The following is a 115,343-nucleotide window of genomic DNA, read 5'->3' on the forward strand; positions in this document are numbered from 1 at the left end:
GTCGGGCGACGGTTTTACGTATGCGGAAATGAAGGATTATGCGGACCGGGTGCGGCAGGAGTTGCTGTCCGTAGGGCAAGTATCGAAGGTGGCGCTGTTCGGCGTGCAAGATGAAAAAATCAACATCGTCTTTTCGCACAAGAAGTTTGCCCAGCTGGGCATCCCGTTCGACGCCATCGTGCAGCAGCTGAGCGCGCAAAACACGATCAATTCCACCGGCGTGCTGGTCACGCCGACGGACAATCTGCAAGTGCGGGTGACGGGCGCCATGGTCAAGCTGCACGACCTGGAAAACATGGAGCTGCGCGCCAATGGCACCACCTTCCGCCTGGGCGACTTTGCCACCGTCAAGCGTGAATTCACCGATCCGCCCAAGGACAAGATGCGTTTCAATGGCAAGGAAGTGATCGGCCTGGGCGTGTCGATGGAAAAGGGCGGCAATATCATCGAGATGGGCAAGGCCTTGCAGGCAACGGTGACGCACATGAAGAGCCAGTTGCCGGTCGGCATAGAATTGCAGCGCGTGTCGAACCAGCCGGAAGCCGTGTCCGCTTCGGTGGGCGAATTCTTGCACACCCTGATCGAAGCGATCCTGATCGTGCTGGCCGTCAGTTTCGTGGCGCTGGGCTTGCACACCAAGCCCCTGCGCATCGATGTGCGCCCCGGCCTGGTGGTGGCCCTGACGATACCGCTGGTGCTGGCCGTCACTTTCCTGTTCATGCACATGCTCGACATCGATCTGCACAAGATTTCGCTGGGCGCCCTGATCATCGCGCTGGGCTTGCTGGTCGATGACGCCATCATCGCCGTCGAAATGATGGTGCGCAAGATGGAAGAAGGTTTTTCGCGTTTCGATGCGGCCACGTTTGCCTACACCTCGACCGCCATGCCCATGCTGACGGGCACCCTGATCACGGTGGCGGGTTTCCTGCCGATCGGCCTGGCCAAGTCGACGGCCGGCGAATACACGTTTTCGCTGTTTTCCGTCAATGCGCTGGCGCTGATCATTTCCTGGCTGGTGGCCGTGGTCTTCACGCCCTATATCGGTTACGTATTGCTGAAGGTCAAGCCACATGCGAATAATGACCATGAACTGTTCGATACGCCCAACTTCCGCCGTTTCCGCCGTGCCGTCACCTGGTGCGTGGAGTGGCGCAAGACCACCATCGCCGCCACCCTGGCGATCTTTGCGCTCGGTATTTATGGCTTCAATTTTATCGAGAAGCAATTTTTCCCCGACTCCAGCCGGCCCGAACTGATGGTGGAAATGTGGTCGCCCGAGGGCACGACCTTTGCCGCCAATGAAGCGCAGGTGAAAAAGTTCGAAGCATTTGTCAGCAAGCTCGATGGCGTGGAAAGCGTGACCAGCTATGTGGGCACGGGCAGTCCCCGTTTCTACTTGCCGCTCGATCAGATCTTCCCGCAGACCAACGTGTCGCAAATCGTGGTCTTGCCGAAAAGCCTGGCCCAGCGTGAAATCCTGCGTCAAAAAATCGTCGAGGTCTTCAAGCACGATTTCCCGGAAGTGCGGGGCAGGGTCAAGCTCTTGCCGAACGGCCCGCCAGTGCCGTATCCCGTGCAATTTCGCGTGACGGGCACCGATGTGGCGCAAGTGCGGACGATTGCCGACCAGGTCAAGGAAGTCATGCGCGGCAACCCGAATACCGTGGGCGTCAACGATAACTGGAATGAATCGGTGAAAGTCTTGCGCCTGGACCTGGACCAGGACAAGATGCGCGCACTGGGCATCACCTCGAAAACCGTGATGCAGGTCGCCAATACCATCCTGTCGGGCACGGTGATCGGGCAATTCCGTGAAGATAACAAGCTGATCGATATCCAGGTGCGCCAGCCGTTGGAAGAGCGGGCCACGATTTCCGTGCTGTATGACACGAATATTCCCACTTCCACCGGCAAGTCGGTGCCGATTTCGCAAATTGCCCGCGTGCATTTTGTATGGGAGCCGGGCGTGGTCTGGCGCGACCGCCGTGCCTGGGCGATTACGGTGCAGTCGGATGTGATCGATGGCATCCAGGGCGCGACGGTCTCGACGCAACTGAAGCCCCAGATGGATGCCTTGCGCAGCAAGCTGCCGGCCGGTTATCACATCATATTGAAGGGTGTGGAGGCCGACAGCGGCAAGGCGGAAGCATCGATTGCGGCGAACTTGCCGCTGGCAATCTTCATCATCTTCACCTTGCTGATGCTGCAATTGCATAGTTTCTCGCGCGCCATGCTGGTGTTCCTGACGGGGCCGTTGGGCGTGGCGGGTGCGGCATTTGCCTTGTTGCTGCTGCATCGTCCGCTGGGCTTCGTGGCCAACCTGGGCATCATCGCGCTGTTCGGCATGATCATCCGCAACTCGGTGATCCTGATCGACCAGATCGAGCAAGACATCAAGGATGGCTCAGCGCCGTGGGACGCGATCATCGATTCGGCCGTGCGCCGCTGCCGGCCCATCGTGCTGACAGCCGCCGCTGCGGCGCTGGCGATGATCCCCTTGTCGCGCTCTGTTTTCTGGGGGCCCATGGCGGTGGCGATCATGGGCGGCTTGATACTCGCAACGGCATTGACCTTGCTGTTCCTGCCGGCCCTGTATGCGGCCTGGTTCAGGGTGAAAAAACCGGTGGCGCTGGCGAAGGACGGTGCGGAGGTTTGAACTTGATGCTTATGTATTAAAAAAAGACGGCATTTCTCTGGGGAATCCAGTAGAATGCCGCCTTTGCTTGGGCAGGTTGGCGCACTTCGATGGCGCACCTAGCCAGAACGCTCTCAAGTTGTTAAAATTGGCGGCGGTGTTACAGTAGCAGGTGACGCAAGTTGTCAATATGCGGATGTGGTGGAATTGGTAGACACGCTGGTCTTAGAAGCCAGTGCTTCGGCTTGGGAGTTCGAGTCTCCCCATCCGCACCATTCAGGCGGTCATTGCCTGAATAACAGAAAACCCCTGGGTGATTCAGCCCAATGCACCTAGGGCCGCCAGTTGCCGGCTCGATTGCTGCACCATTTCCCGTATCATCTCTTTCCCGATCTCGCTGGCTGCATTGCCTGCGCTATCTTCCATGTTGTTCAATGCTTGCAGCACGATACGGCGCGTGTGCGGCCAGTCGGCAGCGTTGCCGGCCTGGAGTTGTGCCTGCAAGGTTTCCAGTGCCTGCGCGTGACCGCCTGCCTGCAGGGCGGCTAGCGCAGCTTGTGCTTCTGCTTTCGCTTGTTGTTCGATCAGCGGGCTTTCGCTTGGCGCGCCCTTGGACAGGAAAACCTCGAGCTTGCGGCTCTGGCGCTGGTACAGGTCCAGCAGCAAGTGCAGGCTGGCGCCGGCAGGGCGCGGCTGCACGTCCAGCACATCGAGTACATCCACCAGCCAGTCCGTCATTTGCCTGCCGGCCAGGCCCAGTTCCGGCCACGTCACGGCGTGCAGCTGTTCACCCAGGTAGCGCGCGCGGTCGATGGCGCGCCGGCTGCCGCTCATGCGCGAAGAGATGGGGCCGTAGCGGGGCGCCAGTGCGTCTTCGCGCTGTTCCGCCAGCAGGCAGAGCAGGGCCAATTGCACATATACATGGAAGGCAGCCAGGGTGCGGTGGGCATCCCAGTAATTGGAGCGCATGTCGTCAGGCGCATTCCACAGCGAACAGACGGCCGGCGCGTCTTCACGTTCGTAGCCGGGTCCGAGCAGGCTGTGGCCATGGCGGAAATCGTACAGTTTCTGGTGCAGCGCTTCATGCAGCAGGTGTTCGGCCAGCCACCAGGGGTTGCCGATCAGGCCGCGGTTCAGGAAGATGCAGCCATTGACGCGGAATTGCGAACTCGACGCCTTGCCGCGCCAGCTGCCTTCCGGGGCGTACAGGGCCACCAGTTGTACGTGCTCAAGGGCGCTGTGCGCGAGGCGGGGCAGCAGGCTGTCCAGTAAATTCCACCCTTGTCGCAGCATGGCCATGTCGTCCTGGGTGGGCGTGGCCAGCGGCGCGCCATAGTTGTGTTCGATGACGGCCAGGAAGGCAGCGGGGTAGGGCGGCAGTGCATGCCGTGTGAGTGGGCCTTCTTCCTGCTGCCATACCTGCGTATTGATGCTGTCGTGCAAACGTGTTGCCGCCGGCATGCCGGCCGTCAGCGGTCCGCCCGGCAAGCCGGCACGCCAGTGCGCACTGGCCGCGTCGAACAGCGCGGCGCACTCGGTCAGCGGCAAGCCGTAGGTATCGCCCTTGATCACTTGCCGCATGGCGTGCTGGATGGCGCAGCGCAGCACGATATCGCCGATAAACTGCTGCTGGCGCGTGGCACTGCCGCTTTTGCCGGCATCTTGCGCGTCCGCATCAAGCAAGGCGGCCAGCTGCTGCGCGGCCGGCATGGCTGCGCCGAGCTTGCGCAGGCGGCGCCGGTACGTCACGGCCAGTTGGCCGCGGATATACCGGCTATCGCCAAAGGCGCGATGCTGCACCAGCGCCGTTTCCGCAGCATGCAGCAATTCTCCTGCCTGTGGCGGTGCGCGTGGCGGTGCGGTATTGCCCATGGGTGCTTATTCGATCGTCGGATGGTCGTGGTCGTGATGGCCGCCGCCAGCCGCAAGTGCCTCCGTTTCATCGACCTCGGTCTGGATTTTCTCCAGGTCGTCGTCGGAAACGCCGTCCAGCAAGCGCCCCAGCACCATATGCAGCTTGGCTTTGGCATTGTTGGTATGGATGTCGGAATGAATGTTTGCCATGATGTACCCTCCTTTAAATACGGTTGGAGGGGTGTATCTGGCGTAGGTTTGGATGAAAAATGGCTGAATTGAGGTAAATCAAAGGTTTTTTCACTGAAAACTTCGCTATGGCAGCATTTCTTTGTTTGGGACGCGGCGGCAGATCGCATATACTAATAGACGAAGCAGGCTGGAAGGCCTGTTTCTGGCGCAACAAAGAATGCAGGAAAAAGTGATGAGCCAGCGTCAAGGCCGGGTCATCGCCCGCTGTGACGCCCGGTTCAAGCCAGTGCAAGCCAGTGCGCGAGCGCTGGCAGCGTCTGTGGCGGGGCCCAAAGCCAGCCACTTTTCCGAAGTCCTTTGTTATAATGCCACGCTTTACCGAATGATGCTCAGCCCTGCGATTTACCCTGAAAGCAAGGCTGAACGCTCGGAGCCCTGTTGCAGTATTGAAGTCAGCGGATTGTTTGGTGCCTGGCGGGCGCTTTGCCCAGGCCGGGTAGACCAGGTCCAGCATCCTGTCTTCAGTGCGTTACAGATGAATATGCGAGCGAGTGAAGCTGGACCCGTGTCTTGTGCCAGTGATGGCGCAAGGGGTCGGGTCTTCTTTTCTCGCACCAACATGATTATTTTTTTGGACGATTTTTTACATGGCAACTGCAGTCGAAACCCTGGGCAAACTCGAACGTCGTATCACGATCTCCTTCCCGCTGACGGACGTCCGCACGGAAGTTGAGAAGCGCCTGAAAGTGCAAGCCCGTACGGCTAAGGCACCTGGCTTCCGTCCGGGTAAAGTGCCGTTGAAAATGGTCGCAGCACAATACGGCTACCAAATCGAATCCGAAGTGCTGAATGACAAAGTCGGCCGCGCATTCAACGACGCCGCCAACGAAAACAACCTGCGCGTCGCCGGTTTCCCTAACATCGTGCCGAAAGAAGAAGCAGCCGAAGGCCAGCTGGCATTCGACGCTACCTTCGAAGTGTACCCAGAAGTTGCCATCGGCGACCTGACCACCGTTGAACTGGAAACCGTGCAAGCGGAAGTGTCGGAAGCTGAAATCGACAAAACCATCGACATCCTGCGCAAACAGCGCGTGCACTTCCACACCAAAGGCGAAGCTGGCGAACACGGCGACGGCGGCGAGGCAGTTGCCGCCAACGGCGACCGCGTGACCGTGGACTTCGTCGGTTCGATCGACGGCGTTGAATTCCCAGGCGGCAAAGCTGACGGCTATGCTTTCGTGTTGGGCGAAGGCCGCATGCTGCCAGAATTCGAAGCAGCAACCGTCGGCCTGAAAGTGGGCGAAGCTAAGACTTTCCCACTGGCATTCCCAGAAGACTACCATGGCAAGGACGTGGCCGGTAAAACCGCCTCGTTCACCATCACCCTGCAAAAACTGGAATGGGCGCACCTGCCGGAAGTCGATGCCGAATTCGCCAAATCCCTGGGCGTTGCCGATGGCGACCTGGCCAAAATGCGCGAAGACATCAAAGTCAACCTGCAACGCGAAGTTGCTGGCCGCGTGAAAGCACGCAACAAGGAAGCCGTCATGGACGCGCTGATCAAAGTTGCTGAGCTGGAAGTGCCAAAAACCCTGATCGCTCAGGATTCCGAGCGCCTGGCTGAAATGACCCGTCAAGACATGGCGCAGCGCGGCATGAACGTCAAGGACGTGCCTTTCCCAGCTGAACTGTTCGCAGAAAAAGCCGAGCGTCGCGTACGCCTGGGCCTGATCCTGTCGCAACTGGTGGGTGACAACAACCTGCAAGCAACGCCAGAACAGGTCAAGGCACAAATCGAAGATTTCGCCCAAAGCTACGAAGACCCACGCGAAGTGCTGAAGTACTACTACAGCGACCGTCGCCGCCTGGGTGAGATCGAAGCCCTTGTATTGGAAGAAAACGTCGTCACTTACGTGTTGGGCCTGTCGAAAGTAACGTCGAAAGCAGTTGCTTTTGACGAATTGATGGGAAGCAACGCACAAGCGTAAACCAGTTGGTCTCCGGATACTGTCCCGCCGCAAGGCAGGGGCCGTATCCGCTAACTGCTTCACAAGGAAATGAAATGACAGGTATGAACCGTAATCCGGCGCTGGACACAGAGATGCTCGGCCTGGTGCCGATGGTGGTGGAACAAAGCGGTCGCGGCGAGCGCTCGTATGATATTTACTCGCGCCTGCTCAAGGAACGCTTGATTTTCATGGTTGGCCCGGTCAATGACCAGATGGCCAACCTGGTGGTCGCCCAGCTGCTGTTCCTGGAAAGCGAAAATCCGGAAAAGGAAATCTCGCTCTACATCAACTCGCCAGGTGGTTCGGTTTCGGCCGGCATGGCCATCTACGACACGATGCAGTTCATCAAGCCGGACGTCTCGACCCTGTGCACGGGCATGGCCGCCTCGATGGGCGCTTTCCTGCTGGCCGCTGGCGCCAAGGGCAAGCGTTTCTCGCTGCCTAACTCGCGCATCATGATTCACCAGCCCTCCGGTGGTTCGCAAGGCATGGCCTCGGACATCGAAATCCAGGCCAGGGAAATCCTGTACTTGCGCACCCGCTTGAACGGCATCATGGCCGAGCGCACGGGCCAGTCGATCGAACAGATCGCCAAGGACACCGACCGCGACCGTTTCATGTCCGCCGACGAGGCTGTCGAGTATGGCCTGATCGACAAAGTGTTGACCAGCCGCGCTTGATGTGCCCCTACCGGTATTGCTAAGTACGTAAGTAAACGCCCGGGCGCTCAAACGTTCGGGCGTTTCGCTTTTATTTCGGGTAGCATGGAGCTTGTGCAAGTTGCATGCACCATGGCGACTGCCCTTGCGGGCGGTGCGACCCGGTCAGCGATTTTGCAATATTGTTAATGCAGTTCCAACCATAATGCCTTATGTCAGACAAAAAATCCTCTAGCGGCGAAAAATTACTGTATTGCTCGTTCTGCGGCAAAAGCCAGCACGAGGTGAAAAAACTCATCGCCGGCCCGTCCGTGTTCATTTGCGATGAGTGCATCGACCTGTGCAACGACATCATCCGCGATGAAACGTCGAGCATCGAGACGGTGACCGGCGGCACCAAGTCCGATCTGCCGACGCCGCAAGAAATTGCCGCCTTGCTGGATCAGTACGTGATCGGCCAACAGACTGCCAAGCGCATCCTGTCGGTGGCCGTGTACAACCATTACAAACGCCTCAAGCACCTGGGCAAGAAAGACGACATCGAACTGGCGAAGAGCAACATCTTGCTGGTCGGTCCTACCGGCTCGGGCAAGACCCTGCTGGCCCAGACCCTGGCGCGCATGCTCAACGTGCCGTTCGTGATCGCCGACGCGACTACCCTGACCGAAGCCGGTTACGTGGGTGAGGACGTGGAAAACATCATTCAGAAGTTGCTGCAAAGCTGCAACTACGATGTGGAAAAAGCCCAGCGCGGCATCGTCTACATCGATGAAATCGACAAGATTTCGCGCAAGTCCGACAATCCGTCGATCACGCGCGACGTGTCCGGCGAAGGCGTGCAGCAAGCCTTGCTGAAGCTAATCGAAGGCACCATGGCGTCGGTACCGCCACAAGGCGGCCGCAAGCATCCTAACCAGGATTTCGTGCAGATCGACACCACCAACATCATGTTCATCTGCGGCGGCGCCTTCGACGGCCTGTCCAAGGTGATCGCCAACCGTTCCGAAAAGAGCGGCATCGGTTTCTCGGCCAACGTGCGCAGCAAATCGCAGCGTTCCTCGAGCGAGCTGCTGCTGGATGCGGAACCGGAAGACCTGGTCAAGTTCGGCCTGATTCCGGAACTGGTCGGCCGCCTGCCGGTGATCGCCACCCTGGCGGAATTGACGGAAGAGGCGCTGATCCAGATCCTGGTCGAGCCGAAGAATGCGCTGATCAAGCAGTATTCGAAGCTGCTGGACATGGAAGGCGCGGAACTGGAGATTCGTCCGGCTGCGCTGCATGCGATCGCCAAGAAAGCCCTGGCGCGCAAGACGGGCGCACGTGGCCTGCGTTCCATCCTGGAACACGCTTTGCTGGACGTCATGTACGAATTGCCGAGCGAACAAAATGTGGTGAAAGTCGTGATTGACGAAAATACCATCACCAGCGGCGCCAAACCTTTGTTGATTTATCAAGAGACTGCCAAGGCCTCCGGAGAAAATTGAGTGTTGCCGCACTAAATGCGTAAAAAGGATTTTGATTCCTTAAAGCATGGCAGTACAATTTAAATCAATCAGTGCAGGCTTCAATCGAAAAGCCACTCGCCGCATTTCGCTGCGTGTGGCTTTTTTATTACAAAGTCTGACCCTGAGAGTCATGCGGGTGTGTTTCTTGTGAAAAGAGCTTGATAAGCGGGCTTGATGCCCGAGCTTGATAATCAAGCTTGATCTTTTTTCACGGAATTATTTATTCTCGCCGGTCTTGTGTTTTGGCAGCGAGCGCCAACATCGTAAACACGCTTTCTATAAGGTACGCCATGACAACTTCCAAATTAACTGAGCAAACTCAACTGCCGTTATTGCCGTTGCGGGATGTCGTCGTTTTCCCGCATATGGTGATACCGCTGTTCGTTGGCCGTCCAAAGTCGATCAAGGCGCTTGAAGCTGCGATGGAGCAGGGCAAGAGCATCATGCTTGCCGCTCAAAAAGCAGCCGCGAAGGACGAACCATCGCCTTCGGATATCTATGAAATTGGCTGCGTCGCCAATATTCTGCAAATGCTGAAGCTGCCCGATGGCACCGTCAAGGTGCTGGTCGAAGGCGCCCAGCGTGCCCGTATCAACCACATCAGCGATGCGCCTACGCATTTTATCGCCGACCTGACGCCGCTCGAATCCGAGCCGGGCGACGAGTCGGAAGTCGAAGCGATGCGCCGCGCGATCGTGCAGCAGTTCGACCAGTACGTCAAACTGAACAAAAAAATCCCGCCCGAGATCCTGGCGTCGTTGTCCGGTATCGATGATGCCGGCCGCCTGGCCGACACGGTGGCGGCCCATTTGCCGCTGAAGCTTGAGCAAAAACAAGTCATCCTGGAAATTTTCAGCGTGGCCAAGCGCCTCGAACACCTGCTGGGCCAGCTCGAAGGCGAGCTCGACATCCTGCAAGTGGAAAAACGCATCCGTGGCCGTGTCAAGCGCCAGATGGAAAAATCGCAGCGCGAGTACTACCTGAACGAGCAAGTCAAGGCGATCCAGAAAGAACTGGGCGAGGGCGAAGATGGCGCCGACCTCGACGAGCTGGAGAAAAAAGTCGCTTCGGCCAAGATGCCGAAGGAAGCGCTCGACAAAGCCACCAACGAGTTGAAAAAGCTCAAGCTGATGTCGCCGATGTCGGCCGAAGCGACGGTGGTGCGCAACTATATCGACACCCTGGTCAACTTGCCTTGGAAAAAGAAATCCAAGGTCAATAACGATCTGTCGAATGCCGAAAAAGTGCTCGAAGGCGACCACTACGGCCTCGACAAGGTCAAGGAACGCATCCTGGAATACCTCGCGGTGCAACAGCGCGTCGACAAGCTGAAAGCGCCTATCCTGTGCTTCGTCGGTCCGCCAGGCGTGGGCAAGACGTCGCTGGGGCAGTCGATCGCCCGCGCCACCAACCGCAAGTTCGTGCGCATGGCCTTGGGCGGCGTGCGCGACGAAGCCGAGATCCGCGGCCATCGTCGTACCTACATCGGCTCGATGCCGGGCAAGATCCTGCAATCGCTGTCGAAAGTCGGCGTGCGCAATCCTCTGTTCCTGCTCGATGAAGTCGACAAGATGGGCGCCGATTTCCGTGGCGACCCTTCGTCGGCGCTGCTGGAAGTGCTTGACCCGGAACAGAACCACACGTTCTCCGACCATTACATCGAAGTCGATTTCGACTTGTCGGACGTGATGTTCGTGGCGACCTCGAACTCGTACAATATTCCGCCAGCCTTGCTCGACCGCATGGAAGTGATCCGTCTGTCCGGTTACACGGAAGACGAGAAAACCAGCATCGCGCAACGTTATCTGTTGCCGAAACAGATCAAGAACAATGGTCTGAAGGAAGAGGAAATTTCGGTGGCCGAATCGGCGCTGCGCGACATCATCCGCTACTACACGCGGGAAGCCGGCGTGCGCTCGCTGGAACGTGAAGTGTCGAAAATCTGCCGCAAGGTGGTCAAGATGCTGCTGCTGAAAAAGTCCGACAAAAAAGTCATCGTCAACTCGAAGAACCTGGATAAATTCCTCGGTGTGCGCCGCTATGATTTCGGTGTCGCCGAGAAGGAAAACCAGGTGGGTCAAGTGGTCGGCCTGGCCTGGACCGAAGTGGGCGGCGACTTGCTGACCATCGAAGCCGTGTCGATGCCGGGCAAGGGCGGCGTGATCCGCACCGGCACCCTGGGCGACGTGATGAAGGAATCGATCGAAGCGGCCCGCACCGTGGTGCGCAGCCGGGCCCAGCGCCTGGGCATCAAGGCCGACGTGTTCGAGAAGAGCGATATCCACATCCACGTGCCGGAAGGCGCGACACCGAAGGACGGTCCTTCGGCAGGTGCGGCCATGACGGTGGCGATGGTGTCGGTCTTCACGGGCATCCCCGTGCGCGCCGATGTGGCGATGACGGGCGAGATCACCTTGCGCGGCGAAGTGTTGCCGATCGGTGGCTTGAAAGAGAAGCTGCTGGCGGCCCACCGCGGCGGTATCAAGACGGTGCTGATTCCAGAGCAAAACGTGAAAGACCTGGCCGATATTCCGGACAACGTCAAGAACAAGCTCGAGATCGTGCCGGTGCGCTGGATCGATAAAGTGCTGGAAATTGCCCTGGAACGCTTGCCTGAACCGCTGGCGGAAGTCGCTGCCGTGGAAGCGGTGACGGCGGCTGCCGCCAAGCCGGATGCTGCGGGTGAGGTGGTAAAACACTAACGTTTTACCGTTGTTTTCCCCAAACAAGCGCTTTTAGAGCGCTTGTTTTATATTGAAACGTGAATTGCGCCCCCAAAGCGCTTGACACATATACAGTGTGGCTTGTTTAATACGGCTGCACATTTTTTTCGCCGGATAGCTGTGGTGCCAAAAGTGCCGCAAGGATACGGTAACGTTTTATACCTTTGTAATTGGGGATGCTAGTGAACAAGACTGAATTGATCGACCACATTGCTGAAAAAGCTGACATTTCCAAAGCCGCCGCTGCGCGCGCACTCGACGCTGTTATCGGCGGCGTAACGGAAACTTTGAAAAACAACGACAGCGTCACGCTGGTTGGTTTCGGTACCTTCTCGGTAAGCGAACGTGCAGAACGCACCGGCCGCAATCCACGCACCAAGGAAGCGATCACCATCGAAGCTGCAAAAGTTCCGAAATTTAAAGCTGGTAAAGCTTTGAAGGATGCAGTAAACTAACGGACTTCGGCGAGGTGACAATCGCCGAAAACATTTGGCAGCATCTTCGGGTGCTGCAAATTCAGGGTTGTTAATTGCGTTGCAGTGAATCGCCTTGAATACAAATGCAGTAGCAAGTGTATTTTTACGGAGTGGTAGTTCAGTTGGTTAGAATGCCGGCCTGTCACGTCGGAGGTCGCGGGTTCGAGTCCCGTCCGCTCCGCCAAAAAATACGCTCTTTAGGAGTGGTAGTTCAGTTGGTTAGAATACCGGCCTGTCACGTCGGGGGTCGCGGGTTCGAGTCCCGTCCGCTCCGCCAGAATATGAAAACCCGCCTGACTGTAAAGTCAGGCGGGTTTTTTGTTTTATCCCGCCGATTATGTTTTATGTTTGCCTTTTAAATATTTTGCACAGTGTTTTGAATAAAGAACCGGCAAGTTTTTAAATCGCCTTTAAGTTTGTCCATATTCAATGGCAGTTGTCGCCAGGCCTGTTGCGGCAGCCTCGGCTGCGTTCCCGGGCAGGGCGCACGGCCTGATTTACCCTTGCTATAGCGCTATGGGCATTGTAGAATCAGGAGGTAATGGCTTGGGCGTCAGAATCCTGCTTTAGTTCCAGCGCCAAGTTGTTGAATTTAAAGGGGAAGTGGACATCTGTCCCGTCCATTCCGCCGAAGAAATCAAGGCGAACGCATGTTCGCCTTTTTTTATAGTGATCCACTCATCCCGAATTGGCTGACCATGTTTGAATTTATTCGTACCCATCGACGCTTGATGCAGTTTCTCCTGATGCTGATCATCGTCCCGTCTTTCGCACTGGTCGGTATCAGTGGCTACCAAAGCTTCGGCGACGGCGCGAACACCATCGCCAAGGTCGGCGACCAGGTCATCACGCAGCAGCAATATGAAGAAGCGCAACGCCAGCAGATCGACCGCTACCGCCAGATGATGGGCGAGCAGTTTGACCAGAAGATGTTCGACACGCCGGAAGCGCGCAAGAGCATCCTCGACAACCTGATCGCCGAGCGCGCCGTGGCCGCTGAAGTTGGCCGCAGCCACCTGGTCATCAGCGATGCCGTGCTGCAAAAGGAAGTGCTGGAAATCCCAGGCTTGACCTTGCCGGACGGTACATTCGACCTGGAGCGCTACAAGCAGATGCTGGCCGCCCAAGGCATGACGCCGCAACAGTACGATGCGCGCCGCCGCAGCGATCTGGCCCTGCAGCAACTGGCTGGCGCCGTGCAAGGCAGCGCCTTCGTGCCGAACGCCGTCAGCAAGCGCCTGTCGGACATCACCTCGCAAGAGCGTGAAGTGCAGGAGCTGCTGTTGCCAATCGCCCAGTACGTGTCGCAAGTCAAGGTGACGGACGAGATGGTCAAGGCTTTCTACGACAAGAACGGCAAGCAGTTTGAAATCCCGGCCCACGCGAAGATCGAATACGCCGTGCTCGACGCCGCTTCCGTCAGCGATCAGGTCGAGGTCAGCGATGCCGATGTGTCCAGCTATTACGCGAAAAACCAGAAGGCCTACACCACGCCGGAAGAGCGTCGCGCCAGCCACATCCTGATCACCGTGAAGAAAGACGCCAGCGCCGCCGACAAGGCAGCCGCCAAGGCCAAGGCTGAGGCCATCCTGGCCGAAGTGCGCAAGACGCCCGCCGAGTTTGCGGCTATTGCCAAAGCCAAATCGCAAGATCCAGCTTCGGCTGAACAGGGCGGTGACCTGGGCGTGGTCGGTAAAGATGGTTTGCCGAAACCGCTGCAGGACGCAGTCATCAAGCTCAAGCAAGGCGAGATCAGCGATGTGGTGGCGTCGGACTATGGCTACCATATCCTGACCGTGACCTCGGACAAGCCTGAGCACGTGCAAACGCTGGACGAAGTCAAGGGCCAGATCACCGCTGATCTGCGCAAGCAGTTTGCTGCGAAGAAATTCTCGGAACTGGCTGAACAGTTCACCGACCTGGTGTACAGCCAGTCGGACAGCCTGAAGCCAGTGGCCGACAAGCTGAAGCTGAAAGTGGAAACCGTTGCCAGCGTTGGCATGACGCCATCGCCGGCACTGGGCGCAGCGCCGTACAACAATGCGAAATTCCTGAAGGCCTTGTTCTCGAACGATTCGCTGAAAGACAAGCGCAATACGGAAGCCGTGGAAGTGGCGCCAAATACCCTGGTATCGGGCCGTATCGTCGAGTTCCAGGCTGCCGCCAAGCGTCCGCTGGCTGAAGTCGACGCGATGATCCGTCAGCGCGTCACCATGGAAGAAGCGGAAAAACTGGCGAAGAAAGACGGCGAGACCAAACTGGCCGCCCTGAAAACCTCGGGTGATGCGACCGGTTTCGGCGCCGCGCAATGGGTATCGCGCAGCAAGCTGGACGGCATCAACCGCGCAGCCATCGCGCAAGTGATGAAGGCCGACACCAGCAAGCTGCCAGCCTACGTGGGTGTGGATTTGCCAGCCATGGGCTACGGCATCTACCGCATCGGCAAGGTGCAGCAGCCAGCCGAAGCCGATGAAGCGCGCCGCCAGCAAGAGAAAGACCAGATCGGCAACATCCTGTCGCAACAGGAAATGTTTGATTACGTCGAATACCTGAAAACCAAGGCCAAGGTCAAGATCGTGAAACCGATCGCCATCCCAGCCCAGGCCCCGGAAGCACCGTAATCAATAGTTTCCCGCCATGAAAATAGCCGCTCTCGAGCGGCTATTTTTTTTGTTTGCATGGTTGTTACGCTGGCAAACTGTGTTTACCCAGGGATGTAGAGTTGCGGTCAGGCCCTGGATACTGGTTCGGGGTAAAAGTCTATTTCGCCTTCAACAACGGCGCCAGCTGCGGCCAGATATTGTTGAGGATGGTAGGGTGGGCGATGGCGGTCGGGTGCATGCGGTCTGCCTGGAAGAATTGGGGCTGGTCGGGCACGCCGGCGAACATGAAGGGCACCAGCGGCGCTTTCCATTCCTTGCCCAGCCTGGCATACAGGGCAGAGAATTTATCGGCATAGTCGCGGCCATAGTTGGGCGGCATGCGCATGCCGACCAGCACTACCTGCGCACCGGCTTGTTTTACTGCCTCGCCCATGGCGCGCAAATTCGCTTCGGCGGCGGCCACGGGCAAGCCGCGCAAGCCGTCGTTGGCGCCCAGTTCGATCAGCACCACGTCCGGGTGATGCCTGGCCAGCAGTGCAGGCAGGCGCGCGCGGCCGCCGCTGGTGGTTTCGCCGCTGATGCTGGCGTTGACGACTTGCGTGGTATTGTTTTGCGTTTTCAGGCGCTGTTCCAGCAGGGCTACCCAGCCCGTGCCACGCGCCAGGCCATACTCGGCCGACAGGCTATCGCCGAGCACCAGCAGCGTTTTTGGTGCAGAATAGGCGTTGGCCATGCCTGCTGCCATCAGCAGGGCTGCCGCAGGAAGCAAGGACAGGGTGCGTCGCCGCGTGCGGCTGACTGTTTCACCACTGATTTTTTCAGCCTCTGTTTTTTGAGCGCTTATTTGTTCACGAATTTTTTTAAGATAGATCAGCATGCCCGAATTCCCTAAAGCGACTTCCACCAATTTTCTTCCCGACGCCGCGTCAGCCCACAAGGCGACGCCCACGACGGGCCAAAGCGGCCAGTTAGCGATTGAAGTGCGCAACCTGGCCAAGCGCGTACCCGATGCCGATGGCGAGCTGACCATCCTGCATCACGTTGATTTTACCGTGCAAACGGCCGAGACGCTGGCCATCGTCGGCGCTTCCGGTTCCGGCAAATCAACCTTGCTCGGCTTGCTGGCCGGCCTGGACACGCCCACCGAAGGCAAGGTCATCCTCGATGGCACCGACATCTTCGCACTCGATGAAGATGGCCGCGCCGGCTTTCGCAAGGAAAAGCTGGGTTTCGTGTTCCAGTCCTTCCAGTTGCTGACCCATCTGACGGCGCTGGAAAACGTCATGCTGCCGCTGGAATTGCGCGGCGATCCCGATGCCAGGGAAAAGGCGCAAGCGATGCTGGGCCGGGTCAACCTGGGCAGCCGTTTAAAGCATTATCCGAAATACCTGTCCGGCGGCGAGCAGCAGCGCGTGGCCCTGGCGCGCGCCTTTGTTACCGAACCGCCGCTGCTGTTCGCCGATGAACCTACCGGCAGCCTGGACGCGGCCACCGGCGAGGCCGTGATCCAGCTGATGTTTGAGCTGAACCGCGAACGGGGTTCGACCCTGGTGCTGGTCACGCACGACACTTCGATCGCGGCCCGCTGCGGACGGACGATCACCATTGCAGCGGGCCGTTTGGTCTAGGCCGCCAAGCCATTAATCAGCTTGCGGATCGCCGGTATCAATTCACCGGCGGTCAAGCCGATAGGCCCGCTGCCGGCGGCCACCAGCGCGTCGGCAGCGGCGCCGTGCAGCCAGACGGCGCCGATGGCCGCTTCCCATTCGGGCCAGCCTTGCGCCAGCAGGCTGCCGCACAGGCCCGACAATACATCGCCCGTGCCAGCCGTGGCCAGGGCCGGGCCGCCCGTGGTGTTGATCACCACCTTGCCATCCTGGCTGGCCACTACCGTGCCTGCGCCTTTCAAGACGACGATCACGCCCAGCTGGGCGGCCAGCTGGCGCGCGGCTGCCAGGCGGTCGTTTTGTACCTGGGCCACCGTCATGTCGAGCAAACGGGCCGCTTCCAGCGGATGCGGCGTCAAGATGGTGGCGCCGGCCCGCGTGGCCAGCGCCGATTGCAGTTCCGGTTCGGCCGTCATCAGGTTCAATGCATCGGCGTCCAGCAGCAAGGGGCTGTCGCTGTCGATGGCCCGCTGCAGCAGTTCCACCGCATCGAGGCTGTCGCCCAGGCCGGGGCCGGCCACCAGCGCCGAGTAATTAAAACCCGAAAAATCGAGGTCTGCCGCCGGCCGGCACATCAGCTCGGGCTGGCCGCTGTCGTAGGTGGGCGGCGTGCCGGTGAACGCCACGTAGACCCTGCCTGCGCCGGCGTGCAGCGCCGTGCGGGCCGACAGGATGGGCGCGCCCGCCATGCCCGGCGCGCCGCCGATCACGGCCAGGTTGCCAAAGCTGCCCTTGTGCGTATTCTGGCGGCGCGGCTGCAGCTGCTTGTGGAACAGCTGCAAGTCATTCAACTGTGCTTTGGCTGGCGGCAGCAGCGCCGGATCGATCGCCAGCGCGGCTATCTCCACGCTGCCCGCATGATCGAGACCATCGGCCGTGTGCAAGCCCGGCTTGTCGCCGATGAAGGTGATGGTGTGGCTGGCGCGGATGGCCACGCCATCGATGGCGCCCGTGTCCGCATGCAGGCCGCTGGGCACGTCGAGCGCCAGTACCGGGCAATCGAGCTGGTTGACCAGTTGCGCCACGTCGCGGCAGGCGTCGTTCAGGGGCCGGGAAGCGCCGATGCCGAACAGGCCATCGATCACCAGGTTCCACGGCGCCGCACCGACCGCCACCGAGGCCATGCCGGTGTCGGCGCTGAGGAAGCGCGCCGCGCTGTTGCGGGCGCGGGCCAGCGCCTGTTCGCGTTCAGGCGAGGTGGCTTGCGCCTCGGGCGCCGTCCATACCAGCACTTCGATACCGCTGCCGGCCAGGTGGGCCGCCACCTCGAAAGCGTCGCCGCCATTGTTGCCCGGGCCGGCCAGCACCAGCACGCGCCGGTGACCGGCGCCATCGCCTGGTGCCTGATTGAGCAGTTTCAGGGCGGCGGTGGCCGCCGCCTGGCCGGCGCGCTGCATCAATGCGCCTTCGGGCAGGGTGGCAGCGGCCGCCAGTTCGATGGCGCGGATGTCGGCGATGGAGTACAGGGGGGCGGTGGTGTCGGTCGCAGGTAAAGTCATGGCGTCTCCCATTGGTCAGTATCCATTCAACATAAGGTCTATCCATATGAATGGCAAGGGCGCACCGCTGAAGTCCAGCTTAAACCCTGCGCGGAATCACCATTACAATAGCCATCTCACACAGTTGGAGGGCAGGGCGATGGAATGGCAATTCTGGATCGACCGGGGCGGCACGTTTACCGATATCGTGGCCTGCCGTCCTGATGGCAGCCTGGCGACCTGCAAGCTGCTGTCGGAAAATCCGGGCCAGTACCGCGATGCGGCGCTGGCCGGCATGCGCCATCTGATGCAGCTGGCGCCCGAGGCGCCGCTGCCCGTAGACAGCCTGGGCGCGATCAAGATGGGCACCACGGTCGCTACCAATGCGCTGCTGGAGCGCAAGGGCGAACCGACCGTGCTGGCCATCACGCGCGGTTTCCGCGACGCCCTGCGCATCGCCTACCAGAACCGCCCGCAGCTGTTTGCGCGCCATATCGTGCTGCCCGAACTGCTGTATGGCGAGGTGATCGAGATCGATGAACGCATGGGCGCCCATGGCGAAGTAGTGATGCTGCTCGACGAGGCGGCCGCGCAGGCGGCATTGGCGCAGGCCCATGCGCGCGGATTGCGCTCGATCGCCATCGTTTTCATGCATGGCTACCGCTATCCCGCGCATGAGGCCAGGGTGGCCGAACTGGCGCGCCAGGCCGGTTTTACGCAGGTGTCCGTGTCGCACGAGGTCAGCCCGATGATGAAGCTGGTGGCGCGTGGCGATACGACCGTGGTCGACGCCTATCTGTCGCCGATACTGCGCCGCTATGTGGACCAGCTGGCGCAGGAACTGCCCGGCGTGCACCTGCAATTCATGCAGTCGAATGGCGGCCTGACCGATGCGCGCAGCTTCCAGGGCAAGGACAGCATCTTGTCCGGTCCGGCCGGCGGCATCGTCGGCATGGTGCGCGCCAGCCAGCTGGCCGGTTTCGACAGGGTGATCGGCTTCGACATGGGCGGCACGTCGACCGACGTATCGCATTATGCGGGAGAGTTCGAGCGCGTATTCGAGACGCAGATTGCTGGCGTGCGCATGCGCGCGCCCATGATGAGCATCCACACGGTGGCTGCCGGCGGCGGCTCGATTTTGCATTTTGACGGCGCCCGCTACCGCGTGGGGCCCGATAGCGCAGGCGCCAATCCCGGCCCCGCCAGCTACCGGCGCGGCGGGCCGCTGGCCGTCACCGACTGCAATGTCATGCTGGGCAAGCTGCAGCCCTCGCACTTTCCCCGCGTGTTCGGCCCGGACGCCAATGAACCCCTCGATGCCGCTACCGTGCGGGTGCAGTTCGAAGCGCTGGCGCGCACCGTGGGCAGCACGCCGGAGCAGGTGGCCGAAGGCTATATTGCGATTGCGGTCGGGAATATGGCCAACGCCATCAAGCAGATTTCCGTGCAGCGCGGCCACGATGTCAGCGATTACGCGCTGACCAGCTTTGGCGGCGCGGGTGGCCAGCACGCCTGCCTGGTGGCCGATGCGCTGGGCATGCGCACGGTATTTATTCACACGCTGGCCGGCGTGATGTCCGCTTACGGCATGGGCCTGGCCGACCAGAGCGCCATGCGCGAGCGGGCCATCGAAGTCAGGCTGGGCGTGGACTTGCATGGCGAGTTCGACACACTGGGCGCACAGGCGCGCACGGATTTGCTGCAGCAGGGCGTGGCCGCCGAGCGCATTTCCCTGATACGGCGCGTGCACCTGCGCTACGAAGGCACCGATTCGCCGCTCATCGTGCTGTTCGATACGCAGTCCGGCATGCAGTCGCAGTTCGAGGCCGCCTATAAAAAGCGCTTTTCGTTCTTGATGCCCACGCGGGCGCTGATCGTCGAGGCGATTTCGGTGGAAGCCATCGGCGCCTCGGACGCGCCTGAAGTCGTGACGCCATCGTATGCGGCCCGCGCTGGCGGCTTGGCCCCGCTTGAAACGGTGGCCATGTATTGTGCCGGCCAGTGGTGCGACAGCGGCCTGTATGCATTCGATGCGCTGCGCCCTGGCGACCAGATAGCCGGTCCGGCCATCGTCACGGACGCCAACGCCACCACCGTGATCGAGCCTGGCTGGTCCGCCTCGGTCACTCCGCATGGCCACTTGATCTTGCGCAGGGTGGAGGCGCTGCCCGAACGGCGCGCGATAGGCACGAACGCCGATCCCGTGATGCTGGAAATTTTCAATAATCTGTTCATGTCGATCGCCGAGCAGATGGGCCTGCGCCTGCAAAACACGGCCCATTCCGTCAACATCAAGGAGCGGCTGGACTTCAGCTGCGCCATCTTCGACGCAGATGGAAACCTGATCGCCAACGCGCCGCACATGCCCGTGCACCTGGGGTCCATGGGCGAGAGCATCCGCACCGTCATGACGCGCAATAGCGGCAGCATGCGGCCCGGCGATGTATTCATGCTGAATGACCCCTACCACGGCGGCACGCACCTGCCCGACGTGACGGTGATTTCGCCCGTGTTCGATGCAGCAGGCGAGTCCATCCTGTTTTACGTGGGGTCACGCGGCCACCATGCCGATATCGGCGGCACCACGCCAGGCTCGATGCCGCCCGATTCCACGCATATCGAGCAAGAGGGCGTGTTGATCGACAATTTCAAGCTGGTCGATGGCGGCACGGGCCTGTTATTGGAAAGCGAAACGCTGGCCTTGCTGGCCGGCGCCCGCTACCCGGCCCGCAATCCCCGGCAAAACCTGGCCGACCTGCGCGCCCAGGTGGCGGCCAACCAGAAAGGCGCCGAGGAACTGCACAAGATGGTGGCGCACTTCGGCCTGGATGTCGTGCAAGCCTATATGGGCCACGTGCAGGACAACGCGGAAGAAGCCGTGCGCCGCGTGATCGGCACCCTGCGCGATGGAGATTATGTGCTGGACCTCGATAACGGCGCGCAGATCAGGGTGGCGATCAGGGTCGATGCCGCCACGCGCAGCGCCACCATCGACTTCACGGGCACGTCCAGCCAGCTGCCGAACAATTTCAACGCGCCGTCAGCCGTCTGCATGGCGGCCGTGCTGTATGTCTTCCGCACCCTGGTGGACGACGATATTCCGCTCAACGCCGGTTGCCTGAAGCCCTTGACGGTGATCATTCCGCCCGGCTCCATGCTCAATCCGCAGTATCCGGCCTCCGTCGTATCGGGCAATGTGGAAACCTCGACCTGCATCACCAACGCCCTGTATGGCGCGCTGGGGGCGATGGCCGCATCGCAGGGCACGATGAACAATTTCACGTTCGGCAATGCGCAGCACCAGTACTATGAAACCATCTCGGGCGGTTCCGGCGCCGGTCCCGGCTTCGATGGCACGGACGTGGTGCAGACGAACATGACCAATTCGCGGCTGACGGATCCGGAAATCCTCGAATGGCGCTTTCCCGTGCGCCTGGACAGCTACGCGATACGCGCCGGTTCGGGCGGCGCGGGACGCTGGCAGGGCGGCCAGGGCGGCGTGCGCCGGGTGCGCTTTTTGCAGGCGATGACGGCCGCCATCCTGTCGAATAACCGCATCATTCCACCGTTCGGCATGGAGGGCGGCGAGCCGGGCGCGCTGGGGCGCAACACGGTGGAACGTGCCGATGGCACCATCGAGCGCCTGCCGCATATCGGCAAGACGCAGATGCAGCCGGGCGACGTGTTCGTGATCGAGACGCCGGGCGGCGGCGGTTATGGCGCGGCCTGACGAACAGTATCACTACCCAGGCGCAGCTCGATCAGGGCCAGCATGCCCTGCGCGGCGATCGACAGGCTGCGCGGCACGGCCAGCAGGATAGGGCGCTCGGGCTGGCCAGGCGCCAGCGGCACGGCGACCAGGTTCGGCTTGCGGAACTGGAACAGGGTCAGCGCCGGCACCAGGGCCACGCCCAGCCCATGTTCGATCAGGCCGGCCACGGTGGCCAGGTGCTCCACTTCCAGCCCGCTGTCGCGCACGGCGATGCCTTGCGTGAGCAGCTCCACGTGCTGGCGCACGCTGGTCGACTTGGCCAGGTGGATCAACTCGCAGCCGGCCAGGTCCGCCAGTGCCAGATGGTCTTTCCTGGCCAGCGCATGGTCGGGCCGGCACACCAGGTAAAACGGATCGCTGCACAGGGGGCGCGTGTCAAATTCGGCCAGCCTGGCGTTGGGCGCCGTGATGGCCAGGTCCACCTTGCCCTGCCTGAGCAGGTTCAGGCACTGGTCCGACAGCGCGTCGTGCAGCCGTACCTCGATGCCCGGATAGCTGGCGCGGTACTCGGCGATGACGGCCGGCAGGCCATGCGCGGCCAGCGAGGGCAGGGCGGCGATGGACACGCGCCCCTTGCGCCGCGCCACATAGTCGCTCAGGTTGCCGAAAGCGGCCTGCATGTCCGCCACCAGGCTGCGCGCCACGTCGACAAACATCTCGCCTTCCACCGTCAGCATCACGTTGCGCGTGTCGCGTTCGACCAGTTTGGCGCCCAGCGCCGTTTCCAGCTTCTGGATCACGGCGCTGAAGGCCGATTGCGACAGGTGGCAGCGCTCGGCGGCGCGCGTAAAGTGGCGGCAGTCGGCCAGGGCGACAAACGCCTGCAGCAGCTTGCTGGAGATGTTGGGTAGCATGATATTCATCGAAATAACAGGATAATTATCCTGAAAAATCGATTTTACAATATAAAGTGCCGGCAGCAGAATGACTGCCAGCCTTGCATAGACAAGGGACACACAACTTACGGAGACATCCACCATGCTGGCCCTGCTCGGACTTTGCACGATCGTCATTTTATTGGCGGCCATCCTCACCAGGAAAATGTCGCCCCTGGTGGCGCTCATCACGATTCCCATCGCCGCCGCCCTGATAGGCGGCTTTGGCCTGGAAACCTCGAAATTCATCGTTGCCGGCATCACCAGCATCGCGCCGGTGGCGGGCATGTTCGTGTTTGCGATCCTGTTCTTCGGCATTGTCACGGACGCCGGCATGCTCGACCCCGTCATCAGCGGCATCCTGCGCGTGGTGGGCAGCCGGCCATCCCGCATCGTGCCGGGAACCGCCTTGCTGGCGCTGCTGATCCATCTCGATGGTTCCGGCGCCGTCACCTTCCTCGTCACGATTCCGGCCATGCTGCCGCTGTACACGCGCCTTGGCATCGACCGCCGCATCCTGGCGTGCGTCGCGTCGCTGGCGGCCGGCGTCAACTTCCTGCCGTGGACGGGGCCGATGATACGCGCCTCGGCGGCGCTGCATATCCCCGTCAGCGAGATCTTCATGCCGCTGATTCCGGTGCAGCTGATCGGGCTGGCCTTTGTGTTCGGCGTAGCGTATTACCTGGGCCGCCAGGAAGAAATCCGCCTGGGCCTGAGCGCGGGCGCGCCGGCCGGCTACGTGCAGATGCAAGAGCTGACGGAGGCTGAACAGGCCATCCGCCGGCCGCGCAATTTCTGGATCAATATCGTGCTGACGGCATGCGTGCTGGGCGTGATGATCAGCGGGAAGGTCGATCCCGTCGTCATGTTCATGATCGGCGTAGTGCTGGCCCTGATGATCAACTACCCGAACGCCGACATGCAGCGGGCCCGCATCGATGCGCATGCCAGGGCGGCGCTGCTGATGGCCGGCATCCTGTTTGCCGCAGGCGTTTTCATCGGCATCATGGGCAAGTCCGGCATGCTGTCCGCCATGGCCAGCACCGCCGTTGGCCTCGTGCCGCCCGCGATGGCGGCACACATCCCGGCCGCGCTGGGCGTGCTGTCGATGCCCCTGTCGATGCTGTTCGACCCCGATTCATTCTACTTCGGCGTGCTGCCGGTGGTGGCGGAAGTGAGCAAGATGCTGGGTGTGCCGCCGGTCCAGGTGGCGCAGGCGGCCTTGCTGGGCCAGATGACGACGGGCTTTCCCGTCAGCCCGCTGACGCCCGCCACCTTCCTGGTGGCGGGCCTGGCCGGCATCGACCTGGCCGAGCACCAGAAATACACCTTCAAATACCTGTTTGCCGCGTCGATCCTGATGACGATCAGCTGCATCGTGCTGGGCATCTTTCCGCTGTAGACAGGGATACACTTAACAGGAGAGCAACATGAAAACCATCCGTATCGGCGCCGGTGCCGGTTACTCGGGCGACCGCATCGAACCTGCCGTGGAACTGGCAGAGCGCGGCCAGCTCGATTTCCTGATCTTCGAATGCCTGGCCGAGCGCACCATCGCGCTGGCGCAGCAGGCGAAGATGCAGGACCCGCAGCAAGGCTACGACCCGCTGCTGGTGGACCGCATGCGCGCCGTGCTGCGCCCGTGCAGCGAAAATGGCGTGCGCATCCTGACCAATATGGGCGCCGCCAATCCCCTGGCCGCCGCGGCCGCCATCCGCGCCGTTGCGCGCGAAATGGGCCTGCCGCAGCTGAAGGTGGCGGCCATCACGGGCGACGACGTGCTGCAGCTGGTCACCAGCGGCGCTTATCGCGACGACACGGGCGCGCCCGTGGCGCAGCTGGGCGAGCGGCTGCTGTCGGCGAATGCCTACCTGGGCGCGCAGCCGCTGGTGGACGCCCTGGCGCAGGGCGCCGACGTGATCGTCACGGGGCGGGTGGCCGACCCGGCGCTGGTGCTGGCGCCGCTGATCCACGCGTTCGGCTGGGCCTGGGACGACTGGCACCGCCTGGGACAAGGCACCCTGGTCGGACATCTGCTGGAGTGCGCGGGCCAGGTCAGCGGCGGCTACTTTGCCGATCCTGGCTACAAGGACGTGGCGAACCTGGCGCGCCTGGGTTTTCCGATAGGCGAGGTGAGCGAGGACGGCAGCGCCGTCATCACCAAGGTGGCCGGGTCGGGCGGCTGCGTCACGGTGGCCACCTGCACCGAACAACTGCTGTATGAAATCCACGATCCGGCCGCCTACCTGACGCCGGACGTGGTGGCCGATTTTTCGCAGGTGCGCATGGCGCAGCTCGGGCCGGACCGGGTGGCCGTCACGGGCGCCACCGGCCATGCGAAAAGCGGCCAGCTGAAGGTGACCCTGGGCTACCTGGACAGCTATATCGGCGAAGGGCAGATTTCGTATGCGGGGCCGGGCGCCGAGGCGCGTGCGCGGCTGGCGCAGGCCATCGTGGCGGAGCGCCTGCAGCTGTGCGGCGTGCAGGCCGAGGAACTGCGTTTTGACCTGATCGGCGTGAACGCCATGCATGGCGCGCAGCGCTCGAGCGGTCACGCCGAACCATATGAAGTGCGTTTGCGCGTGGCCGGCCGCGCGGCCAGCCTGAAGGAGGCTGCGCGCATCGGCAATGAAGTCGAAACCTTGTACACCTGTGGCCCGTCCGGCGGTGGCGGCGCCACCAAAGCGGCGCGCGAGGTGGTGGCCGTGCGCGCCACCCTGGTCGACGCGGCGCTCGTGCGCAGCACCATCCACTTCGAGGAACTGGCATGAATACCATCAAAAGCATCAACACCATCGCGCTGCGCGAACTGGCCCATGCGCGTGCAGGCGACAAGGGCGATATCTCGAACCTGTCGCTGATTGCCTATGAGCGCAAGGATTATGAACTGCTGCGCCAGCAGGTGACGCCCGAGCGCGTGCGCCGGCATTTCGCCGGCATCGTGGCCGGCGCCGTAACACGCCATGAACTGCCGCAGCTGGGCGCGCTGAACTTTGTGATGCAGCAGGCCCTGGGCGGCGGCGTGACGCGTTCGCTGGCGCTGGACGCGCACGGCAAGTGCCTGGGCGCGGCCCTGCTGGCCATGGAGATCGCCTTGCCCTGAGTTCCCGTTTACATCAGGGCTGCGTGGCATAGGCGGTCGCTGCGCCGCCCATCTGCGCGCGCACCTGGCCCACGTCGCGCATGGGCGCCTGGCCGAACTGGCGGCTGTATTCGCGGCTGAATTGCGATTCGCTGGCGTAGCCGACCCGGTAGCCGGCCGTGCCCGCGTCGATCCGTTCGACCAGCATCAGACGCCGCGCTTCCTGCAGGCGCAGCAGCTTCTGGTACTGCATCGGCGTCATCGCGGTGATGGTCTTGAAGTGGTGGTGCAAGGACGACATGCTCATGTTGGCCATGCCCGCCAGGTGTTCGATGCGCAGCGGCTGCGCGTAATTGTGCTTGATCCAGTCGATCGCCTGCGCCACCTGGTGCGACTGGCTGCTGGCCAGCGCCATGTGGCGCAGCCGCCCGCCCACGGGGCCGTTCAAGAGGCGGAAGGTCAGCTCGCGGCGGATCAGCGGCGCCAGCGCGGCCACTTCATCGGGCTTGTCGAGCAGGCGCACCAGGCGCAGCATGGCGTCCAGCAGTTCCGGCGACACGTCGCTGACGGAAATGCCGCGCGCAGCCGGAATCGGCATGGGCTGGGCTGCATTTTCGCCCGTCACCAGGGCTGCCACGTCGGCGCTGTCGATGGCCAGCACGGCGCATAAATGGGGCGCTTCGGTGCTAGCTTCCACCACCCGCACCTGCACCGGCAAATCGACCGAGGTCAGCAGATACTGCATGCGGCTGTAATGAAAGGTGGCGCTGCCCAGGGTGACTTTTTTCGCTCCCTGCACGATCAGCGCCACGCTGGGGCGCACCGCATGGAACAGCGATTCGGTGGGCGCCGACTGGCGGTGCAGGCTCAGGTTGCCGACGGCCGTGCTGTAGTCGCCGTCGCCGGGCGCGTGGCGGCTGATCATGGCGGCCAGTTCGTCTTGTGGAAGGGTCAAGGTATGCATGGCCATTATTATGCATGAATGGATAGGAGCGCTGGGGCGGGCGCATGGCAAAGATGGGCAAGTCTGGAGGATCGTGCAAAGGTCTTGCAGGATCGCAGTAACGCGCGCCAGCCATTTGCGGCAAACTTGTATGATCGCTTGCACAGCTTGCGTGACTTATTCATCTACACGAGGAGTTTTCATGACCACCACCGTCAAAGGCTACGCCGCCCTGGGCCCGACTTCCGCATTGCAGCCATTCTCGTTCGAACGCCGCGCCCCGCGCGCAGACGACGTTGCCATCTCGATCAAATACTGTGGCGTTTGCCATTCCGACATCCACCAGGCGCGCGACGAATGGGGTGGTTCCGCCTTCCCGATGGTGCCTGGCCATGAAATCGCCGGCGTCGTCACCGCCGTGGGCGCCGATGTCACCAAGTTCAAGGTGGGCGACCATGTGGGCGTAGGCTGCTTCGTCGATTCCTGCACCACCTGCAAAACGCGCCATGTGGACCTGGAACAGTATATGCCAGGCCTGGTCCAGACCTATAACGGCCTGGAAGCCGATGGCAAGACGGCCACCCAGGGCGGCTACTCGGACAGCATCGTCGTCAAGGAAGGCTATGTATTGTCGATTCCCGACAACCTGCCGCTTGACGCCGCCGCGCCGCTGCTGTGCGCCGGCATCACCCTGTATTCGCCGCTGAACCATTGGAAAGCCGGCCCTGGCAAGCAAGTCGCCATCCTGGGCATGGGCGGCCTGGGCCACATGGGCGTGAAGATCGCCCACGCCATGGGCGCCGAAGTGACGGTATTGAGCCAGACGCTCTCCAAGCGCGAAGACGGCCTGCGCCTGGGCGCCGACCACTACTACGCCACCAATGATGCGGAAACCTTCAGCAAGCTGGCCGGCACCTTCGACCTGCTGATCTGCACCGTGGGCGCGTCGATCGACTGGAACCAGTACATCAACCTGCTGAAAGTCGACGGCAGCATGGTCATCGTCGGCATTCCCGACGGCGCCGTGCCGCCGATCAGCGCCTTCAACCTGGTCGGCGCGCGCCGCAGCCTGTCCGGCTCCATGATCGGCTCGATCAAGGAAACCCAGGAAATGCTGGACTTCTGCGGCAAGCACAATATCGTCTCCGACATTGAAATCATCCGCATCCAGGACATCAATGAAGCGTTTGAGCGCGTGGTGAAAAGCGATGTGCGCTATCGTTTCGTGATCGACATGGCGTCTTTGGCCGACTAAATTTTTGTTTCACATCAAAAGCCTGGCTGCAGCGATGCGGCCAGGCTTTTTTGCATTTGCGGCCCTGAAAATAACCGTGATTGTTGATGTTTCCTGCATGAAGAAGTCAATTTTACAATCTTTATTCCTGCATAATTAACTGTGATGATGCAGCCATGCCGCTGATCTCTTGCCATCCAGGCCGGGGAGGGCGCCGTGTCCACCACCTGTTCCACTTACTCCAGGAAATCATCATGTCCATGCATACGCCGCCTCCCGCAGCACCGTCCGTCTCCCAGGTCCGCGCCGCGCCATCTGCGCTTTCCCGTTTTACCCAGCTACAGGTGGTGATTGGCGAATCGGTGATCGCCGCCTCGGCCGCCACGCTCAGCGCGCTGGTGTTCGAGGTGCCCGTGTGGGCCATGTTCGTCGGCTGGATTGCGTTTTTTACGCGGGGCCTGAACCTGAAGCAGGGCGCCATCAACCTGGCATGCGTGCTGATCGGCGTACTCCTGGCGATCGCCGCCGTCCAGGCCATGCCGCTGCTGGGCGCGCACCTGGGACCGTACGCCATCAGCGCCCTGGTGTTCGGCGTGACCGTCATCGTGCTGTCGCTGGCCAGGGCGCCCGTGTTCAACAACCTGCTGGGTTTCTTCCTGGGCCTGGTGGCGTATTTCGCTTCGCACCAGCCGCCGTCGATGGCCACTTTCGGCATGCTGGCGCTGGCCGCCACCACGGGCGCCATCGCCGCCTTCCTCGCGCACGCCCTGCAAAAGCGCCTGCAGCGGGGCGCTGCCCACTAGATAAGGCTGCGTCTGTTTTGTTGGATTAGGTCGCGCTAATCCAACAATTCTCCTGTGCAAAAATCAAGCTCCCTTGTCAATTTTTCTTTCCTTGCTTTTCAAATCGGCTTAAAATGAAACCGTACAGTACAGTTTCATAAAAGTCTTCGCTACGTAGTTTGAAAAATCAGCCATCCCCAGCGTATTGGCCTGGGCAGGGGAGGCGTCATGGATAAAAAATGGACACTTCAATCAAAAACGGGGCAGCTGCGAGCCAGCCTGTCTCCAGGGGCAAGCGGCTTGCCCTGGTCTTCTTCGGTATTTTCCTGCTGCTCTCCGGCCTGGCGCTGGGTGTGGGCGGCGTCGAACTCATCTCGCTGGGTGGTTCCTGGTATTACCTGCTGGCCGGTCTCGGCCTGGTCTTGGCCGGTGTGCTGTATATTCGCCGCAAACCGCTGGCCAGCGCCATCGTGGCCGTGCTGGTGCTGGCGACCCTGGCCTGGGCGGTCTGGGAAATCGGCTTTGCCTTCTGGCCCATGGTGCCGCGCCTGGCGCCTTTCCTGGTGATCGGCTTTGCCGCCGCCATCGTCCACCCGTGGCTGGCGGCGCGCCGCGCTGGCGGCCAATCGCGCGCTTTCGCCGCCTTGTTCGCCGTGCTGCTGGTGGCTGGTTTTGCTTCCATGTTCCGCCCGCACGGGGTACAGGAAGCGACCGTACAGCCGCAGCAGGATGCGGTGGCCGCCGTCAACGATGGCAGCGCCAACTGGGCGCATTATTCGAATGGCCCGGAAGGCACGCGCTTTGCACCGTTTACGCAGATCGACAAGCAGAATGTCGGCCAGCTGCAAGTGGCCTGGACTTACCGCACGGGCGAACTGGCCGTGGGCGCGTCGGAATCGCAAAACACGCCGCTGCAAATCGGCGACACCGTCTATACGTGCACGCCCACCAGCAAGGTCATCGCGCTCGATGCCGATACGGGCCAGGAACGCTGGATCTTTGACTCGAAGCCGGGCAACACCAAGACCTGGAACCGCTGCCGCGGCGTCGGCTATTACGAGCCGGCCAAGGTGACGAAGCCATTCCAGTTCAGCGGTTTGCAGGCGGCCAGCGTACCTGAAGCGGGCGCGTGCGCCAGGCGCATCGTGCAAGTGACCATGGATGCGCGCCTGATCGAGATCGATGCGCAAACGGGCAAGCTGTGCGAGGGCTTTGGCGACAAGGGCGCCGTCGACCTGATGCTCGGCCTGGGCAAGGTGCGCATGAACGTGCCGTATTACGCCTACACTTCGGCGCCGACGGTGGTCCGCAACCTGATCATCCTGGGCGGCTGGGTATTCGATGGCCGCTCGATCGACGAGCCGTCCGGCGTCATCCGCGCCTACAGCGCCGACACGGGCGAGCTGGTCTGGGCCTGGGACTGGGCAATCCGGACATCACCAAGCTGCCGCCGGAAGGCCAAAGCTACACGCGCAGCACGCCGAACATGTGGTCCACGCCCGCCGTCGATGATGCGCTGGGCCTGGTGTATCTGCCGCTGGGGAACCAGCAGCCCGATTTCTGGGGTGGCAAGCGTCCGCCGCTGACGGAAAAATTCTCGTCGGCCATCGTCGCCCTCGACATGGCCACCGGCCGCGAGCGCTGGACCTATCAGACCGTGCATCACGATATCTGGGACTACGACGTGGCCGCGCAGCCAGCGCTGTACGATATCCCGGACGGCAAGGGCGGCAAGATCCCCGCGCTGGTGCAGCTGACCAAGCGGGGCCAGATCTTCATGCTGGACCGCCGCAGCGGCAAGCCGATTGCCGAAGTGCTGGAAAAACCCGTGCCGCAGGATCACGCGGCCGGCGACTGGGTCGCCAGGACGCAGCCATACTCAACCGGCATGCCGGCCCTGGGCGCAGCGCCGTTGACGGAACAGGATATGTGGGGCGCCACCTTCTTCGACCAGCTGGCTTGCCGCATCAGCTTCCGCAAGCTCAATTACAAGGGCGAATTCACGGCCCCGAGCACGCAGGACACCCTGATTTACCCTGGCTACTATGGCGGCTTCAACTGGGGCGGCGCGGCCGTCGATGAAAGCAATGGCTATATGTTCGTCAACGATATCCGCATGCCGCAGGTGGTCAAGCTGGTGCCGCGCGAGACGGTGGACGTGGCCAAGCTGACCTCGGGCCATGGCGTGGGCAGCACTTATCCGATGGATGGCACGCCGTTCGTCATCGACCATAAAGCCTTCAATTCGCCGCTGGGCATACCGTGCCAAAGCCCGCCATGGGGCGTGTTTGCCGCGATCGACCTGAAAACCCGGAAAAAAGTCTGGGAACGTCCGGCCGGCACGGTGGAAGACGCTGTCATCAATGGCGTGCGCGCCAAACTGCCTATCCCGCTGGGCATGCCGACCCTGGGCGGCGGCGTCAGCACGGCGTCCGGCCTGGTGTTTTATGCCGGCACGCAGGATTATTATCTGCGCGCGATGGATATCGCCACCGGCCGTGAAGTGTGGAAGGGACGCCTGCCTGTCGGTGGCCAGGCCACGCCGATGACGTACGTGTCGCCAGCGTCGGGCCGCCAGTATGTGGTGGTGGTTGCCGGCGGCGCGCGCCAGAGTCCGGACCGTGGGGATTACGTGATAGCATACGCGCTTCCCAAGAAACAGTAAGAGTTTGCTTCATGTCCCAGCCGTCCACCGCTCCCGCTTCCTCCAGCACCCGAAGCAGCGAGCGGCGGCGCAAATTGCTGGAAGCGGCTGGCCGGCTGTTCCTGGCATCGGGTTACGATGGCGTCAGCATGGACGCCATCGTGGCCGAGGCGGGCGGCTCCAAAGCCACCGCCTACCGCTATTTCGGCAGCAAGCAGGATTTGCTGGTGGCGGTGGTGGAGTACCTGTGCGCCGACTTCATCATCCGCTTGCGCCAGCTCGATACCTCCCAGGCGGGGCTGGAGCAAGGCTTGCAGCTGATCCTCGATGAACTGGTCGCCGTCATCACCAGCCCCCGCCACGTGGATTTTTACCGCCTGGTCGTCACCGGCACCGCCGCCGTCCCGGCCGTGGGCCAGACCTGGTATGAACACGGCCCGCAAGTGTGGCACGCCTTGATCCTGCGCCTGCTGGAGCAGCAGCGCGCGCAAGGCCGCATCGCCGCCGGCGCTTCATTCTCCAACCTGCCGCAGATTTTATTCGACGCCGTCTTCTCGCACCTGACCACCCGCACCGTGATGCTGGGCCAGGGCGGTGACGCGGCCACGTTCCGGCCATTGATTGCGGAATTGATCGAGCTGGTGGTGGCAAGGGTGGAGCGGCAATAGGAATCCGGGGCCAGACCCGGCGGGTCTGGCCCCAGCTTTACGTTGCAATACCATATTTGTGCTGCGTCGCCGCGTATTGCTGCTTGAGCGACTCCAGCTTCGGATGCTTCGGGTCGATCTTGCGGATCACTTGCATCTGATGCTGGGCCTGCTCGGCCAGCGGGGCTTCCCAGCCCAGCATATTGAGCTGGCGCAAGATGGCGTCCACCGAGGCGAACAGTACGGGCAGGTTGCCGGGGGTCTTGCGCAGGGCCTGGCGAAGCACGAACACGGCCCCTTTGAGCTCGCCGTTTTCCGACTTGCTGGCCGCATCCTGCATCAGCTCCTGCACCTGGTTGGTGATCTGCTGGCCCATGCCTTGCGCCAGGTCATGGCGGCCCGCCTGTTCGAACACGGCCACCGCCTGTTCCATCGTCACGTCGCTATCGGCTTCGTTGACCAGTTTGAGCATCACTTCCGAGGCTGCCTGTTCCAGGTTATTTTTCAGGCAGCTCTGCACCAGGCCCACTTTCAGCTGCTTGGACAGGCCGCGCGCATTGTCGATGGCGGCAGCGGCCAGTTGCAGCTCATTGGCCGTGGCTTCGTCGTTGCCCGACAATTCATGCAGCATGGCGGCCGAAATGGCGCGGCAGGCTTCCACGTTGGCGCTGCCGCGCATCGAGCGTTCCAGGTCGCGCAGCACGCCGCTGGCCTGCGGGCCATCGCCTTTCTTGACCAGCGTTTTGACCAGGTTGACGTGGTCTTCCGGGTCGCGGAATTCCGAGTATTTGGCTTTCGTGACGACCTGCTTGTAGGCCCGTTCGGCCGCGCCGATGTCGCCCGTGTCGTAGGCGATGCCGCCCAGGTGGCGCAGGCGCCGCACCATATGTGGTGAAATGGCGACGGCGTCTTCGAGGATTTTCTTGGCTTGCACCTGCTGGCCCATGGCTTCATGGGTTTGCGCCAGCAAGTCGTAGGCGGCCATGTAGCGGGGATTCTGTTCGACCAGGGTCAATAGCGTCTCTTGCGTTTCTTCATAGCGCTGCTGTTCGAACAGGCTGCGGGCCAGGCCCAGGTGCACCCAGTCCATCGGCCGCGTGGCCAGCATGTTTTGATAAATCTGTTCCGCTTCGCCCCATTCGCCCAAAGTGATATGCAGTTCGGCGCGCAGGCGGGCAAAGTCGGCCGCCAGGCGCGGGTGCTGCAATTCGGCGTCGCGGCAGCGTTTCACGGCCTCGCGCAAATCGCCTTTTTCGATCAGCTGGTACGTGGGCAGGAACAGGGCGCGCCGCTCGATGGCCCGCTCGATGCGTCCGCTCAGCACATCGACCGTGAATGGTTTCAGAATGTAGTCGGTCGGTGTCAGCTCGGCCGCGCTGATCACCTTGCTGTGGATGGCTTCGGAAGTCAGCATGATGAAGATGGTCCACAGGCCGATCAGCTTGTGGTGGCGCAAATCCTCCAGCAATTGCTGGCCGTCCTGGCCATCCGTGCCGCTACCAAGATCGTACTCGCACAGGATGATGTCGAACGGTTTTTTCGTCAGCAGGCGGATGGCCGTGCCGGAATTGACGGCATATTCCACCTTGGTGATGGCCGCCTGGTTCAGCATATTATGCAGATTGCCCCGCATGCTCGGGTTGGGATCGACGATCAGGACAGACAAGTCGCTATTTTCTGGCATCGCTCAGCTCTCAGTCATCTGTGTACCAATATGGAATAGTGCAAATCATATTATTTCTTGTGAGCATACTGCAAAGCGCTTCCACACTGCCAGCAAAATGCAGGCTATCGCGCGCGGCGGCGAGTGCGGCGGCGAGCGCGGCGGCAACTTTGCATCTCCGCTGGCAACAGTGCGGCTAGCATGTTAGTATTCCCGTAGCAACTGTCAGTAATGTTTTTGCATCATCTTTGCACTCACTCTTGTGCCCTGTGCCCCTTGTGCCTCATTTACCGCCAGCCCCATGTCTTCCTTGACCAACTTTCGGCTTAGCGCAGCGCGTATCGCCGTTCCTCTTGCCTTTGGCGGCAACAGTCAGCAGCAGCATACGTATTTTGCGGAATTGCACAAGATAGGCATGATCACGCAGGCGCTGGGCATCTGCGCCTACAGCCTGACCTGGCTGCTGATGCCGGCGCCATACCAGCCGAACCTCCTGCATGCCGTGCTGGCGCTGCTGGGCATGCTGGCCAGCCTGGTGTCGCGGGCGCGCTGCACCACCCTGACCGTGCTGACGATCACCGGCGCCTGCGCCGTGCTGTCGCTCACCTTTGGCTTGCGCACCATGGCCGATGCGGTCGGCAATGCCGCCTTCTGGGTCTTGCCCGTGGGCGTCTTCATGACCCTGGCGATTGCCTCGATCTTCAATGGCGGCTTGAGCTACCTGGCCGTGGTGGCCGGCGTGTGGTGGAACGTGGGCCACGGCCTGTATCCCGTGCGCGCCGGCTTGCCCGACCAGGCCTGGGTGCCCTTGATGATGGTGGTCAGCATCCTGTTCGGGCTGGCGCTCAATATCAGTTTCAGCCTGCTGCGGCTGCGTAATTTCCACGCCAAGCAGGAGCTGACGCGGCTGGCCTTCCAGGACAGCCTGACGGGCTTGAACAACCGCCGCATGTTCAACCAGGGCGCGCAGCAGCTGCATGCGGGGCAGGGCGGCACACCCTTGCACTTCATGATGATCGACATCGATAATTTCAAGAAAATCAATGACTTGCTGGGGCACGATATCGGCGACGAAGTACTGGTGCGCACGGCCGCCATCATCGCCGCCGAAGCCCGGGGCCACTTGTGCGGGCGGCTGGGCGGCGAGGAATTCGGTGTGGTGTTTGCCGGCGACCGCGACGCCGTCTGCCGTTTTGCCGGCACCTTGGTTGCGGCTGTTTATCACAGTTTCCACCCCGAGCACGCCGTCTCGATCAGCGTGGGCATCGCCGAAATGGACCGCAGCCAGGACCTGGGCCACAGCTACCGGCGGGCCGACGAATCGCTGTACCTGGCCAAGCACCAGGGAAAAAACCGCTACGTGATCGCGTGAAGCGACTGTTGCATGCGGGGCTGGAAGTGCGGTTTTGCAGTCCAAAATGGCAGTAAACACACAACTTCAGGTAATAAAGCAGGGGTAAAACGGGTATAATGCGCGCAAAGGAAATTTGCCGTACGAAAGATATTGTCATACCTACCTTTAACCCGCAGCCACGCTGCATCAACCACCTTCCAACCATGTTGATACTGCCGGGTTCCAATGCCCTGTCCGTTTTCCGTAGCCACCGCCTGTTAAGCCAACTGCAAACCGTATCGCCTGCGATCGTTGCGGTACAAGCACGCTATGTCCATTTCATCGATGCCAGTGCGCCCCTGAGCGCAGACGACAGCACGCGCCTGGGCGCCTTGCTGACGTACGGCGAGCCGGCTGAAGCTGACAATACGGAAGGCGTCGCCGAAGAATTCTTCGTCATTCCCCGTTTCGGCACGATTTCGCCGTGGGCTTCCAAGGCCACCGATATCGCGCATAACTGCGGCATGGCCCACATCAAGCGCGTCGAGCGCGGCGTGGCCTTCCGCATCAACCTGAAATCGGGCATCCTGGGCAGCGCCATCGGCGCCGCCAGGAAGCTGACGGACGAGCAAGTGGAGGCCGTGGCGGCCCTGCTGCACGACCGCATGACCGAATCTGTGCTGCGCAGCGCCGACCAGGCGCAAGACCTGTTCCGCACCCTGGAAGCGCGCCCGTTGGAATCGATCGACTTGCTGGGGCAGGGCAAGGCCGCGCTGGAAACGGCGAACACGGAACTGGGCCTGGCGATGTCGCAAGACGAAATCGACTACCTGGACGTGGCTTTCACCAAGGCCGGCCGCAACCCGACCGACGTGGAACTGATGATGTTCGCGCAGGCGAACAGCGAGCATTGCCGCCACAAGATCTTCAACGCCGACTGGACCATCGACGGCGTGGCGCAGCCCAAGTCGCTGTTCGGCATGATTAAAAATACCCATCAGTTGCAGCCGAAAGGCACCGTGGTCGCCTACAGCGACAATTCCTCGATCATGGAAGGCGCGACTGTGTCGCGCTTCTACCCGCGCGGTGCAAACCACGAATACGCGGCATCGACCGAATTGACGCACACCCTGATGAAGGTGGAAACGCATAACCACCCGACCGCCATCTCGCCATTCCCGGGCGCCTCCACCGGCGCGGGCGGCGAAATCCGCGACGAAGGCGCAACCGGCCGCGGCGCCAAGCCGAAGGCTGGCCTGACGGGCTTCACGGTTTCAAACCTGTCCTTGCCGGACGCCGTGCGCAGCTGGGAAACGGCTGCCTCCGTGACGGCGCCGCTGGCTGGCCGCACTGAGGCCGATCAATACGGCAAGCCGGAGCGCATCGCGTCGCCGCTGCAAATCATGATCGAAGGCCCCTTGGGCGGCGCCGCATTCTCGAACGAATTCGGCCGTCCGGTACTGGGCGGCTACTTCCGTACCTATGAACAAAATGTCGGTGCCAACGGCGATGCCGTTTTCGGCTACCACAAGCCGATCATGATCGCCGGCGGTATCGGCAATATCTCGGCGCAGCACACGCATAAAAACGACATTCCGGTCGGCAGCCTGCTGGTGCAGCTGGGCGGCCCTGGCATGCGCATCGGCATGGGCGGCAGCGCCGCCTCGTCGATGACCACCGGCAGCAACACGGCCGACCTGGATTTTGACTCGGTCCAGCGCGGCAACCCGGAAATGGAACGCCGCGCCCAGGAAGTCATCAACGCCTGCTGGCAAATGGGCGCAGACAACCCGATCATCTCGATCCACGACGTGGGTGCAGGCGGCTTGTCGAACGCTTTCCCGGAAATCACCAACGACGCCAAGCGCGGCGCGATTTTCGACCTGCGCAAGATCCCGCTGGAAGAATCGGGCATGGCGCCGAAAGAAATCTGGAGCAATGAGTCGCAGGAACGTTATGTGCTGGCCATTTCGCCAGACAACCTGCCGCTGTTCAAGGCCTTGTGCGAACGCGAGCGCTGCCTGTTCGCCGCCGTGGGCGTGGCGACCGAAGAGCGTCAACTGAAACTGATCGACACCGACCTGGGTAATGAGCCGGTCGACATGCCGATGGATGTCTTGCTGGGCAAACCGCCCAAGATGCAGCGCGACGTGGTGCACGTGGCGAACGACTTCCCGGCGATCGATCTGACGGGCATGGACCTGGTGGACGTGGCGCAAAAAGTGCTGCTGCTGCCGACCGTGGCCGACAAATCCTTCCTGATCACCATCGGCGACCGCAGCGTGGGTGGCATGACCGTGCGCGACCAGATGGTGGGACCATGGCAAGTGCCCGTGGCCGATTGCGCCGTCACCGCCATGAGTTTCGAAGGTTACCTGGGCGAAGCGATGGCGATGGGCGAACGCACGCCGCTGGCCGTGATCGACGCGGCTGCCTCGGGCCGCATGGCCGTGGGCGAAGCCGTCACCAACATCGCCGCTGCCGCGATTAGCGACATCTCCGACATCAAACTGTCGGCCAACTGGATGGCCGCCTGCGGCCAGCCTGGCCAGGACGCCGCCCTGTACGACACGGTGAAAGCCGTGGGCATGGAACTGTGCCCGGCGCTGGGCATCAGCATCCCGGTCGGCAAGGATTCGCTGTCGATGCGCACCACCTGGAAAGATGAAAACACGGGCGCGGCCAAGTCGGTCACCTCGCCAGTCTCCCTGATCGTCTCCTCCTTCGCGCCTGTCACCGACGTGCGCCGTTCGCTGACGCCGCAACTGAAAAAAGATGCGGGCGACACCTCATTGATCCTGATCGACCTGGGCCGCGGCAAAAACCGCCTGGGCGCATCAGCCTTGGCGCAAGTCATGGGCCAATTGGGCAACGCCACGCCAGACGTCGACAGTGCGGAAGACCTGAAAGGCTTCTTCGCCGCCATCCAGCAATTGAACAGCGACGGCAAACTGCTGGCCTACCATGACCGTTCGGACGGCGGCCTGTACGCCACCCTGACGGAAATGGCTTTTGCCGGCCACACCGGCATGTCCGTCAACCTGGACATGCTGACCATGGAAGGCGAGCACTCCAGCGACTGGGGCGACGCCAAGAACTGGGCCGGCCAGGTAGCAGAACGCCGCAACGAACTGACCTTGCGCGCCCTGTTCAGCGAAGAGCTGGGCGCCGTCATTCAAGTGCGCGCCGAAGAAAAATCCATCGTCATGGACGTGCTGCGCACCTTCAACCTGGGCGCCTGCAGCCATATCATCGGCAAACTGAACGACCGCGACGTGATCGAATTCACGCGCGACGCCAAGCTGATCTACACCCAGCCGCGTGCCGACCTGCACCGTCTGTGGAGCGAAACCAGCTGGCGCATCGCCCGCCTGCGCGACAACCCCGCTTGCGCCGACGCCGAATACGACCGCCTGCTGGACCTGCAAGACCCGGGCATGTCGCCTATCGTCACCTTCGACCAGAACGAGAACATCGCCGCGCCATTCATCGCCACCGGCGTGCGTCCGCGCGTGGCCATCCTGCGCGAGCAGGGCGTCAACTCGCATATCGAAACGGCTTACGTGATGCACCAGGCAGGCTTTACGGCCGTCGACGTGCACATGAGCGACCTGATTGCCGGCCGCGTGAAACTGGACGACTTCCAGGGCGTGATCGCCGTGGGCGGTTTCTCCTACGGCGACGTGCTGGGCGCAGGCGAAGGCTGGGCCAAGACCATCCTGTTCAACGCCAGTCTGGCCGAGCAGTTCGCGCGCTTCTTTGCCCGCACCGACAGTTTTGGTTTGGGTATCTGCAACGGCTGCCAGATGATGAGCAACCTGAAATCCATCATCCCCGGCGCCCACGCCTGGCCTAAATTCACCCGCAACAAGTCGGAAAAATTCGAAGGCCGCTTTGCCATGGTCGAAGTGATGGACTCCCCATCGATCTTCTTCAACGGCATGGCCGGCACTCAGGCCGGCATCGCCATCGCCCACGGCGAAGGCTACGCCGACTTCTCGCAAACGGGCGACATCACCCAAGTCACCAAAGCCATGCGCTTTGTCGACAACAAGGGCGCTGCTACCGAAGCCTACCCATACAACCCGAATGGCTCGCCGGAAGGCATTACCTCGGTGACCACGCCGGATGGCCGCTTTACAGTGTTAATGCCGCATGCGGAGCGCGTGTTCCGTTCAGTGCAACAGTCGTATCATCCTGAGGCTTGGGGGGAGGATTCGCCTTGGATGCGTATGTTTAGAAATGCGCGGAAGTTTGTGGGGTGATTTTTTACTTTTCAACAGTGCTTTGAGATGGGTTTGAGGCGCTGTTGCTGGGGTGGGAGTGAGAAAGCCGCTATCGGGAGATAGCGGCTTTTTTTTGGATCTTATCTTATATTATCTGGAGTGCTTTGAATAATCCTCGATGAACGACTAGACTTTCATTGAAATTTAAGCGTGCTTCTCGATTCTTGTATCGGAATACATGATGACCTAATTTTGTTGTATTGCCAATTACGCTAAACAAAAATAAGACTTGTAAAACAAATTTGACATTCTTCTCTTTTATTAGGCCGTGGCTAACCTCCTGTGAATATGCTCTTTCTAATTCAGGTATAGTGAAGTTCCATTTTCTTAATTGGGAAATCGCATCAAATACATTTGAAATATCCGGCAGTATGGCAAATAATTCATCAGTTAGTTCTTCTCGCAAATAATTGGAAAATGCCTTATCAACTTTTTTCACCGTGGTGGCAGTTATTTTATTGTCTTCCTCTTTTGCTGATTCAGCGCAGTTTTGTAAATATGCAACAAAATCCCGCGGCCTTAATAAGGTACTACGTGATATAAACTCAAACGTGCTAATTTTCGACCTACCTCTAGTTCCTACTCCTATTGGTCTGGAACCAAATATTTTTTCCCAAGCAATATTGAAAGGTAGAATGTTGGTGCAATTTTGATCTATCGCTCTCGATATTCTGAAGGCGATAACCTTTTTTAATTTTTCGCTATCCCAATTTAAGTCTACTCTAAAATCTCCCCATTTGTTTTTATCTGCATCTTGGACTATTTCATAAATATCATCGCGAAGAAATATAATTGGGTAAATCTTTGGAGCACCATTTTTGTTAAAAGTTGTACGTACATCTTGTACTGCTTTAAATAGACTTGTTATTAGTGCAGAATACTGTTGGTATTGATCTGAATGAACTATATCCCGATAGTCTTCGTCTAGTTCGTCAAATAATACAAAATATGTTGCATTTCCAGCATATTTTAATATTAAGTCTTCCAGTAAATCCACATGGTCCACCCAACTTTTTGGAGATGCTCCTGGTGTTTGATGTGCAATTTTCAGAGATAATCCAAATAGCGAGATACCAAATTCTTTGCCAACCCATTTTCCTATTCTTCGACTTAGCGACGCATCATCATTGTATATTTTTGATAATTCGTTGCGCACATTTATGTCTACAGCTTCATTTTTTAGCATTAGCCGACATATTGTGCTATATATTAAATATTTCCATATGGTTATGTATTCATTTGCCGCAGTATATTTTTGATTTTTTTGTGCATAAAGCTCATTAAACGGAAAATTTTTGAAGCTTAATTTCTCTGAAAATACATCATACTTTTTTATTCCACTAAAATATTCACATAATGCTGTCTTTCCTGATCCTTTTCTGCCAATTACAAAATACTTATCACCTTGACTGATTTGATCTACTTCGCGAACATGCCAGAAATATCTATCATTATCTTCAGCTTTGGCCTCTCTCTTCCATTTTGATATTTCTTCTATTAGTTTGTAATTGACTTTTGATGTATCTAATTCTTCAATTTCATCGGATATTATTGTTGTTCTTGAAGCATCTAAAGATTTTTTTGGTATATCTTTTATTCTTTTATTTCTTTCAGCTCTTTCCATTGTCAGTCCTTTTTAATGTCATAAATGATTAATAAATTTTTTATTTAATAAAACTTCACTATCTTTAAAATTCCCAGTGCTGACTATGCCAGCGAAAATGACATGATTTCCGACTCCGTTCAATCTATTTCTTATTAGGCATACTGGGAACCGTTTGAACTGTGTGTCCTCGATATAGATGAATCGATAAAGATGCTAATCATTATTTGGTTCAGCAATCATAGGGTGTTAAATGTAATAGCTACACTGTATACGTGAGGGGATATTAATGATGTGGACGGAACGGGCAAGCATACCGATAATGAAAATGATGAACGTCCGTGCGTAAATCCAAATCAGTTACTTGTCCATAGCAGCCTTGTGCTAAAGAAATATCAACACATGCTGCCATGAAATTACTTATTTTTCAACTATAAAAAAGATAATTTTTGTGATTACTTATTTTTAAGGTGTTTTTAAGAGAGTATTCTTGGAGTTGACGGCATTTAACCCCAAGGCAGAAACTGGGGTCAGACCCTCAGGGTCTGACCCCGGCTCTTTGCTTGTGGGCTTGGTGATGTCCGCGGCGCTCGAAGAATTTCGGGCGCGAGTGTTTGGATTAATGCGAGGGCACGAACACCAGCCCCGCATGTGCTTTACTTATCCGGTGGGTTTTTTGCCACGCAGACGTGTGAATTAATCAGACCGCCTTAGCCACTTCCACAATCACCACCGCCGACGGCACCAGCAAAAACTGCGCGATCACCGTACCGGCCAATCGGCTTCCCACCAGCCACACCACGGCACGCCGGAATTGCGATTCTTCGATCTTGCCTTCGATGACGTCATCCGTCATGCCCGACATATGCGGGTCGATAAAGATGGCCATCATGACGGTGGCGCCGCCGTTGATGATCGATGAAAGGGTGCTGGAGGTGACGCGCACGCTGGGGTCAAGTACGCCGGCATACAGGGCGGCGAAGACGCCGACTGTCCACAGGGCGGTAGCGACCACGTTCATGGCGGTCATGGAAAGCGAGACGCCCGACTTTGCACGCAGGCCGGTGACGTTGGCGGGTTTGGGCAGGCTGGCGGAGGTTTTGAGGTAGGACAGGCCACCCTTGAAAAAGCCGTGCAGGATGAGTTTAGGGACTGACCTGTGTACCTGGAAGTGGTCGACGGCGCGGCAAAAGACGCGCTGGAAGGTGGGGATCAGGATGGCGCCGAGGATGGTGGCCAGGCTGGCCGAGACCAGCAGCCAGCGGAAGTCGACTAATAAGGCGCTGGCGGCGATATGCTGGTCGATGCCGGTTTCCACGCGCTTGGCGAGAAAGGGGCCGAGAAAGGAATTCGAGGTGCGCGATACCAGTACCAAAATACTGAACAGGGCCAGCGAGACGGCGATGCGCCGCGTGCGGATGCCGGCGATGCGGACGGAATAGGCGAGGGTGCCGATCATATGTATGATAAACGTCAATGCGCATATCAAAAGCAGTTGCTTGTCCATCACAGCCTTGCGCTATAGAAATAGCGGCTTATGCTGCCATGAAATTACTTATCTTTCAACTAGCAATACAGCCGTCGCCGCCTTTCATGCCGTGGCGTCGCCTGAGCCTGCGGCCTGCTGCGTTTTATAAACGATGTTGCCTGGCTTGCGTTTCTTTCCTTGCGGTCTCTGCCTGATCGTAGCTTGTGCGGGCCGCAACTATATCGTCTTGCCGCGCATCGGCCCAGCGGGCCAGGTGGCCCAGGGGGCCTAGCAGCGAGATGCCCAGTTCCGTCAGCGTGTAGTCGACCTTGGCCGGCACGCCGTGCGATGCGGTGCGCAGCACGATGCCGTCGCGTTCCAGCGCGCGCACGGTCAAGGTCAGCATGCGGTGGGAGACGCCGGGCAGGCGGCGCATCAGTTCGTTGAAGCGCAGGCTGCCGTCAGACAGTTGCGCGATGGCCATGATCGCCCATTTGTCGGCCAGGCGGTCGATGACCCTGCCCAGCGAGCAGGAAGTCTGCGCTGCATGGTCATGTTCTCCCTGGCAATGCAGGATGGAATGGGGATTCGTGGGCATGGCTTTTCCTTGAAGCTCAGCCTGTCTTTATACACCGGTACGCACATTTCTGTTACCGCGCACAAGATTGTGCGTTCTTGCTGGCAGCCTGGGGCAGACCTATCATCGGCCGCAACGTGGCTGTACAAGGGTGTGCAGGCGTACTGGAGAATAGAAATGAAAACAGGCATTACAGGGGCCACCGGCCAATTGGGTCTCGCGGTCATCGAGGGTGTGCTGGGCAGCATGGCGCCGGCCGATATCGTGGCGATTTCACGCAATCCGCAGCCGTCGGTCTTGGGCGCGGTGCAGCGCTATGGCGATTACGATGCGCCGGAAACATTGATCGGTGCTTTCAGCGGCCTGGAGCGCTTGCTGATCATTCCCGGCCCGGACTTGCGCCCCGGCGTGATCGGCCGCCAACTGGCGGCGACGATCGCGGCGGCCAAGCAGGCTGGCGTAGGGCATGTGTTCCTGCTGTCGGCGGCCCATGTCCGCGCCACGAATGCATCGGACCTGGGCACATCGTACCGGCTGGCGGAACAGGCCCTGGCCGATAGCGGCATCGCCGGGCAAACCGTCTTGCGCATGAACTTTTTTGCAGAGACTTTCGTCGAGTTGACGGCCATGGCCCTGCCATCAGGCGCCATGCTGGGCCTGGCGGAAAACCGCGTCGCCTTCGTGTCGCGCAGCGATGTGGCGGCAGCCCTGGCCGGCGCGCTGCTGACGCAGGGACACGCCGGCCGGACGTATGAATTGACGGGGCCCGCCAGTGTGTCGGGCGCGGAGCGCGCCGCCGTGATTGCCGGCGTGACGGGGAAGAGCATGGCCTACCGGATCGTTACCGAAGACGTGCTGCTGGCCAGCCTGGCCCAGGCGGGCTTGCCGGAGTTCCTGCTGGCGTCCTTCGTGCACATGCAGCAGACCTTTATCGAAGGCGCGTTCGATATCGTCAGCGGCGATATCGCGGCGCTGAGCGGACGCCAGCCGCAGGCACTGCAAGCCGTGGTGGCGCGCTCGCTGCGCTGATATCCGGCAGCCGCGTTGTCAATGCATTGTCAATGCGATGACACGAACACGGACGCCGCATGCGCCGGCGGCACGGCAAAGTCGGCGCGCATGCGCTTGACTTCTTCGACCGGGCTGTTGCCGAACAATCGCTTGAATTCGCGGCTGAACTGGGACGGGCTGTCGTAGCCGACTTGGCTGCTGGCGGCCGCAGCCGTGATGCTGTTGCGCACCATCAGCAGCCGCGCCTGGTGCAAGCGCGTCGATTTCAGGTATTGCATGGGCGAGGTGTTGGTCACGTTCTTGAAGTGCACGTGGAAGGCGGGCACGCTCATGCCCGCCTCGCTGGCCAGTTGCTCGACGCTCAGATCTTCGCTGTAGCGCGCATGCAGCTGGCGCAAGGCCCTGGCCACCTTGCCGAATTGGCCCTGCATCGTCAGCGCGGCGCGCATGGACGGGCCTTGCTCGCTATTTAATATGTGGAAGTAGATTTCACGCACCAGCGCTGGGCCGAGGATGGCCGCTTCCGTCGGCTCGCTCATGGCGGCCAGGAAACGCAGTACGGAGCCGTTGAGTTTTTTGTCCATGGCGGTCGACAGCATGCCTTGCGGCTTGCCGGGCGCGACCGCTCCCAGCTGGTCCAGCTGCAGCATCAGGTCGGCGGCCAGCTTGAAGTCCAGGTGCATATAGATGGCCAGCAGCGGTTCTTCTGCGCTGGCGTCCGTTTCCATCGTGAACGGCACGGGCACCGAGACCACCAGGCAATGGTTTTCATCGTAGACATAGGTCTGGCCACCAAAAAATCCCCGTTTCCGGCCCTGGCAGACGATCACGATGCCGGGGTCGTACAGCACCGGCACCAGTTTCAAGGCGCGGTTCGAGCGCAAGAAGCGCACATCGGGCAAGGGCGACAGGTTGTAGCCCTCGGTCGGCGCCAGCCGTTCCAGCAACTGGATCATGCGCAGCCGCTGCTGTTCGCGTTCTTGCGGCGTATAGGCGGACGATGCATCGGTCATGGGAATCCCTCGCTGAATGGAGCCGCCATTATGCCAGCAGCGCAGACGGCAGCATACACGAATATATAGCTATCAATAGGATTAGGCAATAAGTACAGATTGCAGGCCATCGACCGTTGCAGTGCGACTGCCTATCATGCAATCCATGCCCTGCAACAAAGTGCGCTGCTGCAAGGCAGCTTGCAAGCAGTCCGCGATGCGGGGCGGCAGCACGGGGCAGCCGCCTTGTACTCCTTTCAATCCTTATGGGAAGAGCTATATCATGATCAACGTATTCAACCCTGCAGATGGTTCCGTGGTCGGTACCGCGCCTGACAACAGCGTGGCTGAAGTGCAGGCCGCCATTACCCGTACCTGCGACGCCTTTCCTGGCTGGTCGCGCAAGCTGGCCAAGGAGCGCGGCGACCTGCTGCGCCGCTGGTTCGAACTGGTCCGCGCCGACAGGCTAGTCTTCGCGGAACTGCTGGTGCGGGAAAACGGCAAATGCCTGTCCGAGGCGCTGGGCGAAATCGACTATGGACTGGGCTTTATCGAGTGGTATGCCGAAGAAGCCAAGCGCGTGTATGGCGACACCATCCCGTCGCACGCCGCCAACGCGCAAGTGATCGTCGTCAAGGAGCCTGCCGGCCCGACGGCGGCGATCACGCCCTGGAATTTCCCGTTCATGATGATCGCCCGCAAGATCGCCACGGCGCTGGCGGCCGGCTGCACCATGATCATCAAGCCGTCCGAGCTGACGCCGCTGACGGCGTACAAGCTGCTGGAATATGCGCGCCGCGCCGGGATTCCGGAAGGCGTGTTCGAGATGGTGACGGGCAATCCGAAAGACATCGGTCAACTGTTTGTCAGCGACACGCGCATCCGCAAGATCTCGTTTACGGGTTCCACGGCCATCGGCAAGCTGCTCGCTTCCGCCTGCGGCAATGACTTGAAGAAAATGACGCTGGAACTGGGCGGCAATGCGCCTTTCATCGTGTTTGACGACGCCAGTTTCGACGACGCCGTGGCCGGGCTGGTATCGGCCAAGCTGCGCAATTCGGGCCAGGTGTGCATTTCGCCGAACCGCGTTTATGTGCAGGACGCCATCCATGACCGTTTCGTCGCTGCCGTGGCGCAGAAAGTGGCCGCCATCCGCGTCGACCAGGGCTTGCAGGATGAGTTCGTCGTCGGTCCCCTGATCAACCAATTGGGCATCGACAAGGTAGCCGAGCTGGTGGACGATGCCAAGCACGCCGGCGCCAAGGTGGTTCTTGGCGGCAAGCCGCACGCCAAAGGCGGCCTGTTTTACGAACCGACCGTGCTGGCCAACCTCGAGGACGAGATGCGTGTGGCGCAGACCGAGATCTTCGGCCCCGTGTTTGCCATCTACCGCTTCAGGAACGAAGAAGAGGTGGTGCGGCGCGCCAACAATACGGAATATGGCCTGGTCGCCTACGTGTACACGCGTGACCTGGGCCGTGCCTTCCGCATGTCGCGCAACATCGAAGCGGGCATGGTGATCCTCAATTCCGGCTCGGTGGGCACGGCCTCGATTCCGTTTGGCGGCGTCAAGCACTCCGGTTATGGCCGCGAGGGCAGCTATTACGGGATCGAAGAGTATGTCGAGGTCAAGTATGTGCTGATGGCTGGACTCGACAAGTAAGCGTTCCGTTCGGCGCCCTCGGCTGAGGGCGCTTTTTCTTCCTGATCACCGGCGACGGGCCGGTGGCGCATGGGCATATCCTTCAATGAACCAGAAACCCCTTTCTACGGCGCAAATCCTGATCATGGCGGCGACCACCGGCATCACGATCGCCAATGTGTATTACGCGCAGCCGATACTGGCGCAGATCGCCGCTGCGTTCGGGGCGGACGCCACCGCCATCGGACGCTTGCCCGCGCTGACGCAGGCCGGGGTCGGCATCGGCCTGTTCTTCCTGGCGCCGCTAGGCGACATGCTGGACCGCAAGATGATCGTGATCGTGCTGGAACTCTTGCTGGCCGTCGCCCTGGCGGGCATGGCGTGCAGCGGCAGCCTGCTGGCGGCCTACGCATGCAGCTTTGCCATCGGCGTGCTGGCCGTTGCCGTGCAAATCCTGGTGCCGATGGCGGCGGCCCTGAGCCAGCCTGGCGCCAAGGGCAAGACCCTGGGCATTGTGTTTACGGGCACCTTGACGGGCATCCTGGCGGCGCGCATCTTCAGCGGCTATATCGCCCAATGGCTGGGCTGGCGCTGGGTCTATGGCTTGTCGGCTGGCCTGGCGCTGGCTGTTGCGCTACTGGTGCTGGTCACCTTGCCGCGCCAGCACGCCAGCCAGCGGGGGCGCCACACGGGCAGCTACGGCGCGCTGCTGGCCTCGACCGTGCGCCAGTTCGGCCGCTTTGCCAGGCTGCGGCGCATCAGCTGCATGGGCGCGCTGGTATTTGGCGCCTTCTGCTCGTTCTGGACCACGCTGACGTTACTGCTGAGTGCCGCGCCGTTCAATTACCGCAGCGACCAGATCGGCCTGTTCGGGCTGGTGGCGATCGGCGGCGCCATGGTTGCGCCCTGGTTTGGCCGCATGGCTGACAAGGCCAGCCCCGAGCGGGCGCAGATCCTGACGACCGGGCTGATCGTTTGCGGCGTGCTGTGCGTGACGCTGTGGCCCGCATCCCTGGCCGCCTTCGTGCTGGCAACCTTGCTGATCGATATAGGCGTGCAGGGCACGCAAGTCAATAACCTGGCGCAATTGTATGCACTCGATGAAACAGCCCACAGCCGCATCAATACGGTATTCATGACCATTTTTTTCCTGGGCGGGGCGCTGGGCACGTTGGTGGGCGTGCTGGCCTGGGGCGCCGGCGGCTGGCCGCTGGTATTGGTCCAGCTGCTGGTCTGGAGCGCGCTCGCAATGGTCGTGGCCGTACTGAACCATCGGGCAAGCCTGGCCACTGCATGAGACCAGGTTTTTTCACTCTCAAACATATAGATACAGGAGCAGCATCATGACCTCGATTGTAACCAAGGCATCAACAGGCACCGCACCAAAAACCATCGTCATTACCGGCGTCAGCAGCGGCTTTGGCCTGGCGCTGGCCAGGGAAGCCCTGGCGGCCGGCCACAAGGTTGTCGGCACGCTGCGCAATCAACAGGCGCGGCAGGAATTCGAGGCCTTGCAGCCGGGCCGTGCCTTTGGCCGCATCCTCGATGTCAGCGATTTTGCTGCGGCCGAAGGACTGGCGGCGGAAGTGGAAGCAACGGTCGGTCCCGTCGACGTGCTGGTCAATAACGCCGGTTACGGCCATGAAGGCGTGCTGGAAGAGTCGCCGCTGGACGAGCTGCGGCGCCAGTTCGACGTGAATGTGTTTGGCGCCGTGGCCGTGACCAGGGCTTTCTTGCCGGCCATGCGCCAGCGCCGTCGTGGCCATATCGTCAATATCACCTCGATGGGCGGCCATGTGGGCATGCCGGGCGTGGCGTACTACTGCGGCAGCAAGTTTGCGCTGGAAGGCATTTCGGACGCGCTGGGCAAGGAAGTGGCGCCGTTCGGCATCCATGTGACGGCCGTGGCGCCGGGGTCGTTCCGCACGGACTGGGCCGGCCGCTCGATGCAGCGCAGCCCGCGCAGCATCGCCGATTACGATAGCGTGTTCGACCCGATCCGCCAGGCGCGCGAAGAAAAGAGCGGCAGGCAGCTGGGCGATCCGGCCAAGGCGGCGCGCGCCATTCTGAGCATGCTGGACAGCGCCACACCACCCGCACACTTGCTGCTGGGCAGCGATGCGCTGGCCATCGTGCGGGCGAAACTGGCGCAATTGTCCAGCGAAATCGATGCCTGGGAAGCGCTCAGCGTGACGACCGATGATTGACAGGCGGAAGCACGTAGCGGCAGGCATGCCGCCTGGGGTGTGCGTTGATGCCAGGGACGTCATGTAAGATATGCATCGTGATTTATTTTATATCGATCCCTGCCATGAATCCATGCAAGATTGCGCTGTTGGCCGCGCTGCTGTGGCCCTGCCTGGCCCACGCCGATATCGTGCAGCGCCAGGTGATTACGGGCATTGCACCTGAACCCGACAGCCAGGGCGCCGACGTACTGACGGTGGCGGCCGATACGGCCTGCGGCGGCCGGCAGGTGCGCATGGATGCGCGTTCGGTGGGCCTGGACGAAGCGGCGTATGCCGCCTTGAAAACCACGCTGGCGGGCCAGGTGCAAGACGGCGTGCCCATGCTGCTGACCCTGGCCAGCTGTCCGGTGGGCGAAACGGCGGACATGGCGGTGCCCATCGTGAGGAAGCTGGCTGCCTGTCGCAGCGATGACGCTAGTGCCGTTACCGGGACCGTTACCGGGACCGTTACCGGGTCCTGTGCCGATGGGCAGGCGCGCCTGTATCTGCATGCGCGGTTTTTTCCCGTGGCGCAGGCGGATGCGGAAAACGTACTCTTGCTGCCGCTGCCACCAGGCCAGGCCGAGGGGACGTGGCGCGCCCAGGTACGCGATGTGTCCGAACAGCATGTGCGCATGACGGGCCTGGTCGACGCCAGCGATTATGCGCAAGGCAAGCTGGTGCGCGGCTACACCGTGTATTACCTGGACGGCAAGGTTGAAAAACAGGTGGCGCAGGATGCGCAGGGCCGGCAGGACGGCATCAGCAGCACGTATTATCCCGATGGCACGCTGGAAACCCAGGGTGGATGGCGCGCTGGCTTGCCGGAAGGCGTGCATCGTGAATTCCACAGCACGGGCAAGCTGCGCGTTGCCATGGAATATCGCAACGGCAAGAGTATTGATGGCCCGGTGCAAAGTTTCGACGAGTCGGGCAGCCTGAATACCAGTTACGAGTTGCGTGGTGGAAAAATGGAAGGTGAATTGCTCATTTATTATCCTGATGGAAAAATCGCCAGCCGCAGGCAGGTAAACAAGGGCAAGTTCAATGGCTTCAGTGTCGATTACTTTAGCGATGGCGCCGTGCGCAGCAGCATGTCGATGGCGGATGACTTGCCGGTAGGCGAGGCGCTGGAGTTTTATCCGGCCGGCACCGTGCAAACCCAGCAGCAATATGACAGCAAGGGCAAACTGCGCAACACCCGGCGCTACAACGCGCAAGGCGTGCTGGTACTGGAACGCCGCTGGGACGGACAGCAGCGCGAGCAGGGCATATCGCGCTCCTGGTATGACAATGGCCAGCTGGAACATGCCATCGCGTATCTGGACGACAGGCGCCATGGCTGGAGCCGCAGCTGGCGTGAAGATGGCAGCCTGGCGGGCGAATGCCGGTATGTGGAGGGGCAGGCGCAGGGCGAATGCGGCGGCGCGCCGGCGGCGGGAGTTCCCCAGGTATTGCAAGCGGAGCAGGCATGGCGTTCACTGCATTAGCGCTGCCGCTGCTCGCGGGCAGCTTGCTGCTGTGGCCTGCGGTGGCCAGGGCTGAGATTGAACAGAGGCAAGTGGTCAGTGCCATCACGGCGGTGCCGGGCGGCGATGTGCTGGCGCTGGCCAGCGATACCGGCTGCGGCGGCCGGCAGGCGCGCATGGATGCGGCGTCGCTGGGGCTGGAAGAAAACCAGTACCAGACCATGAAGACGCAGTTGGCAGAACTGATACGCAACAAGACTCCGCTGTTGATGCGGCTCACGTCCTGTCCTGCGCCAGGTGGCGGCGGCGCCCATGCCTTGCCGCAAGTGAGCAAGCTGGGTGTTTGCGAGGCGCAAGCCTGCGCGGATGGCAAGGCGCGCCTGTACCTGAGCCGGAATCTGACGCGCAGCGAGGCCAGGGAACATGCGTTGTATGCGCTGGTGCTGCCGTTGCCGCCAGGAAAGCAGGCCGGTACCTGGCAAGCCGAGGTGTTTTATGTGCGCCCGGGCGAGCCGCGGCGCCTGTCGGCGCTGATGGATGCGCCCGGCTTCCTGGGTGGCAGGCCGGTGGGTAGCCATCGCTTTTATTATCCCGATGGCCAGGTCGAAATGCAGGTGGAGGCCTTGCCAGACGGACAGGAAATCGTCCAGACGTTTTTTCCTGACGGCGCCCTGGCCTTGCGCGGCGTGCAGCGCCATGGCAAGGCCCATGGCGTGCAGCAGGCGTATCACGACAATGGCCAGTTGCTGGCGGAGGAGGATTACCGCGATGGCAAGCGTATCGATGGCGAACTGGAAACGTTTGACGAGCACGGCAAGCCGCGCACGCGCATGACGATACGCGATGGCAAGACGGACGGCGAGCTGCTGCTGTTTTATCCCGATGGCATGGTACAGAGCCGTGGCCAGTTCAGGCTGGGCAAAAAGCATGGCCCCAGCACGGAATATTATCCCGACGGCACAGTGCGCCGCAGCGCACAGTATGTGGACGATGTGCTGCAAGGCCAGTTGCTGGACTTCCACCCGAACGGCAAGCTGGCCAGGCAGCGCCATTACGGCCGCGGTGGCGTGCTGGTCAGCGATGCAAGATTTGATGCAGACGGCGCGGCGGTCTTGCCCCCTTAGCGGACTTGGCTGGCACGGCCGACTATGAATGGCGAAAAACTGGGGTCAGACCCGCCGGGGGAATACGCTCCAATGGAGCGTATTCCGATCCCGAAGGGACGGACCCCAGTGTTGCGCTTAGCGCCGTGGCGGCGTCAGCACGCTGGCGATCGCCTTCGGCAAGGTTTCCGGGTAGTCGCGGCTGAAGTGCAGGCCACGGCTTTCGCGGCGCGACAGGGCGCTGTTGACGATCATCGACGCCACGTCGACCAGGTTGCGCAATTCCAGCAAGTCGTGCGTGATGCGGAAGTTGCGGTAGTACTCGTCGATTTCCTCTTTCAGCAAGGCAATGCGGTGCTGGGCCCGTTCCAGGCGTTTCGTGGTGCGCACGATACCCACGTAATTCCACATAAAGCGGCGCAATTCGTCCCAGTTGTGGGCAATCACCACTTCTTCATCGGCATCCGTGACCCGGCTTTCATCCCAGTCGGGCAAATATGGCGTGCCCAGTTTTTCCTTGCTTTCGATATCCTGCGCGCAGGCGCGGCCGATGACGATGCATTCCAGCAGGGAATTGCTGGCCAGGCGGTTGGCGCCATGCAAGCCCGTGCAGGCCGTCTCGCCCACGGCATACAGGCCAGGCAAGTCGGCGCGGCCGGCCAGGTCCGTCACCACGCCGCCGCAGGTGTAGTGGGCGGCGGGCACGATGGGGATCGGTTCCCTGGTGATGTCGATGCCCAGTTCCAGGCAGCGGGCATAAATTGTGGGGAAGTGTTCGATCAGGAAGTCGGCCGGCTTGTGGCTGATGTCCAGGTGCACATAATCGAGGCCGCGTTTCTTGATCTCGAAGTCGATGGCGCGCGCCACCACGTCGCGCGGCGCCAGTTCGGCCCGCTCGTCGTGGGCCAGCATGAAGCGCGTGCCGGCTGCTGCGCCCGCTTCGGGCGGCAGCTTCAGCAAGCCGCCTTCGCCACGGATGGCTTCGGTAATCAGGAAGGACTTGGCATACGGGTGGTACAGGCAAGTCGGGTGGAACTGGATGAATTCCATGTTCGACACGCGGCAGCCGGCGCGCCAGGCCATGGCGATGCCGTCGCCGCTGGCCGTGTCCGGGTTGGTGGTGTACAAATACACTTTACCGGCGCCGCCCGTGGCCAGCACGGTATGTTCGGCGGCAAACGTCAGCACCTTGCCGGTTTGCTCATCTTGCACGTACAGGCCGTGGCAATGGGGCTGGGCGTTGCGCTGGACCGGTTTCATGCCCAGCTTGTCGGAGGTGATCAGGTCGATCGCGCAGTGATGTTCAAACAGGCTGATGTTCGGATGGGCGCGCACCTTTTCTTCCAGGGTCACTTGCACGGCGTGGCCGGTGGCGTCGGCCGCATGGATGATGCGGCGCTGGCTGTGTCCGCCTTCGCGCGTCAGATGGAAACCCAGTTCGGCGCTGGCGTCACGGGTAAACGGCACGCCTTGTTCGATCAGCCATTCGATCGCTTCGCGGCCATGTTCGACGATGTAGCGCGTGGCTGCCTCGTCGCACAGGCCGCCGCCGGCGATCAATGTGTCCTGGATATGTTCCTGGTGGCTATCGCCCGAGTCCAGCACGGCCGCGATGCCGCCTTGCGCCCAGTTGCTGGCGCCATCGAGCAGCGCGCGTTTGGAAATGATCGCGACGGTGCGCGTTTCAGCTAAATGCAGTGCAACCGATAAACCCGCCAGGCCACTGCCGACAATCGCGACATCAAATTTCATGACATTGATCTTATTTGAGGGAAGCATACTATATTCCATTTCACATCATTCGGTAATGTGTTGAGCTAAATTCTGCCTGCGCGTGATAGCTGAGGCCGTGGCTTGTGGCGTGTCAATGCTTGTGCGGAACAGTTCGCCATGATGGTGAGACCAGTTTCTGGCTGCTATTTTCCTAGCCGAACTGTTCTTGCTGCAGGGGGCACACATGATCCGCATATTCAGCCATTACGTTTCCAAGACGGCGTTTATCTTGCTGTTGCTGGAAATAATGATCCTGCTGCTGTCCGCCACCCTGACGTCATTGATCTGGCTGGTCGATACCAGCCGCATCGTGCATGCGGGCGACATTTACCTGTCTGCGCTGGCGTTTGCGCTGGTGATCGTGTTCAGCATGAGCACCCTGGGCATGTACCAGCACCGCTCGCGCGAAGATATCCGCAATACCTTGCTGCGCATCATGCCGTCGTTTGCGCTGGGGTTTGCCCTGCTCAGCTTGTTGATCCGCGTGATACCCTCGCTGCATTTCGGCCGCGCCAGCCTGGCCATCTTCGCGCTGGGCGCCATCGGCGTGCTGCTGGCGCGGCTGGCCGTGTTCAAATCATCGGAATCGAGCCTGATGGAAGGGCGGCTGATGCTGGTCGGCGATGGCGCGCTGGCCCGCGAATGCATGGACCTGGCGGCCAGCAAGATCGGTTTCCATCAATTTACGGTGGTGGGCTGCATCCACGTGCCGGGCGAGACGTGCTGCGTGCCGGCCTCGGCGCTGCTGCCGGCCGAGCCGTCCCTGCTGGCCATGGCGCAGCGCTACGATGCACAGGAAATCGTCGTCTCCGTCAGCGACCGGCGCAATGGCGCGTTTCCCGTCAAGCAATTGCTCGAATGCGCGCTGGGCGGCGTGCGCGTGATCGACGCCGCCACGTTCTTTGAGCGCGAAGCTTGCCAGATCCGCATCGATTCCCTGCAGCCCAGCTATCTGATCTATGGCGGCGGCTTTGACCAAAGCTTTGTGCGGGCCGCTTCCAAGCGCTTGTTCGACCTGGCCGCCAGCGCCGCCATCTTTGTCGCCGCCTTGCCGGTGATGCTGGCCACCATGATCTGCATCCGCCTGGAAGATGGCGGTCCCGTGTTTTACCAGCAGGAACGGGTAGGGCGCGACGGCTTGCCTTTCAATGTGCTCAAGTTCCGCAGCATGCGCTGTGATGCCGAGGGCGACGGCAAGCCCACCTGGGCCACCGCCAACGATAGCCGGATCACGCGCGTGGGCCGCTGGATACGCAAGCTGCGTATCGATGAATTGCCGCAGATGCTCAATGTGTTTCGCGGCGAGATGAGTTTCGTGGGGCCGCGCCCCGAGCGTGCTTATTTTGTCGAGCAGCTCAAGCAGGAGGTGCCTTACTACAACATTCGCCATAGCATCAAGCCCGGCATCACGGGCCTGGCCCAGGTCCGTTATCACTATGGCGCCTCGGTCGGCGATGCCGTGAGGAAGCTGCAATACGATCTGTATTATGTGAAAAACAATAGCCTGTTCCTCGATCTGCTGATCTTGCTCGATACGGTGCAGGTGGTGCTGTTCGGCAAGGGCAGCAGGTGAAAACAGCGTCGGACTTGCTGGCAGCCACCGACGCGGCGGCGTTCAGCCATGGCCTGGCGTCGCTGGCCTTCTTTGCGCTGGCCTTGTTATTGATCAGTAACTGGCGCGCCCGCCAGAATGCCCGCGCCTTGCTGGCCGCCTGCCTGGCGACGGGACTCTGGGCCACGGCCAGCGTGATCCTGGTGCTGCTGGGTCAGCACGCAGCGTTGATGGGCGTCGTGCTGGAAACGGCGCGCACGGGCGCCTGGCTGCTGTTCCTGCTGTTGCTGATCGATCCTGCGCGTTCCCGCCTGCGAGTGGCCGTGGCGCTGTTGCTTGCCATTGCCAGCCTGCAATGGCTGTGCGGCCTGGCCGATCCCTTTTCGCCGCTGGCCATGCCGGCCCGTACTACGGCCATCGTTTGCCGGCTGCTGCTGGCCGTGCTGGGCATGTTGCTGGTGGAGCAATGGTATCGCAACACGCCATCGCCCCAGCGCTGGGGCATCAAGTTTGCCTGCCTGGGCGTGGGCGGCCTGTTTGCCTACGATTTTTACCTGTATAGCGACGCCTTGCTGTTTCGCGCCATCAATGATGACATCTGGGCCGCGCGCGGCGTCGTCAATGCGCTGTGCGCGCCGCTCCTGGCCGTCTCGGCGGCGCGCAATCCGGGCTGGGCGCCGGGCTTGTCCGTGTCGCGGCAGATGCTGTTCCGCTCGGCCGCCTTGCTCGGTTCGGCCATCTATTTGCTGGCGATGGCGGCCAGCGCGTATTACCTGCGTTATGTCAGCGGCACCTGGGGCGCGCTGATGCAGATGGCTTACCTGGGCGGCGCAGGCCTGCTGCTGGCGGGCGTGCTGTTTTCCGGCGCCTTGCGCGCCAAGCTCAAGGTGTTTATCAATAAACATTTTTATAAGGCGATCTTCGATTACCGCGAGGAATGGCTGCGCTTTACGCGCGCGCTCTCGGAAGATGGCCCGGCGCTGGGCGAACGCAGCATCCAGGCCGTGGCGCAGCTGGTGGAAAGCCCGGCCGGCGCCTTGTGGATCGTCCGCGAGCCAGGCGTGCTGACGCCCGCCGCCAGCTGGAACTGGCCGCCGCAAGCGTGGAGCGAGCCTGTGTCCGGACCGCTGTGCCAGTTCATGGAAGCGCGGCAGTGGGTGATCGACGCGCCCGATTGCCATCGGCATCCCGGTTTGTATGACGAGCTGCAACTACCGCTGGCGCTGCAGCACGTGTGGCTGCTGGTGCCCTTGATGCTGCATGGCAAGCTATTCGGCGTGGTGGCGCTGGCCCGCCCGCGCACGCGCATCGGCTTGAATTGGGAAATCCGCGACGTGCTCAAAATTGCCGGCAGCCAGGCGGCCAGCTATCTGGCGTACCGCGAATCGCTCGATACCCTCAGCGTGTCGCGCCAGTTCGAGTCCTTCAACCGCATGTCGACCTTTATCGTGCACGACTTGAAAAACCTGGTGTTCCAGCTATCTCTGCTGCTCAGCAATGCCGAAAAACACCGCAGTAATCCCGAATTCCAGCAAGACATGCTGGTCACGCTCGACCATTCCGTGCAAAAGATGAAAACCCTGCTGCAAAAGCTGGCGCGCGGCGAAACGCTCGATGCACCGCCATCGGCGCCCTTGCAGCTCGATGCCTTGCTGCGCCAGGCGGTGGCGGCCAAGGCGAGTCTTGCGCCCGTGCCGCAGCTGGACATCATCGATGCCCGATTGACGGTGCTGGCCAACCGGGCGCGGCTGGAAAGGGTGCTCGGTCATTTGATCCAGAACGCCATCGAGGCCACGCCCAGCGATGGCAAGGTTGCCGTGCGGCTGCGGCAGGAAAGCGGCACGGCCGTGGTGGAGCTGGCCGATACGGGACTGGGCATGAGCGAGCAATTCATCCGCGAGCGCCTGTTCAAGCCGTTCGACACCACCAAGACGGCTGGCATGGGCATCGGCGTGTTTGAAAGCCGGGAATATATCGAGGAAGTGGGCGGCCGGCTGGAAGTGGCCAGCGTGCCGGCCGTGGGCACGACCTTTCGCGTGATTTTGCCGCTGCATGCGGCTGAGGACAACCATGGCTAAACAAAAACTGCTGGTCATCGAAGACGATCCCGGCCTGCAAAAGCAGCTGCGCTGGAGCCTGGCCGCCTACGAGGTGCTGGTGGCGTCCGAGCGCGAAACGGCGCTGGCGCAGGTGCGGCGCCACCAGCCGGCCGTGGTGACGATGGACCTGGGCTTGCCGCCCGACCCCGATGGCGCGACGCAAGGGCTGGCCACCTTGCAGCAAATCCTGGTCCTGGCGCCCGACACCAAGGTGATCATTTTGTCCGGCAACCAGGAACGGGCCCACGCCTTGCGGGCGATCGCCCTGGGCGCCTATGATTTTCATCAGAAGCCGTTCGACGCCGACATGCTGGGCCTGGTCATCGCCCGCGCTTTTTACCTGCATGCAATGCAGCAGGAAAACCGGCGCATGTTGCAAACCCAGGCCGATTCACCCTTGGCCGGCATCGTCAGCCGCGACCCAGGCATGTTGAAACTGTGCCGCAGCGTGGAAAAAGTGGCGCCGTCGTCGGCCAGCGTGATGTTGCTCGGCGATTCGGGCAGCGGCAAGGAGCTGATCGCGCGCGGCTTGCATACGCTCAGCAGCCGCAACGCCCAGCGGTTTGTCGCCATTAATTGCGCGGCGATCCCTGAAAACCTGCTCGAAAGCGAGCTGTTTGGTTATGAACGGGGCGCTTTTACGGGGGCGGCGCGGCAAACCCTGGGCAAGATCGAACTGGCCCACGGCGGCACTTTCTTTCTCGACGAGATCGGCGACATGCCGCTGGCGCTGCAAGCCAAGCTGCTGCGTTTCTTGCAGGAGCGCGTGATCGAGCGCGTGGGCGGGCGCGATGAAATTGCCGTCGACGTACGCATCGTCTGCGCCACGCACCAGGACCTGAAGGCGCTGGCCGAACAGGGACGTTTCCGTGAGGACTTGTATTACCGGCTCGGCGAAATCGTGCTGCGCATCCCGCCGCTGCGCGAGCGGGCCGGCGATGCCGCCTTGCTGGCCCACCATTTCAAGAACAAGTTTTGCGCCGCGGAAGGGCGGACCTCGCTGCATTTCAGCCTTGACGCCTTGCTGCGCATCGAAACGTATGGCTGGCCCGGCAATGTGCGCGAAGTGGAAAATTGCATCAAGCGCGCCGTCATCATGTGCGACGGCCCGCACATTACGCTTGACGACCTGGGTTTGCCGGACCAGCCGCAGGCATCGCCGGCGGAAGAAACGATCAACCTGCGCCAGGCGCGCGAGGCGGCCGAATACAAGGTGATGGTGCGCGCGCTGGCCCGTGCCGACGGCAATATCGTCAAGGCGGCGGAATTGCTGGGCGTGAGCCGGCCCACCCTGTATGACCTGATGAATCACCACGGCGTGAAGTAGATCACACGGCAGCGCGAAAGTAGTATGAATATCAAGATTGTGTATGGCGCCGCACATACGCAAAGGCAGCGGCGGGCCATCCTGCATGCACACCAACCACGCTCCAGGGGAGAAACCTATGCAAGCTACACAACTATCCGCGACGGACCTGAACCACTCGGGGGTGTCATGGGGCGCCGTTTTTGCTGGCGCCGCGGCCGCCGCTGCGCTGTCCTTCATCCTGCTGATCCTCGGCGTGGGCCTGGGCCTGTCGTCCGTCTCGCCCTGGTCCTTCAATGCCACGGCCATCGGCGTGTCGACCATCGCCTGGCTGGCTTTCATGCAACTGGCTGCCTCGGGCATCGGCGGCTATCTGGCGGGCCGCTTGCGCGTGAAATGGAGCAGCGTGCACGTCGATGAAGTGCATTTCCGCGACACGGCGCATGGCTTGCTGGCCTGGGCCGTGGCCACCCTGATCACCGTGGCCGTGCTGGCTGGCGGCACGCGGGCCGTACTGAGCGGCGCCATCGAAGCGGGCAGTGGCGTGGCGCAAGCTGTGGCGCCTGCGGGTGCAGTGGCAGCGGCCAAGGCAGGCGAGGGCGGCGCCGGCCATGCCGGCAATCCACTCGATTATTTCTCCGATACCTTGCTGCGCAGCGCGGCTACGACCACCGACGCTGGCGTGACCACCGCCGACCAGCGCGGTGAAATCGGCAAGATCATCGCCACCAGCATCGGCAATGGCAGCTTGTCTGCCGATGACCGCGCCTACCTGGGCCAGCTGGTCGCCAAGCGTACCGGCCTGAGCCAGGCCGAGGCCGAAGCGCGCGTCGACGCCGTCTACAACCGCGCCGCGAAGGCCGCGGCGGACGCCAAGGCGGCTGCCCAGCAAGCGGCGGAGACAGCGCGAAAAGCGGGCGCCCATACGGCCCTGTGGATGTTCGTGGCCCTGTTGCTTGGCGCCTTTGTGGCGAGCCTGGCAGCCACCTGGGGCGGCCGCCAGCGCGACCATGAGCGCGTCTTGCGCCAGGTTTCCATCTAACTATGTTTTCAGGGAGATCATTATGCGTTCCATTCTTTTGCTGCTGCTCGGTATTCCGCTGCCCATCGTGATCCTGATTGCCTTGTTCGTCCGTTAACAAGGATCAGGCAAACAAAGCAACACGGCGCCCCTGGCAGCAAGGGCGCCGTTTGTGTTGATACGGGCTGGTGTGTAAGATGTACGCACCTTGTTGATGATGTTGAAGAAAACCACCATGAATGTGCTTGCCGTACGTCCCCTCCTGAAAACCTTTTCCGTGGCCGCGCTTGCCTGCGCCGTGCTGGCTTCCTGCTCGACCCTGATCGGGCCGCGCGATGTGAATTTGTCGCTCGGCAAGATGCAGCAAGGCCTCGATCGCCGCTTCCCGATCGACAAGCGCGTGCTGTCCGTGATCGATGTGAAACTCTCGCATCCGCAACTGGCGATGCAGCCCGAACGCGACCGTATCGCCCTGTCGCTGGACGCCGACGTGGCGCCGCCCTTCATCCGCAAGTCCTGGCATGGCAGCCTGGCCATCTCGGGCCGTCTGACCTTCAACCCGCAGCGCAATGCCGTCTACCTGAACGACGCCAGCGTGGACAAGGTGGGCATCGATGGCATGGATGAAGGCCAGCAGCGCCAGTTCGCCAAGATCGCCAGCCTGGTAGCCGACCAGTTGCTGCATGAAACGCCGATCTACACCTTCAAGCCCGACGAGCTGCGCTACGCCGGCGTGCAATTCGTGCCGACCCAAATCAGGACCACCAGCGACGGGCTGGTGGTGACGGTGGAACCGGCGAAGTAAAAATATTGATACTTGGCGCTGCTTTGCCTTATTTCCAACCCAAAAGCAAAGACTGGGGTCGGTCACTTCGTGATCGGAATGTGCCTCACTGAGGCACATTCCCCCTGAGGGTACGACCCCGGTAGTTTCGCCGTTGGGGGTGATTAAACGAAACAAGCCGCCCGAGGGCGGCTTGTTGCGTTTGGAACCAGCAATATCAGATAAAGCAGATCAGATAAAGTAGATCAGAGCGACGATGGCCACGATCAACGCGACCTTGGACAACTGGTATGCCGTCTTGTTCCACGCCTTGAACTGGCGGCGGTACTGGCCCATGGCCCAGGAAATGCGGAACAGCTTGCTCACGCCGCCAACCTGGTCGCCCAGTTCGTTGGGCGAGGCGGCGGCCGTCATCAGGGTGCGGCCCAGCCAGCGGTTCAAGCCCTGTGCCCAGCGGTAGCGCATCGGGCGCTCGATATCGCAAAACAGGATGATGCGGTCGCTGTCGGCGTCATTGCGGGCCGAGTGGATATAAGTTTCATCGAACATCACGGCCAGGCCGTCGCGCCAGCTGTGGCGCTGGCCATCGACGTCGATGTAGCAGCGGTCATCGTTCGGCGTCTGCAAGCCCAGGTGGTAGCGCAGGGAACCGGCGAACGGGTCGCGGTGCGGGTTCAGCTTGCCGCCCTTGGGCAATTCCGCAAACATGGCGGCCTTGATCGACGGAATCGATTGCAGCAGCGCATAGGTTTGCGGGCACATCTGCTGTGCCGACGGGTGGTTCGCGTCGTACCATTTCAGGTAAAAACGCTTCCAGCCATATTTAAAGAAGGAATTGAAACCCACGTCATCGTTCTTTTCCGCCGCCTTGATCTTTTTCAGCTCCTGCATGCGCAGCGCTTCATCGCGGATGATGTGCCAGTTCTGCTGCAGCGGCGCCAGTTCAGGGAAGTCGGCAACGGCCAGGTAAGGCGTGGCCGGGACTTTCGAAAAGACATGCATGAACAGGTTCAGCGGCGCCATGAACGACGAATGGTCGAACAGCTGGCGGCGGAACGGCAGGCGCACCTTGCCACGAAAATGAATATGTAAAACAGAAATTACAAAAATGCCCAACAAGGCCCACTTCATACCACACCCCGATTGTAAAGAATGGGGCAATTATATACAGTTAATCGGCCCCTTACCCCTGACGCAGGTGAAGGAATCCTGAAGTCATGCCTCTGGCGGGTGGGGGCTTGGCTGTTTTTATTAGGCTATGTCACCGACAGATGTGGGAACTCTCCCAGGGATTTGTATTCCCTCCAGGCGTTGATGTCGAGAAAGCTTGGCGAACTGCGCGATCAATATCTGCCATTGCGGTTGTAGCATGGCGGCCTCCCTGGTTGACTGGTCTGATCAGTCAGGCCTCAGCCTTGCAGCAAGATTCCCCTATTTATTGAGGACAGAGCCTTTTATTACACACTTCCCATGCCTGCCTGAGCCAGGCGCGTTACTGCAGAGGGTGGACTGCCGGACTGCTTGATAAATTGAAAAAATTGTCTTTTGGTAACATTTGTCCCCTTGTTTGACGCACGTCAAGACATAAAATATGGATTCAGGAGAACATGGGATATTGCTGCTGGGATATAATTCCGGCCGCTCACGCGCATAGGCGTGACGCCGCATTGATAACAATGCCAAAAAAGCACTGCCACCGAAAGTTACAATATCTGACTGCCTAAAAAATGCCAGCCAGACAGTGATGCCTGATCTTTCCTGATATACGGCATCGCACAGCGACGGATACGCGCTACCAGCACACTCCTCATGCATGGAGCTGCGGGACATATTTCAATGATTGATAAGTTGGACATAGGAAACTCAATGAAGACATTCAATAGTCTGACGATAGGCGCTCGCCTTTCCGCTGGCTTTGGCGCACTGATCGTGCTGATGCTGCTACTGGCGGCGTTTGCGCTGCTGCGCATCGGCGCCATCGCGGATGCCGTCAGCGCCCAGGAACAGGTACGGCAGGAAAAACTCGAACCGCTGTATGTGGCGCGCGAAGCACTCGACCAGACGGGCCTGGCGGCCCGCAACGCCTATATTTTCCATGAGCGCGAGGCGGCCGACCGGGAACTCGATATCCTCGACCGGCAACGGGAGCGCTACCTGAATGCGCTGGCCCAGCTGGCGCCCAGGTTTGAGGGCGATCCGCAATTTAACAAGGTCAGCACGGGCCTGAAGGCGATGGCGAAGGAATTGCAGCGCCCGCGCAAGTTCCGCGAAACGGGGCAGATGGAGCAATACGGCAGTTTCCTGGTCAATGAATGCAGCCCCTTGCGGCGCCAGATCGTCAGCGATATCGATACCATGCTCAAATCGGTGCAGGGCGAATCGAACCTGGCCAGCGAGACCGCGCGCGCCATCTACAGCCATTCACTGCGCTGGATCGCGCTGCTGGCGGTGGCCAGTGTGCTGGTGTGCATCGTGATTGCGACGGTGATTACGCGCGGCTTGTGGCGCCAGCTCGGTGGCGAACCTGCTGACGCAGCCGCCATCGCGGAACGCATCGCCCATGGCGAACTCGATATTGAAGTGGCAACGCGCAGCGGCGATGACAGCAGCCTGCTGTTTGCCATCAAGACCATGCGCGACAAGCTGGCGGCCATCGTCGGCAAGGTGCGCCAGGGAACGGAAAGCATCGCCACGGCATCGACCGAAATCGCCTCGGGCAACCGCGATCTGTCGCAGCGCACCGAGCAGCAGGCCGGCTCGCTCGAAGAGGTGGCCTCGTCGATGGAACAATTGATTACGGCCGTGCGCCAGAACGCCGATAACGCCCAGCAGGCGAACTTGCTGGCGCGCGAAGCATCCAGGGTCTCGGAGCAGGGCGGCAAGGCGGTGGCCGAAGTGGTGCAGACGATGGGCCTGATCCATGCTTCGTCGAACAAGATCGTCGATATCATCGGCGTGATCGACAGCATTGCCTTCCAAACCAATATCCTGGCCTTGAACGCAGCCGTGGAAGCGGCCCGCGCCGGTGAACAGGGGCGCGGTTTCGCCGTGGTCGCCACCGAAGTGCGCAGCCTGGCGCAGCGTTCGGCCGCCGCCGCCCGTGAAATCAAGCTGCTGATCGACGATTCCGTCAGCAAGGTGGGCACGGGCACGGTGCTGGTCGAACAGGCGGGCGCCACCATGCACGAGGTGGTGGCCGGCATCGCCCGGGTGACGGGCATCATGGCCGAGATCAGCCACGCCACGCAGGAACAGGGCGCCGGCATCGAACAGGTCAACCGCGCCATCGTCGACATGGACCGGGTCACGCAGCAAAATGCGGCGCTGGTGGAACAGGCGGCCGCGGCCGCCCAGGAATTGCAGCAGCAGGCGGCCCAGCTGGAGCAGGAAGTGGGCATCTTCAAGCTGGCGCACACGCCGGCAAGTGTGCCGCGTGCCCGGCAGGAACAAAGCCCGCAGCGTGCGCTGCGCCTGGCCACCCGCTGACGGTCATCGCGCCGCCAGGTGCGCGCAGGTTTGCTATTCCGCGCTACAATGAAAGCTGGATCATTGCCAGGAAATACCATGCAAGCGCGCAGCAGCGATGACGTTGTCAATCCGGAAGGTATCGAGCTGGTGCACAAGCCGTCGCCGCCCGTATTGAAACTGGCCCTGGCCGGACTCGGCTGGGGTGTGCTGACTTGTCTGCTGTGTTTTGTCATTCTGACACTGACCAAGTGGCTGCTGCCGCCCGAATACTGGGGCGCGCATACGGGGCTGGCCAAGTTCAAGCGCGAAATGTCGCTGCCGCTGCTGGTGTTCTGGGTCATCATTTATTCGCCGATCCTGGAAACCTTCCTCGGCCAGCTGCTGCCGCTGGAAATCCTCAAGCGCATGCGCGTGAACCGGCAATGGAGCATTTTTATCGGCGCCATTATCTGGGGCATCGTCCATTACCTGAGCGGCGGCTTGCTGCACGCCATCGTCGCCCTCGGTTCCGGCGCCATGTTCAGCTTTGTCTACCTGCGCTACCGCGAGCAGGGCGTGGCCGCCGCCTACACCACCACGGCCTTTTCGCGCGCCTGCAACAACACGGCCATCCTGATCGCCATCTCGTTTGGCCTGGACGCCTAAGTTTTCCCTTTTTTCAATAAATACAGCACCAGTGCCGCCAGCACCACCGCCAGGCCCGACAGGCACCCCAGCATGGCGCGGAAGGCGCCGTCATACGCTGCCCGCAGCACTTGCTGTTGGCCCGGTAATAATGCGGCGGCCTGCTGTAAATCGCCCAGCGCGGCGCGGCTGGCCGCTGCCAGCAGGGGCAGATCGGGCGGCAGCAGCTGGCCCAGGCGCAGGGCGATCAGGCCCGCCAGCGTGGCGCCAGCCACGGCCAGCGCCATGCCATCGGCGCTGACGCGCACGGTATTGAAGATGCCCGTCGCCATGCCGACCCGCTCTGCCTCCACCACGCTGAGCGCCATGCCATCCATCAAGCCCCAGGGCAAGCCGATGCCCACACCGATCAGCAGCAGCGGCAAGATTAACGCTGGATCACTGCCGTGCGCCATCACCACGGCCAGCCAGGCCAGGCCGGCAGCTGTCAGCAGCAAACCCGCTGCGCACAGGGTCGCCGCGCTGCACCAGCGCAATAGCCAGGCGGCCAGCATCGGCACGCACAATAGCGGCGCGGCCAGGGCGATCATCAGACGGCCCGCTGCCAAAGGTGTATCGCCATCGACGCCGATAAAGCGGCCCGGCAGCATGATAATCAGCACGATGAACAAAAAGGCGGGCGAGGCGGCCAGCACTTGCACGCCCACGAAGTGGGGTTGACGGAACAGCGACAAGTCCAGCATCGGCTGGGCCGTCTTGCGCTCGATCCTGACGAACAGGCCAGACAGCAGCAGCGCTGCGGCCAGCGGCAGCCAGACGCTGGCGCTGGACCAGCCATGTTCGGGCGCTTCCAGCATGGCAAAAGTCAGCAGCCCCAGCGCCGCGCTGAAACTGATGGCGCCGGGCCAGTCCAGGCGGCCGCCAGCCTGGGGCTGGTCGTTTGGCACGCTGACGGCCACCAGCAGCAAGCCCAGCAGGCCCAATACGGCGGTGGCGTAAAAGACGGCTGGCCAATCGGCCCATGCCAGCATGGCGCCCGCCGCCAGCGGGCCGAAAGCCAGGCCCAGGCCGAAGGTGGCGCCCAGCAGGCTCATGATGCGGTTGCGGGCCGCGCCGTGGAACAGGGGCGCCAGCGACGACATGGCGGCGGCGAAAGCCGCGGCGCCACCGAGTCCCTGCACGAAGCGCAGCACGGAGATGAGCAACACGGAGGGGGCGGCGGCGATGGCGACCGTGGCTCCGCAAAACACCAGCAGGCCCGCCAGCCATACGCGGCGCCTGCCCAGCAAGTCGGTCAGGCTGCCGGCCACCATCATGGCGCTGCCATAGCTGAGGATATAGGCATTGATGACCCAGTTCAGGGTGGAGGCGCTGGCCCCCGGCCCGGCGCTGAGGGCGGGCAGCACCACGGCCGGGCCCGTAAAGCACAGGGGGATCAGCAGGCCCGTCAGGCAGGCTGCCAGTACTTGCAGCAATAATCGGAATGAACAGGGAACAGCCATGGCGAACTCATACGTAAAGAAAGAGCGCAGAGTATGGCCGTACTGTGATTAAAGAAAAATAGGCTAAACTGATCAACATATCGGACATATTTGTCTTGAATTAAGTTGTCAAAACGGGAGCAACATGGAAGGTTTGCATGGCATGGCCATGTTTGTGCAGGTGGCCGACAGCGGCAGTTTTTCGGCCACCGGCCGCCAGCTGGGCTTGTCATCGTCGGCAGTGGGCAAAAGTATCGCCCGCATGGAGGCGCGGCTGGGCGTGCGCCTGTTCCAGCGCAGCACGCGCCACCTGGCGCTGACGGCGGAAGGCGCCAAGTTCCTCGACCGCTGCAAGCGCATCCTGGCCGAGGTGGAAGCGGCCGAGCAGGAACTGAGCGAGTCGAACCGCGCACCCAGCGGACGCCTGCGCATCAGCCTGCCACGTTACAGCGGGCTGTTCGAGCCAGTTATTCTTGCCTTCATGCAAGCCTATCCCGCCATCGAACTCGATCTCGATTTCTCTGACGAACTGGTCAATGTGGTGGGTGATGGTTATGACGCCGTCTTGCGCAGCGGGGAACTCGATGATTCCGGCCTGACGCGGCGGCGCCTGTGCACCTTCCGCCGCCTGCTGGTGGCTTCGCCCGGCTATTTGGCGCAACACGGGCGGCCAGCCAGTCCTTCGGAGCTGGTGCAGCATACGCGCCTGCAATACCGTTTTCCCGCCACCGGGCGGCTGGAAACCTGGCCGATGGCGGACGAGGACTTGCCTTTGGCGCCGGGCATGGTCTGCAACAGCGTGGAAATGCGCGTGTTCCTGGCCGTGCAGGGGCAGGGTATCGCCTATCTGCCCGCGTTTACGGTGCAGCGCGAGCTGGCGGCGGGCCAGTTGGAGACCGTACTGGACGATTGCACGCCACAGCAAGCGAGTTTCTGGCTGCTATGGCCGGCCAGCCGCCATATGCCGCCACGGCTGCGCGTGTTCATTGATTTCCTGGTGGAACACTTCAACGGCCGCGCTTTCGGGGTGCCGTGAGGGTGTCTTGATTAGTGCGCCATGCGGCGCGCGAAATGCCTATATTGGATGCACTTCCACGTTTTACCCGACGAAAGGAGGCATCATGCAACGCATCCAGAAAATCACGCCCTGTTTATGGTTCGATGGCCACGCCGAGGCGGCGGCGCGCTTTTATACGGGCATCTTTCCCAATTCCAGGATTGGCCAGCTCAGTTATTACAGCGAGGAGGGCCAGGAAATCCACGGCCAGCAGCCGGGCAGCGTCTTGACCGTCGCCTTTGAACTGGACGGCCAGACGTTTACAGGCTTGAATGGCGGCCCGCTGTTCCAGTTTACGGAAGCGATTTCGTTCCAGGTCAATTGCGAAACCCAGGATGAGGTCGACCATTACTGGGAACAATTATCCGAGAGCGGGCCGAAACAGGCGCAGCAATGCGGCTGGCTCAAGGACCAGTTCGGCGTTTCGTGGCAAATCGTGCCCGTGATCCTGCCGAAATTGCTGAGCGACCCCGATCCCGTCAAGGCCCAGCGCGTGATGAGAGCCATGCTGGGCATGAAGAAGCTGGATATCGAGGCGCTCAAGCGCGCGTATGCGGGCTAAATCTGCCGGGTAAAAGCGGGCCCGCACAGTCAGCTGCACATTGCGCGGCTTGCACGATAGCGGCCGCACCCTGCCCAAAGCGGCCTGCATTTGTTATAGTCCGGGCCATCCCTCGTTCACCATGCTCCTTTCCATGACCAACGCCATCCAGACTCCCCGCACCTTCGGTACTCCCCTGTCGTCCACCGCCATCAAAGTCATGCTGCTCGGTTCCGGTGAACTGGGCAAGGAAGTGATCATCTCCTTGCAGCGCCTGGGCGTGGAAGTGATTGCCGTCGACCGTTATCCGAACGCCCCCGGCCATCCGGTGGCGCACCGTTCGCACGTGATCGACATGAGCGACGGCGTGGCGTTAGCTGCCCTGATCGATCTGGAAAAGCCGGACCTGATCGTGCCGGAAATCGAAGCCATCGCCACCGACACCCTGGCCGCGCTGGAAGCGGCGGGCCAGATCACCTGCATCCCGAATGCGCGCGCCGCCGTGCTGACGATGAACCGCGAAGGCATACGCTGCCTGGCCGCCGAAGAGCTGGGAGTAGCGACCTCGCCCTACCGCTTCGCCAGCAGCTTGCAGGAATTGCAGCTCGCCTGCCAGGAAATCGGCTTCCCCTGCGTGGTGAAACCCGTCATGTCGTCCTCGGGCAAGGGGCAGTCCAGGCTCGATGGCGCGCACGACGTGGAAACGGCGTGGAATTATGCGGCCAGCGGCGGGCGTGTCGATTCGGGCCGCGTGATCGTCGAGGGTTTCATCGATTTCGACTATGAAATCACCTTGCTGACGGTGCGCGCCGTCGGCGCATCGGGACAGGTCGAGACGCAGTTTTGCGAGCCGATCGGCCATCGCCAGGTGCACGGCGATTACGTGGAATCGTGGCAGCCGGCACGCATGGCGCCGCTGGCGCTGGAGCGTTCGCGCGAGATCGCGCGCAAGGTGACGGACAACCTGGGCGGCCTGGGCCTGTTCGGCGTGGAGCTGTTCGTCAAGGGCGACATGGTGTGGTTCTCGGAAGTGAGCCCCCGTCCGCACGACACGGGCATGGTCACCATGGCCAGCCAGCTGCAAAGCGAATTTGAATTGCACGCCAAGGCGATCCTGGGCTTGCCCGTCAACGTGGCGCTGCGCTCGCCGGCAGCCTCGGCCGTGATCTACGGCCAGCTGGAAGCGAAGGGCATCGCCTTCGAAGGCGTGGCCGAGGCCTTGAGCGTGCCGGGCGCCGACTTGCGCCTGTTCGGCAAGCCCGAATCGTTCGCCCGCCGCCGCATGGGCGTGGCGCTGGCCACCGCCGATGATATCGATACGGCGCGCGAACGTGCCGTGCTGGCGGCATCGAAGGTCAGGCCCGTCGCCCGCTAATCTGCTTGCCCGTCAGGGATTTCAGGCGCCGCTTCGGTGGCGGGCTGCGCTGGCGGCGCTTGCAACGGCGTTTGCAACGGCTCTTGCCACTGGCCCGCTTTTTTCAGCTGGTTTTTTAACCCTGGCAGCGGAAAACCCAGCGCATAAGCCTTGTGTGCGTACACCAGCGCTTGTGCGTAATCTTTTTTCTTCATATACATCAGCCCCAGGTTGTACTGGGTGCTGGCTTGTTCGGGCGCCAGGCGGCCTGCCTCGCGCAACTGTTCCAGCGCGGCGTCCTGCTGGCCCGTCGCCAGCAGATAGCTGCCGAACACGGAGCGCGCCGTCGCGTCGGCGGGCACGTAGGCGATGGCCCGCTCGAAATAACAGTTGATCGTGTAGCGCGCCCCCACCGGTTGCACGCTCTTGTCGCGCAAGCCCAGCCTGGCCATGGCCGACAGGGCCCGGTGATGATTGGGGAAGTGCTCCAGCGTGTAGCTGATATCGTTGCCCAGGCTGCCCGTCATGCCTTTCACCAGTTTTTCCACGCCCTGATTAAAATGGAATTGCTCGACCACCGTCAGGCCGCTACGGTCTTGGGCATTCGTATAGTCGCCGCCCGGATCGTGCTTGACGTAGGGCGGACAAGTTGTACTGGCCATGGCGCAGCAAGGCATCCACAAAGGCATCCATAACACCAGCGCGCTGATTTTCATGACGGACTCCGTTGGCAAACCTCATGCAGCAGCGTCGCCAGGGCGCCGGCCCGGGCTGAGCGCGATTGCAGTGCGATCGATTCAGGGCTGGCCAGCGGCGCCTGGCCCTGGCGCGCCAGCGCGATGAAATGCATCAGGGCGCGCGCGCAATCGCTGGCGCTGTCCAGCTGGCCAATGGTGCCGATGCCGCAGGCGCGCAGCCTGGCCGCGCTATCGCCGGCCGCATCGGTCAACGCCAGCACGGGCCGGCGGCAGCGCAGGTATTCATACAGCTTGGCGGGAATCTGCTGATTGCAATTGGCTGCCTGCAGCAACAGCAAACCGTCTGCCGCCTGCATTTCTTGCAGCGCCGCCGCGTGGGTTTGCAGGGGTGCCAAGGTGACCAGGCCGGTGATGCCGTATTGGACCAGCAGGGTGGCCAGCCACGCATCGTGGCCGGTGGCGCGCAGCAGCAGCTGGAAATTACGCGGTGCCAGCATACCCTGTTGATGCAGCATGGCCAGCGCCGCGAACAGCGGCCGCGGATCGCGTTCGGACGGATAGATCACGCCGCTGTGCAGCAGCACGAAACGTTCGCCAGTGCTGTCTTCATGCGTTGTGGCGGGCTGGTAGTCTTCTTCGTCATGGCCATTTTCAATCAGCACGCAATGCCGCTGCGGCAAGCGCCGGCGGTGCATGCTCACGGCACCCGGCGTCGTGCAGACGACGGCGCTGCTGCGGGCCGCGATGCGCTGCTCGATCCAGCCGTGCAGGCGGTACAGGCGCGGATCGGCCGGATAGGGCGCAGCGCTGTCGCTGTCGTCCAGCATGGGGTCGCGCTGGTCGGCGATCCATGGCAGGCCGCTCAGTTTTTGCAGGGTGAGGGCGATCAAGTGGGCGGTGGCGATCGGGTAGGTGGACCAGATCGCGTCGGGCCGGTATTGTTTAATCATGCGCAGGCCGGCCGGCACGGCGCTCAGCCACCATGAACTCCAGCGGTCGGGCAGCGCCAGCCAGCGCGGATAACGGCCCCTGAACGCCAGGTGGCGGCCCGCGTCCAGCGCCAGGCTGCGGTGCACGATGGTGTAGTTGTCGTGATCCAGTTCTCCTTTTTGTCCATACGCGGCAGGGCTGGGACACAGCAGCAGCGGCTGCCAGCCATGCCTGGGCAAATGGCGGACAAAGCCCTGGGTGCGCAAGATGCCGCTGCCGCCCTGCAGCGGCGGGTAGTGATAGGCGATCATCAGCACGCGCCTTACCATGATGCCATCCAGTCCCCGCATGCCTGTTCGACCTGGGCACGCCAGGCGGCGCTGGCAAAGGTATGGTTGGCGCCGGCGATCCGCACTTGCCGCCATTGCGGCGAGCCGGCCAGCGCGCGCCAGGCCCCGGACGCCTTGATCAGTTCATCCCATTCGCGGGCGCCCAGGTCGTCGCCGCTGAGGATGATGCACACCTTGCCGCGAAACCGGTGCAGCGCGTGGTACAGGTCCGCCTGCGGCAGTTCGGCCTCGACAAGTGCGGCATCGGCCGCCGTGCTGCGCAGGCTGGCCAGGCTGCTTGCCAGTTGAAAGCGTCCGGCAGCGAGCTTGCGCCAGAAATCGCGCTGGACCAGGCGGCGCAGATAATAATGGCGCAGGGTGGTCCGCGCCAGGCCGGCCGGGCTGCGCACCCAGGGGTTGAGCAACACCAGCCCGGCGATACGGGGATCGCGTGGCGCATGGCAGGCGGCGGCCGTGGCGCCGTCGCACAGCCCCCATAGCACGACCTCGCGCAGTGCCGGCACGCTATGGAAGAACTGGATCAGCGCGCTGTCGATGTCGGCGGCGATGGCCGTGTAATCGCGCCGCTCGCCTTCCGAGTCGCCCATGCCCCGGTAATCGAAGCGCAGCACGGGGAACCCCTGGGCGGCCAGCACCCGTGCCAGCAAGGTGAACTGGCGGTGGCTGCCGGCCCGGTATTGCGGCCCGCCTGTGACGATCAGCACGCCGCGTGGTGCGGGGCGGCGCGGCAGGCTGAGGATACCAAGCAGGCGCGCCTGATGCTCTTCCTCGCCGCAGCGAAAACGCAGCGCCAGTTCGTGGCCATGCAGCGCTTGATGGTCTTCAGCCATGCGGCACGCTCCCCGCTTCAGTGAGCCAGTCGCTGCACAGCTGGCGCGTGGCCTGCAGCAGCTGCGGGCATTCCATGATCTCCGCGCTGGACCAGAAAGCGCCATCGCCGTAGGCGGCGAGTTGCAGCGGTGCGCCTGCTTGTGTGCCTTCCTCGCGCCACTGCTGGACCAGGCGTGCTGCGGGCGCCGGCAAGGTTGTTGCGCTGGCGCTGTACTCAAGCCAGTAGACGGGCATCGTGGGCGCCAGCCTGGCGGCATCGAGTTCGTCGATGGTCTGCACCAGCTCGGGCGCCAAAGTATAGCCAGCCACTTCGATGGCGTGGCCGGCCGCCAGCTGCGCGCGCGCGTGGCCCGCCGCTTCTTGCTGGCCGTTGTCGGCCAGCATGCGCGCCGCCAGGCGCAGGCGCAGGAACTGGTCCATGCTGCGCCGGCCCGACAGTTCGGGCTGCCACAGCAGCAAACGGGCCAGCGGCACGGGCGGATGGCGGGCGATGTCGAGCGCCAGCAGCGCGCCCAGGCGCAGCCCCCACAGGGTCAGTGGTCCGCTGACTCTTTGCTGCAGCCAGGCGCAGGCCAGGTGCACGTCGTTGCGCCAGGTGGGCCAGCGCGCATCGGCAAAATCGCCGCTGCTGTCGCCGCAGCCATGCAGGTCGATCTGCAGCACGCTGTAGCCCGCATCGGCAAAGGCGCGCGCCTGCAGCGCCGCCACGCGCCGGCTTTTATTGAGTTCTTCCGCGAACGGATGCAGATACACGATGCCGCCGCGCGGCGGCTGGCTGGGCGCCGGCAGGTGCAGCAGGCAATAGCGCTGGCCAGCGCTGGCGGGCAGAAAGAAGGGCAGCAGGCTGGCGCTTGAACGCATCGAACGCATCATGTCATCAGCCTGGAAGCCAGCCTGGCGCGCACGAAGTCTGTCAGGCTGCCCACGGTGGCGAAGTGGCGCGCATGGATCTCGTCGTCGGCCACCTCGAAGCCGAACTGGCCTTCCAGCGCGGCGATGACGCTGATGACGGCCATCGAATCGAGTTCTGGCAGGCTGCCCAGCAGCGGCGTTTGCGCCGTCAGGGGCCGCGCGCCCAGTCCCAGGCTCAGGCGCAGCAGCTGGTGGACGGCGACGCCTACGGTGTCTGTTTCAGGATGCGGCATGTCAGCTCCAGGGAGGGAATGTGCGGCAAGCCGCTGGTGTCGAAAATGAAGCGGGGGAAGCTGTCGGCCCGGCGCGACAGGTGTACATAAGGCGGGCGGCTGGCCAGCATCCATTGCCAGCGCCCGCAGCGCAAAAAGGTGGCCGTGCCCAGGTCCAGCGTGCCCAGGCGTGCATGGGCAGCCAGCGAGGCCCGGTTGAAACGCGAGATGCGGCTGCACGACCAGCGCACGCCTTGACCATGCAGCAGCGCATTGGCTTCTTCCCACAGGCGGGCGAAGACCAGGCCGCCGCGCAGGTCCGGGTGCACCCAGACGTCGAGATCCCACGATGCTTGCGGCGATGGCAGCAGGTAGCGGGCGCGCACCTCGTCTTCCTGGCACGCGCCGTGCACCATCCACAGCCAGCCGGCCAGCGGCAGGTTCGAAGAACTGGCCAGCAGGCAGCGCGCACCCTGGCGGAAGCGCGCCTGCAAGGCGGCTGGTGGACGTGGCGGGCCTGGCGGCAGCGTCTCGATATCCATGCACGGCGTCACCACGACAGCCTTGCCGCGCCCGCCGCACAGGGTGCCGGGCGCCACGGCCTGCGCCACGAACTGGTAGCGGTGCAGGGCGCAGTGCCCGCCTGGCAACCGCTGCAGCAGGCGCGCCAGCGCGTGCCAGACGGCATCGCGCCAGCCCAGTTCGGCGATGCTGTTGCGGATGCGGTGTGTGGTGTTGAGCGGCATGGCGGTCACGCTGGAGGCGCCTGGGAAGGCTACGCTATTCATTAGAGCGCAGCGGGGCGGAGCAGTGTTGCGTTGTCTCAAGCTGTCGCGCTTGCTGCTTTAGTTGATAAAAATCAATGTCCGCCTGGTCATTCTTCCCAATCATAGCGTGATGCATGGGCCAGCTTGCCTGCGCGCCGTTACAGGGACAACACCATGGCGACACTACTACACGATTTTATTTTCGAGACGGCGCAGCGCGCACCCGGCACGCCGGCCTTGTCCTATCCAGCAGCCTGTCCTGCCCAGTCCAGGCTGCTCAGTTACGGGGAGCTGGCCCGCTGCGTGCGCGATTGCGCCTCGGCCTTGCTGAGCCTGGGGCTGCGGCGCGCGGAAAGAGTCGCCATCTACCTGGAAAAATGCCCTGAGAATGTGGCGGCCATGTTTGGCGCAGCGCTTGCCGGCGGCGTGTTCGTGCCTGTCAATCCGCTGCTCAAGCCGCAGCAGGTGGCGTATATCCTGGCCGATTGCAACGTCAGCATCCTCGTTACGTCGCGCGAACGGCTGGCGCAACTGGCGCCGGCGCTGGCGGCCTGTCCGGACTTGCGCACCATCGTGGTCACGGGTCTTCAGCTGGATGAGCCAGCCGCCAGTGCGCTGCCGCTGATGGCCTGGCCCGCGCTGCTGGCGGCCGGCGCCGATATCCCGATGGCGCCGCACGCCGTGATCGATACGGACATGGCGGCCATTTTGTACACCTCGGGCAGCACGGGCCGGCCCAAAGGCGTGGTCTTGTCGCACCGCAATATGGTGGCCGGCGCGCTCAGCGTTGCCAGCTATCTGCACAACACGCCCGAAGACCGCATCCTGTGCGTCTTGCCGCTCAGTTTTGATTATGGCCTGAGCCAGCTGACGACGGCCTTTGCCAGCGGCGCCTGCGCCGTGCTGATGAATTACCTGCTGCTGCGCGACATTATCGAAACGGTGGAGCAGGAAGCGATCACGGGCCTGGCCGCCGTGCCGCCGCTGTGGATACAGTTGTCGCAGCTGAGCTGGCCCTTGTCATCGCCGCTGCGCTATATCACCAATTCAGGCGGCGCGATGCAGCGCTCTACCGTCGAGCGCCTGCGCTTATCGTTGCCGCGCACGCAAATTTTCCTGATGTATGGCTTGACGGAAGCGTTCCGCTCCACCTACCTGGCGCCGGAACAGCTGGAGCGGCGGCCCGATTCCATCGGCCGTGCCATCCCGAATGCGGAAGTGCTGGTGCTGCGCCCGGACGGCAGCGTCTGCGAGGCGGACGAGCCCGGTGAACTGGTGCACCGGGGCGCGCTGGTGGCGCTCGGTTACTGGAACGATGCGCTGCGCACGGCTGAGCGCTTCAAGCCCTTGCCGCCGCAGGCGACAGGGCTGGTGGTGCCGGAACTGGCCGTCTGGTCGGGCGATACGGTGCGCCGCGATGCGGAGGGCTATCTGTATTTTGTCGGCCGCAGCGACGACATGATCAAGACTTCGGGCTACCGGGTCAGCCCGGCCGAGATCGAAGAAGTGGTGTATGCCAGCGGCCTGGTGGGCGAAGCGGCGGCGCTGGGCGTGCCGCATCCGGTGCTGGGCGCGGCGATCGCCTTGCTGGTGACGGCCGCGCCCGGCATGGAGCTGAACCGCGACGCGCTGCTGGCCGCCTGCCGCGCACGCTTGCCCGCCTACATGGTGCCCGTGTATATCGTGATCCGTGGCGACTGCCTGCCGCGCAATCCCAACGGCAAGATCGACCGGCCGCTGCTGGCGGCGGAACTGGCGGCCGCCCATGGAGACCATCCATGATCGCGCATGCGCCGCAAACGCAGTTTGCCGTGGCCGGCGATATGCTGCAGCTGGGCGGCATCCCCCTGGAGCGCCTGGCCCGACGGGTGGGCCGCACGCCGTTTTATGCCTATGAACGCCAGCATATCGCGCGCCGCGTGGCCGCTTTGCGGGCTGCGCTGCCAGACGGCGTGCACCTGCATTATGCGATGAAGGCCAATCCCATGCCGGCCGTGGTGCAATTGCTGGCGGGGCTGGTCGATGGCATCGATGTGGCTTCGGGCGGCGAACTGGCCATCGCGCTGGACACTGCCATGCCGGCGCAGCGCATCAGTTTTGCGGGACCGGGCAAGGGCGATGGCGAGCTGGCTTGCGCGGTGGCTGCCGGCGTGCTGATCAATGTGGAATCGCTGGTCCAGCTGGAAAAAGTGGCGCAGGCCAGCGAGCGGCAGGGCCTGGCGGGCAGGGTGGCCGTGCGCGTGAATCCCGATTTTTCGCTGCGCCGGGCCGGCATGCGCATGGGCGGCGGCGCGCAGCCGTTCGGCATCGATGTGGAACGGGTGCCGGCCTTGCTGGCGCGCATCGCCAGCATCGGCCTGGTTTTCGAAGGTTTTCATATTTATACGGGGTCGCAAAACCTGTGCGCCACGGCCCTGGCGGAAACCCAGGCACACAGCGTGGAACTGGCTTTGCGCCTGGCAGAGCAGGCGCCCGGCCCCTTGCGCGTGCTCAATATCGGCGGCGGCTTCGGCGTGCCGTATTTTCCTGGCGACCAGGCGCTGGACCTGGCGCCGCTGGCCGACGGCTTGCAATGCCAGCTGGACCGCTTGCAGGCGGTATCGCCCGAGACGCGTCTGAATCTCGAGCTGGGCCGTTACCTGGTGGCCGAAGCGGGCATTTATGTGTGCAAGGTGATCGAGCGCAAGCTGTCGCATGGGCAAGTGTTTCTTGTCACCGATGGCGGCCTGCATCACCACCTGGCCGCATCCGGCAACTTTGGCCAGCTGATCCGCAAGAATTATCCGGTCGCCATCGGCAACCGCCTGCACGCGGGCGAACGCGAACTGGCTTCGGTGGTCGGCCCCCTGTGCACGCCGCTCGACTTGCTGGCCGACCAGATGGAAATGGCACGCGCCGATACGGGCGACCTGGTGGTGGTGTTCCAGTCGGGCGCGTATGGCTTGACGGCCAGTCCCACGGCCTTCCTCAGCCATCCCTTGCCGGCCGAGGTGCTGGTATGAGCGGCATCTGCGGCTGGCTGGCGGCGCAGGACAATACGGCGCCCGATAATGAACGGCTGGTGGCCACGATGGCCGAAGCGCTGGTGCGCTTTGACCGCGTGCCGGTGCAGCTGCGCAGCGGCGACGGCAGTGCCGTGGCCGTGGCCGCCTGTGTGGGCGCCAGCCATGTGTATCAGAAAGAGGGCTTGCTGGTGGCCATCTGGGGCCGGCCCGAGCTGGACGGTTCCAGCCTGGAAGTGGCGCGCCGGCTGGCGCCCCTGTGGCTGAGCCGGGGCGTGGCTGCCTGCGTTTGCCTGTCCGGTCCGTTTGCGCTGGCCATCCTCGATGAGTTTTCAGGCACGGCTTTGCTGGCCGTGGACCGGGCGGGCCAGCATCCGCTCACTTATCTGCAGCATGCCCAGGGCTTGTTCTTTGCTTCGTCGCACGACGCCATGCTGGCCCATCCCGCCGTGCGCGGGACGCTCGATCCGCAAGCCCTGTATAACTACCTGTACTTTCATATGGTGCCTGGCCCGGCCACCGCTTACCTGGGCCAGCAGCGATTATTGCCAGGCGAATATCTGCATGTGCAGCAGGGCAAGCTGTGCAAGGGCCAGTACTGGGATTTGTCGTTCAGGGAGGCGCCCCGGACCAGCGGTGCGGCGCAGGAACAGGAGTTCCTGCGCATCTTGCGGCTATCGGTACAGCGCAGCCTGGGCAGCGAGGTGGACACCACGGGCGCATTTCTCAGCGGCGGCACCGACAGTTCCAGCATTGCCGCCCTCATCGGCAAGGTCACGGGCCAGCCGGCGCGCACCTATTCCATCGGTTTCGATGTGCCCGGCTATGATGAAATGGCCTATGCGCGGCTGGCCGCCCGCCACACGGGCAGTATCCACCATGAACGCTATGTGACGGCCGACGACGTGCTGGCCGCGATCCCGCACATCGCCGCCGTGTTTGACCAGCCGTTCGGCAACGCATCGGCGATTCCCGCCTTTTATTGCGCGCAGATGGCGCGTGAAGATGGCGTGACGCGCTTGCTGGGCGGCGATGGCGGCGATGAATTGTTTGGCGGAAATGAGCGTTATGCGCGCCAGGCCTTGCTGTCGCGCTATGACAGCGTGCCGGCCATGCTGCGCCAGGCCATCATCGAACCGCTGCTGTTTCGCCCACACAACAAGCGGCCGTGGCAGCTGGCCAACAAGCTGCGCCGGTATATCGAGCAGGCCAGCCTGCCTTTGCCGGCCCGCCTGGAAAGCTACAACCTGTTGCAGCGGTATGGCCACCGCACGGTGCTGGAAGACGATTTTATCGACACCATCGATCCCGGCGTGGCGCCCGGTTGCCTGAATGGCGCGTACTGGCAGCGGCAAGACCTGAAGCTGAGCCAGATCAATCAACTGCTGGCGCTGGACATGCGCTTTACCCTGGCCGACAATGACTTGCCGAAGGTGCGCAAGGCGTGCGAGCTGGCTGGTCTGGAAGTGGCTTTTCCCTTCCTGCACGACGAGATGGTGGCTTTTGCGGCCGGCCTGGCGCCTGGCGACAAGCTCGACGGCATGCAGCTGCGGCCGTTTTTCAAGCGGGCCCTGGCCGGCACCTTGCCACCGGCCATCTTGCACAAGAAAAAGCACGGTTTTGGCTTGCCGTTCGGCCTGTGGCTGCACAGCCATGCGGGCTTGCGCGACTTTGCCTTCGATAACCTGGGCCAGCTGCGCCGGCGCGGCATCGTGCGGCCCGCCTTTCTCGACGACCTGCAGGGGCGATTGCTGCAGGAACACCCGGCTTATCACGGCACCATGGTGTGGATCCTGATGATGCTGGAACAATGGCTCAGCTTGCATCCTGTGGCCGCAAGTTCCGCTGCAATCGCCACAGAAACATCAATCGCCCTCGATCCCACGGCGTAAAGCGGGGCAGCTGGAACAGGTCCAGCGACGGACCTGGCCGGCTGGCGCCCCAGTCCGTCGCCACGGCTGCCGTAAAGCCCAGCGATTTCACCATCTCGACGTGGCGCGGACCGTAATCGCGGCCCCGCTTGCCGTTCGGATACGCAAACAAGGTCACCGGGGTTTGCAGCCATTGCTCCAGCTGAGCCTTGCCAGCGGCGATTTCCCGCTGCGCAGCGTGATCGGGCAGGACCGACAGGATGGGGTGGTGCACGGTGTGCGCGCCGATCTGCATGCCGGCCTGCTGCAACTGGCGCAACTGGGACACGTTCAGCATCAGCCCGGTTTGATGAGCCGACCTGCCGATCTGTCCTGATACACTGTCGCGCTGTGCGAACGGCAGGTATTTCAGCTGGCCCAGCAAGTGGACGATGGCGGCCTGGCGCTGGGCCAGGTTTCTGACGGGCAAGCAGCCCAGGCCCCATGGCCGCAAGTCCAGGCTGGGGCCGGGAGCATGGCGCACGGTCTCGATCACCTTGTCGTTCCACATGGTTCCCCCGCCCAGATAGCCGCTGGCGATAAAAAAAGTAGCGTGCAAGCCATGTTGTTGCAGTAAGGGCAAGGCGATCTGCGCATTGTCGGCATAACCATCGTCGAAGGTGATGCAGGCCGCGCGCGCTGGCAGCGTGCCGTCTTGCAGGCGCTGCAAAGCGAGTGGCAAAGGCAGGGGTCTAAAGACAGTTTTCAGCAATTTTAATTGCTGCTCGAACTGGCGCGCATGCACTTCGCCGGGAAACAGCGGATCGGGCCGGGCCAGCACGCGGTGGTAGATCAGGATCGACAGGCTGGCTGTGTTCATGACTGGACTTGTCCGGTCAGCAATTGCCGTTCGACCACCATGCGCGTGGCGATCAGCACGGCCATCAGATAATAGGGCATGTCGAAATATAGCAGGCTGAGGAAGGCGCCGCCCACGGCAAAGCCGATCATGCTGGCCTGTATCATGGTCGCCAGGCCCAGCGCCCAGCGCAGCTCGGCCGCATGGCGCGTCAGCGTGATGATGCGGCTGGCGGCGCGCCAGGTGGCGATGCCCAAGGCCAGGTAAATCGCCAGGCCGACAAAGCCGTGTTCGCCCAGCACCTGGAAATAAATGCTGTGCGCCGCATGCACATCCATGGGGTTCGGCGCATAGCGGGCAAAGATGGATGGGTCGGACACGTCGAAGCCGCCGCCCAGGAAACGGTCGCGCGCCAGGTTCCAGGCCATCTCCCAGGCGTTCAAGCGGCCCTGGGCGGAACTGTCTTCCTGGTAAGTGTTAATCGACTCCATGCGTTCGGACCAGCGCTCGGGCATGAAGGCCAGCAACAGCGGCGCAACCAGGCACAGCAAGGCGCCCAGCGCCACCTTGCGCCCGCTCTTGATCCACATGAACAGGCACATGGCGGCGATTGCCAGCAGCGCACCGCGCGAATACGAGCCCAGCGCGGCCAGTGTGGACAGCAGCATGGCGGCGCTCATGCCGTGGCGCAGCCAGCGCTTATCGGTGTTTTGCTGCAGGTAAAACATCAGCGGAATGGTGATGATCAGGGCCAGGGCCAGCGCATTGTTGTCGCCGATAAAGGTTTCCTCCGGCCCCCAGACCCGCTCCGTGCCGCCGCTGCGGATGGTGAAGATGCCGCCTTTCACGCCGTAATAGCCGAGCGAGCCGACCAGCACCCACACCAGGCGCAGGATGTCTTGCCGCGTGCGTATCACCATCATCACCACAAAGCTCATCAGCATGATCTTCATGACCTTGTTCCATTGCACCCAGGACGATTCGGGCAACAGCGCAAACGGCGCCGTGATATTCATCCAGGCAACAAACATCAGCAGCAGCACGCTGACGGCAGTCAGGGGCAGGCTCTTGGGCGTGCGTGAAATCAGCAGGCTGAACATGGTGACGATGGCGATGATGAAGGCGAACGGCAAATGGGTGGCAAAGCCCCAGGCCTGGGTATGCGGATTCATGACGCTGACCCAGACCCACATCAGGCCGCCTATCGCCGGCGACTTCAGGATGAAGGGCAGGGAGCCGAGGATCACGAGGGTGACGAGGATATCGCGCATGGAGCCTGGGCTGTGGTGGAAGACGGGGGGCTGAGCCTTGATGCCGCGCAAGAGGCTGCTGGGGAGGCTCAGTACACTGCTCAGTACGGTACTCAGTTCGGTATTGAATCTGCGAATCAGTTTTGCCATGGTAAGACGAAGGAGGCGCGCCCTTGTTGACCGTTCTCATGCCTACCTACAATGGCGAGACCACCTTGCCCGAAGTGCTGGGCGCCTACATTCGCTTGCTGGCGCCGCCCGGTGGCTGGCGCCTGATCGTGGCCGACAATGGCAGCACAGACGGCACGGCCGCCGTACTGGCGCAGTTCCACGGGCGCTTGCCGCTGAGCGTGGTGCAAGTGGCGCGGCGCGGCAGGAGCGCCGCCTTGAACGGGGCCGTGGCGCACGCCTTGCGTGTGGCCGGCGATGGCAGCGAGCTGTTCGTGTTTGGCGACGATGACGCCATCCCCGCCCGCGACTGGCTGTGCCGCCTGGCCGATTGCGCACGGGTCCATCCTGGCCGCGCCCTGTTCGGCGGCGCCATCGTGCCTGCCTGGCGGGTGCCTCCCGCGCCATGGCTGTGGCGCCTGACGCCCGAAGGCTTGACCTGGGGCGTGACCAGCCCCGCGCTGCGCGACGGCCCCGTCTATCCCGGCCTGGTGTGGGGCGCCAACATGGCGATCCGGCGCCGCATGTTCGAACTGGGCGCCCGCTATGACGAAAGCATCGGCCCGAAAGGCGCCAGTTACGCCATGGGCAGTGAAACCCGCCTGAACCTGCAGATGTACCAGGCCGGCCATCTGCCCTGGTTTTGTCCGCAGGCCAGGGTATTCCACATTATCCGTGCGCATCAGGTGGAGATGGCCTGGGTGGTGCGCCGTGCCTATCTGTTCGGACGCGGCAAATGCCGGCTGCAAGTGCCCGAACAAACGGTGGAATGGCTGGGCGTGCCCCGCTGGATGCTGGGACTGTATGCCTGCCACCTGGCCGGCAGCGTGCTCGACTGCTTGCGACGCGACCAGCAATCCCTGTTCCAGCGGCGCTGGGAAATGGCTTCCTTGCGCGGTTTTTTCCATGAAACCTGGCGTGGGCGGCGCAAACGGCTACCCCGCATCATGATCAGCAGTTATTCAGGCGAACTGGGCGGCATGGAGCTGCGCATGGCGCAGGAGGCGCGCGTGCTGGATGCGGCCGGCTACCACAGCATGCTGGCGCTGCGGCGCTTTCCCGGATTTCACGCCTGGGCGCAGGGGCTGAAGGCGGAGCAGTTGCGGGTCAGCATCTACGAACCGCCGCTGTTCATCGAGCACTGGGCCTGGCGGCGGCTCAATCTGCTGCGCGCCAGGCTGCTGGGCGCCTGGCGGCTGCGGCGCTACCGGCCCGACCTGGTGCACGTGGCGTTTTGCTGGACCACCTATGGCGCGTCGATCCTGTGGCAAGCCAGGCAATGCCGCCTGCCCACCGTGATCAGCGTGCACAATGCCTTCCCGCTGGAAAGCCTCAGTGCCTGGCAGCAGCCCTTGATGCGCGACGCGTTTCGCAGCGTAAAGGGCGTCTACGCCGTCTCGCTATCGTCCATGCAACATTTTCTGGCGCTCTACCGCGACTGGCTGGCGCCCGGCACGCGGCTGGCCGTGATCCCGAACGGGGTCGATACGGACCGTTTTATCGTCTCGCCCGCCCGGCGCGAGCAAGCCCGCCGGCGTCTGGGCGTGCCGCAAGACGCGCTGGTGATCGGTTCGGTGGCGCGGCTGTCAGCGCAAAAGCGGCCGCAGGAACTGCTGCTCCTGTTTCTGCGCCTGCGGCCGCGCTTCCCCGGGCTGTATCTGGTGCTGGCCGGCGCCGGTCCGCTGGAAGCGATGCTGCGGCAACAAGTGCAGGCGGCCGGACTGGGCGGCTACGTGATATTTACCGGCTTCCAGCAGCGCGTCGATTTGCTGATGCCCGCCTTCGACCTGCATTTGCTGCTCAGTAAAAACGAAGGTTTTGGTATTTCCACCATCGAAGCCATGGCCTGCGGCGTGCCGGCGGTGGGCACCGATGTGCCAGGCACGGCCGATATTTTGCGTGGCAGCTGCGGCGGCCTGCTGCTGCCGCTCGATGATGCCCACGCCGCTTGCGACGCTGTGGCGGGCTTGCTGCAGGATACCCCCAGGCGCACCGAGATGGGACGGCGGGCCAGGATCGAGGCGGAACAGCGGTATTCCATGCAGCGGCTGGAGCAGCAATTGCGCAGCTTTTATGCAGGGCTGGTCTAGCATCGCCATGAACGCGACACAACATTCCTTGCTCTTTTCCTTTGCCGAGAAATATACGGTGCTGCTACTGGGCACGGTAGCGACCATGGTGCTGTCGCGCCTGTTGACCCCGGCCGAGGTGGGCGTGTATTCGCTGGGCGCGGTGCTGATGGCGCTGGCCCAGGTGGTGCGCGATTTTGGCGTGGGGCAATATCTGATCCAGGAAAAGATGCTCGACATGGACAAGCTGCGCGCCGCCCTGGGCACCAGCCTGATCGTGGCCTGGCTGCTGGCGGCGCTGGTGCTGATCGCCAGCGGGCCCTTGGCGCATTTCTACGAGGAACCTCGGCTCAAGCTGGTGCTGCAACTGCTGGCTATCAATTTCCTGCTGATCCCTTTCAGCGCCTTGACCTTGCCCATGTTGCGGCGGCAACTGCGTTTTCGCGCCATCTATGCCATCAACGCGGCCAATAGTGTGAGCAATATGGTGGTCGGCGTGAGCCTGGCGCTGCTCGGTTGCAGTTACATGAGCCTGGTGGGCGCCGTGCTGGCCGGTTCGCTGGCGTCCTTGCTGACCAGCCTGGTGGTGCGTCCCCCCGAATTGCCGTGGCTGCCATCGCGGCGCGGCATGAAAGCCATCATCACTTTTGGCGCCTATACGACCGGGGGCGGCCTGGTGGACGAAGCAGGGCTGGTGGCGCCCGACCTGATCATCGGCAAGATGATCGATGTCGAAAGCCTGGCCCTGTTCGGCAAGGCGCAAAGCATGCTCGGCATTTTTAACCAGGCCATTACCAGCGCCATTTCTCCCGTGGTGTTTCCCCTGTTTGCACTGCGTAATCGCGATAATCGCGAGGAGGGAGGGGCCGTGCCCGTTTACTTGCGCACCATCAGTTGCATGACGGCGCTGTCGTGGCCGTTTTTCCTTTTCCTGGCGTGCATGGCCTTGCCTTTGGTCAAGGTGTTATACGGCGAACAATGGAGCGCCTGTGCGCCCTTGATCAGCATCATGTGTCTGTCGGCGGCACTGCTTAGCATGTTCAGCATGGCCCGCTATCTGTTCGTGGCGACGGGGCAGATGCGGGCCCAGGCCAGGCTGGACGCCTGGGCCGGGCTGTTGCGGGTGGCGGTCTTGCTGGGAGCTGCACCGTTCGGTCTGCTGGCGGTGGCGTGGGCCGTGGTGATCAGCGCCTTCTTGCGCTGCTGGCTGATTTACCGCTGTTTGCGGCGCTTGAACGGCCTGGATTGGCGTGTGCTGTTGCAGACCTTGCGCAAGAGCATGGCCTTGTGCGTGCTGACGGCGGCGCCACCGCTGAGCATGCTGGTATGGCATCCGCACGTGACGCCGCTGCTGGCGCTGGCCGTCACGGCGCTGGCCATGCTGGCTTGCTGGATCGCCGGCGTCTTTTTGCTGAAACATGATATCGCCACCGAGTTCCTGTTGTTGCAGCGCAAGCTGACGGGCCGTCTGTTTGCGACCAGATCACACTGAACCAGCTGAAAGGATGTCCATGCGTGTCGGCATTTTGTCTTACCCGATGCTGTTTCAGCGTGACGGCGGCCTGCAGATACAGGTGCGCGAAACCGTTGCTGCCCTGAACCGTGTGGTGCCGTGCGCGCCGCGCTACCTGCAGGTGCAACTGGTGGACGCCAACCACGGCCGGCTCGGCGACTATGACCTGATCCACGTCTTTTCATGTGCGAACGGCAATTACCGCATCGTGGAAATGGCCTGCGAACTGGGCTTGCCGGTGGTGCTGTCGCCGCTGCTGTCGCCGGGCTGGAACCGGGCCGCCGCCTGGCGCGCCCGGCTGGCCGACCGGCTGGCGGGCCGCTTGACGGACTGGATGGTGCAAACCAGCTACGCCCAGAGCAAGCGGGCCTTGCAGCTGGCCAGCCTGGTGATCGCGCTGGGCGAGGCGGAGCGCACGGCCATCGTCCATGGTTTCGACCTGAGCGAGAGCAAGATCAAAGTCTTCCCCAACGGTATCAACCCGCATTTTTTTACGGCCAATAGCGATCTGTTCCGGCGTGAAACCGGCTTGGAACGGCCATTCGTGTTGATGGTCGGCAGTATTTCTGCCTATAAAAACCAGCTGGGACTGGCGCAGGCGCTGGCCGGCAGCGGCTTGCCCGTGGTGCTGATCGGCGCCGCACCGCGTGCCGACAGGGCGTATCTGCAGCAATTGCTGGCCTTGCCCCATGTTAGCTGGCTGGGGCCGCTCGACCATGCCGACCCGCTGCTGGCCAGCGCCTACCATGCGGCGGCTGTGGTCGCCTTGCCCAGCCAGGGCGAAGTGTTTCCCTTGTCCGTGCTCGAAGCGCTGGCGGCCGGCACGCCCGTGGTGATGACGGCGCAAAGCGCGCTCGACTTGCCCGCTTCCGCGTTTGCATTGCGCAAGGTGTCCTGGGACGATGGCCAGGCGCAAAGGCAAGCTATCGAGCAACTGGTGGCGCAGCGCCCCGAACGGGCCGCCGTGCAGGCGCTGGTGGAACAATTTACCTGGGACCGGGTCGCTTGCCAGATCGCCGATTGTTATTTCGGCTTGCAGGCTGGCGCTGGTGCACGCAGCGCCCTGGCCGGGCCGGGCAGGAGGCGCCATGTTGTTTAACTCGTTTGGCTTCCTGTTTGCTTATCTGCCGCTGGTGCTGGCCGGCTACTTTTTGCTGGGGCGGCTGGGCCGCCATCGGCCAGCGGGCTGGCGCAGCCGTGCGCCGGCTGCCTGGCTGGCGGCCGCTTCGCTGTTTTTCTATGCCTGGTGGGAATGGCGTTACCTGCCGCTGCTGCTGGCCTCGATCTGTCTCAACTACACGGCCGGCCGCTGGATCGCCGCTGGCACGGGAGCGGCGCGCAAGCGTCTGCTGGTGCTGGCGCTGGCCGTGAACCTGGCGCTGCTGGCCTACTATAAATACGCGAATTTCTTTATCGATAGCGTCAATGCGGCGGCCGGCCTGCACTGGGCCGATTGGCAGATACTGCTGCCGATCGGCATCTCTTTTTTTACCTTTACGCAGATCGCCTTTCTGGTCGATTGCTACCGGGGCGAAGTGCGCGAATACCGTTTTATTCACTACCTGCTGTTCGTCAGCTATTTCCCCCACCTGATCGCCGGCCCCGTGCTGCACCACCGCGACATGATGCCGCAATTTGCCGACCCGGCCAACAGCCGGCCGCACGCGGCCAACTTCGCCATCGGCCTGTCGATCTTCGTGGTGGGGCTGGCCAAGAAAGTGCTGATTGCCGACAATTTGTCGCCGCTGGCCATGCCCATCTTTGCAGCGGGCGCCGAACCGACCCTGATCGAGGCCTGGATAGGCGTGCTGGCCTACACCTTCCAGCTGTACTTTGACTTTTCCGCTTACTCCGACATGGCCATCGGCCTGTCGCGCCTGTTTGGCGTCAAGCTGCCGCTGAACTTCAATTCGCCATACAAGGCGGCCAATATCGCCGACTTCTGGCGCCGCTGGCACATGACCTTGTCGCGTTTCCTGCGCGACTACCTGTACATCGCGCTGGGCGGCAGCCGCCGTGGCGCTGTCTTGCGCTACCGTAACCTGATGCTGACCATGCTGCTGGGCGGCCTGTGGCACGGCGCCGGCTGGACGTTTATCATCTGGGGTGGCTTGCACGGCCTGTATCTGGTGCTGCAGCAAGCCTGGCGCCACCTGTTTGGCGCGGCACAAGCAGGGCGCTGGTGGCCTGGCCTGCTGACCTTTTTTGCCGTCATGCTGGCCTGGATTTTCTTCCGCGCCCCCGACGTGGCCACCGCCTGGGATATCCTCGGCGCACTGTTCGGCGCCAACGGCGTCAGCCTGCCACGGGGGCTGGTCGGGCAGGGGGCCTTGCTGGCGGCCTGGGGCATGCATCCCGCGTTCGATGGCATCCGCTGGATCGAACTGGCCGGGCCCGGCTTGCCGATCTTGCTGGGCGCCATGCTGCTGGCTTTCAAGGCGCCCAATACGCAAGAAATATTCTGTCACTACCAGCCTGCGATTGAAAGGATATTTCAACCTGCCGGCCGCTGGACGCTGAACTGGCGGCCCACGCGGCGCTGGAGCGTGGGCCTGGCCGTCTTGTTCATCGCCTGCATCTTCGGCATGAACCGGGTCAGCGAATTTCTCTACTTTCAATTCTGATCATGGATACTGCCGCCCGCCGCTATCTTGCCTGGTTTTGCGCCTGCGTACTGATCGCGCTGGCGGCTGTCTCGGCCCTGAATTACCGCATCGATCCGTATCTGCTGCACCAGTGGGACAGCCCCTTGCTGCAGCGCCTGCGGCCCACCTATGAAAAACTGAGCGTCTGGGGCAAGACCTATGCCGTGGCCCGCTACCGCCCGGCCGTCGTCTACATCGGTAATTCGCGCACGGAAATCGGCTTGCCCACGGCCGTGCGGCCGCTGTTTGGCGGCTTGACGGTATTTAATAGCGCGGTCTCGGGCGCGTCGATCGGCGACGCCATGCGCCTGGCCAGCCATGCGGCCAGGGTCAGCCATGTCGATACCCTGGTATGGGGCATCGATGCGCCCTCGTTTTCCCTGGAACTGGGCTCGGCCGGCGTGGAGCCGGGCCTGACGGACGGCGGCCCGGCCTTTTTTGTCCGCCGCGCGCTGCTCAACCTGAAGCGGGGCTTGACGCTGGACATGACGCGCGACAGCTGGCGCATCCTCAACGGCAGTTATGACGGCGTGTGCCTGTCCAGCCTGGCTTTGCAGGGCCAGCGCGACCAGTCCTGCATCGACAAGCCCAGCTATGGCTGGATCGGCACGGCGCGCGCCATGCAGCCGCGCCTGCAAGAGTTCGCCGATGGCCTGGGACCCACGGCGAGCGCGCTGCAAGCGTTTGAAACCGGCGTCGCCAGGCTGTGCCGTGGCGGCACGCGCTTGCGCCTGTACATCAATCCCACCCATGCTTTGAGCATGGATGCCCTGTATTGGCGCGGCAAGTGGCCCGCCATGGAACGGTGGCAAGCCAGCCTGGCGCAACTGGCCCAGGATCAGCGCGGGCAGGGCTGCGATGTGCGCGTATTTGATTTTTCCGGTTTCAACAGCATCACCAGCGAAACCATCCCGCAAGTGAGCGGCCAGCGCACCATGCAGTATTACTGGGAAGCCTCGCATTACCGCGACAATGTGGGCCACATGATATTGGCGCGATTGTTTGGCGGTGAACCTTTGCCACCCGACGATTTCGGTATCGAGCTGATGCCTGCCAGCCTGGCCTTGCATCATGCCGCCATGCGGGCCGCGCGCGACCGCTATCACCAGGCGCATGCCGAAGAAACGGCCTTCGTGCGCGCTGCGCTGGCGGCACCGCGCATAAAAGAGTAAAGCCTTGACGTCGTGTGTGGCGTGCGCTCATACGCTTGCGTTATGATGGCGTTTTGACATGCGGCAATTAATTTTGCCTGCGCACTTCAACCGGGACGCCCCATGAAAATCGCCTTTTTTGGCAGCCAGCCTTACGACCGCCGCTTCTTCGACGAAGCCTTGCCATCGCAACCGGACGCCGCCGGCATCGAACTGATTTACCACAGCGCCTTGCTGGAACAGGAAACCGTGGTCCTGGCGCAAGGCGCCGACGCCATCTGCGTCTTCGTCAACGACGTGCTGGACGCACCCGTGCTGGAAGCCTTGCACGGCTACGGCGTGCGCGCCATCCTCTTGCGCTGCGCCGGCTACAACAACCTGGACCTGGACGCGGCCAAGCGCCTGGGCTTTTTCGTCGCCCGCGTGCCCGCCTATTCGCCGGAAGCCGTGGCCGAGCACACCCTGGCGCTGGTGCAAACCTTGAACCGCCACACGCACCGCGCCTATGCCCGCGTACGCGAAGGCAATTTTGCCCTCGATGGCTTGCTCGGTGCCACCTTGCACGGCAAGACGGTGGGCATCGTCGGCCTGGGCAAGATCGGCCTGGCCACGGCCCGCATTTTTAAAGGTTTCGGTTGCCGCGTGCTGGGCCACGACCCATATCCGGCGCCGGCCTTCGACGGCCTGGGAACCCTGGCGGAACTGCCGCAACTGCTGGCCGAATCCGATATCGTCTCGCTGCATTGCCCGCTGATGGACAGCACGCGCCACATGATCAGCGCCGACACCTTGCCGCTGATGAAGAAGGGCGCCATGCTGGTGAACACCTCGCGCGGCGGCCTGATCGACACGGGTGCCGTCATCGACGCCCTCAAATCGCGCCAGCTCGGCTCGCTCGCCATCGACGTCTACGAACAGGAAAGCAGCCTGTTCTTCCAGGACCGCTCGTCCGACATCATCGACGACGACATCTTCCAGCGCCTGATGACCTTCCCCAACGTGCTGGTCACGGGCCACCAGGGCTTCTTCACCATCGAAGCCCTGCGCGAAATCGCCGCCATCACCTATCACAACCTGGACTGCTTCAGGCAGGGCAAGGTTTGCGGCAATAGCGTGCTGGCTGACTAGTGAAGTGCCGGGGGCAGATCCGCCGGGGGAATGCTCTCCAGTGGAGAGCATTCCGATCCCGCAGGGACTGACCCCCAGTCTTTGCTTGTGGGGGAAGTAGTGTTAATAGTAATCGCAAACTAAAGCTTATTTCAGCGCTTTCGGCGGCGCTTTCGGTTTCGGTGCCGGCAAGGCATCGGCCGTGCGCCGTGCCAGCTGGGACAGCCAGTCGCGCTCGTCCCACAGTTCGCCGTCGATCAGGAAATAGGGCTTGGCTTGCGGGTAGGGCGGCGCTTCCTGCAGCGTGCCTTGCGCACTGATCCATGCCCGTCCGGCATCGGTCGGCTTGATGAATAGCTGGTCGTCGGCCACGATGGCGAACATCTTGCCGTCGCAATATACCCCATATTCACCAAACATCTTCTTGGCGCTCAGGCCGCCCGCGCCCGCCATCTGGTCCAGCAGAAAATCCACCGTGCCTTGCTGTGATGCCATGTTGTCTCCCCGTCATTGAAACGTCAGTGTAGCCCATTGCAACGCTTTCGATAAGGTGTGCGAAGTGAGGCCGGCATGCTTCATCGCAAGCATTTTATTGTCTATCTGTATGGATAGTCATGGCGTAAATGCGGTCTGTTGTTGCTTGTTTTAATTCAATAAGATGCTCATCAGTTTCAGGCATCGGGCAAGTCAGCAAGCCCGGATGCGGAAACTTTTTTGATGATCGTATAGACTAAACACGCAAAGGAATACCATGAGCAAGCCTGAATTTTTCCTCACTCCCGGTTATGGCCCGCTGTTGCAAAAGGAACTCCATTATTCGCAGGCCGTAAAAATCGGCAACCGCGTGGAAACGTCTGGCCAGGGCGGCTGGGACGATGAGTTGAATTTCCCGGCATCCATTGAGGATGAGATCGCCCAGGCCTTCAAGAACCTGGACCGCACCCTGGCGACGGCGGGCGCGACGTGGGAACATGTGGTGCACGTCAATTCCTACCACGTGGGTGGTTTCCCGCCGGAAGTCAATGCCACCATGACGCGCCTGTACCGCCATTACATGCCCGATCATTCGCCGATCTGGACGGAGACGGGCGTGAGCGCGCTGGGATTGCCGCAAATGCGGATTGAAATCCGCGTGACGGCGATTCTGCCTGAGTAACTTTCCTGGGTAATTTTCTTGGGTAATTCGCCCATCCACGGCGCCCCTGTCCAGTTTCAGGACAGGGGCGCCGTCTCGCTGTAGGTTTGCAGCAGCCAGTCGATAAACACTTTCAATCTCGCATTTTGATGGCGGTTGGGCGGGTACAGCACGTGCAAGGGGATGGCGGGCCGCGACCATTGCGGCAAGACCTGCACCAGCTGGCCTGCATCGAGGTACGGTTGCACCACGCGCTGGAAGTGCTGGCCGATGCCCAGCCCGGCCAGCAGCATTTCTTTCAAGCCATTGCCGTCATTGGTCGAAAACACCGTGCTGGCCAGGGTGTGGCGTTCGCTTCCCTGTTCAAATACCAGCGCATCGAGCTTGCCCGAGGCGGCAAAGAAGTAGCCGGCCTGCACATGGCCTTGCTGCAAATCCTGCGGTGTGGCCGGCGTGCCCGTGCGTTCCAGGTAGGCGGGCGCGGCGCACGTGATGTATTGCAAGTCGGTGATCTTGCGGCCTATCATGCCCAGCTCCTCGAGCTTGCCTGCGCGTAGCACGCAGTCGACGCCTTCGCCCACGATATTGACGGCCCGGTCGCTGATGCCCAGCGCGATGGTGATGTCCGGATAAAGCCGGTGAAAGTCGGGCAGGGCAGGAATCAGCAGGCAGTTGGCGAACGAGGCGGGCGCGTCGATGCGCAAATGGCCGCCCGGCTTGAGCTTGTTGCTGCGCGCAGCTGTGTCGACAGAATCGAGTTCGGCGATCAGGCGCGCAGCGTGGCTATAGTATTCGAGGCCGTCCGAGGTGGGCGCGACGGCGCGCGTGGTGCGCTGCATCAGCCGGATGCCCAGGTGCCGCTCCAGGTCACTGATGAGTTTGCTGACGGTCGAGCGCGGCAAGCTCAGCTGGTCGGCCGTGCGGCTGAACGAGCCGTTTTCCACGACGCGCACAAAGGTCCGCATGGCGAGTAGTTGGTTCACGGTGAGGCCTGTGGATGGTGATGACAGGGCTGGCATTGTACATAAAACCGCGCACTCGGATTTGTCATGCTGGAATTTGTTCGGTTTTTATGATGGGCATGAGCGTCCACTGTTGACGGCGGAGCGGATGCCAGGCCAGCCGGGACGGGCGGATATTGTTAATACTATGCAACATTAAACCACCGCTGCTAGAATTGGAGAGATTGCACTATACACATCGATAGGACGACCATATGCGTTTCAAGTTAGCCATGACTGCCGCCCTGGCCGTCATCACGGCACCGATCATGTCGACGACGGCGACGGCCCAGTCACCCGCTACAAGCTCTGCTACTGCGCCCGCATCGGCTGCCACTTATGCCATCAGGCATTTGGATAACGACATCTTGCTGGAAGCCTACAAGCAATCGATCAGCGATGCATCGCATGGCAAATACCTCGACGCGACCTTCGGCATGCTCAAGCGCCTGGGCGTCCAGCGGATAGAGCAGATCGATGACCCGGACGTGGTCGATCAATGGGCGCAGGTCATGTCCTGCATGACGGGTCTGCCCACCTTCAACCCGGCGAAAGGCGCCGATTTCAAGGTGCCCGCCGAACAGGTCGCCGACCTGCGCACGGCAGACGCGGTGGCCGCCATACCCGAAATCGTCCGGCGCGCAAAAGAAACCAGCATCGTCATCCTCGATGAAAACCACCTCGATCCCCGCGGCCGGGCCTTCGGGCTGGAAGTGGCGCGCGCCTTGCGCCCGCTCGGCTATACCGTGCTGGCGGCCGAAGCCTTGAAACGCGACGTCGAGGATGCCGCATCGTTCAGCAGGATGGCGAAGCTGGCGGCCGATGGCTATCCGCGCCAGGCTAGCGGCTATTATCTGGACGATCCGGTGTTTGCCGATTTTATCCGCCAGTCGCTCGCGCTGGGCTACCGGCCCGTGGCGTACGAGTCGACGCGCACCGACTATGCCAAGGACCCGCTCGAGGCGCAGGGCCAGCGCGAGCAGGACCAGGCCGATAACCTGATCCGGCGGGCGCTAAAGCAGTACCCGGGCGCGAAGATCCTGGTGTATGTGGGCGAGCACCATATCGCCGAACGGCCGATCGCGGCCGAAGGCGGCAAGGTGGCGATGATGGCCGAGCGCCTGAAGCGGGTCACGGGGATCGACCCGTTGACGATCGACCAGGCCGGGCTTTCGTCGCTGCCGATGAACCGCCCCGACGCCGACCTGTATGCCATCGCGGCGCCCAAGGCGCAGGGCCAGTCCATGGTCCTGATGCGCCACGGCCAGCCGCTGGTGGTGGGCTTGCTGGCCGGTTCGGTCGATCTGCAAGTCGTGCATCCGCCCACCGTGCAGGCTGGCGGCCGGCCCGACTGGCTGACGATCATGCAGCGCAAGACGGCGCCGGTGCCGCAAGAGTTGCTGCCGGCATCCGGCATGCGCCTGGTGCAGGCTTTCGTGGCCGGCGAGGAAGAGGACGCGATTCCCGTCGATCAGGTGCTGGTCAGCGCAGGCACTGCTGCGCCGATGCTGATGCTGCCGTCGCAGCCGGTGCGCTACGCCGTGCAAGACATCGGCTGGGATGCCGGCGCCAATGATGGGAAACCTAACCAACCAGCGCCATAGGGCTGGTAGTAGGGCGCTGGCACGGTGTCAAGCCACCTTGCTGATCACATAGCTGTATTTGCCCGAGGCTTCGGCCGCGATGTCGTCGACTTCCTCGATGGCGATCGTCACCTGCGCCCCCAGCCTGGCCTGGAAGCCCGTGACGATCAGGGTCCGCGTGGTTTCGTCCAGGCGCGGCAGGCAGACCAGCAGCACGCGCGTGAGCAGCAGGCTTTCCTGGACTATTTTAAAACTGCGTACCTGCGGCAGCTCGCGCACGATGTAGACCAGCGCCAGGCCATGCATCACGGTGCCATCTTGCGCCGTGAGAAAATCCGTGCTGCGCCCTTCCAGTTTTTGCAGCAGCGGCAAGCCGCGTCCGCAGGCGCAGGGTTTGGGGCCCAGTGCGCCCACGTCGCCGGTGGCGTAGCGGATGAAGGGGTAATCCTGGGTGCCCAGGTGGGTGATGACGATGTCGCCCGTGCTGCCGGTGGGCAGCGGTTGGCCGGCAGCGTCGACGATTTCCAGGATGATGTCTTCGGCCGTCACATGCATGCCGCCTTCCGGGCATTCGTGGGCGATGAAGCCCGCATCGCGCCCGCCGTAGCCGTTGGCCACCTGGCAGCCGAAGGCGCTGGCGATCTGCTCGCGCTGCGCGTCGTACAGGCGTTCGGAGGTGACGAAAGCGACCTTGACGCCGATGCCGTCGAGCGCAATTTCGTGCGCGCGGGCGTGGCTGGCGATGCGGCACAGCGCCGATGGATAGCCGAACAGCATGCGCGGACGCAGGCGGCGCAGGTGCGCGATATAACCATCGATGCGGGCCGGCGACATGGCGAAGGCGGGTAGCAGGGTGCTGCGCAGCAGCCAGTCGCGCAGGCGGCGCACGCGGTCTTGCGCGTGCAGTTCGATCGGCGAGCCCCACAGCACGGCTTCGCGGTCGCCGATATCCACCCCCCACCAGCGCGTGGCGCGCCATTTGGCGGCGATATCGTGGCTGATGCGGCGCCGGCCCAGGAAAAACAGCAGCGGCTCGCCGCTGGAGCCGCCCGTGGCAAACGGCCGCAAGCCCAGCGCCTGGCCCGACTTGAAGCTGTCGCGGGCGGCGGCAATGTCGGCCTTGCGCAGCAGCGGCAGCCGCGCCAGGTCGGCCAGGCTGTTTATCTGGGCGGGATCCAAGCCGCAGCGGGCAAACAGCGCCTGGTAATACGGCACGTGCGTACCCGCGTGCAACAGCAGGGTGCGCAGGCGGGCCAGTTGCTCCGCTTGCAGGCGTTCAGGACTCCACCATTGCGAACGTTCCAGCTCACGCAGCAAGGACGTGCTGCGGTGGCGTTTTAACATTTCATGCAGCGGAAACAGCCATTGTGTCACCAGTCGCGTGTAGGCGCCGGGGCGCGGCGTGGCGCGGATGCGCCGGTAGTGGGCCAGCAGCAGCGGCGCTATCGCCGGCCAGTCATGCTGCGCCACCTGCGCCAGGCCCGCTTGCGCCAGCTGGCGGGCGCGCTGCGGATCACGCAATAGCGACAGGATGGACGCCGCCATGGCGCCGCTGTCGCCGGGCGCCACCAGCAGCGCCGTGACCTGGTCTTGCAGCAGCGCCGGGATGCCGCCCACGTTGGTGCTGACGATGGGCCGGCCGCAGGCCTGCGCTTCCAGCACCGAGATCGGCATATTGTCGGCCAGGCTGGGATTGAGCACCACGTCGCACGCCTGGTACAGCGCCGGCATGGCGTGGTTGGCGACATGGCCGGCGAAGTGCACCTGCAGCTTCAATTCCAAAGCCAGGCGCGTCAATGCTTGCCGTTGCGGGCCGTCGCCGGCCAGCACCAGGCGCGCGGCGGGAAAGTGGGCGTGGACGATGGCAAATGCGCGCACGGCGCTGGCGTTGTCGTACAGCGCTTCCAGGTGGCGGGCCACCAGGATCACGGGGCCATCGCCCAGGGTGGAGGTGCGCGGGCCTGGAGTAAAGCGGACCATGTCGACGATATTGGGCACGACGTGCGCCGTATGGCCGTACTGTTCGAAGACGTCGGCCAGGAAGCGCGACGGCACCACGATGGCGCTGGCGCGGCGCAGGCTGATAGCGAGCAGGCGCGGCGAGCGGGCAAAAAAACGCGCCGCTTCGCCGCCCCGGTAATTGAGCAGGGCAGGTTTACCCTTGAGGCTGGCGATCCACAGGGCGGGCGCCGCATGCAGATGCCAGGACCAGCCCGAGTTGGCCATGACGTGGAACAGGTCGACCGTATCGGCCGCCCGCCACAGCCGCCACAGGTACAACGGCAGGCGCAGCGCGGCGCGCAGGTAGCGGATGCGCGCCAGCCACGGCGGCAGCACGGGGCCGTTGACGGCCATCAGTTCCACCTTGGCGCCATCGGCCCGCAGCAGGGCCGCCAGTTGCTGCGTCTGATTGGCCATGCCGCCGGCCGGAGGCGGCAGCGGCCCCACCAGCGCGATGCGCAAGCCGGCCAGTTTCATGGCGCGCCGCCCGCCGCCAGCGCCAGGCGCGCATACACGGAGGAGTAGCGGCGCACGCTGCCGGCCCAGCTGCGCTCCTGTTCCACCCAGGCGCGGGCGTTGCGGCGCAAGGCGGGCCAGCTGTGCTGCGTCAGCAGCAGGCTCAGTACCGTCTGCGCCAGCGCATTGGCGTCGCCGGCGCGAAACAGCATGCCCGTCTGGCCATGCGTGATCAGCTCGCGGTGGCCGCCCACGTCGGAAGCGGCCACCAGGCAGCCCTGCGCCATCGCTTCGAGCGGTTTTAATGGCGTGACCAGTTCCGTCAGACGCATCGGCAGGCGCGGATACACGAGCACGTCGATCAGCTGATAATAGGCGGCTACCTGGCCATGCGGCACGCGGCCGGCGAAGATTACCTGATCGGCGATGCCCAGTTCACGCGCCAGCGCGATCAGCGCCTGCTCCTGCGGACCGCCGCCGGCCAGCAGCAATCGCAGTGCCGGCTGCGCGGCCAGCATGCGCGGCATGGCGCGCAGCAGCAGGGCCAGGCCTTCGTAGGCATAGAACGAGCCGATGAAACCGATCACAGGGTGGCCGTCCAGGCCCAGCGCACGGGCCAGGGCGGGATCGCTGGCTGCCTTGAAGCTGGCGGTATCGACGGCGTTGGGAATCACGGTGATTTTTTGTGGCGGCACGCCGCGCCGGCACAGGTCGCGCCGCAAGCCTTCGCAGATGGTGGTAATCGCGTCGGCGCGCCGCAGCGCATGGTCTTCCAGCGCCCGCGTCAGCCGGTAGCGCAGACCGCCGGGCCGGCTGCTGCCATGGTCGGAGGCCGCATCTTCCCAGAAGGCGCGCACTTCATACACTACCGGGATGCCCAGCGCGCGGCCCACGCTCAAGGCGGCGATGGCGTTCAGGGCTGGCGAATGGGCGTGCAGGATATCGGGTTTCAGCTGCTGCGCCAGCTGGCGCAAACGCTGCGCCAGGCCCAGGATCACGCCGTACTGGCGCAGCACGGGCAGGCGCGTCCACCAGCGGCGGCTGGGCGCCGTGCGGTAAAAATGCCAGCCATCGACATCTTGCTCGTCCGCTTCCGTGCGCCCCTGTTTTGCGCTGGTCAACTGCGCCGTTTCCCAGCCCAGCCGGCGCTGCTGCCCCAGGATGGCGATGGTGCGGAAGGTGTAGCCGCTGTGCAGGGGTAATGAATGGTCGAGGATGTGCAGGATGCGCATGGGTTTAGCTCATTATTAATGGCTCGGACATGAGTGCTGGGGTCAGACCCGACGGGTCTGACCCCATAGCCGCCGGCAGTACCTGCCTTAAAAACGCCTCGAACATCAGCAGCGACCATAAGGGCGCGCTGTAGTCGCGCCGGCTTGAACCATGCTGCTCGATCAGGTGGCGCACGTAATCCATCTCGAACAGGCCGCACTGCGCCAGGGTCGGGCCCAGCAGCCTATCCTGCAGGCGCTGGCGCAGCGGGCCGCGCAGCCAGCTGGCCAGCGGCACGGAAAAGCCCATCTTCTGGCGGTATAGCAGGCTGTCGGGCAGCAGCGGGCGCAGCGCCTTCTTGAACAGGTATTTGCCCTCGCCGCGGTGCAGCTTCAAGTGGGTCGGCAAGCCCGACATCCAGGCCACCAGCTCATGGTCGAGCAAGGGCGAGCGCACTTCCAGCGCATGCGCCATGCTGGCCCGGTCCACCTTGGTCAAAATATCGCCCGGCAGGTAGGTTTTCAGGTCCAGGTACTGCACTTGCGACAGGGCGTCTGGCGCAGGGCTGGCGGCGGCGTGGCGGCGCAGCACTTCCACCGCGCGGTAGCCTTGCAGCTGGTGCCGCAGTGCGGGGCTGAACAAACGGGCCCGCATGGCGTCGCCCAGGATGCTGACGCTGTGAAAATAGGCGTCGGTGGTATCGCGCGCCAGGCCTTCGAAGGTGGTCTTGGCGCGCAGGAAGCGGGGCGCCCAGTCGGCCTTCGGATACAGCCGCCCCAGCGTGCCGAACAGCGACTGGCGCAGGCCGGCAGGCAGCAACGGGTCCATCACCTGGCGCACTTTTTCTTCGCGCGCGTGCAGCCGGTAGCGCCGGTAGCCGGCCAGGCTTTCATCGCCGCCGTCGCCCGACAGCGCCACCGTCACGCGCTGGCGGGCCAGCTGGCAAACGCGGTAGGTGGGCATGGCCGAACTGTCGGCGAACGGTTCGTCATACAGGTTGGCCAGCAAGTCGATCAGCTGGAAATCATCCTGCCCCGCTTGCAGCACATGGTGCGCGGTGCCGTAGCGGCGCGCCACCAGCTCTGCATGGCGGGTTTCATCAAAGGCCGGATCGCCAAACGCGATCGAGCAGGTGTTGACCGGGGACGCGCTGGCGCCGGCCATCATCGCCACCACGGCGCTGGAATCGACGCCGCCCGACAGGAAGGCGCCCAGCGGCACTTCGGCCACCATGCGGATGCGCACCGCTTCGCGCAGGCGCGCCAGCAATTCGTCGCCGGCCTGGGCTTCGCTGGCATGCGCGTGCGGCGTGAACGGCACGTCCCAGTACTGGCGCGGCGCGGGCAGCGGCTGGCCGGCGCGGATGCTCAGGGTGTGGCCGGGTGGCAGTTTCAGGGCATGCTGGAAAATGCTGCGCGGTTCGGGCACGTAGCCATAGGCGAAATAGTCTTCCACCGCCAGCGGGTCGAGCGTGCGCGGCATGGCCGGGTAGGCCAGCAGCGCCTTCAGCTCGGAGCCGAACAGCAGGGTGCCGTCGCTGGCCTGGCCGTAATACAGGGGCTTGACGCCGAGCCGGTCGCGCGCCAGGAACAGCAGGTGGCGCCGCCGGTCCCACAGGGCGAAGGCAAACATGCCGCGCAGGCGCTGCACGCATTGTTCGCCCCATTGTTCCCAGGCGTGGACGATGACTTCCGTATCGCTGCTGGTGCGGAAGACGTGGCCGAACTGGCGCAGTTCGGCCATCAGCAGCCGGTAATTGTAGATCTCGCCATTGAAGACGATGGCCACGCTGCGGTCGCCATTGAACAGCGGCTGCTGGCCGCTGGCCAGGTCGATCACGGACAGGCGGCGGTGGCCCAGCCCCAGGCCCGGCTCGTGGTGCAGGCCGTCTTCGTCCGGCCCGCGGTGGCGCAGGCTGTGGTTCATGCGCAGCAGGATCTGCACGTCGATGTCGCGCTGGCCCTGCAAATCAAAGATGCCGACGATGCCGCACATGGGTAACCTCTCAGGGTAAGGTGGATAGCGGGTCGGGTACGGGGGCGCCCGTCAGGCGGTCGTACACGGCCAGGTAGGCGCCCGCCATGGCCAGCAGGCTGTGTTCGGCCAGCACCCGGCGCCGGCCGCGCGCACCCTGGCGCGGGCCCAGTTCCGGCATGCTGTAGTAATCGAGCATGGCGTCGGCCAGCAGCTCGGGCGAACGGGGCGGCACCAGGGTGCCGTTCCAGCCGGACTGCACCAGTTCGGCGTTGCCGCCCACATTCGTCGCCACCACCGGCAGCCCGCTGGCCATTGCTTCGAGGATGGTGTTGGAATTGCCCTCGGCCAGCGAGGGCAGCACGAACAGGTCCATGGCGCGCATCAGTTGCGCCACGTCGTCGCGCGCGCCGGGCAGCCAGGCCAGATCCTGCGCCCCTGCGCGCTGCAGCAAGTCCAGGCAGGCCTGGCGGCTGGGGCCATCGCCGATCAGCATCAGCCGCAGGCGCGCGCGCGCCCCCGGCTGCGCCAGCAGCAGCAAAAAGGCGCGCACCAGGTTGTCGAAATCCTTGACGGCGGCCATGCGGCCCACGCTGCCGATCACATAGACGCCATTGCACATGAACCCCGGCGGCCCGACGGCGGCTGGCGGCCCCAGGCGCGGGTGGAATTGCACGCTGTCGACGCCATTGCCGATCTGCGTGACGGTGGACGGCGCGGCGCCGATGCTGTCCACCAGCCAGCTGCCCAGGTCGGCGCTGACGGCGATGAATTGCTGCACCAGCGGCCGCATCAGTTTGCGCAGCAGCCGGTATTTGCGGCTCTTGCCGTGCAGGTCGTCGATATCGCGCCCGTGTTCGCCATGCACGCGCAGGCGCACGCCCGCCAGGCAGGCCAGCAGCTGCGCCTCGATGCAGCCCAGGTTGCGGGTGTGGACCAGGCTGGGCCGCAGTTGCCGCAAGATGCGGTACAACCGCAGGTAATGGCCGGGGTCCTTGCCTTCGCGCTTGTCCAGGCTGATGATGTCGACGCCGCCCGCCGTCAGGCGCTGGCGGAAGGTCGTGGCGCTTTTCAGGCAGACGATGGCGTGCCGGTAGCGCCCTGGCGGCATGTGGTTGATCAGGTTGACGAGGCCGTTTTCGAGTCCGCCCACGTCCAGCTGGTGGATCACGTGCACGATCAGGGGCGTGGAGGCGAGCTCAGGATCAGCGTCCATGCGGCAACTCCTGCAAGCGCTGTTCGATCAGGGGCAGGGCCGATTGCAGGAAAGCCTGCAGCAGCGGGCGCGGCGGCGGCGCCAGCTCGTCGTAGCTGGTGGAGATGACCAGGTCGGCGCCATCCTGGCGCGTGCCCAGCAGCTTGCCCCTGGCCAGCAGCAGCTTGACCAGCACCGGGTCGGCCGTCATGACGCCGCCCTGGCAGTACACGCGCCAGACCAGCAGCCGTTCGGCGCCGTGGCCCAGCACGGCTTCGCGCACGGCCAGGCTGCGCCGGTTCAGCCTGACTTCGCGCTTTTGATGTTGCAATACCATCCAGTGCTCGCCGTAAGGGTGGGCCTGGTGCGTCAGCAGTTCCGCGTCGGGCGCCTGCCGGGCAAACCAGGACAATTGCAGGCTGACCTGGGCCTGGCCCGCTTCCTGGCGATAGCCGGCCAGCCATTGCAGGGGCTGGCCGGCGACAGGGACGCGCCAGGCCGGTGGCGTCGCCAGTGGCTGCCATCCGGGCGGTACTGCCAGGGTCAGGACGGCTGTGGGCATGGCGGCAACCGCGTCATCCTGGTGCAGCAGGGCCAGTCCTGGCCACAAGGCGGCAATCGCCAGGCTGGCCAGCGCCGCCCGGATGCTGGCCGCCGGCCCGGAGGTGGCAGCCGGTTCCGCCGCCGTGGCTGCCGTGGCCGCCGCGGGCCGTTCGCGCCAGCGCGTGGCGACCCAGAACAGCAGCAGCGCCACCAGGCCGAAAAACAGCCAGCCATAGACCAGGTGGTCGATCCCGACGGCCAGGCGCATATTGCTCAGGTGGCCCAGCATGACGATCAGGTAGGCGCGCACGCCGTTGGCCACGATGGGCACCACCAGCGCGGCGGCCATCACGGCCAGGCGACGGCCCGTGCTGTGGCAGTTGAGATGGGCAAACAGGGCGCCCAGGGCCAGCGAGGCGATCAGGTAGCGCAAGCCGCTGCACGCTTCGACGACGGACCAGCTACCCGTAGGTAAGAAGAAATTGCTGCCATCGCGAAATACCGGCACGCCCGTCAATTGCAGCGCGGCCACCGTAAAGCTGGCCGTGAAATCGATCAGCGGTTCGATAAAGACTTCGCCAAACGGCACGGCCAGCAACAGATAGCTTAAGGGAAAGGCCAGCAGGCGCACGGCGGGCCAGCCCAGGATCGCCAGCACGCAGGCCGGCAGCATGGCGGTGGCCGCATATTGTTCCACCACTTGCACATTGGCGGCGTTGGCCAGCAGCCAGGCCAGGCCGAGTGCGGCCAGCAGCAATGGTCCGGCCAGGTTCGGCTGCGGCGGCAAGGCCGCCAACAGGGTGCGCTGGCGCCAGGCCAGCCAGAGGCTGATGGGAACGATGAGAAAACCGTGCGCAAAGGTCTGCGAGCGCGACCACAGTTCCAGCATGGACCAGAAGGTGCTCTGATACAGCAAGACGATGGCCAGCAGTGCCGGTGGCAACAGTAGCAAGGGAGTCGGTGTGGTGCCTGCCGCCTTGGCAAGCCTTGCCGGTGCGGCCACGCTGTCGAGTTCCACACTCACGATGGTTCCCGCGTGGGGTGAAACTGCTCGGCCGGTACAATCTGTCCAGCCTGTACCGGCAAGCCCAGCATGGCGCCCAGGCCCTGCAGGTTGCGTTCCCAGTCGTAGTCCTGCAGCACCAGTTGCCGCGCCGCCGCCCCCATGGCGCTTTCCGATGCCTGCTGCAGCACGCGCGTGGCATGGTGGATGAACTCGATCTCGTCGCGGGCCAGCAGCAGTTCCAGCCCGGGCTGGGCGGCGATGCCTTCCAGCGCCTGCGGCGAAGCCAGCACGATCTTTCCCATCGCCATCGCTTCGAGCACCTTGTTTTGTACCCCGCGCGCGATGCGCAAGGGCGCCACGGCCAGGGTGGCGCCTGCCAGATAGGGGCGGATATCGGGTACCGTGCCCGTCACCACCACGCCGGGCACCCTGGCCAGTTCGCGCACGGGCGCCGCCGGATGGCTGCCCACGATATAAAACAGCAATGCCGGATAGCGGTAGCGCAGCGCGGGCCATACCTGCTGCACGAACCAGCGTGCCGCATCGACATTCGGCCAGTAATCCATGGCGCCCGTAAACACCAGCACTTGTGCGCCGGCCGGGTAAGGCGACGGGGCGCAGGGCAGCCCCGGCGCAAAGTAGACGGCGTCGACGCCGTTATTGAAATGGCCCGTCTTGCGCCGCGCCAGCGGTGCGCACTGGCGGAACAGGGTCGCCTCGGCTTGCGAGACAAAGCTGGCGACCGTGAACTGCTGCGCGATATGGCGCTCGTATTGCAGCAGCATCTGCGATTCGCGCCGGTACAGCAGCGACACGGGCCAGGGCTTGCTGTCGGCGTACTGGCGCCATTTGTCGGAATCGACATCGACAAAATCGATCATGCGGTGCAGCGCGCTGCCGTCGCTGCCGTCGAGATACTGCGCCATCGGTCCGGAATAGGCCAGCGCGTGACGCACCCGCCCGTCCGCCAGCAGATCATGGACCCAGGCCAGCAGTTGCTGGTCGCGATAATAATGCACGCTCATCGATTGCCGCGCCAGCAAGGCTTGCATGGCGCGCCAGCGGGCGGCATGGCGCTGCAAGTCGATGAAACGGGTACTGGCGCACAGGGCGGCCACCTGCCGCGTATATTCCCAGTCTTCTTCATGGTCGATGAAGCAGCCCAGGTGCACGCGGAAATGCCGGCTCAGGTATTGCAGGATATGCCAGGAGCGTATCTTGTCGCCCTTGTTGGGCGGATACGGCAGGCGGTGGGTCAGATAGAGCAGTTCGCGCATGGTCAGCCCAGTTGCCGCACGATATGCGGTCCCAGCAGATTGGCCAGCGGCAGCGGCAGGCGCCGCCAGGCGCGGATGAACCAGCGGTACCGGGGATTGAGGGGATTGGTGTCCGGCAGCGATGCGGCGGTCACCAGCTGGTAGGCGTACGGCAAGGGCTGCGCCGTAAAACCCCAGTTTTTCTTGAAGTCGTAAGCGCCCGTGCCCAGCTTGCTGCGGCCGAAATCGAACAGGCGCACACCGCGTGCACTGGCGCGCCGCATCAATTCCCAGTACATGAAGTCATTCGCGCCCGTGTCGCGCGCCAGCACGCTGCCGCCGCCATAATAGGGCAGTACTTCATCGCGGAAATAAAAGCTCATCACGCTGGCCTGCGCCTGGGTTCCCTGGCAAACGGTCAGTATCTCGCAAGCGTCGCCAAATACCGAGCGCAGCAGGGCAAAATGGCGGCGCGCGAAGACGGGCGTGCCGAGCCGGTGCACGCTGCCTGCGTAGAGGGGAAAGAAGCGATGCAGGTCGTCGTCCAGGCTGCTGCGCAGGCCGGCCGCGATGCCCTTGCGCACCACGGCGCGCTGCTTGCGGGAGATGGCCAGCAGATTGTCCTGTTCGTCTTCGTACAAGGGCCGGCGAAAGGTGGCATACAGCGGCTTGCCGAGCCAGCCATGCTGGCCGGCAGCGGTACTTTCATGCTGCTCGCGCTGGCGGTATTCCAGGTGGCCCACCTGCAATTGCTGCGCCAGCGCCTGCGCGGCCCCATCGAGCGCCTGGCGCGCGGCGGCATGGCTGCTGGCGATGCCGCCGTAGACGCAAAACGGCAGCGAGACCAGCGCATTGCCGAACAGGCGGCTGCGGATATGCGCCAGCGGCAACACGCCACAGATGCGCCCCTGTTGTTCTGCATACAGGAAATGGCTGCGGTGGCCGAAGCCTTGCTGCATGATGGTGTGCCAGCCGGCGCGGTGAAAGAAAGTCGCTTCCGGGCAAGCTTGCACGAAGGCATCCCAACGCGCATGGTCATGCGGCTGCAGCCGGCGCACCTCGACCGGGCCGGCAGGGTGGAGTAGGTCGATGGTGGAAACCGCTTCGTGCATGATGTTAGCCTGTACTGTCAAGAAAAATGCGGTCCATGCGGCCCCAGCGGAAGTCCTGGGCCAGCCGCGCCAGCCGTGGCTCCATCCGCTGCAGATTCACATAGTGGCGAAAGCGGGTTTTCCAGCCCAGGCCAGCGGGGCGCGGCTGCCCCGGATCCAGTTCCCAGGGATGAAAATAGAATATGCCAGCTTGCCCGTCGAGTGAGTTGATCCTTCGCAAGCACCAGCGCGAGACGCGATAGGGCAGCAGCCGGAAGTAGCCGCCGCCGCCGGCCGGAAAGTTGCGCCCGCCCACGCGCACGGTGCTGATCGGCACTTCCAGCACGCCGTGCAGGCCGCGCGGGCGCCAGGCGAAACGGGGCGCGCCCGGCATGCCGTAATGATCGTGGCGGATCGGGTAGATGCTGGAACTGTAGCGGTAGCCCGCTTCCTGCAAGACATCGAAAGCCCACAGATTGGCCGCGACGATGGAAAAGCTGGGCGCCCGGTAGCCTTGCACTGCCTGGCCCGTCACTTGTTCGAGAATGGTTTTGCTTAAGCTGATGTCGTGCGCGAACTCGGCCGGCGACTGGTCCGAAGCGCGCAAGTGGGCATAACCATGGCTGGCCACTTCATGCCCGGCGGCCGCGATGCTGCGCAGCATCGCGGGATAGCGTTCGGCGATCCAGCCCAGGGTAAAGAAGGTGGCGTGGATGCGTTGCGCTTCCAGCAATAGCAGGATGCGTTCGAGATTGGCTTCCACGCGGCATTCCAGGTTGGGCCAGTCGGCGCGGGCGACATGCGGCGCAAAGGCGGACACCTGGAAATAATCCTCGACGTCGATGGTCAGGGCATTCGTGATGTGGGTTTGCATTATGTGCCCCGGCACTGTTGCAGCCATTGCACGGTGATGGCGGCGATGCGGTCGGCCGCATGGCCATCCCAGTATTCGGGGATGCGGCCCCGCTTGCCACCGGGCTGGCCATCCGATTGCAGGATGGCGCGCGCCAGCGCCATTATGGTTTCAGGTTCCGTGCCGGCCACCGTATTCGTGCCTTCGTCCACCGTCACGGGGCGTTCCGTATTGTCGCGCAGGGTCAGGCAGGGCACGCCCAGCGCCGTGGTTTCTTCCTGGATGCCGCCCGAATCGGTCAGCACCAGGCGCGCGCCTTGCATCAGGCCCAGCATTTCCAGGTAGCCCAGCGGCGGCAGCGGCACGATGGCGTGCTGTTCGAACAGCTGTTCCAGGCCGGTTTTCCGCAGCATGGCCAGGGTGCGCGGGTGGATCGGAAACAGCAGCGGCAGTTCGCCGGACAGTTCCGCCATGGCCTGCAGCAGTGAAGCCAGGCGGCCGCCGTCATCCACGTTCGAGGGCCGGTGCAAGGTCAGCAGGCCATAGGCGGGCGGGCAGGCGTGGCCGTAATCGAGCAAGGTGGCGCCCGGCGGCGCGGCGCGCGGCAATTGCTGCCGCAAGCTGTCGATCATGACATTGCCCACGAAATGGATGCGTTCGGGGGCGATGCCTTCGCGCAGCAGGTTGGCGCGCGCGCCCGCTTCGCTGGTAAACAATAGCTCGGACAGCTGGTCCGTCAGCAGGCGGTTGATTTCTTCCGGCATGCTGCGGTCGCCGCTGCGCAAGCCCGCTTCCACGTGGAGCACGGGCGTGCCCAGCTTGGCCGCCACCAGCGCGCAGGCCAGGGTGGAATTGACGTCGCCCACCACCATCACGGCGTCCAGCCTGGGTTGCAGGGCCAGGTGCACCGGTTCGTAGCGGCGCATGATCTCGGCCGTCTGCTGCGCATGGCTGCCGGAACCCACGTCCAGGCTGATGTCGGGCGCGCGCATGCCCAGCGCGGTAAACACTTGCCCGCTCATGGCCGGATCGTAGTGCTGGCCGGTGTCCAGCAAGGTAATTCGCAAGCTGGGGGCCTGGCGCGCCAGGGCCGCCAGGATGGGCGCCATCTTCATCAGGTTGGGGCGCGCGGCGACCACGCACAGCAGGTGGAGCGGAGGGCGGGTGGACATGGCGGTCTCTCGTCAGAATTGCATGGTGAGCGTGGCGCTGAGGCCGTTTTCGCGGAAAGCGGCGCCGCGCGTGCTGTTGTGCACCGTGTGCCGGACCTCGATCGACGCCGTCATTTTTGGCTTGATGATGCGGCTGGCGGCGGCCGTCAGCGTGAGATTGCTGTCGCGCCGCGGCACGCTCAGCGAACGGATGCTGGTGTAGCCCGCATTGGTCCGCAGGCTGTTGCGCGACGATGCCTGCCAGCTCCAGCCCAGGTTGCCGGCCAGCTGGCGCGTGCGGTCTTCGCTGCCGAAATCCATGCCCGGCAACAGCTCGCTATCGATGCCGCTGCTGCTGAGGGCCGTGCGGTCGACGGCGTTCAGGCTGGCCAGCAAGGTGCTTTTCGGCGTGGCGCGGGCCATGTTCAGGCTCAGCTGCTTTTGCAGGAAATAGCGGTGGCTGAAGTAATTGATGGCGCCTTGCGAGCCCAGGCTGTCGGCATAGCGCAGGAAAGCATCGATGCGCAAGCGCCGTTCGCGCGCGTCGGGCAGCAGGCCCGTCCACAGCTGGTCGAGCAGGCTGGCCGCATCCTGCGTGCCCAGGCGCAGGAATTGCGCAGGCATGGTGGTGACATCTTCGCTGTATTGCGCCGACCAGCTGGTGTGGCGCTGGCGGAACGTGGCGTCCAGGCTGTAGGTCTTGCCAAAGAAGCGCCTGCCCGTGCTGACGGCCACGCTGGTGCGCGGCGAGGGCGTCCACACGCCGCCCACCGTCCAGAAGCGGCCTTGCGGCTGCTGGCCCGTGCTCGATGCATAGCCTTCCTGCTCCTGGCCCGCGCTGGCGGTGGCCGACCAGCGGCTGTTGAATGGATAGCGCAGGCCGGCGCTGGCCCGCTCCATGCGCTGCGGCGCCAGCTTGCTGTCCTGCGTGCGGCGCACATCGTAGCTGGCATTCCAGCTCCAGCCCACGCCGCGCGGCGCGCCATTGAGCAGCATTGACACTTCATCGCTGTGCATCGACAGCAGGTCGCCGCCGCTGGAGACGCTGTTGCGCGTGTAGCGCAGCTCGGCCGTGCCCAGGCTGCTGAAACGGTGGCGCACATACGGGCTGATGGTCACGGTGCGCACCGTGCTGGCGTTTTGCGTGGCCGGCAGGTCGTTGATGACTTGCGGGCCGAACGGCGACACGCTGCGCTGGCTGATGCTGGCCGCAGTGTCGAGGTGAAACCAGTCCTTGAGCAGTTCGGCGTTGGCGGACGCCTGCAGTTCCCGGCTGTCGCTGGCGGGCCGGTGCTGGTAGCGGAACTGGCGCCAGGTCGCGTCCAGGTGCACCTGCAGGCGGGGACCGCTGCCGATCAGGCCGATCGAGGGGGCGATTTCCGTGATGAAGTCCGACCGCGCCTGGCCTTGCGGCGCCAGCAGCGCATTGTCCGTGTAACTTTCGCGCAGGCGCAGCGCGGGCGCGACCAGCCAGTCGATGGCATGTGCGGACATGGGCAGGGGCAGGGCGATCGCGAAAGCCCATGCCAGGCGCCCTGGCAGGCAGGCAGAACGCGGGCCATGGCTAGTCGTAATAGCCATAATAGTCGTTGCCGGGGAATGCCTTGGTCTTGTTGTAGATCAGATGGATGTGTTCGCATGATTCGATCTGGCGCAGCGCTTCCTTGACGGCGTGCTGGGTGGTGGTTTCCGCTTCCACCACCATCACCACTTGCCCGATCTGTCCCACCAGCGCGTGCGCTTCGCTGGTAATCAACAGCGGCGGCGAGTCGAACACCACGATGCGGTCGGCATAGCGGCTGGCGATCTCGGCCAGCAGCCGACTCATGGCACGGCTGGCCAGCAATTCCGTGGCGTGCTTGTTGCTGCGACCGGCCGGCAGGATGCTCAGGGTGCTGACATTGGTTTTCAGGATCACGTCGGCCATTTCCAGCTGGTCGTCGAGCAGCACGTCCATCAGCCCCGGTTCCGGCGGCAGGCCCAGCACTTTCAGCACGGACGGGCGCGCCACGTCGGCGTCCACCAGCAGCACCGTGATATCCATTTCCATGGCGATGCTCATCGCCAGGTTGACGGCGCAGTAGGTCTTGCCCTCGCCGGGCATGGCGCTGGTGACGACGATCAGGTTGCCATGGCGAATCGCCTCGGCGCCGCTGGCGCGCGCCTTGCGCAGCAGCGGGCGCTTGATGATGCGGAAATCCTCGGCCACCGTGGTGCGCCCGCCGTCGTGCGTGACCATGCCCTGTGCCTGCAGGCTGGCCAGGTTCAGCTCGCGGTAGCGGGGCGAGGCGGAGTGGTCCGCCCCATAGGCCTGCCGCGCTTCGGCCACCTGGGGCACGGACTGCGGTTGGTCCTGCACGTCCTTGTTATCCATCGCGCCTCCCGGTGCCGGTCTCTAGAATTTGAACAGCGCGGCTGCCATCACGCCGCCGTACAGCAGGAACAGCCCGCCCAGGCAGGCGCCAAAACCGTAGCGCGCGCGCTGGCGCCGCACTTGCTGCAAGCTGGTCCAGTTCATCGAAACGGTGCCGAGCACGCCCAGGCCGGTGGCGTCGCGCAGCTCGGCCGGGCTGAGGAAGGTGGGACGGATCTGGCTGATCAGCAAGGCGGCGGCCACGCCGGCCACCAGCGCGGCGCCCAGGGCCGCGCTGAACAGCAGCGGCCGGTTCGGCCCCATCGGTAAAAACGGCACGGTGGGCGGGTCGATGATCTTGAAGGCCATCATGTCGGTGGTCGAACTGAGTTCGCCCGACAGCTTGGCCGCTTCGCGCCGGCCGATCAGCTTTTCATAGTTGTCCTTGTTGATGATGTAGTCGCGGTTCAGCTGCGCCAGCTGCGATTCCACCTCGGGTACGGCGTTGCTTTGCGCCAGCAGGCGTTCATTGCGGGCATTGAATTCCTGCACGCGCGCCTTGATGGCGGCCACCCTGGCGTCCGCTTCCGTCAGCGCCACCTTCAGTTGCTGCAGCATCGGGCTGTAATTCTTGCCGGGATCGCCGGCAGCGGCGCGCAGCTTGCTTTCCTCGACCTTGCGCTGTTCCAGCTGCGCCACCAGTCGGCGCGAGGCGATGATATCCGGGTGCAGCTCCGTATATTGCAGCGCCAAGCTGTCGAGATTCTTGTTGATGGCGGCGATGCGCTCGTCGAGTTCAGGGTTGCTGATGTTGGACGCGCTCGGTTCCAGGTCCAGCACCGGCTCGTCGCCTTCGATCTGGCTCAAGATGGCTTTGCGCGACTGCTCCGCTTCCAGCAATTCCAGTTTGGCATTGTTCAGGCTATCGGACGACATCAGCAGCTGGCTGCCGTAATCGATGCCCTGGCGCGGCAGCAGCAGGTTGTTGCGGATCTTGAAATCCTTGAGGATGTTTTCCGCCGAACTCAATTTCTCTTCATAGTTCTTGATCTGTTCATCGATGAATTGCACGGCCTTTTGCGAGTCGCCTTTCTTGCCCTGGAAACTGCCTTCGACAAAGATCGTCAGCAGGCTTTGCACCACGTCGCGCACCAGCTTGGGCTGCCGGCCGCTATAACTGATGGTGTAGATATCGTAGGCATTGGTGCCGGTAATCTTGATGCGACTCATCAAATCATCGAGCTGGGCTTCATGCTCGCGCACGGTTTTTGAATCGATATCGAGATCGACCATGCGTATCACGCGCTCCACGTTGGGGCGGCTGAGCAGGGTGCGGCTCATGATGGCCACCTGCTGCTCCGTGTTGGGCACGCTGGTCATGCCGGCCATCAGCGGCTTTAAAATGGTTTGCGTATCGACAAACACGCGCGCCGAAGTCTGATAATCGTCAGGCAGGCTGATTACCTTGATGAAGCCGGCGATGGCCACCAGCCAGGCCACCAGCAGCGCATGCCAGCGGTACTTCCAGATGCCCTTGAGACTGGAAAGTAATTGCTGTACTAACTCCTCCATGTCACTTCCTTCAGGTCAGGGCGATCGGCGCAATGAGATAGCTGGGGAACTTTTTTCTTGTCGAGTAAGCAAAGTATAGGGCTGCCCCTTAGAAAAATTTCTCCAGATGCAGGCTTCTTGATGCGCCTCAAGGATCACTTGCCGCGATCTCATAATCATAGGAAGTTCGCGGCCCAGTCCGGCTAATCGGGGCGGCCGCATGACCGCATCACCGACTCGAAGAGGTCCAGCATGAATCTGTTACGCCGTGCAGTGATGGCAAGGGGACTGGCCCTGTCGGCGCTGGGCCTGCTGGCGGCCTGCCGCACGCGCTACCCGCTGGCGCCGGCCGACGATATCGCGCCCTTGCACGACTATCTGATCGGGCCGGGCGACTCCGTCAATATCCTGGTCTGGCGCAACCCGGAAGTGTCGCTGACGGTGGCGGTGCGGCCGGACGGCAAGATCACCACGCCGCTGGTGGAAGACTTGCCGGCCAGCGGCAAGACCTCGACCGAGCTGGCGCGCGATATCGAACAGGCGCTGGGCAAGTTCATCCAGCAACCGGTGGTGACGGTGATCGTCACCAATTTTTCCGGGCCCTATGCGCAGCAGATCAGGGTGATCGGCGAGGCGGCCAAGCCGCAGGCGCTGCCATACCGGCTGGGCATGTCGCTGATGGACGTGATGATCGCCGTGGGCGGCATCACCGATTTTGCGGCGGGCAACAAAGCCAGCATCATCCGCCTGCGCGAGGGACAGCAACAGCAGTTGCGCGTGCGCATCGATGACCTGTTGAAAGACGGCGATATTTCCGCCAATATCATGATGCGGCCCGGCGACGTGCTGCTGATCCCGGAAAGCTTTTTTTAACCGCGCCTGAAGCTGCTGTCAAAAAGTCACTTATTTGTCTTTTTATACTCGCAAGCAAATTTAAGCATGTTTCTTTGATCATTTCCTGCTAATTTCTTTGGTTTTTTCACGCATTGCGGGAACTTCTCCACTTTTCCTCTTGTCACAAGGCATTGGCTTCAGTCCGTCTCAAACATGGACAGCCAGTGACAGCGAGGACAAGATGAGCTTTGAAGACGAACCTATTATTTCTTTCGATACGCCTGGCGGCTTCAGCGACCTGGTGGTGGGCGAGGGCAGGATCGATCCTGCCATGGAGCATGAAATTGATTTGCAGCGCTTTCATATCCGCATGGCCAACTCGCGCGGGCGCCGCGAGGCAGCCAGCCTGTTGATCCGCAAGATGTATGGCTGGCGCGGCTACGCCGTCGATCCCGGCGTCCAGCATGCCCTCAACAAGATCACCCTGTTTGCCGAAACGGCCGGCGCCACCGTCGGCACCATGACGCTCTGCCTGGACAATGACGAGACCGGCTTGCCGGCCGATGAAAATTTCCGCGACAAGCTCGACGAATTGCGCGCGCAGGGACGGCTGCTGTGCGAACCGTCGCGCCTGGCCATCGACAAGGGCGTCAGCAAGCGCGTGTTTGCCGCCCTGATTCATATTTCTTATATCTATGCCCACAATATCCACGGCTTCACGGACTACGTGATTGAAGTCAATCCGCGCCACGTGGTGTTTTATAAACGCATGCTGGGATTCAAGGATTTCGGCGGCGAGCGCGAATGCACGCGCGTGGGGGCGCCGGCCGTGCTGCTACGGCTGGATCTGGGCTATATGGGAGAGCAAATCCGCAAATACGGTGGCTTGATGGAACAACATGGGGGTGAACGATCGTTTTACCCCTTTTTTTTTCCTACATGGGATGAGCCTGGTATTACCGACCGTCTGCGCCAGGGGCGCAACTGAACTTCATTTATTTTTTAACAGGATGGCCTGCATGTGGCTGCCTGGAATGGCATACGTAATGCCGCTGGGCGTACTGATGGCTGTCTCCTTCAAGCCTTTGACGTAGACCATGTTGACGATACCGTAGACGAGACCGGTTTCCGGATCATATAAAGGGCTGCCGCTGCTGCCCGGATACGCCGTTGCATCGAGCTGGAACACGGTGTAGGGCGACTTTTGCAGTTGCGCCAGGCGCCTGGCGTCCAGCCGCAGTGCATTTTCGCTGGGCATGACGACCGGCGTCAGCGCAGACACGGTGGCGCGGTGCGTCACGTGATGCAGGCCCAGCAGCATGCCCAGCGGAAAACCCGTGAACGCCATCGCCTGGCCCTCGCGCACGCTGCCGGCGTCGCCCAGCTGCAGGGCGGGCAGTGGTTCGCCGGCCAGGCGCAGCAAGGCCAGGTCGTGCTCGGCATCGATGGCTAGCACGGTAGCTGAGCGGAATTGCGCCGTGTCGCCGTGCCCGGTGAGGATGCCGATCACTTCGCTTGGGTTGCCGTCGAGCAGTTTTTGTATCACGTGGGAACAGGTCAGCACGCTCAAGCCATCGCCCGTGACAAAACCGGTGCCGATAAAGCTCAGCGCCGGCGTGCGCGTCTTTTGAAAGCTGCCCACGCCGACGACCGACGGTTTGACCCGGGCGATGACTTGTTCCAGCGTATCGGCATGGGCTGGCATCAAAACCAGGCACAGGCATAGCAAGAAGATTTTCATGGCGGCGTGCTTTCATGGCACAAGGTGGGGGAGGGAGCGGACGGCTGCAACAGCGCGCCCAGCAGCAACAGGTAAAACAGCAGGGTTATGCGCGGCACATCGAGCAGGCTGTCGAACAGGCCCACTACCAGGAACGCCAGGATGGCGGCCAGCGCCGCGACGTTCGCATACCCGTTGGCATGGCCCTGGCTGCGCTGGCGCAGCAGACGGACACTGGCCAGCATCAGCAGGCCGAGCAGGGACAGCACGCCGCACCAGCCTGATTCAATATACAGTTGCAGCGCCAGGTTCTTGATATGCCAGGGCAAATGATGATGGTCGCTGCTGAAAAACCAGTCATTGCCCGCTTGCGTAAATTGCCCGTTGGCGATTTGCTCCACTCCATCGGCCGCGCGCAGGCTGAGATTATCGATATCGATCACGGACGACACCGCCGTGCCGCTGGCCGCCAGCTCCAGCTGCACCGGCAGGCGCAGCAGCCACTGCCCCGACCCCAGCCAGGCGCTGGCGATGGGCAGGGCATAGTGTTGCCATAGGCCGTCGCCGGGACGCAAACGCAGGGGGGCGCTGATGCAATTTTGCGCGTACAGCAGTTGCCGCTGGCATAGCCTTACCTGCAGCACCGGCATGGCGCCCGTGCGGCGCACATCGAGTGCCAGCAGATACGCGGTGTCGGGCCGCAGGCTGACCCTTTGCAGCAGCCGCAGCAGTTCGCCATATCCGGCGCCATAGCCGGGACTGGCCAGCCGTACATAGCGCTCGCCTGCCTGCTCCATATGGGAAATGCTGGCGGGCACGTCGCCCAGGCGGTTGTGCCAATAATACGTGGCGGGGAACGTCCCCAGGCCCATGCCGAAGGCGGCGCTGGCCGCGTCCGCCGGCATCATGTCCAGCGCCCCTTGCCAGTGGCGCAGCCGGCCCTGCAAGTCGCCGGCAGTGGTGGCGAAGCGTTCCGTGGCGTAATAGCTGGCCGAGACGGGAATCGCCAGCGCCAGCAGCACGGCCGCTGCTCCCGCCAGGCTCAGGCTGCCGCGCTGCAACCGCCATAGCGGCGGATGCAGGCGCCGGTTGCACAGCATGACGGCCGCCAGCAGCACGGCCAGGGCGGCGCCAGGCAAGGCCGGCTTGCCGCCCCAATGCCAGCCGATCCAGGCCAGATTGCAGGCCAGCATGGTCCACGCCAACATGGCCAGGCATAGCCGGACAGTGCCGGCCGGACGCATCCCTGGCCATAAGGCGCCGGTCAGCAGCAGGGCCGACAGCAGGAACAGGCAATACGGCCCCTTCAGCCAGCCGGCCACGTCACCCGGCCACAGCATGGACAGCACGCCTTCGATGGCCAGCGCGCAGACGGCGCTGGCGGGCGCCAGGCGCCACGGCAGCGCGTGCGTGGCCAGCACGAAGGTGGCGCTGAACAAGACCACGGCGGCCAGCAAGCCACGGTAGCCGGCGCCGCCGAACATGGCAATCAGCGCAAGCGCCACGGCCGCCGCCAGCAGCAAGGATAGTACTGTCCGGCTACCTTGGCTTGTTCGTTGCGCTGCTGGCATTCCCGCCAGCAGTTGTTTGACTGCATACACGAAACCCAGTGTTGCGGCAGCCAGCATGGCCGCATACAGCCCGCGTGAAAAAGTGGCCAGCGCGGCATGCAGGGCCAGGGCCAGCAACAGCAGGGCGGCCGCGCTGTGCCAGCGCGGGCGCGCCCGCACCAGCCACAGCACGGCAAACGGCAAGCCCAGCGCCAGATAACCGTCGAGGGCGGCGCCGCCCGTGTGCATGGCGGAAAACGGCGCCGTGATGCGATAGTCGCTGGACAGGTTGAGCAGGCCGGGAAATGCGGCCCGCTCCCACAGTGCGCAGCCGGCCACCAGGGACAGGCCTGTGAGCAGGCCCGGCAAGGTGTAGCGGCGCCAGCCGCCATGGCCCGCATCGCGCAGCAGCAAGGGCAGCAGCAGCATGGCCCAGGCCCAGGCTTTACCGAGGCGCAGGCTGTTATAGGAACTCAGGTAGTTATTGTAGGCGTTGGCGTCCCACGGCGGCAGCGGCAGCAAGCCCCGCAGCAGGGCGGCCAGCCAGGCCAGGCTGCACAGCAGCAGCCAAAGGCGCGCGGCGGGCGAGAGGCGCATGGCGGCGGGTCGCTGGTGCAGCCGCCAGTAGCCGCAAGCCACGGTAAGTAAGAGCAACAGGTCGATTTCTTCCAGAAAAAACCAGCCTGTCCACGGCGCCAGGTCGAGCACGGGCAGCAATGCGGGCAGGCAAAACAGCCACAGCGCGGGGCGCCAGCACAGCAGCAGGAAATAGCTAGGCAGCAAGGCCGCAAACAGCCAGCTGGGCCAGCCGTGGCCGAAGGGATAAACGCGCAGTGCGTAGAGGAAGGCGGCGCCCGCCAGCACGGCCAGCAGGCGCGCCGCGATCTTGGTCATGATCTATAGCTGGGCCAGCAGGGCCAGGGCGTCGGCCCGTTGCGGAAATTCCTTGTTGCTAGCAAGCAGTTGTTCGAGTTGCTTGCGCGCCCCCGGCTTGTCGCCCGACTTTGCCAGCGCCGCACCCAGGTGGTACTGGATTTCCGCCGACCTGGGCGCCAGGGTGGCCGCCTTGCGCAGCAGGGCCGTGGCGCGCGCGGCATCGCCGTGCTCCAGGCAGATCCAGCCCAGGGTGTCGAGCACGGCCGGGTTGTCCGGCGCCAGCTTGTGCGCCTGTTCCGCCGTGGCCAGTGCGCGGCCATCCTTGTCTTGCTGATAGGCCCAGGCCAGGTCGTTCAGCGCCACCAGGTTGCCGGCATCGCGCGCGACGATCTGCTGGTACTGCTCGATGGCGGCCCGGTATTGCTTGCTGGCCAGCTTGCTGCCGGCCAGGTAAATGCGCGTGGCCGTGTCGTCCGGGTGCGCCGCCAGCCAGGCCGTGATGCGCCGGTCGGCTTCCTTTTCCTGTCCTGCCTGATGCAGGGCGCGGTACATCTGCACCTGCAAGGGGCCGATACTGCTGATCTGGTACGCTTGCTGGTATAGCTTGAATGCTTGCTGCGGCTGGTTTTGCGCCATCAGCACGTCGCCTTCGAGTTTATAGCCGGCCGCCAGCTTGGGCCGCTGCTGCTGCACCTTGCGGGCCACGGCCAGCGCTTCGCGCGGGCGGTTCAAGGCCAGTTGCATGGTCACTTCGACCACCTGGGCATCGAGCAGGTCGGGGTCCAGCACCTGCGCCCGCTTCACGGCATGCAGCGCGCTGGCATGGTCGTTCAAGGCCAGGTGCAGGCTGGCGATGCGCATCTGCAAGGGGGCGGACGTGGTTTGCACCTTGGCCAGCTGCAGATAGCTGTCGAGCGCCGCCTGCGGCTGGCCCGCGCTGTATTCCACCTGGGCCCGCAAGGCCAGCGCATCGGCATCGCCCGGATGGCCGCCTTGCAGGGCGCGCGCCAGCTCCAGGGCTTTTTGCGGCGCCCCCGTCTGCAGGTAGAAATTACTGAGCAGCAGCGCCGGCGGCACGGCGTCCGGGTGGTCCGCATGGGCTTTTTCCAGCCAGCGCTGCGCCTCGGGCAATTTACCCTGCGACGCCGCCAGCTTGGCCAGGGCGGCGCTGATATCGGCGTTTTTCGGGTCTTTCGCCAGCGCCGTTTCGAAACGCTGCCTGGCCCGGTCAGGCTGTTTCTCGGCCAGGTCGATCTGCGCCAGGTTGCTCAAGGCCGGCAGGTAAGTGGGCGACAGGCGCAGCGCCTGTTCGAAGGCCGCGCGCGCGGCAGGCAAGTCGTGCAGGGCCAGATACACGCCGCCTTTCAGGTTCAGCAGCAGGGGATTGGCGCCTTGCTGCTTTTCCATGGCTTGCACGGCAGCCAGCGCCTTGGTATTTTCCTTGTTGCGCAGCAAGGTCATCACCAGCAT

Annotated in this window: 88 protein-coding genes and 3 tRNA genes (2 of these 91 running past the window's edge); 51 read left to right on the forward strand and 40 right to left on the reverse strand. The window is 62.8% G+C overall.

The genetic code is table 11. The annotated features are described in order from the left end of the window. Together ACL9RI_RS11580 and ACL9RI_RS11585 are read left to right on the forward strand one after the other, a co-directional pair. Positions 1 to 2,659 carry the 3' portion of an efflux RND transporter permease subunit gene (locus ACL9RI_RS11580; protein ID WP_422726723.1) on the forward strand. It extends 446 nt beyond the left edge of the window, so 2,659 of the gene's 3,105 nt are visible here — the last part of the coding sequence; its start codon lies off the left edge, out of view; the stop codon is at positions 2,657 to 2,659. Positions 2,660 to 2,830: 171 nt separating this feature from the next. After that, positions 2,831 to 2,913: transfer RNA gene (locus tag ACL9RI_RS11585), tRNA-Leu, on the forward strand. Positions 2,914 to 2,956: 43 nt separating this feature from the next. Here the strand turns inward: ACL9RI_RS11585 and ACL9RI_RS11590 are convergent. The 3 genes from ACL9RI_RS11590 to ACL9RI_RS11600 are packed head-to-tail and all read right to left on the reverse strand — an operon-like array spanning position 2,957 to position 5,198. After that, entirely contained in the window at positions 2,957 to 4,510 is a 1,554-nt protein-coding gene (locus ACL9RI_RS11590; RefSeq protein ID WP_422726724.1) for an aKG-HExxH-type peptide beta-hydroxylase, read from the reverse strand. Positions 4,511 to 4,516: 6 nt separating this feature from the next. Then, positions 4,517 to 4,702: a hypothetical protein gene (locus tag ACL9RI_RS11595; protein ID WP_422726725.1), complete on the reverse strand. Its 186-nt coding sequence runs from the start codon at positions 4,700 to 4,702 to the stop codon at positions 4,517 to 4,519. A 13-nt stretch (positions 4,703 to 4,715) separates the two neighbouring features. Then, positions 4,716 to 5,198, reverse strand: a complete 483-nt coding sequence (locus ACL9RI_RS11600) for a hypothetical protein (protein ID WP_422726726.1) — start codon at positions 5,196 to 5,198, stop codon at positions 4,716 to 4,718. 133 nt (positions 5,199 to 5,331) lie between these two features. Here ACL9RI_RS11600 and tig point away from each other — a divergent pair, with 133 nt between their 5' ends. From tig to ACL9RI_RS11640, 8 genes are all read left to right on the forward strand, one after another. Further along, positions 5,332 to 6,672, forward strand: coding sequence for a trigger factor (tig, locus tag ACL9RI_RS11605; protein ID WP_422726727.1), 1,341 nt, complete (start codon positions 5,332 to 5,334; stop codon positions 6,670 to 6,672). Between the two features lie 83 nt (positions 6,673 to 6,755). Continuing rightward, the gene (gene clpP, locus ACL9RI_RS11610) at positions 6,756 to 7,373 is read left to right on the forward strand and encodes an ATP-dependent Clp endopeptidase proteolytic subunit ClpP (protein ID WP_373629889.1); all 618 of its coding nucleotides are present in this window, start codon (positions 6,756 to 6,758) and stop codon (positions 7,371 to 7,373) included. A 191-nt stretch (positions 7,374 to 7,564) separates the two neighbouring features. Next, positions 7,565 to 8,836 carry an ATP-dependent Clp protease ATP-binding subunit ClpX gene (gene clpX, locus ACL9RI_RS11615; protein ID WP_183744111.1) on the forward strand — a complete coding sequence of 424 codons (1,272 nt, stop codon included), beginning with the start codon at positions 7,565 to 7,567 and terminating at the stop codon, positions 8,834 to 8,836. 311 nt (positions 8,837 to 9,147) lie between these two features. Further along, positions 9,148 to 11,559, forward strand: a complete 2,412-nt coding sequence (lon, locus tag ACL9RI_RS11620; protein WP_183678980.1) for an endopeptidase La — start codon at positions 9,148 to 9,150, stop codon at positions 11,557 to 11,559. Between the two features lie 203 nt (positions 11,560 to 11,762). Then, complete coding sequence (locus ACL9RI_RS11625) at positions 11,763 to 12,035, forward strand: HU family DNA-binding protein (protein WP_010398442.1); 273 nt, start codon at positions 11,763 to 11,765, stop codon at positions 12,033 to 12,035. 128 nt (positions 12,036 to 12,163) lie between these two features. Further along, positions 12,164 to 12,240, forward strand: a tRNA-Asp gene (locus ACL9RI_RS11630). Positions 12,241 to 12,256: 16 nt separating this feature from the next. Then, positions 12,257 to 12,333 (forward strand) — tRNA-Asp (locus tag ACL9RI_RS11635). 421 nt (positions 12,334 to 12,754) lie between these two features. After that, the gene (locus ACL9RI_RS11640) at positions 12,755 to 14,677 is read left to right on the forward strand and encodes a SurA N-terminal domain-containing protein (RefSeq protein ID WP_422726728.1); all 1,923 of its coding nucleotides are present in this window, start codon (positions 12,755 to 12,757) and stop codon (positions 14,675 to 14,677) included. A gap of 139 nt (positions 14,678 to 14,816) precedes the next feature. On the opposite strand, the gene ACL9RI_RS11645 is transcribed toward ACL9RI_RS11640, so the two are convergent. Next, positions 14,817 to 15,392, reverse strand: a complete 576-nt coding sequence (locus ACL9RI_RS11645; RefSeq protein WP_422726729.1) for an arylesterase — start codon at positions 15,390 to 15,392, stop codon at positions 14,817 to 14,819. Between the two features lie 142 nt (positions 15,393 to 15,534). Here ACL9RI_RS11645 and ACL9RI_RS11650 point away from each other — a divergent pair, with 142 nt between their 5' ends. Further along, positions 15,535 to 16,287 carry an ABC transporter ATP-binding protein gene (locus ACL9RI_RS11650; protein ID WP_422726730.1) on the forward strand — a complete coding sequence of 251 codons (753 nt, stop codon included), beginning with the start codon at positions 15,535 to 15,537 and terminating at the stop codon, positions 16,285 to 16,287. Here ACL9RI_RS11650 and ACL9RI_RS11655 read toward each other — a convergent pair. Next, a complete protein-coding gene (locus tag ACL9RI_RS11655) occupies positions 16,284 to 17,825 on the reverse strand; it encodes an NAD(P)H-hydrate dehydratase (protein WP_422726731.1) in 1,542 nt (513 codons plus the stop codon). The two genes, ACL9RI_RS11650 and ACL9RI_RS11655, sit on opposite strands and share 4 nt — an antisense overlap. A 139-nt stretch (positions 17,826 to 17,964) precedes the next feature. Between ACL9RI_RS11655 and ACL9RI_RS11660 the strand changes: the two genes are divergently transcribed. After that, the gene (locus tag ACL9RI_RS11660; protein WP_422726732.1) at positions 17,965 to 21,534 is read left to right on the forward strand and encodes a hydantoinase B/oxoprolinase family protein; all 3,570 of its coding nucleotides are present in this window, start codon (positions 17,965 to 17,967) and stop codon (positions 21,532 to 21,534) included. Here the strand turns inward: ACL9RI_RS11660 and ACL9RI_RS11665 are convergent. Then, complete coding sequence (locus ACL9RI_RS11665) at positions 21,519 to 22,430, reverse strand: LysR family transcriptional regulator (RefSeq protein ID WP_422726733.1); 912 nt, start codon at positions 22,428 to 22,430, stop codon at positions 21,519 to 21,521. The genes ACL9RI_RS11660 and ACL9RI_RS11665 overlap by 16 nt on opposite strands. A gap of 124 nt (positions 22,431 to 22,554) precedes the next feature. On the opposite strand from ACL9RI_RS11665, the gene ACL9RI_RS11670 reads away from it, so the two are divergent. Genes ACL9RI_RS11670 through ACL9RI_RS11680 form a run of 3 tightly spaced genes read left to right on the forward strand, consistent with a single transcriptional unit; the run spans position 22,555 to position 25,554 of the window. Continuing rightward, positions 22,555 to 23,853: a CitMHS family transporter gene (locus ACL9RI_RS11670; RefSeq protein WP_422726734.1), complete on the forward strand. Its 1,299-nt coding sequence runs from the start codon at positions 22,555 to 22,557 to the stop codon at positions 23,851 to 23,853. 28 nt (positions 23,854 to 23,881) lie between these two features. Continuing rightward, positions 23,882 to 25,222, forward strand: a complete 1,341-nt coding sequence (locus tag ACL9RI_RS11675) for an acyclic terpene utilization AtuA family protein (protein WP_422726735.1) — start codon at positions 23,882 to 23,884, stop codon at positions 25,220 to 25,222. Positions 25,223 to 25,245: 23 nt separating this feature from the next. Next, positions 25,246 to 25,554 carry an AtuA-related protein gene (locus tag ACL9RI_RS11680; RefSeq protein ID WP_422726901.1) on the forward strand — a complete coding sequence of 103 codons (309 nt, stop codon included), beginning with the start codon at positions 25,246 to 25,248 and terminating at the stop codon, positions 25,552 to 25,554. A gap of 13 nt (positions 25,555 to 25,567) precedes the next feature. On the opposite strand, the gene ACL9RI_RS11685 is transcribed toward ACL9RI_RS11680, so the two are convergent. After that, positions 25,568 to 26,497, reverse strand: coding sequence for an AraC family transcriptional regulator N-terminal domain-containing protein (locus ACL9RI_RS11685; RefSeq protein ID WP_422726736.1), 930 nt, complete (start codon positions 26,495 to 26,497; stop codon positions 25,568 to 25,570). Positions 26,498 to 26,678: 181 nt separating this feature from the next. On the opposite strand from ACL9RI_RS11685, the gene ACL9RI_RS11690 reads away from it, so the two are divergent. From ACL9RI_RS11690 to ACL9RI_RS11710, 5 genes are all read left to right on the forward strand, one after another. Further along, on the forward strand, positions 26,679 to 27,731 hold the full coding sequence (locus tag ACL9RI_RS11690; RefSeq protein ID WP_422726737.1) for an NAD(P)-dependent alcohol dehydrogenase: 1,053 nt from the start codon (positions 26,679 to 26,681) through the stop codon (positions 27,729 to 27,731). 233 nt (positions 27,732 to 27,964) lie between these two features. Next, complete coding sequence (locus ACL9RI_RS11695) at positions 27,965 to 28,513, forward strand: DUF1097 domain-containing protein (protein ID WP_422726738.1); 549 nt, start codon at positions 27,965 to 27,967, stop codon at positions 28,511 to 28,513. Between the two features lie 218 nt (positions 28,514 to 28,731). After that, positions 28,732 to 30,078 (forward strand): hypothetical protein, encoded by a 1,347-nt coding sequence (locus ACL9RI_RS11700; protein ID WP_422726739.1) that lies wholly within the window; start codon positions 28,732 to 28,734, stop codon positions 30,076 to 30,078. Then, positions 29,979 to 31,157 carry a PQQ-binding-like beta-propeller repeat protein gene (locus ACL9RI_RS11705; protein ID WP_422726740.1) on the forward strand — a complete coding sequence of 393 codons (1,179 nt, stop codon included), beginning with the start codon at positions 29,979 to 29,981 and terminating at the stop codon, positions 31,155 to 31,157. Before ACL9RI_RS11700 ends, ACL9RI_RS11705 begins: the two co-directional genes overlap by 100 nt. Before the next feature lie 11 nt (positions 31,158 to 31,168). Then, positions 31,169 to 31,804, forward strand: coding sequence for a TetR/AcrR family transcriptional regulator (locus ACL9RI_RS11710; RefSeq protein WP_422726741.1), 636 nt, complete (start codon positions 31,169 to 31,171; stop codon positions 31,802 to 31,804). Between the two features lie 37 nt (positions 31,805 to 31,841). Here ACL9RI_RS11710 and ACL9RI_RS11715 read toward each other — a convergent pair whose 3' ends face one another. Continuing rightward, positions 31,842 to 33,467 carry a tetratricopeptide repeat protein gene (locus ACL9RI_RS11715; protein ID WP_422726742.1) on the reverse strand — a complete coding sequence of 542 codons (1,626 nt, stop codon included), beginning with the start codon at positions 33,465 to 33,467 and terminating at the stop codon, positions 31,842 to 31,844. A gap of 280 nt (positions 33,468 to 33,747) precedes the next feature. Between ACL9RI_RS11715 and ACL9RI_RS11720 the strand changes: the two genes are divergently transcribed. Together ACL9RI_RS11720 and purL are read left to right on the forward strand one after the other, a co-directional pair. Beyond that, positions 33,748 to 34,818: a GGDEF domain-containing protein gene (locus tag ACL9RI_RS11720; protein WP_422726743.1), complete on the forward strand. Its 1,071-nt coding sequence runs from the start codon at positions 33,748 to 33,750 to the stop codon at positions 34,816 to 34,818. A 185-nt stretch (positions 34,819 to 35,003) separates the two neighbouring features. Then, positions 35,004 to 39,044: a phosphoribosylformylglycinamidine synthase gene (gene purL / locus ACL9RI_RS11725; RefSeq protein WP_422726744.1), complete on the forward strand. Its 4,041-nt coding sequence runs from the start codon at positions 35,004 to 35,006 to the stop codon at positions 39,042 to 39,044. A gap of 106 nt (positions 39,045 to 39,150) precedes the next feature. Here the strand turns inward: purL and ACL9RI_RS11730 are convergent, their stop codons facing one another. The 3 genes from ACL9RI_RS11730 to ACL9RI_RS11740 all read right to left on the reverse strand — a co-directional run bounded on the left by ACL9RI_RS11730 (position 39,151) and on the right by ACL9RI_RS11740 (position 42,734). After that, positions 39,151 to 40,689: a P-loop ATPase, Sll1717 family gene (locus ACL9RI_RS11730; protein WP_422726745.1), complete on the reverse strand. Its 1,539-nt coding sequence runs from the start codon at positions 40,687 to 40,689 to the stop codon at positions 39,151 to 39,153. A gap of 679 nt (positions 40,690 to 41,368) precedes the next feature. Continuing rightward, positions 41,369 to 42,175: a lipid II flippase Amj family protein gene (locus ACL9RI_RS11735; protein ID WP_422726746.1), complete on the reverse strand. Its 807-nt coding sequence runs from the start codon at positions 42,173 to 42,175 to the stop codon at positions 41,369 to 41,371. A gap of 124 nt (positions 42,176 to 42,299) precedes the next feature. After that, a complete protein-coding gene (locus ACL9RI_RS11740) occupies positions 42,300 to 42,734 on the reverse strand; it encodes a winged helix-turn-helix transcriptional regulator (protein WP_422726747.1) in 435 nt (144 codons plus the stop codon). Positions 42,735 to 42,890: 156 nt separating this feature from the next. On the opposite strand from ACL9RI_RS11740, the gene ACL9RI_RS11745 reads away from it, so the two are divergent. Continuing rightward, positions 42,891 to 43,742, forward strand: coding sequence for an NAD(P)H-binding protein (locus ACL9RI_RS11745; RefSeq protein WP_422726748.1), 852 nt, complete (start codon positions 42,891 to 42,893; stop codon positions 43,740 to 43,742). A 29-nt stretch (positions 43,743 to 43,771) separates the two neighbouring features. Here the strand turns inward: ACL9RI_RS11745 and ACL9RI_RS11750 are convergent, their stop codons facing one another. Continuing rightward, positions 43,772 to 44,737 (reverse strand): AraC family transcriptional regulator, encoded by a 966-nt coding sequence (locus tag ACL9RI_RS11750; RefSeq protein ID WP_422726749.1) that lies wholly within the window; start codon positions 44,735 to 44,737, stop codon positions 43,772 to 43,774. 262 nt (positions 44,738 to 44,999) lie between these two features. Between ACL9RI_RS11750 and ACL9RI_RS11755 the strand changes: the two genes are divergently transcribed. The 5 genes from ACL9RI_RS11755 to ACL9RI_RS11775 all read left to right on the forward strand — a co-directional run bounded on the left by ACL9RI_RS11755 (position 45,000) and on the right by ACL9RI_RS11775 (position 51,179). Continuing rightward, positions 45,000 to 46,379 carry an NAD-dependent succinate-semialdehyde dehydrogenase gene (locus ACL9RI_RS11755; RefSeq protein WP_422726750.1) on the forward strand — a complete coding sequence of 460 codons (1,380 nt, stop codon included), beginning with the start codon at positions 45,000 to 45,002 and terminating at the stop codon, positions 46,377 to 46,379. Positions 46,380 to 46,464: 85 nt separating this feature from the next. Continuing rightward, positions 46,465 to 47,655, forward strand: a complete 1,191-nt coding sequence (locus ACL9RI_RS11760) for an MFS transporter (protein WP_422726751.1) — start codon at positions 46,465 to 46,467, stop codon at positions 47,653 to 47,655. Positions 47,656 to 47,701: 46 nt separating this feature from the next. After that, complete coding sequence (locus ACL9RI_RS11765; protein ID WP_422726752.1) at positions 47,702 to 48,565, forward strand: oxidoreductase; 864 nt, start codon at positions 47,702 to 47,704, stop codon at positions 48,563 to 48,565. Between the two features lie 104 nt (positions 48,566 to 48,669). Continuing rightward, positions 48,670 to 50,076 (forward strand): toxin-antitoxin system YwqK family antitoxin, encoded by a 1,407-nt coding sequence (locus tag ACL9RI_RS11770; RefSeq protein WP_422726753.1) that lies wholly within the window; start codon positions 48,670 to 48,672, stop codon positions 50,074 to 50,076. Beyond that, a complete protein-coding gene (locus ACL9RI_RS11775; RefSeq protein ID WP_422726754.1) occupies positions 50,058 to 51,179 on the forward strand; it encodes a toxin-antitoxin system YwqK family antitoxin in 1,122 nt (373 codons plus the stop codon). Before ACL9RI_RS11770 ends, ACL9RI_RS11775 begins: the two co-directional genes overlap by 19 nt. A 117-nt stretch (positions 51,180 to 51,296) precedes the next feature. On the opposite strand, the gene nadB is transcribed toward ACL9RI_RS11775, so the two are convergent. Then, complete coding sequence (gene nadB / locus ACL9RI_RS11780) at positions 51,297 to 52,910, reverse strand: L-aspartate oxidase (RefSeq protein WP_422726755.1); 1,614 nt, start codon at positions 52,908 to 52,910, stop codon at positions 51,297 to 51,299. Between the two features lie 205 nt (positions 52,911 to 53,115). Here nadB and ACL9RI_RS11785 point away from each other — a divergent pair, with 205 nt between their 5' ends. The 5 genes from ACL9RI_RS11785 to ACL9RI_RS11805 all read left to right on the forward strand — a co-directional run bounded on the left by ACL9RI_RS11785 (position 53,116) and on the right by ACL9RI_RS11805 (position 59,714). Next, positions 53,116 to 54,504 (forward strand): TIGR03013 family XrtA/PEP-CTERM system glycosyltransferase, encoded by a 1,389-nt coding sequence (locus ACL9RI_RS11785; RefSeq protein WP_422726756.1) that lies wholly within the window; start codon positions 53,116 to 53,118, stop codon positions 54,502 to 54,504. After that, positions 54,501 to 56,561, forward strand: a complete 2,061-nt coding sequence (gene prsK / locus ACL9RI_RS11790) for an XrtA/PEP-CTERM system histidine kinase PrsK (protein ID WP_422726757.1) — start codon at positions 54,501 to 54,503, stop codon at positions 56,559 to 56,561. Before ACL9RI_RS11785 ends, prsK begins: the two co-directional genes overlap by 4 nt. Continuing rightward, positions 56,554 to 57,909 carry a PEP-CTERM-box response regulator transcription factor gene (prsR, locus tag ACL9RI_RS11795; RefSeq protein ID WP_422726758.1) on the forward strand — a complete coding sequence of 452 codons (1,356 nt, stop codon included), beginning with the start codon at positions 56,554 to 56,556 and terminating at the stop codon, positions 57,907 to 57,909. The genes prsK and prsR overlap by 8 nt, the downstream gene beginning before the upstream one ends. Before the next feature lie 118 nt (positions 57,910 to 58,027). Further along, on the forward strand, positions 58,028 to 58,930 hold the full coding sequence (locus ACL9RI_RS11800; RefSeq protein WP_422726759.1) for a hypothetical protein: 903 nt from the start codon (positions 58,028 to 58,030) through the stop codon (positions 58,928 to 58,930). A gap of 193 nt (positions 58,931 to 59,123) precedes the next feature. After that, positions 59,124 to 59,714, forward strand: coding sequence for a DUF1439 domain-containing protein (locus ACL9RI_RS11805; RefSeq protein ID WP_422726760.1), 591 nt, complete (start codon positions 59,124 to 59,126; stop codon positions 59,712 to 59,714). A 210-nt stretch (positions 59,715 to 59,924) separates the two neighbouring features. On the opposite strand, the gene lpxO is transcribed toward ACL9RI_RS11805, so the two are convergent. Next, positions 59,925 to 60,824, reverse strand: a complete 900-nt coding sequence (gene lpxO / locus ACL9RI_RS11810) for a lipid A hydroxylase LpxO (RefSeq protein WP_422726761.1) — start codon at positions 60,822 to 60,824, stop codon at positions 59,925 to 59,927. Between the two features lie 735 nt (positions 60,825 to 61,559). Between lpxO and ACL9RI_RS11815 the strand changes: the two genes are divergently transcribed. Further along, positions 61,560 to 63,179, forward strand: coding sequence for a methyl-accepting chemotaxis protein (locus ACL9RI_RS11815; protein WP_422726762.1), 1,620 nt, complete (start codon positions 61,560 to 61,562; stop codon positions 63,177 to 63,179). A gap of 78 nt (positions 63,180 to 63,257) precedes the next feature. Continuing rightward, complete coding sequence (locus ACL9RI_RS11820; protein ID WP_422726763.1) at positions 63,258 to 63,806, forward strand: type II CAAX prenyl endopeptidase Rce1 family protein; 549 nt, start codon at positions 63,258 to 63,260, stop codon at positions 63,804 to 63,806. Here the strand turns inward: ACL9RI_RS11820 and ACL9RI_RS11825 are convergent. Further along, the gene (locus tag ACL9RI_RS11825) at positions 63,803 to 65,287 is read right to left on the reverse strand and encodes an MFS transporter (protein ID WP_422726764.1); all 1,485 of its coding nucleotides are present in this window, start codon (positions 65,285 to 65,287) and stop codon (positions 63,803 to 63,805) included. The two genes, ACL9RI_RS11820 and ACL9RI_RS11825, sit on opposite strands and share 4 nt — an antisense overlap. A gap of 124 nt (positions 65,288 to 65,411) precedes the next feature. Between ACL9RI_RS11825 and ACL9RI_RS11830 the strand changes: the two genes are divergently transcribed. From ACL9RI_RS11830 to purT, 3 genes are all read left to right on the forward strand, one after another. Then, complete coding sequence (locus ACL9RI_RS11830) at positions 65,412 to 66,302, forward strand: LysR substrate-binding domain-containing protein (protein WP_422726765.1); 891 nt, start codon at positions 65,412 to 65,414, stop codon at positions 66,300 to 66,302. A gap of 82 nt (positions 66,303 to 66,384) precedes the next feature. After that, positions 66,385 to 66,885, forward strand: coding sequence for a VOC family protein (locus tag ACL9RI_RS11835; protein WP_422726902.1), 501 nt, complete (start codon positions 66,385 to 66,387; stop codon positions 66,883 to 66,885). A gap of 133 nt (positions 66,886 to 67,018) precedes the next feature. Continuing rightward, positions 67,019 to 68,239, forward strand: coding sequence for a formate-dependent phosphoribosylglycinamide formyltransferase (purT, locus tag ACL9RI_RS11840; protein WP_422726766.1), 1,221 nt, complete (start codon positions 67,019 to 67,021; stop codon positions 68,237 to 68,239). Here purT and ACL9RI_RS11845 read toward each other — a convergent pair. From ACL9RI_RS11845 to ACL9RI_RS11870, 6 genes are read right to left on the reverse strand one after another with little or no spacing between them, the layout of a single operon-like run. Beyond that, on the reverse strand, positions 68,236 to 68,934 hold the full coding sequence (locus ACL9RI_RS11845) for an ABC transporter permease (RefSeq protein WP_422726767.1): 699 nt from the start codon (positions 68,932 to 68,934) through the stop codon (positions 68,236 to 68,238). The two genes, purT and ACL9RI_RS11845, sit on opposite strands and share 4 nt — an antisense overlap. Further along, on the reverse strand, positions 68,931 to 70,196 hold the full coding sequence (locus tag ACL9RI_RS11850; protein ID WP_422726768.1) for a glycosyltransferase: 1,266 nt from the start codon (positions 70,194 to 70,196) through the stop codon (positions 68,931 to 68,933). The genes ACL9RI_RS11845 and ACL9RI_RS11850 overlap by 4 nt, the downstream gene beginning before the upstream one ends. Further along, positions 70,169 to 71,026: a hydrolase 1, exosortase A system-associated gene (locus ACL9RI_RS11855; RefSeq protein ID WP_422726769.1), complete on the reverse strand. Its 858-nt coding sequence runs from the start codon at positions 71,024 to 71,026 to the stop codon at positions 70,169 to 70,171. The genes ACL9RI_RS11850 and ACL9RI_RS11855 overlap by 28 nt, the downstream gene beginning before the upstream one ends. Beyond that, complete coding sequence (locus ACL9RI_RS11860; protein ID WP_422726770.1) at positions 71,019 to 71,900, reverse strand: hydrolase 2, exosortase A system-associated; 882 nt, start codon at positions 71,898 to 71,900, stop codon at positions 71,019 to 71,021. Before ACL9RI_RS11860 ends, ACL9RI_RS11855 begins: the two co-directional genes overlap by 8 nt. Beyond that, positions 71,897 to 72,172 (reverse strand): acyl carrier protein, encoded by a 276-nt coding sequence (locus ACL9RI_RS11865; RefSeq protein ID WP_422726771.1) that lies wholly within the window; start codon positions 72,170 to 72,172, stop codon positions 71,897 to 71,899. The genes ACL9RI_RS11860 and ACL9RI_RS11865 overlap by 4 nt, the downstream gene beginning before the upstream one ends. Continuing rightward, a complete protein-coding gene (locus tag ACL9RI_RS11870; RefSeq protein WP_422726772.1) occupies positions 72,145 to 72,939 on the reverse strand; it encodes a hypothetical protein in 795 nt (264 codons plus the stop codon). The genes ACL9RI_RS11865 and ACL9RI_RS11870 overlap by 28 nt, the downstream gene beginning before the upstream one ends. Before the next feature lie 153 nt (positions 72,940 to 73,092). Here ACL9RI_RS11870 and ACL9RI_RS11875 point away from each other — a divergent pair, with 153 nt between their 5' ends. From ACL9RI_RS11875 to ACL9RI_RS11885, 3 genes are read left to right on the forward strand one after another with little or no spacing between them, the layout of a single operon-like run. Beyond that, positions 73,093 to 74,700, forward strand: a complete 1,608-nt coding sequence (locus ACL9RI_RS11875) for an acyl-CoA ligase (AMP-forming), exosortase A system-associated (protein WP_422726773.1) — start codon at positions 73,093 to 73,095, stop codon at positions 74,698 to 74,700. Then, positions 74,697 to 75,920, forward strand: a complete 1,224-nt coding sequence (locus ACL9RI_RS11880; protein ID WP_422726774.1) for a pyridoxal-dependent decarboxylase, exosortase A system-associated — start codon at positions 74,697 to 74,699, stop codon at positions 75,918 to 75,920. The genes ACL9RI_RS11875 and ACL9RI_RS11880 overlap by 4 nt, the downstream gene beginning before the upstream one ends. Then, on the forward strand, positions 75,917 to 77,812 hold the full coding sequence (locus tag ACL9RI_RS11885; protein ID WP_422726775.1) for an asparagine synthetase B family protein: 1,896 nt from the start codon (positions 75,917 to 75,919) through the stop codon (positions 77,810 to 77,812). The genes ACL9RI_RS11880 and ACL9RI_RS11885 overlap by 4 nt, the downstream gene beginning before the upstream one ends. Here ACL9RI_RS11885 and ACL9RI_RS11890 read toward each other — a convergent pair. Next, the gene (locus ACL9RI_RS11890; RefSeq protein ID WP_422726776.1) at positions 77,736 to 78,650 is read right to left on the reverse strand and encodes a polysaccharide deacetylase family protein; all 915 of its coding nucleotides are present in this window, start codon (positions 78,648 to 78,650) and stop codon (positions 77,736 to 77,738) included. The genes ACL9RI_RS11885 and ACL9RI_RS11890 overlap by 77 nt on opposite strands. Further along, on the reverse strand, positions 78,647 to 80,029 hold the full coding sequence (locus ACL9RI_RS11895) for a putative O-glycosylation ligase, exosortase A system-associated (RefSeq protein ID WP_422726777.1): 1,383 nt from the start codon (positions 80,027 to 80,029) through the stop codon (positions 78,647 to 78,649). The genes ACL9RI_RS11890 and ACL9RI_RS11895 overlap by 4 nt, the downstream gene beginning before the upstream one ends. Positions 80,030 to 80,052: 23 nt before the next feature. Between ACL9RI_RS11895 and ACL9RI_RS11900 the strand changes: the two genes are divergently transcribed. The 6 genes from ACL9RI_RS11900 (at position 80,053) to ACL9RI_RS11925 (ending at position 88,553) form a co-directional block, all read left to right on the forward strand. After that, the gene (locus ACL9RI_RS11900) at positions 80,053 to 82,137 is read left to right on the forward strand and encodes a glycosyltransferase (protein ID WP_422726778.1); all 2,085 of its coding nucleotides are present in this window, start codon (positions 80,053 to 80,055) and stop codon (positions 82,135 to 82,137) included. Between the two features lie 7 nt (positions 82,138 to 82,144). After that, positions 82,145 to 83,608, forward strand: coding sequence for a lipopolysaccharide biosynthesis protein (locus tag ACL9RI_RS11905; protein WP_422726779.1), 1,464 nt, complete (start codon positions 82,145 to 82,147; stop codon positions 83,606 to 83,608). Between the two features lie 19 nt (positions 83,609 to 83,627). Continuing rightward, positions 83,628 to 84,728: a glycosyltransferase gene (locus tag ACL9RI_RS11910; protein ID WP_422726780.1), complete on the forward strand. Its 1,101-nt coding sequence runs from the start codon at positions 83,628 to 83,630 to the stop codon at positions 84,726 to 84,728. Then, a complete protein-coding gene (locus tag ACL9RI_RS11915; RefSeq protein WP_422726781.1) occupies positions 84,718 to 86,253 on the forward strand; it encodes an MBOAT family O-acyltransferase in 1,536 nt (511 codons plus the stop codon). Before ACL9RI_RS11910 ends, ACL9RI_RS11915 begins: the two co-directional genes overlap by 11 nt. 2 nt (positions 86,254 to 86,255) lie before the next feature. Beyond that, positions 86,256 to 87,446 carry a hypothetical protein gene (locus ACL9RI_RS11920; RefSeq protein ID WP_422726782.1) on the forward strand — a complete coding sequence of 397 codons (1,191 nt, stop codon included), beginning with the start codon at positions 86,256 to 86,258 and terminating at the stop codon, positions 87,444 to 87,446. A gap of 102 nt (positions 87,447 to 87,548) precedes the next feature. Then, positions 87,549 to 88,553 (forward strand): 2-hydroxyacid dehydrogenase, encoded by a 1,005-nt coding sequence (locus tag ACL9RI_RS11925; RefSeq protein WP_422726783.1) that lies wholly within the window; start codon positions 87,549 to 87,551, stop codon positions 88,551 to 88,553. A 126-nt stretch (positions 88,554 to 88,679) separates the two neighbouring features. On the opposite strand, the gene ACL9RI_RS11930 is transcribed toward ACL9RI_RS11925, so the two are convergent. After that, complete coding sequence (locus tag ACL9RI_RS11930; RefSeq protein ID WP_422726784.1) at positions 88,680 to 89,027, reverse strand: TfoX/Sxy family protein; 348 nt, start codon at positions 89,025 to 89,027, stop codon at positions 88,680 to 88,682. 256 nt (positions 89,028 to 89,283) lie between these two features. Between ACL9RI_RS11930 and ACL9RI_RS11935 the strand changes: the two genes are divergently transcribed. Next, complete coding sequence (locus tag ACL9RI_RS11935) at positions 89,284 to 89,688, forward strand: RidA family protein (protein ID WP_422726785.1); 405 nt, start codon at positions 89,284 to 89,286, stop codon at positions 89,686 to 89,688. A gap of 56 nt (positions 89,689 to 89,744) precedes the next feature. Here ACL9RI_RS11935 and ACL9RI_RS11940 read toward each other — a convergent pair whose 3' ends face one another. After that, a complete protein-coding gene (locus tag ACL9RI_RS11940; RefSeq protein WP_422726786.1) occupies positions 89,745 to 90,650 on the reverse strand; it encodes a LysR substrate-binding domain-containing protein in 906 nt (301 codons plus the stop codon). Positions 90,651 to 90,883: 233 nt separating this feature from the next. Here ACL9RI_RS11940 and ACL9RI_RS11945 point away from each other — a divergent pair, with 233 nt between their 5' ends. Continuing rightward, on the forward strand, positions 90,884 to 92,272 hold the full coding sequence (locus ACL9RI_RS11945; RefSeq protein ID WP_422726787.1) for a hypothetical protein: 1,389 nt from the start codon (positions 90,884 to 90,886) through the stop codon (positions 92,270 to 92,272). Between the two features lie 27 nt (positions 92,273 to 92,299). On the opposite strand, the gene ACL9RI_RS11950 is transcribed toward ACL9RI_RS11945, so the two are convergent. The 12 genes from ACL9RI_RS11950 to ACL9RI_RS12005 are packed head-to-tail and all read right to left on the reverse strand — an operon-like array spanning position 92,300 to position 108,914. Beyond that, complete coding sequence (locus tag ACL9RI_RS11950; protein WP_422726788.1) at positions 92,300 to 94,729, reverse strand: glycosyltransferase; 2,430 nt, start codon at positions 94,727 to 94,729, stop codon at positions 92,300 to 92,302. After that, positions 94,726 to 95,940 carry a TIGR04063 family PEP-CTERM/XrtA system glycosyltransferase gene (locus ACL9RI_RS11955; protein WP_422726789.1) on the reverse strand — a complete coding sequence of 405 codons (1,215 nt, stop codon included), beginning with the start codon at positions 95,938 to 95,940 and terminating at the stop codon, positions 94,726 to 94,728. Before ACL9RI_RS11955 ends, ACL9RI_RS11950 begins: the two co-directional genes overlap by 4 nt. A gap of 4 nt (positions 95,941 to 95,944) precedes the next feature. Continuing rightward, positions 95,945 to 97,915, reverse strand: coding sequence for an XrtA/PEP-CTERM system amidotransferase (locus tag ACL9RI_RS11960; protein ID WP_422726790.1), 1,971 nt, complete (start codon positions 97,913 to 97,915; stop codon positions 95,945 to 95,947). Positions 97,916 to 97,925: 10 nt separating this feature from the next. Further along, complete coding sequence (locus tag ACL9RI_RS11965; protein ID WP_422726791.1) at positions 97,926 to 99,110, reverse strand: TIGR03088 family PEP-CTERM/XrtA system glycosyltransferase; 1,185 nt, start codon at positions 99,108 to 99,110, stop codon at positions 97,926 to 97,928. Next, positions 99,100 to 100,656, reverse strand: a complete 1,557-nt coding sequence (xrtA, locus tag ACL9RI_RS11970) for an exosortase A (RefSeq protein ID WP_422726792.1) — start codon at positions 100,654 to 100,656, stop codon at positions 99,100 to 99,102. The genes ACL9RI_RS11965 and xrtA overlap by 11 nt, the downstream gene beginning before the upstream one ends. Further along, positions 100,653 to 101,915 carry a TIGR03087 family PEP-CTERM/XrtA system glycosyltransferase gene (locus tag ACL9RI_RS11975; RefSeq protein WP_422726793.1) on the reverse strand — a complete coding sequence of 421 codons (1,263 nt, stop codon included), beginning with the start codon at positions 101,913 to 101,915 and terminating at the stop codon, positions 100,653 to 100,655. Before ACL9RI_RS11975 ends, xrtA begins: the two co-directional genes overlap by 4 nt. A 2-nt stretch (positions 101,916 to 101,917) precedes the next feature. Further along, on the reverse strand, positions 101,918 to 103,006 hold the full coding sequence (locus ACL9RI_RS11980; protein WP_422726794.1) for a FemAB family XrtA/PEP-CTERM system-associated protein: 1,089 nt from the start codon (positions 103,004 to 103,006) through the stop codon (positions 101,918 to 101,920). 4 nt (positions 103,007 to 103,010) lie between these two features. Beyond that, positions 103,011 to 103,859, reverse strand: coding sequence for an XrtA system polysaccharide deacetylase (locus ACL9RI_RS11985; RefSeq protein ID WP_422726795.1), 849 nt, complete (start codon positions 103,857 to 103,859; stop codon positions 103,011 to 103,013). Next, the gene (wecB, locus tag ACL9RI_RS11990) at positions 103,859 to 105,010 is read right to left on the reverse strand and encodes a non-hydrolyzing UDP-N-acetylglucosamine 2-epimerase (protein WP_422726796.1); all 1,152 of its coding nucleotides are present in this window, start codon (positions 105,008 to 105,010) and stop codon (positions 103,859 to 103,861) included. Before wecB ends, ACL9RI_RS11985 begins: the two co-directional genes overlap by 1 nt. 12 nt (positions 105,011 to 105,022) lie before the next feature. Continuing rightward, entirely contained in the window at positions 105,023 to 106,570 is a 1,548-nt protein-coding gene (locus ACL9RI_RS11995; RefSeq protein WP_422726797.1) for a TIGR03016 family PEP-CTERM system-associated outer membrane protein, read from the reverse strand. After that, positions 106,554 to 107,363, reverse strand: a complete 810-nt coding sequence (locus tag ACL9RI_RS12000; protein WP_422726798.1) for an XrtA-associated tyrosine autokinase — start codon at positions 107,361 to 107,363, stop codon at positions 106,554 to 106,556. Before ACL9RI_RS12000 ends, ACL9RI_RS11995 begins: the two co-directional genes overlap by 17 nt. Before the next feature lie 21 nt (positions 107,364 to 107,384). Next, positions 107,385 to 108,914 carry an XrtA system polysaccharide chain length determinant gene (locus tag ACL9RI_RS12005; protein WP_422726799.1) on the reverse strand — a complete coding sequence of 510 codons (1,530 nt, stop codon included), beginning with the start codon at positions 108,912 to 108,914 and terminating at the stop codon, positions 107,385 to 107,387. A 231-nt stretch (positions 108,915 to 109,145) separates the two neighbouring features. On the opposite strand from ACL9RI_RS12005, the gene ACL9RI_RS12010 reads away from it, so the two are divergent. After that, positions 109,146 to 109,766: an XrtA/PEP-CTERM system exopolysaccharide export protein gene (locus ACL9RI_RS12010; RefSeq protein WP_422726800.1), complete on the forward strand. Its 621-nt coding sequence runs from the start codon at positions 109,146 to 109,148 to the stop codon at positions 109,764 to 109,766. Positions 109,767 to 109,968: 202 nt separating this feature from the next. Then, positions 109,969 to 110,715, forward strand: coding sequence for an N-acyl amino acid synthase FeeM domain-containing protein (locus tag ACL9RI_RS12015; protein WP_422726801.1), 747 nt, complete (start codon positions 109,969 to 109,971; stop codon positions 110,713 to 110,715). 3 nt (positions 110,716 to 110,718) lie between these two features. On the opposite strand, the gene ACL9RI_RS12020 is transcribed toward ACL9RI_RS12015, so the two are convergent. The 3 genes in view from ACL9RI_RS12020 to prsT are tightly spaced (at most 3 nt apart) and all read right to left on the reverse strand, a layout consistent with a single transcriptional unit that may run on beyond the window. Continuing rightward, positions 110,719 to 111,468, reverse strand: a complete 750-nt coding sequence (locus ACL9RI_RS12020; RefSeq protein WP_422726802.1) for a S1 family peptidase — start codon at positions 111,466 to 111,468, stop codon at positions 110,719 to 110,721. Then, positions 111,465 to 113,891 (reverse strand): hypothetical protein, encoded by a 2,427-nt coding sequence (locus tag ACL9RI_RS12025; protein ID WP_422726803.1) that lies wholly within the window; start codon positions 113,889 to 113,891, stop codon positions 111,465 to 111,467. The genes ACL9RI_RS12020 and ACL9RI_RS12025 overlap by 4 nt, the downstream gene beginning before the upstream one ends. A 3-nt stretch (positions 113,892 to 113,894) precedes the next feature. After that, positions 113,895 to 115,343, reverse strand: the 3' portion of a protein-coding gene (gene prsT / locus ACL9RI_RS12030) for an XrtA/PEP-CTERM system TPR-repeat protein PrsT (protein ID WP_422726804.1). Its footprint extends 1,332 nt past the window's final position; only the last 1,449 of its 2,781 coding nucleotides appear in the window; its start codon lies beyond the right edge, outside the window; it ends in the stop codon at positions 113,895 to 113,897.

The organism is Janthinobacterium sp. Mn2066, assembly GCF_049319705.1.
Classification (GTDB): domain Bacteria; phylum Pseudomonadota; class Gammaproteobacteria; order Burkholderiales; family Burkholderiaceae_D; genus Janthinobacterium.

Excerpts from the sequence above, each read along its gene's own strand:
- ACL9RI_RS11860 (WP_422726770.1), bottom strand. The coding sequence starts at position 71,900 with ATGATGCGTTCGATGCGTTCAAGCGCCAGCCTGCTGCCCTTCTTTCTG.
- prsR (WP_422726758.1), top strand. The coding sequence starts at position 56,554 with ATGGCTAAACAAAAACTGCTGGTCATCGAAGACGATCCCGGCCTGCAA.
- purT (WP_422726766.1), top strand. The coding sequence starts at position 67,019 with ATGACCAACGCCATCCAGACTCCCCGCACCTTCGGTACTCCCCTGTCG.
- ACL9RI_RS11995 (WP_422726797.1), bottom strand. The coding sequence starts at position 106,570 with ATGGCTATTACGACTAGCCATGGCCCGCGTTCTGCCTGCCTGCCAGGG.
- ACL9RI_RS11895 (WP_422726777.1), bottom strand. The coding sequence starts at position 80,029 with ATGGCAAAACTGATTCGCAGATTCAATACCGAACTGAGTACCGTACTG.
- ACL9RI_RS11885 (WP_422726775.1), top strand. The coding sequence starts at position 75,917 with ATGAGCGGCATCTGCGGCTGGCTGGCGGCGCAGGACAATACGGCGCCC.
- tig (WP_422726727.1), top strand. The coding sequence starts at position 5,332 with ATGGCAACTGCAGTCGAAACCCTGGGCAAACTCGAACGTCGTATCACG.
- wecB (WP_422726796.1), bottom strand. The coding sequence starts at position 105,010 with ATGTCCACCCGCCCTCCGCTCCACCTGCTGTGCGTGGTCGCCGCGCGC.
- ACL9RI_RS11800 (WP_422726759.1), top strand. The coding sequence starts at position 58,028 with ATGCAAGCTACACAACTATCCGCGACGGACCTGAACCACTCGGGGGTG.
- ACL9RI_RS11730 (WP_422726745.1), bottom strand. The coding sequence starts at position 40,689 with ATGGAAAGAGCTGAAAGAAATAAAAGAATAAAAGATATACCAAAAAAA.
- ACL9RI_RS12025 (WP_422726803.1), bottom strand. The coding sequence starts at position 113,891 with ATGACCAAGATCGCGGCGCGCCTGCTGGCCGTGCTGGCGGGCGCCGCC.
- ACL9RI_RS11825 (WP_422726764.1), bottom strand. The coding sequence starts at position 65,287 with ATGGCTGTTCCCTGTTCATTCCGATTATTGCTGCAAGTACTGGCAGCC.
- purL (WP_422726744.1), top strand. The coding sequence starts at position 35,004 with ATGTTGATACTGCCGGGTTCCAATGCCCTGTCCGTTTTCCGTAGCCAC.
- ACL9RI_RS11590 (WP_422726724.1), bottom strand. The coding sequence starts at position 4,510 with ATGGGCAATACCGCACCGCCACGCGCACCGCCACAGGCAGGAGAATTG.
- ACL9RI_RS11955 (WP_422726789.1), bottom strand. The coding sequence starts at position 95,940 with ATGCGCATCCTGCACATCCTCGACCATTCATTACCCCTGCACAGCGGC.
- ACL9RI_RS12000 (WP_422726798.1), bottom strand. The coding sequence starts at position 107,363 with ATGGATAACAAGGACGTGCAGGACCAACCGCAGTCCGTGCCCCAGGTG.
- ACL9RI_RS11805 (WP_422726760.1), top strand. The coding sequence starts at position 59,124 with ATGATGTTGAAGAAAACCACCATGAATGTGCTTGCCGTACGTCCCCTC.
- ACL9RI_RS11845 (WP_422726767.1), bottom strand. The coding sequence starts at position 68,934 with ATGAAAATCAGCGCGCTGGTGTTATGGATGCCTTTGTGGATGCCTTGC.
- ACL9RI_RS11905 (WP_422726779.1), top strand. The coding sequence starts at position 82,145 with ATGAACGCGACACAACATTCCTTGCTCTTTTCCTTTGCCGAGAAATAT.
- ACL9RI_RS11735 (WP_422726746.1), bottom strand. The coding sequence starts at position 42,175 with ATGGACAAGCAACTGCTTTTGATATGCGCATTGACGTTTATCATACAT.
- ACL9RI_RS11960 (WP_422726790.1), bottom strand. The coding sequence starts at position 97,915 with ATGTGCGGCATCGTCGGCATCTTTGATTTGCAGGGCCAGCGCGACATC.
- ACL9RI_RS11720 (WP_422726743.1), top strand. The coding sequence starts at position 33,748 with ATGTCTTCCTTGACCAACTTTCGGCTTAGCGCAGCGCGTATCGCCGTT.
- ACL9RI_RS11745 (WP_422726748.1), top strand. The coding sequence starts at position 42,891 with ATGAAAACAGGCATTACAGGGGCCACCGGCCAATTGGGTCTCGCGGTC.
- ACL9RI_RS12005 (WP_422726799.1), bottom strand. The coding sequence starts at position 108,914 with ATGGAGGAGTTAGTACAGCAATTACTTTCCAGTCTCAAGGGCATCTGG.
- ACL9RI_RS11600 (WP_422726726.1), bottom strand. The coding sequence starts at position 5,198 with ATGCTGGACCTGGTCTACCCGGCCTGGGCAAAGCGCCCGCCAGGCACC.
- ACL9RI_RS11660 (WP_422726732.1), top strand. The coding sequence starts at position 17,965 with ATGGAATGGCAATTCTGGATCGACCGGGGCGGCACGTTTACCGATATC.
- ACL9RI_RS11850 (WP_422726768.1), bottom strand. The coding sequence starts at position 70,196 with ATGCGGGGACTGGATGGCATCATGGTAAGGCGCGTGCTGATGATCGCC.
- ACL9RI_RS11640 (WP_422726728.1), top strand. The coding sequence starts at position 12,755 with ATGTTTGAATTTATTCGTACCCATCGACGCTTGATGCAGTTTCTCCTG.
- ACL9RI_RS11935 (WP_422726785.1), top strand. The coding sequence starts at position 89,284 with ATGAGCAAGCCTGAATTTTTCCTCACTCCCGGTTATGGCCCGCTGTTG.
- ACL9RI_RS11820 (WP_422726763.1), top strand. The coding sequence starts at position 63,258 with ATGCAAGCGCGCAGCAGCGATGACGTTGTCAATCCGGAAGGTATCGAG.
- ACL9RI_RS11740 (WP_422726747.1), bottom strand. The coding sequence starts at position 42,734 with ATGCCCACGAATCCCCATTCCATCCTGCATTGCCAGGGAGAACATGAC.
- ACL9RI_RS11685 (WP_422726736.1), bottom strand. The coding sequence starts at position 26,497 with ATGCATACCTTGACCCTTCCACAAGACGAACTGGCCGCCATGATCAGC.
- ACL9RI_RS11980 (WP_422726794.1), bottom strand. The coding sequence starts at position 103,006 with ATGCACGAAGCGGTTTCCACCATCGACCTACTCCACCCTGCCGGCCCG.
- ACL9RI_RS11930 (WP_422726784.1), bottom strand. The coding sequence starts at position 89,027 with ATGGCATCACAGCAAGGCACGGTGGATTTTCTGCTGGACCAGATGGCG.
- ACL9RI_RS11760 (WP_422726751.1), top strand. The coding sequence starts at position 46,465 with ATGAACCAGAAACCCCTTTCTACGGCGCAAATCCTGATCATGGCGGCG.
- ACL9RI_RS11830 (WP_422726765.1), top strand. The coding sequence starts at position 65,412 with ATGGAAGGTTTGCATGGCATGGCCATGTTTGTGCAGGTGGCCGACAGC.
- ACL9RI_RS11775 (WP_422726754.1), top strand. The coding sequence starts at position 50,058 with ATGGCGTTCACTGCATTAGCGCTGCCGCTGCTCGCGGGCAGCTTGCTG.
- ACL9RI_RS11705 (WP_422726740.1), top strand. The coding sequence starts at position 29,979 with ATGTGGTCCACGCCCGCCGTCGATGATGCGCTGGGCCTGGTGTATCTG.
- ACL9RI_RS11770 (WP_422726753.1), top strand. The coding sequence starts at position 48,670 with ATGAATCCATGCAAGATTGCGCTGTTGGCCGCGCTGCTGTGGCCCTGC.
- ACL9RI_RS11855 (WP_422726769.1), bottom strand. The coding sequence starts at position 71,026 with ATGGCTGAAGACCATCAAGCGCTGCATGGCCACGAACTGGCGCTGCGT.
- ACL9RI_RS11710 (WP_422726741.1), top strand. The coding sequence starts at position 31,169 with ATGTCCCAGCCGTCCACCGCTCCCGCTTCCTCCAGCACCCGAAGCAGC.
- ACL9RI_RS11655 (WP_422726731.1), bottom strand. The coding sequence starts at position 17,825 with ATGACTTTACCTGCGACCGACACCACCGCCCCCCTGTACTCCATCGCC.
- ACL9RI_RS11695 (WP_422726738.1), top strand. The coding sequence starts at position 27,965 with ATGTCCATGCATACGCCGCCTCCCGCAGCACCGTCCGTCTCCCAGGTC.
- ACL9RI_RS11785 (WP_422726756.1), top strand. The coding sequence starts at position 53,116 with ATGATCCGCATATTCAGCCATTACGTTTCCAAGACGGCGTTTATCTTG.
- lpxO (WP_422726761.1), bottom strand. The coding sequence starts at position 60,824 with ATGAAGTGGGCCTTGTTGGGCATTTTTGTAATTTCTGTTTTACATATT.
- ACL9RI_RS11965 (WP_422726791.1), bottom strand. The coding sequence starts at position 99,110 with ATGGACGCTGATCCTGAGCTCGCCTCCACGCCCCTGATCGTGCACGTG.
- lon (WP_183678980.1), top strand. The coding sequence starts at position 9,148 with ATGACAACTTCCAAATTAACTGAGCAAACTCAACTGCCGTTATTGCCG.
- nadB (WP_422726755.1), bottom strand. The coding sequence starts at position 52,910 with ATGAAATTTGATGTCGCGATTGTCGGCAGTGGCCTGGCGGGTTTATCG.
- ACL9RI_RS12010 (WP_422726800.1), top strand. The coding sequence starts at position 109,146 with ATGAATCTGTTACGCCGTGCAGTGATGGCAAGGGGACTGGCCCTGTCG.
- ACL9RI_RS11645 (WP_422726729.1), bottom strand. The coding sequence starts at position 15,392 with ATGGCCAACGCCTATTCTGCACCAAAAACGCTGCTGGTGCTCGGCGAT.
- ACL9RI_RS12020 (WP_422726802.1), bottom strand. The coding sequence starts at position 111,468 with ATGAAAATCTTCTTGCTATGCCTGTGCCTGGTTTTGATGCCAGCCCAT.
- ACL9RI_RS11815 (WP_422726762.1), top strand. The coding sequence starts at position 61,560 with ATGAAGACATTCAATAGTCTGACGATAGGCGCTCGCCTTTCCGCTGGC.
- ACL9RI_RS11750 (WP_422726749.1), bottom strand. The coding sequence starts at position 44,737 with ATGACCGATGCATCGTCCGCCTATACGCCGCAAGAACGCGAACAGCAG.
- ACL9RI_RS11920 (WP_422726782.1), top strand. The coding sequence starts at position 86,256 with ATGGATACTGCCGCCCGCCGCTATCTTGCCTGGTTTTGCGCCTGCGTA.
- ACL9RI_RS11890 (WP_422726776.1), bottom strand. The coding sequence starts at position 78,650 with ATGAACACAGCCAGCCTGTCGATCCTGATCTACCACCGCGTGCTGGCC.
- ACL9RI_RS11765 (WP_422726752.1), top strand. The coding sequence starts at position 47,702 with ATGACCTCGATTGTAACCAAGGCATCAACAGGCACCGCACCAAAAACC.
- ACL9RI_RS11985 (WP_422726795.1), bottom strand. The coding sequence starts at position 103,859 with ATGCAAACCCACATCACGAATGCCCTGACCATCGACGTCGAGGATTAT.
- ACL9RI_RS11875 (WP_422726773.1), top strand. The coding sequence starts at position 73,093 with ATGGCGACACTACTACACGATTTTATTTTCGAGACGGCGCAGCGCGCA.
- ACL9RI_RS11945 (WP_422726787.1), top strand. The coding sequence starts at position 90,884 with ATGCGTTTCAAGTTAGCCATGACTGCCGCCCTGGCCGTCATCACGGCA.
- clpX (WP_183744111.1), top strand. The coding sequence starts at position 7,565 with ATGTCAGACAAAAAATCCTCTAGCGGCGAAAAATTACTGTATTGCTCG.
- ACL9RI_RS11670 (WP_422726734.1), top strand. The coding sequence starts at position 22,555 with ATGCTGGCCCTGCTCGGACTTTGCACGATCGTCATTTTATTGGCGGCC.
- ACL9RI_RS11880 (WP_422726774.1), top strand. The coding sequence starts at position 74,697 with ATGATCGCGCATGCGCCGCAAACGCAGTTTGCCGTGGCCGGCGATATG.
- ACL9RI_RS11950 (WP_422726788.1), bottom strand. The coding sequence starts at position 94,729 with ATGAAACTGGCCGGCTTGCGCATCGCGCTGGTGGGGCCGCTGCCGCCT.
- ACL9RI_RS11870 (WP_422726772.1), bottom strand. The coding sequence starts at position 72,939 with ATGAATAGCGTAGCCTTCCCAGGCGCCTCCAGCGTGACCGCCATGCCG.
- ACL9RI_RS11975 (WP_422726793.1), bottom strand. The coding sequence starts at position 101,915 with ATGCGCGAACTGCTCTATCTGACCCACCGCCTGCCGTATCCGCCCAAC.
- ACL9RI_RS11595 (WP_422726725.1), bottom strand. The coding sequence starts at position 4,702 with ATGGCAAACATTCATTCCGACATCCATACCAACAATGCCAAAGCCAAG.
- ACL9RI_RS11675 (WP_422726735.1), top strand. The coding sequence starts at position 23,882 with ATGAAAACCATCCGTATCGGCGCCGGTGCCGGTTACTCGGGCGACCGC.
- ACL9RI_RS11690 (WP_422726737.1), top strand. The coding sequence starts at position 26,679 with ATGACCACCACCGTCAAAGGCTACGCCGCCCTGGGCCCGACTTCCGCA.
- ACL9RI_RS11650 (WP_422726730.1), top strand. The coding sequence starts at position 15,535 with ATGCCCGAATTCCCTAAAGCGACTTCCACCAATTTTCTTCCCGACGCC.
- ACL9RI_RS11665 (WP_422726733.1), bottom strand. The coding sequence starts at position 22,430 with ATGCTACCCAACATCTCCAGCAAGCTGCTGCAGGCGTTTGTCGCCCTG.
- ACL9RI_RS11865 (WP_422726771.1), bottom strand. The coding sequence starts at position 72,172 with ATGCCGCATCCTGAAACAGACACCGTAGGCGTCGCCGTCCACCAGCTG.
- ACL9RI_RS11715 (WP_422726742.1), bottom strand. The coding sequence starts at position 33,467 with ATGCCAGAAAATAGCGACTTGTCTGTCCTGATCGTCGATCCCAACCCG.
- ACL9RI_RS11915 (WP_422726781.1), top strand. The coding sequence starts at position 84,718 with ATGTTGTTTAACTCGTTTGGCTTCCTGTTTGCTTATCTGCCGCTGGTG.
- ACL9RI_RS11925 (WP_422726783.1), top strand. The coding sequence starts at position 87,549 with ATGAAAATCGCCTTTTTTGGCAGCCAGCCTTACGACCGCCGCTTCTTC.
- ACL9RI_RS11755 (WP_422726750.1), top strand. The coding sequence starts at position 45,000 with ATGATCAACGTATTCAACCCTGCAGATGGTTCCGTGGTCGGTACCGCG.
- ACL9RI_RS11700 (WP_422726739.1), top strand. The coding sequence starts at position 28,732 with ATGGACACTTCAATCAAAAACGGGGCAGCTGCGAGCCAGCCTGTCTCC.
- clpP (WP_373629889.1), top strand. The coding sequence starts at position 6,756 with ATGAACCGTAATCCGGCGCTGGACACAGAGATGCTCGGCCTGGTGCCG.
- ACL9RI_RS12015 (WP_422726801.1), top strand. The coding sequence starts at position 109,969 with ATGAGCTTTGAAGACGAACCTATTATTTCTTTCGATACGCCTGGCGGC.
- ACL9RI_RS11910 (WP_422726780.1), top strand. The coding sequence starts at position 83,628 with ATGCGTGTCGGCATTTTGTCTTACCCGATGCTGTTTCAGCGTGACGGC.